113 protein-coding genes (2 of these 113 running past the window's edge) are annotated in these 115343 nt (G+C 30.8%); 63 read left to right on the top strand and 50 right to left on the bottom strand.

The features are described from left to right. From F7018_RS06280 to F7018_RS06315, 8 genes are all read left to right on the top strand, one after another. Positions 1 to 269 carry the 3' portion of a D-2-hydroxyacid dehydrogenase gene (locus tag F7018_RS06280; RefSeq protein ID WP_150899161.1) on the top strand. 685 nt of this gene lie to the left of the window's left edge, so only the last 269 of its 954 coding nucleotides appear in the window; its start codon lies beyond the left edge, outside the window; its stop codon occupies positions 267 to 269. 3 nt (positions 270 to 272) lie between these two features. Further along, positions 273 to 1511, top strand: a complete 1239-nt coding sequence (locus F7018_RS06285; protein ID WP_150899162.1) for a DUF1015 domain-containing protein — start codon at positions 273 to 275, stop codon at positions 1509 to 1511. Further along, positions 1501 to 2181 (top strand): YggS family pyridoxal phosphate-dependent enzyme, encoded by a 681-nt coding sequence (locus F7018_RS06290; RefSeq protein WP_246175059.1) that lies wholly within the window; start codon positions 1501 to 1503, stop codon positions 2179 to 2181. Before F7018_RS06285 ends, F7018_RS06290 begins: the two co-directional genes overlap by 11 nt. Positions 2182 to 2214: 33 nt before the next feature. Next, positions 2215 to 3312 carry an exonuclease domain-containing protein gene (locus tag F7018_RS06295; protein WP_150899163.1) on the top strand — a complete coding sequence of 366 codons (1098 nt, stop codon included), beginning with the start codon at positions 2215 to 2217 and terminating at the stop codon, positions 3310 to 3312. Between the two features lie 25 nt (positions 3313 to 3337). Beyond that, on the top strand, positions 3338 to 4156 hold the full coding sequence (locus F7018_RS06300) for an ion transporter (protein ID WP_150899164.1): 819 nt from the start codon (positions 3338 to 3340) through the stop codon (positions 4154 to 4156). Then, entirely contained in the window at positions 4157 to 5059 is a 903-nt protein-coding gene (gene miaA, locus F7018_RS06305; RefSeq protein ID WP_150899165.1) for a tRNA (adenosine(37)-N6)-dimethylallyltransferase MiaA, read from the top strand. 62 nt (positions 5060 to 5121) lie between these two features. Continuing rightward, on the top strand, positions 5122 to 5625 hold the full coding sequence (locus F7018_RS06310) for an OmpH family outer membrane protein (protein ID WP_150899166.1): 504 nt from the start codon (positions 5122 to 5124) through the stop codon (positions 5623 to 5625). 9 nt (positions 5626 to 5634) lie between these two features. Beyond that, a complete protein-coding gene (locus F7018_RS06315; RefSeq protein WP_150899167.1) occupies positions 5635 to 6453 on the top strand; it encodes a DUF1853 family protein in 819 nt (272 codons plus the stop codon). Here the strand turns inward: F7018_RS06315 and F7018_RS06320 are convergent. Next, entirely contained in the window at positions 6428 to 7351 is a 924-nt protein-coding gene (locus F7018_RS06320; protein ID WP_150899168.1) for an EamA family transporter, read from the bottom strand. The genes F7018_RS06315 and F7018_RS06320 overlap by 26 nt on opposite strands. 141 nt (positions 7352 to 7492) lie before the next feature. Continuing rightward, on the bottom strand, positions 7493 to 7981 hold the full coding sequence (yiaA, locus tag F7018_RS06325; RefSeq protein WP_150899169.1) for an inner membrane protein YiaA: 489 nt from the start codon (positions 7979 to 7981) through the stop codon (positions 7493 to 7495). 149 nt (positions 7982 to 8130) lie between these two features. On the opposite strand from yiaA, the gene F7018_RS06330 reads away from it, so the two are divergent. Continuing rightward, entirely contained in the window at positions 8131 to 9639 is a 1509-nt protein-coding gene (locus F7018_RS06330) for a hypothetical protein (RefSeq protein ID WP_150899170.1), read from the top strand. Positions 9640 to 9707: 68 nt separating this feature from the next. On the opposite strand, the gene F7018_RS06335 is transcribed toward F7018_RS06330, so the two are convergent. Continuing rightward, positions 9708 to 10859, bottom strand: coding sequence for a class I SAM-dependent methyltransferase (locus F7018_RS06335; RefSeq protein ID WP_150899171.1), 1152 nt, complete (start codon positions 10857 to 10859; stop codon positions 9708 to 9710). Positions 10860 to 10984: 125 nt separating this feature from the next. On the opposite strand from F7018_RS06335, the gene F7018_RS06340 reads away from it, so the two are divergent. Continuing rightward, positions 10985 to 11386 (top strand): hypothetical protein, encoded by a 402-nt coding sequence (locus F7018_RS06340; protein ID WP_150899172.1) that lies wholly within the window; start codon positions 10985 to 10987, stop codon positions 11384 to 11386. 37 nt (positions 11387 to 11423) lie between these two features. On the opposite strand, the gene hisIE is transcribed toward F7018_RS06340, so the two are convergent. The 12 genes from hisIE to F7018_RS06400 all read right to left on the bottom strand — a co-directional run bounded on the left by hisIE (position 11424) and on the right by F7018_RS06400 (position 24016). Continuing rightward, the gene (gene hisIE / locus F7018_RS06345) at positions 11424 to 12011 is read right to left on the bottom strand and encodes a bifunctional phosphoribosyl-AMP cyclohydrolase/phosphoribosyl-ATP diphosphatase HisIE (protein WP_150899173.1); all 588 of its coding nucleotides are present in this window, start codon (positions 12009 to 12011) and stop codon (positions 11424 to 11426) included. After that, positions 12008 to 12760, bottom strand: a complete 753-nt coding sequence (gene hisF, locus F7018_RS06350) for an imidazole glycerol phosphate synthase subunit HisF (RefSeq protein WP_150899174.1) — start codon at positions 12758 to 12760, stop codon at positions 12008 to 12010. The genes hisIE and hisF overlap by 4 nt, the downstream gene beginning before the upstream one ends. Next, the gene (hisA, locus tag F7018_RS06355; protein ID WP_150899175.1) at positions 12754 to 13467 is read right to left on the bottom strand and encodes a 1-(5-phosphoribosyl)-5-[(5-phosphoribosylamino)methylideneamino]imidazole-4-carboxamide isomerase; all 714 of its coding nucleotides are present in this window, start codon (positions 13465 to 13467) and stop codon (positions 12754 to 12756) included. The genes hisF and hisA overlap by 7 nt, the downstream gene beginning before the upstream one ends. A gap of 10 nt (positions 13468 to 13477) precedes the next feature. Further along, positions 13478 to 14059, bottom strand: coding sequence for an imidazole glycerol phosphate synthase subunit HisH (gene hisH / locus F7018_RS06360; RefSeq protein WP_150899176.1), 582 nt, complete (start codon positions 14057 to 14059; stop codon positions 13478 to 13480). A gap of 1 nt (position 14060) precedes the next feature. Beyond that, entirely contained in the window at positions 14061 to 15194 is a 1134-nt protein-coding gene (gene hisB / locus F7018_RS06365; protein WP_150899177.1) for a bifunctional histidinol-phosphatase/imidazoleglycerol-phosphate dehydratase HisB, read from the bottom strand. A gap of 1 nt (position 15195) precedes the next feature. After that, positions 15196 to 16221: a histidinol-phosphate transaminase gene (gene hisC, locus F7018_RS06370; RefSeq protein ID WP_150899178.1), complete on the bottom strand. Its 1026-nt coding sequence runs from the start codon at positions 16219 to 16221 to the stop codon at positions 15196 to 15198. Position 16222: 1 nt separating this feature from the next. Next, positions 16223 to 17503: a histidinol dehydrogenase gene (gene hisD, locus F7018_RS06375; protein WP_150899179.1), complete on the bottom strand. Its 1281-nt coding sequence runs from the start codon at positions 17501 to 17503 to the stop codon at positions 16223 to 16225. 16 nt (positions 17504 to 17519) lie between these two features. After that, positions 17520 to 18377, bottom strand: a complete 858-nt coding sequence (gene hisG, locus F7018_RS06380) for an ATP phosphoribosyltransferase (protein ID WP_150899180.1) — start codon at positions 18375 to 18377, stop codon at positions 17520 to 17522. A 246-nt stretch (positions 18378 to 18623) separates the two neighbouring features. Continuing rightward, on the bottom strand, positions 18624 to 20159 hold the full coding sequence (locus tag F7018_RS06385; protein ID WP_150899181.1) for a tetratricopeptide repeat protein: 1536 nt from the start codon (positions 20157 to 20159) through the stop codon (positions 18624 to 18626). Positions 20160 to 20718: 559 nt separating this feature from the next. Next, entirely contained in the window at positions 20719 to 22488 is a 1770-nt protein-coding gene (gene typA, locus F7018_RS06390) for a translational GTPase TypA (protein WP_150899182.1), read from the bottom strand. A 62-nt stretch (positions 22489 to 22550) separates the two neighbouring features. Continuing rightward, the gene (locus F7018_RS06395; RefSeq protein ID WP_150899183.1) at positions 22551 to 22853 is read right to left on the bottom strand and encodes an LETM1 domain-containing protein; all 303 of its coding nucleotides are present in this window, start codon (positions 22851 to 22853) and stop codon (positions 22551 to 22553) included. Next, positions 22853 to 24016, bottom strand: a complete 1164-nt coding sequence (locus F7018_RS06400; RefSeq protein ID WP_150899184.1) for a proline dehydrogenase family protein — start codon at positions 24014 to 24016, stop codon at positions 22853 to 22855. The genes F7018_RS06395 and F7018_RS06400 overlap by 1 nt, the downstream gene beginning before the upstream one ends. A gap of 104 nt (positions 24017 to 24120) precedes the next feature. On the opposite strand from F7018_RS06400, the gene aroB reads away from it, so the two are divergent. Then, positions 24121 to 25182 (top strand): 3-dehydroquinate synthase, encoded by a 1062-nt coding sequence (aroB, locus tag F7018_RS06405; protein WP_150899185.1) that lies wholly within the window; start codon positions 24121 to 24123, stop codon positions 25180 to 25182. 32 nt (positions 25183 to 25214) lie between these two features. Here the strand turns inward: aroB and bshA are convergent, their stop codons facing one another. Continuing rightward, on the bottom strand, positions 25215 to 26345 hold the full coding sequence (bshA, locus tag F7018_RS06410; RefSeq protein ID WP_150899186.1) for an N-acetyl-alpha-D-glucosaminyl L-malate synthase BshA: 1131 nt from the start codon (positions 26343 to 26345) through the stop codon (positions 25215 to 25217). A gap of 131 nt (positions 26346 to 26476) precedes the next feature. Next, positions 26477 to 27322: a transketolase gene (locus tag F7018_RS06415; protein ID WP_150899187.1), complete on the bottom strand. Its 846-nt coding sequence runs from the start codon at positions 27320 to 27322 to the stop codon at positions 26477 to 26479. A 214-nt stretch (positions 27323 to 27536) separates the two neighbouring features. On the opposite strand from F7018_RS06415, the gene F7018_RS06420 reads away from it, so the two are divergent. Then, entirely contained in the window at positions 27537 to 30779 is a 3243-nt protein-coding gene (locus tag F7018_RS06420; protein WP_150899188.1) for a S41 family peptidase, read from the top strand. A gap of 302 nt (positions 30780 to 31081) precedes the next feature. Here F7018_RS06420 and F7018_RS06425 read toward each other — a convergent pair whose 3' ends face one another. Further along, complete coding sequence (locus F7018_RS06425; RefSeq protein WP_175578669.1) at positions 31082 to 32341, bottom strand: asparagine synthetase B; 1260 nt, start codon at positions 32339 to 32341, stop codon at positions 31082 to 31084. A 74-nt stretch (positions 32342 to 32415) separates the two neighbouring features. Further along, a complete protein-coding gene (dnaB, locus tag F7018_RS06430) occupies positions 32416 to 33930 on the bottom strand; it encodes a replicative DNA helicase (RefSeq protein WP_150899189.1) in 1515 nt (504 codons plus the stop codon). Positions 33931 to 34057: 127 nt separating this feature from the next. On the opposite strand from dnaB, the gene F7018_RS06435 reads away from it, so the two are divergent. From F7018_RS06435 to lysA, 3 genes are all read left to right on the top strand, one after another. Further along, on the top strand, positions 34058 to 35128 hold the full coding sequence (locus F7018_RS06435; RefSeq protein ID WP_150899190.1) for a DUF3810 domain-containing protein: 1071 nt from the start codon (positions 34058 to 34060) through the stop codon (positions 35126 to 35128). 65 nt (positions 35129 to 35193) lie between these two features. Then, complete coding sequence (gene pepT / locus F7018_RS06440) at positions 35194 to 36432, top strand: peptidase T (protein WP_150899191.1); 1239 nt, start codon at positions 35194 to 35196, stop codon at positions 36430 to 36432. 346 nt (positions 36433 to 36778) lie between these two features. After that, positions 36779 to 37984: a diaminopimelate decarboxylase gene (gene lysA, locus F7018_RS06445; RefSeq protein WP_150899192.1), complete on the top strand. Its 1206-nt coding sequence runs from the start codon at positions 36779 to 36781 to the stop codon at positions 37982 to 37984. Between the two features lie 227 nt (positions 37985 to 38211). Here lysA and F7018_RS06450 read toward each other — a convergent pair whose 3' ends face one another. The 4 genes from F7018_RS06450 to rpsF all read right to left on the bottom strand — a co-directional run bounded on the left by F7018_RS06450 (position 38212) and on the right by rpsF (position 42648). After that, complete coding sequence (locus tag F7018_RS06450; RefSeq protein ID WP_150899193.1) at positions 38212 to 41439, bottom strand: TonB-dependent receptor; 3228 nt, start codon at positions 41437 to 41439, stop codon at positions 38212 to 38214. A 102-nt stretch (positions 41440 to 41541) separates the two neighbouring features. Beyond that, complete coding sequence (rplI, locus tag F7018_RS06455) at positions 41542 to 41991, bottom strand: 50S ribosomal protein L9 (RefSeq protein ID WP_150899194.1); 450 nt, start codon at positions 41989 to 41991, stop codon at positions 41542 to 41544. 15 nt (positions 41992 to 42006) lie between these two features. Beyond that, positions 42007 to 42303, bottom strand: coding sequence for a 30S ribosomal protein S18 (rpsR, locus tag F7018_RS06460; protein ID WP_150899195.1), 297 nt, complete (start codon positions 42301 to 42303; stop codon positions 42007 to 42009). Between the two features lie 3 nt (positions 42304 to 42306). After that, positions 42307 to 42648: a 30S ribosomal protein S6 gene (gene rpsF, locus F7018_RS06465; RefSeq protein WP_150899196.1), complete on the bottom strand. Its 342-nt coding sequence runs from the start codon at positions 42646 to 42648 to the stop codon at positions 42307 to 42309. A 134-nt stretch (positions 42649 to 42782) separates the two neighbouring features. Here rpsF and F7018_RS06470 point away from each other — a divergent pair, with 134 nt between their 5' ends. Next, on the top strand, positions 42783 to 43679 hold the full coding sequence (locus F7018_RS06470) for a sterol desaturase family protein (RefSeq protein WP_150899197.1): 897 nt from the start codon (positions 42783 to 42785) through the stop codon (positions 43677 to 43679). 16 nt (positions 43680 to 43695) lie between these two features. On the opposite strand, the gene F7018_RS06475 is transcribed toward F7018_RS06470, so the two are convergent. The 3 genes from F7018_RS06475 to F7018_RS06485 form a co-directional block, all read right to left on the bottom strand. Further along, positions 43696 to 44751, bottom strand: coding sequence for a hypothetical protein (locus F7018_RS06475; protein WP_150899198.1), 1056 nt, complete (start codon positions 44749 to 44751; stop codon positions 43696 to 43698). A 66-nt stretch (positions 44752 to 44817) separates the two neighbouring features. Beyond that, complete coding sequence (locus F7018_RS06480) at positions 44818 to 45633, bottom strand: hypothetical protein (RefSeq protein WP_150899199.1); 816 nt, start codon at positions 45631 to 45633, stop codon at positions 44818 to 44820. Then, on the bottom strand, positions 45608 to 46168 hold the full coding sequence (locus tag F7018_RS06485) for an RNA polymerase sigma factor (RefSeq protein ID WP_150899200.1): 561 nt from the start codon (positions 46166 to 46168) through the stop codon (positions 45608 to 45610). The genes F7018_RS06480 and F7018_RS06485 overlap by 26 nt, the downstream gene beginning before the upstream one ends. A gap of 439 nt (positions 46169 to 46607) precedes the next feature. Here F7018_RS06485 and F7018_RS06490 point away from each other — a divergent pair, with 439 nt between their 5' ends. The 4 genes from F7018_RS06490 to F7018_RS06505 all read left to right on the top strand — a co-directional run bounded on the left by F7018_RS06490 (position 46608) and on the right by F7018_RS06505 (position 51221). Further along, positions 46608 to 48824, top strand: a complete 2217-nt coding sequence (locus F7018_RS06490) for a RelA/SpoT family protein (RefSeq protein ID WP_150899201.1) — start codon at positions 46608 to 46610, stop codon at positions 48822 to 48824. A gap of 73 nt (positions 48825 to 48897) precedes the next feature. Next, entirely contained in the window at positions 48898 to 49347 is a 450-nt protein-coding gene (locus F7018_RS06495; RefSeq protein ID WP_150899202.1) for a Fur family transcriptional regulator, read from the top strand. 30 nt (positions 49348 to 49377) lie between these two features. After that, on the top strand, positions 49378 to 50649 hold the full coding sequence (locus F7018_RS06500; protein ID WP_150899203.1) for an adenylosuccinate synthase: 1272 nt from the start codon (positions 49378 to 49380) through the stop codon (positions 50647 to 50649). Between the two features lie 44 nt (positions 50650 to 50693). Next, complete coding sequence (locus F7018_RS06505; RefSeq protein ID WP_150899204.1) at positions 50694 to 51221, top strand: DUF1572 family protein; 528 nt, start codon at positions 50694 to 50696, stop codon at positions 51219 to 51221. A gap of 24 nt (positions 51222 to 51245) precedes the next feature. Here F7018_RS06505 and F7018_RS06510 read toward each other — a convergent pair whose 3' ends face one another. Further along, entirely contained in the window at positions 51246 to 52682 is a 1437-nt protein-coding gene (locus F7018_RS06510; protein ID WP_150899205.1) for a pyridoxal phosphate-dependent decarboxylase family protein, read from the bottom strand. A 137-nt stretch (positions 52683 to 52819) separates the two neighbouring features. Between F7018_RS06510 and F7018_RS06515 the strand changes: the two genes are divergently transcribed. Together F7018_RS06515 and F7018_RS06520 are read left to right on the top strand one after the other, a co-directional pair. After that, a complete protein-coding gene (locus F7018_RS06515) occupies positions 52820 to 54460 on the top strand; it encodes an OstA-like protein (RefSeq protein ID WP_150899206.1) in 1641 nt (546 codons plus the stop codon). 8 nt (positions 54461 to 54468) lie between these two features. Then, positions 54469 to 55647 carry an aspartate aminotransferase family protein gene (locus tag F7018_RS06520; RefSeq protein ID WP_150899207.1) on the top strand — a complete coding sequence of 393 codons (1179 nt, stop codon included), beginning with the start codon at positions 54469 to 54471 and terminating at the stop codon, positions 55645 to 55647. On the opposite strand, the gene ilvA is transcribed toward F7018_RS06520, so the two are convergent. The 7 genes from ilvA to F7018_RS06555 are packed head-to-tail and all read right to left on the bottom strand — an operon-like array spanning position 55644 to position 64106. Then, positions 55644 to 56906, bottom strand: coding sequence for a threonine ammonia-lyase IlvA (gene ilvA / locus F7018_RS06525; protein WP_150899208.1), 1263 nt, complete (start codon positions 56904 to 56906; stop codon positions 55644 to 55646). The two genes, F7018_RS06520 and ilvA, sit on opposite strands and share 4 nt — an antisense overlap. Positions 56907 to 56910: 4 nt before the next feature. Then, complete coding sequence (gene ilvC / locus F7018_RS06530) at positions 56911 to 58416, bottom strand: ketol-acid reductoisomerase (protein ID WP_150899209.1); 1506 nt, start codon at positions 58414 to 58416, stop codon at positions 56911 to 56913. Between the two features lie 29 nt (positions 58417 to 58445). Beyond that, positions 58446 to 59273 carry a class I SAM-dependent methyltransferase gene (locus F7018_RS06535; RefSeq protein ID WP_246175063.1) on the bottom strand — a complete coding sequence of 276 codons (828 nt, stop codon included), beginning with the start codon at positions 59271 to 59273 and terminating at the stop codon, positions 58446 to 58448. Then, positions 59257 to 59793, bottom strand: coding sequence for an acetolactate synthase small subunit (gene ilvN / locus F7018_RS06540; RefSeq protein WP_175578670.1), 537 nt, complete (start codon positions 59791 to 59793; stop codon positions 59257 to 59259). The genes F7018_RS06535 and ilvN overlap by 17 nt, the downstream gene beginning before the upstream one ends. Before the next feature lie 2 nt (positions 59794 to 59795). Continuing rightward, the gene (gene ilvB / locus F7018_RS06545) at positions 59796 to 61529 is read right to left on the bottom strand and encodes a biosynthetic-type acetolactate synthase large subunit (RefSeq protein WP_150899211.1); all 1734 of its coding nucleotides are present in this window, start codon (positions 61527 to 61529) and stop codon (positions 59796 to 59798) included. Between the two features lie 11 nt (positions 61530 to 61540). Further along, a complete protein-coding gene (gene ilvD / locus F7018_RS06550; RefSeq protein WP_150899212.1) occupies positions 61541 to 63217 on the bottom strand; it encodes a dihydroxy-acid dehydratase in 1677 nt (558 codons plus the stop codon). A gap of 1 nt (position 63218) precedes the next feature. Further along, the gene (locus F7018_RS06555; protein ID WP_150899213.1) at positions 63219 to 64106 is read right to left on the bottom strand and encodes a branched-chain amino acid transaminase; all 888 of its coding nucleotides are present in this window, start codon (positions 64104 to 64106) and stop codon (positions 63219 to 63221) included. An 809-nt stretch (positions 64107 to 64915) separates the two neighbouring features. On the opposite strand from F7018_RS06555, the gene F7018_RS06560 reads away from it, so the two are divergent. The 9 genes from F7018_RS06560 (at position 64916) to argH (ending at position 73957) form a co-directional block, all read left to right on the top strand. Further along, positions 64916 to 65530, top strand: coding sequence for a GNAT family N-acetyltransferase (locus F7018_RS06560; RefSeq protein WP_150899214.1), 615 nt, complete (start codon positions 64916 to 64918; stop codon positions 65528 to 65530). Further along, entirely contained in the window at positions 65527 to 66705 is a 1179-nt protein-coding gene (locus F7018_RS06565; RefSeq protein WP_150899215.1) for an argininosuccinate synthase, read from the top strand. The genes F7018_RS06560 and F7018_RS06565 overlap by 4 nt, the downstream gene beginning before the upstream one ends. A 4-nt stretch (positions 66706 to 66709) precedes the next feature. Next, entirely contained in the window at positions 66710 to 67687 is a 978-nt protein-coding gene (gene argC / locus F7018_RS06570; protein WP_150899216.1) for an N-acetyl-gamma-glutamyl-phosphate reductase, read from the top strand. Between the two features lie 17 nt (positions 67688 to 67704). Further along, a complete protein-coding gene (gene proC, locus F7018_RS06575) occupies positions 67705 to 68505 on the top strand; it encodes a pyrroline-5-carboxylate reductase (RefSeq protein WP_150899217.1) in 801 nt (266 codons plus the stop codon). After that, positions 68502 to 69638 (top strand): aspartate aminotransferase family protein, encoded by a 1137-nt coding sequence (locus F7018_RS06580; protein ID WP_150899218.1) that lies wholly within the window; start codon positions 68502 to 68504, stop codon positions 69636 to 69638. The genes proC and F7018_RS06580 overlap by 4 nt, the downstream gene beginning before the upstream one ends. Beyond that, positions 69635 to 70576 carry a Rossmann-fold NAD(P)-binding domain-containing protein gene (locus F7018_RS06585; RefSeq protein ID WP_150899219.1) on the top strand — a complete coding sequence of 314 codons (942 nt, stop codon included), beginning with the start codon at positions 69635 to 69637 and terminating at the stop codon, positions 70574 to 70576. Before F7018_RS06580 ends, F7018_RS06585 begins: the two co-directional genes overlap by 4 nt. After that, on the top strand, positions 70573 to 71352 hold the full coding sequence (argB, locus tag F7018_RS06590; RefSeq protein WP_175578671.1) for an acetylglutamate kinase: 780 nt from the start codon (positions 70573 to 70575) through the stop codon (positions 71350 to 71352). Before F7018_RS06585 ends, argB begins: the two co-directional genes overlap by 4 nt. Then, complete coding sequence (locus tag F7018_RS06595; RefSeq protein ID WP_150899221.1) at positions 71349 to 72422, top strand: M20 family metallo-hydrolase; 1074 nt, start codon at positions 71349 to 71351, stop codon at positions 72420 to 72422. Before argB ends, F7018_RS06595 begins: the two co-directional genes overlap by 4 nt. A gap of 257 nt (positions 72423 to 72679) precedes the next feature. Continuing rightward, the gene (gene argH / locus F7018_RS06600) at positions 72680 to 73957 is read left to right on the top strand and encodes an argininosuccinate lyase (RefSeq protein WP_150899222.1); all 1278 of its coding nucleotides are present in this window, start codon (positions 72680 to 72682) and stop codon (positions 73955 to 73957) included. A 75-nt stretch (positions 73958 to 74032) separates the two neighbouring features. On the opposite strand, the gene F7018_RS06605 is transcribed toward argH, so the two are convergent. From F7018_RS06605 to F7018_RS06615, 3 genes are read right to left on the bottom strand one after another with little or no spacing between them, the layout of a single operon-like run. Beyond that, complete coding sequence (locus tag F7018_RS06605) at positions 74033 to 74521, bottom strand: GDYXXLXY domain-containing protein (protein ID WP_150899223.1); 489 nt, start codon at positions 74519 to 74521, stop codon at positions 74033 to 74035. Further along, positions 74508 to 75584, bottom strand: a complete 1077-nt coding sequence (locus F7018_RS06610; protein WP_150899224.1) for a DUF4401 domain-containing protein — start codon at positions 75582 to 75584, stop codon at positions 74508 to 74510. Before F7018_RS06610 ends, F7018_RS06605 begins: the two co-directional genes overlap by 14 nt. After that, positions 75572 to 76522 (bottom strand): DUF2157 domain-containing protein, encoded by a 951-nt coding sequence (locus F7018_RS06615; protein WP_150899225.1) that lies wholly within the window; start codon positions 76520 to 76522, stop codon positions 75572 to 75574. Before F7018_RS06615 ends, F7018_RS06610 begins: the two co-directional genes overlap by 13 nt. 208 nt (positions 76523 to 76730) lie before the next feature. Here F7018_RS06615 and F7018_RS06620 point away from each other — a divergent pair, with 208 nt between their 5' ends. The 17 genes from F7018_RS06620 (at position 76731) to F7018_RS06700 (ending at position 91180) form a co-directional block, all read left to right on the top strand. Further along, a complete protein-coding gene (locus F7018_RS06620) occupies positions 76731 to 77945 on the top strand; it encodes an alpha/beta hydrolase-fold protein (RefSeq protein ID WP_150899226.1) in 1215 nt (404 codons plus the stop codon). A 276-nt stretch (positions 77946 to 78221) separates the two neighbouring features. Next, positions 78222 to 78842: a hypothetical protein gene (locus F7018_RS06625; RefSeq protein ID WP_150899227.1), complete on the top strand. Its 621-nt coding sequence runs from the start codon at positions 78222 to 78224 to the stop codon at positions 78840 to 78842. 125 nt (positions 78843 to 78967) lie between these two features. Beyond that, entirely contained in the window at positions 78968 to 79273 is a 306-nt protein-coding gene (locus tag F7018_RS06630) for a hypothetical protein (protein ID WP_150899228.1), read from the top strand. Between the two features lie 476 nt (positions 79274 to 79749). Next, the gene (locus tag F7018_RS06635) at positions 79750 to 80055 is read left to right on the top strand and encodes a helix-turn-helix domain-containing protein (protein WP_150899229.1); all 306 of its coding nucleotides are present in this window, start codon (positions 79750 to 79752) and stop codon (positions 80053 to 80055) included. Beyond that, entirely contained in the window at positions 80048 to 81340 is a 1293-nt protein-coding gene (dcm, locus tag F7018_RS06640; RefSeq protein WP_150899230.1) for a DNA (cytosine-5-)-methyltransferase, read from the top strand. Before F7018_RS06635 ends, dcm begins: the two co-directional genes overlap by 8 nt. After that, complete coding sequence (locus tag F7018_RS06645; RefSeq protein WP_150899231.1) at positions 81333 to 82271, top strand: hypothetical protein; 939 nt, start codon at positions 81333 to 81335, stop codon at positions 82269 to 82271. The genes dcm and F7018_RS06645 overlap by 8 nt, the downstream gene beginning before the upstream one ends. A gap of 155 nt (positions 82272 to 82426) precedes the next feature. After that, a complete protein-coding gene (locus F7018_RS06650; protein WP_150899232.1) occupies positions 82427 to 82753 on the top strand; it encodes a hypothetical protein in 327 nt (108 codons plus the stop codon). Positions 82754 to 83016: 263 nt separating this feature from the next. Beyond that, entirely contained in the window at positions 83017 to 83718 is a 702-nt protein-coding gene (locus F7018_RS06655) for a DNA-binding domain-containing protein (RefSeq protein WP_150899233.1), read from the top strand. A gap of 379 nt (positions 83719 to 84097) precedes the next feature. After that, positions 84098 to 84652, top strand: a complete 555-nt coding sequence (locus tag F7018_RS06660; RefSeq protein WP_150899234.1) for a hypothetical protein — start codon at positions 84098 to 84100, stop codon at positions 84650 to 84652. Positions 84653 to 84655: 3 nt separating this feature from the next. After that, complete coding sequence (locus F7018_RS06665; RefSeq protein WP_150899235.1) at positions 84656 to 84916, top strand: hypothetical protein; 261 nt, start codon at positions 84656 to 84658, stop codon at positions 84914 to 84916. 106 nt (positions 84917 to 85022) lie between these two features. After that, entirely contained in the window at positions 85023 to 85580 is a 558-nt protein-coding gene (locus tag F7018_RS06670; RefSeq protein ID WP_150899236.1) for a hypothetical protein, read from the top strand. A gap of 12 nt (positions 85581 to 85592) precedes the next feature. Next, entirely contained in the window at positions 85593 to 86567 is a 975-nt protein-coding gene (locus F7018_RS06675; RefSeq protein WP_150899237.1) for a DUF4240 domain-containing protein, read from the top strand. 47 nt (positions 86568 to 86614) lie between these two features. Continuing rightward, positions 86615 to 87217, top strand: a complete 603-nt coding sequence (locus F7018_RS06680) for a hypothetical protein (RefSeq protein WP_150899238.1) — start codon at positions 86615 to 86617, stop codon at positions 87215 to 87217. A 237-nt stretch (positions 87218 to 87454) separates the two neighbouring features. Then, positions 87455 to 87940: a hypothetical protein gene (locus tag F7018_RS06685; protein ID WP_150899239.1), complete on the top strand. Its 486-nt coding sequence runs from the start codon at positions 87455 to 87457 to the stop codon at positions 87938 to 87940. A gap of 63 nt (positions 87941 to 88003) precedes the next feature. Further along, positions 88004 to 89473 carry a serine hydrolase domain-containing protein gene (locus F7018_RS06690; RefSeq protein ID WP_150899240.1) on the top strand — a complete coding sequence of 490 codons (1470 nt, stop codon included), beginning with the start codon at positions 88004 to 88006 and terminating at the stop codon, positions 89471 to 89473. Positions 89474 to 89584: 111 nt separating this feature from the next. After that, positions 89585 to 90166, top strand: coding sequence for a Crp/Fnr family transcriptional regulator (locus F7018_RS06695; RefSeq protein ID WP_150899241.1), 582 nt, complete (start codon positions 89585 to 89587; stop codon positions 90164 to 90166). A gap of 66 nt (positions 90167 to 90232) precedes the next feature. Beyond that, on the top strand, positions 90233 to 91180 hold the full coding sequence (locus F7018_RS06700; RefSeq protein WP_150899242.1) for a ketopantoate reductase family protein: 948 nt from the start codon (positions 90233 to 90235) through the stop codon (positions 91178 to 91180). A 61-nt stretch (positions 91181 to 91241) separates the two neighbouring features. Here F7018_RS06700 and F7018_RS06705 read toward each other — a convergent pair whose 3' ends face one another. The 4 genes from F7018_RS06705 to F7018_RS06720 form a co-directional block, all read right to left on the bottom strand. Next, entirely contained in the window at positions 91242 to 92666 is a 1425-nt protein-coding gene (locus F7018_RS06705; protein WP_150899243.1) for a serine hydrolase domain-containing protein, read from the bottom strand. A gap of 85 nt (positions 92667 to 92751) precedes the next feature. Next, entirely contained in the window at positions 92752 to 94083 is a 1332-nt protein-coding gene (locus tag F7018_RS06710; RefSeq protein ID WP_150899244.1) for a hypothetical protein, read from the bottom strand. Then, positions 94070 to 94606, bottom strand: a complete 537-nt coding sequence (locus F7018_RS06715; RefSeq protein ID WP_150899245.1) for a hypothetical protein — start codon at positions 94604 to 94606, stop codon at positions 94070 to 94072. The genes F7018_RS06710 and F7018_RS06715 overlap by 14 nt, the downstream gene beginning before the upstream one ends. Next, positions 94590 to 95138, bottom strand: coding sequence for an RNA polymerase sigma factor (locus F7018_RS06720; protein WP_150899246.1), 549 nt, complete (start codon positions 95136 to 95138; stop codon positions 94590 to 94592). Before F7018_RS06720 ends, F7018_RS06715 begins: the two co-directional genes overlap by 17 nt. 515 nt (positions 95139 to 95653) lie before the next feature. Between F7018_RS06720 and F7018_RS18415 the strand changes: the two genes are divergently transcribed. Continuing rightward, positions 95654 to 95812, top strand: coding sequence for a hypothetical protein (locus tag F7018_RS18415; RefSeq protein ID WP_175578672.1), 159 nt, complete (start codon positions 95654 to 95656; stop codon positions 95810 to 95812). A gap of 85 nt (positions 95813 to 95897) precedes the next feature. Here F7018_RS18415 and F7018_RS06725 read toward each other — a convergent pair whose 3' ends face one another. The 3 genes from F7018_RS06725 to holA all read right to left on the bottom strand — a co-directional run bounded on the left by F7018_RS06725 (position 95898) and on the right by holA (position 98233). Further along, positions 95898 to 96587 carry a hypothetical protein gene (locus F7018_RS06725; RefSeq protein ID WP_150899247.1) on the bottom strand — a complete coding sequence of 230 codons (690 nt, stop codon included), beginning with the start codon at positions 96585 to 96587 and terminating at the stop codon, positions 95898 to 95900. A gap of 66 nt (positions 96588 to 96653) precedes the next feature. Next, positions 96654 to 97232 (bottom strand): Crp/Fnr family transcriptional regulator, encoded by a 579-nt coding sequence (locus F7018_RS06730; protein ID WP_150899248.1) that lies wholly within the window; start codon positions 97230 to 97232, stop codon positions 96654 to 96656. Continuing rightward, positions 97232 to 98233 carry a DNA polymerase III subunit delta gene (gene holA, locus F7018_RS06735; RefSeq protein ID WP_150899249.1) on the bottom strand — a complete coding sequence of 334 codons (1002 nt, stop codon included), beginning with the start codon at positions 98231 to 98233 and terminating at the stop codon, positions 97232 to 97234. The genes F7018_RS06730 and holA overlap by 1 nt, the downstream gene beginning before the upstream one ends. A gap of 17 nt (positions 98234 to 98250) precedes the next feature. Here holA and F7018_RS06740 point away from each other — a divergent pair, with 17 nt between their 5' ends. Next, positions 98251 to 98694 (top strand): type I restriction enzyme HsdR N-terminal domain-containing protein, encoded by a 444-nt coding sequence (locus F7018_RS06740; RefSeq protein WP_150899250.1) that lies wholly within the window; start codon positions 98251 to 98253, stop codon positions 98692 to 98694. 47 nt (positions 98695 to 98741) lie between these two features. Beyond that, positions 98742 to 99740 (top strand): glycosyltransferase family 2 protein, encoded by a 999-nt coding sequence (locus F7018_RS06745; RefSeq protein ID WP_150899251.1) that lies wholly within the window; start codon positions 98742 to 98744, stop codon positions 99738 to 99740. Positions 99741 to 99742: 2 nt separating this feature from the next. Here F7018_RS06745 and F7018_RS06750 read toward each other — a convergent pair whose 3' ends face one another. Continuing rightward, positions 99743 to 100987 (bottom strand): hypothetical protein, encoded by a 1245-nt coding sequence (locus F7018_RS06750; RefSeq protein WP_150899252.1) that lies wholly within the window; start codon positions 100985 to 100987, stop codon positions 99743 to 99745. A 118-nt stretch (positions 100988 to 101105) separates the two neighbouring features. On the opposite strand from F7018_RS06750, the gene F7018_RS06755 reads away from it, so the two are divergent. After that, positions 101106 to 102209, top strand: coding sequence for a hypothetical protein (locus tag F7018_RS06755; RefSeq protein ID WP_150899253.1), 1104 nt, complete (start codon positions 101106 to 101108; stop codon positions 102207 to 102209). 14 nt (positions 102210 to 102223) lie between these two features. On the opposite strand, the gene F7018_RS06760 is transcribed toward F7018_RS06755, so the two are convergent. Genes F7018_RS06760 through F7018_RS06770 form a run of 3 tightly spaced genes read right to left on the bottom strand, consistent with a single transcriptional unit; the run spans position 102224 to position 104071 of the window. After that, entirely contained in the window at positions 102224 to 102904 is a 681-nt protein-coding gene (locus tag F7018_RS06760; protein WP_150899254.1) for a ceramidase, read from the bottom strand. A gap of 52 nt (positions 102905 to 102956) precedes the next feature. Beyond that, positions 102957 to 103577, bottom strand: coding sequence for an L-threonylcarbamoyladenylate synthase (locus F7018_RS06765; protein WP_150899255.1), 621 nt, complete (start codon positions 103575 to 103577; stop codon positions 102957 to 102959). 5 nt (positions 103578 to 103582) lie between these two features. After that, positions 103583 to 104071 carry an IS1096 element passenger TnpR family protein gene (locus tag F7018_RS06770; protein ID WP_150899256.1) on the bottom strand — a complete coding sequence of 163 codons (489 nt, stop codon included), beginning with the start codon at positions 104069 to 104071 and terminating at the stop codon, positions 103583 to 103585. A 56-nt stretch (positions 104072 to 104127) separates the two neighbouring features. Between F7018_RS06770 and F7018_RS06775 the strand changes: the two genes are divergently transcribed. The 3 genes from F7018_RS06775 to F7018_RS06785 are packed head-to-tail and all read left to right on the top strand — an operon-like array spanning position 104128 to position 106439. Further along, positions 104128 to 104544 carry a PaaI family thioesterase gene (locus tag F7018_RS06775; protein ID WP_150899257.1) on the top strand — a complete coding sequence of 139 codons (417 nt, stop codon included), beginning with the start codon at positions 104128 to 104130 and terminating at the stop codon, positions 104542 to 104544. Next, complete coding sequence (locus tag F7018_RS06780; RefSeq protein WP_150899258.1) at positions 104545 to 105396, top strand: alpha/beta fold hydrolase; 852 nt, start codon at positions 104545 to 104547, stop codon at positions 105394 to 105396. It abuts the gene before it with no gap. After that, on the top strand, positions 105393 to 106439 hold the full coding sequence (locus tag F7018_RS06785) for a chorismate-binding protein (RefSeq protein ID WP_150899259.1): 1047 nt from the start codon (positions 105393 to 105395) through the stop codon (positions 106437 to 106439). The genes F7018_RS06780 and F7018_RS06785 overlap by 4 nt, the downstream gene beginning before the upstream one ends. A gap of 159 nt (positions 106440 to 106598) precedes the next feature. Here the strand turns inward: F7018_RS06785 and F7018_RS06790 are convergent, their stop codons facing one another. Together F7018_RS06790 and F7018_RS06795 are read right to left on the bottom strand one after the other, a co-directional pair. Next, positions 106599 to 106958: a PUR family DNA/RNA-binding protein gene (locus F7018_RS06790; protein ID WP_150899260.1), complete on the bottom strand. Its 360-nt coding sequence runs from the start codon at positions 106956 to 106958 to the stop codon at positions 106599 to 106601. Positions 106959 to 107039: 81 nt separating this feature from the next. Then, the gene (locus F7018_RS06795) at positions 107040 to 108794 is read right to left on the bottom strand and encodes an ABC transporter ATP-binding protein (protein ID WP_150899261.1); all 1755 of its coding nucleotides are present in this window, start codon (positions 108792 to 108794) and stop codon (positions 107040 to 107042) included. Between the two features lie 163 nt (positions 108795 to 108957). Here F7018_RS06795 and F7018_RS06800 point away from each other — a divergent pair, with 163 nt between their 5' ends. The 8 genes from F7018_RS06800 to F7018_RS06835 form a co-directional block, all read left to right on the top strand. Continuing rightward, the gene (locus F7018_RS06800; RefSeq protein ID WP_150899262.1) at positions 108958 to 110058 is read left to right on the top strand and encodes a Glu/Leu/Phe/Val family dehydrogenase; all 1101 of its coding nucleotides are present in this window, start codon (positions 108958 to 108960) and stop codon (positions 110056 to 110058) included. A gap of 77 nt (positions 110059 to 110135) precedes the next feature. Beyond that, positions 110136 to 111074 carry a transcription antitermination factor NusB gene (nusB, locus tag F7018_RS06805; RefSeq protein WP_150899263.1) on the top strand — a complete coding sequence of 313 codons (939 nt, stop codon included), beginning with the start codon at positions 110136 to 110138 and terminating at the stop codon, positions 111072 to 111074. Positions 111075 to 111115: 41 nt separating this feature from the next. After that, positions 111116 to 111580, top strand: coding sequence for a DUF1573 domain-containing protein (locus F7018_RS06810; RefSeq protein ID WP_150899264.1), 465 nt, complete (start codon positions 111116 to 111118; stop codon positions 111578 to 111580). After that, positions 111580 to 111900 (top strand): preprotein translocase subunit YajC, encoded by a 321-nt coding sequence (gene yajC, locus F7018_RS06815; protein WP_150899265.1) that lies wholly within the window; start codon positions 111580 to 111582, stop codon positions 111898 to 111900. Before F7018_RS06810 ends, yajC begins: the two co-directional genes overlap by 1 nt. 76 nt (positions 111901 to 111976) lie before the next feature. Further along, positions 111977 to 112906 (top strand): CdaR family protein, encoded by a 930-nt coding sequence (locus F7018_RS06820; RefSeq protein WP_175578673.1) that lies wholly within the window; start codon positions 111977 to 111979, stop codon positions 112904 to 112906. Between the two features lies 1 nt (position 112907). Continuing rightward, positions 112908 to 113495, top strand: a complete 588-nt coding sequence (gene coaE, locus F7018_RS06825; protein ID WP_150899267.1) for a dephospho-CoA kinase — start codon at positions 112908 to 112910, stop codon at positions 113493 to 113495. 112 nt (positions 113496 to 113607) lie between these two features. Then, positions 113608 to 115173: a sensor histidine kinase gene (locus tag F7018_RS06830; protein ID WP_150899268.1), complete on the top strand. Its 1566-nt coding sequence runs from the start codon at positions 113608 to 113610 to the stop codon at positions 115171 to 115173. A 12-nt stretch (positions 115174 to 115185) separates the two neighbouring features. Beyond that, positions 115186 to 115343: the 5' end (the start) of a response regulator transcription factor gene (locus F7018_RS06835; protein WP_150899269.1), read on the top strand. Its footprint extends 541 nt past the window's final position; the window shows 158 of its 699 coding nt (coding positions 1-158); the start codon lies at positions 115186 to 115188; its stop codon lies beyond the right edge, outside the window.

A 115343-nucleotide genomic window follows, 5' to 3' on the forward strand; every position in this document is an offset into this window, starting at 1 on the left:
AGTTTAACAATATGAAAGATGGTGTAGGAATTATTAATACTTCACAAGGAAATCTTATTAATGAAGTTGCTTTAGTAAACGCTATTGAAAGTGGTAAAGTAAAGTATGCAGGTTTAGATGTATTTGATAACGAACCTACTCCTGCAATTCAATTATTAATGAACCCTGAAATTTCATTAACTCCACATATAGGTCCTCTAACTTTAGAAGTTGAAGAAAGAACAGGAGTTGAATTAGCAAACCAAATTATTAAATTACTTTCTGAATAATTTATGGCAATTGTAAAACCTTTTAAAGCAGTAAGAGCTACTCGTGATAAAGTAGCTATGGTTTCATCTAAATCATATGAAATTTATACTTCAGAGATGTTAAAAGCTAAATTAGCGTTTAACCCTTATTCTTTTCTACATGTAATTAATCCTGGATATAAATATCATAAAGAAGATATTAGTGGAGAACAACGCTTTAAATTGGTACACAATCGTTATTTAGAATTTAAAGAAGATAAAATTTTCACTCAAGACGAAGCACCTGCTTTTTATATTTATCAAAAAACAACTCCTACAAATTCTTTTTGTGGAATTATAGCTGCAACCTCAGTTGAAGATTATCATAATGATGTTATAAAAAAACATGAAGGAACTCTTAGAGAACGAGAATTACTCTTTGAAAACTATTTAAAGAATACAGGATTCAACTCAGAACCTGTACTCCTTACCTACCCTGATAATGATGTTATTGAATCTATCATCAAAAAATATCAGGCTGAAAGAGCTGAATATGAATTTTCTACTACCGACAAGGATCATCATTTATTATGGATTGTAAATGATAAAAATGATATTGAGCAAATAACAAAAGCATTTGACAATGTCGATACTTTGTATATAGCAGATGGGCACCATAGATCTACTTCTTCTTGTTTACTTGCTAAAAATTTAGCCAAAGACAATCCAAATCATATCGGTAAAGAAAAATACAACTCATTTATGAGTTACTTACTACCAGAAAGCCAATTAAGTATTTATGAGTTTAATCGTTTCATAAAAGATTTAAATGGTTTAACTCCTGATGAATTTTTAATTGAATTAGATACTTTTTTCAGAATTGAAAATAGAGGTCAAGAATTATACAGACCTAAAGAGAGACATCACTTTAGCATGTATTTAAATGGAGAGTTTTATGCACTGTACCTTAGAAAATCTGCTTATGAATTTACTGATTCTTTAAGTCGACTAGATGCACAAATTCTTTATACAACAGTCCTAAAACCAATTTTAGGTATTAATGATATTAGAAATGCATCAAAAATTATCTATTCACAAGATAAATCAGACAGTTTAGAATTAAAAACAAAAGTTGATAGTGGAGATTTTAAAATTTCTTTTGGAATGTTACCAACCACTATTGAAGAACTAAAAAATATTGTAGATTCAGGAAAATTAATGCCTCCAAAAACTACCTATATTGAACCAAAATTAAGAAGTGCTTTAACTATTTATGAATTCTAATATGATCACTGGAATTAAAGAAAATCTTCAAAAAATAAAAAATAGTATACCAGAAAACGTAACCTTAGTTGCTGTTTCAAAAACCAAGCCAATAGCTGACATTCAAGAAGCTTATGAGGCTGGCCAACGTGTATTTGGTGAAAACAAAATACAAGAAATGGTTAATAAGTACGATAACTTACCTAAAGATATTAAATGGCACATGATAGGTCATTTACAACGAAACAAGGTTAAGTACATGGCTCATTTTGTTGATTTAATTCATGGTGTAGATAGCTTTAAAACTTTGAAAGAGATTAATAAACAAGCTAAAAAACACGGTAGAGTTATCAATTGTCTTTTACAAGCTCGTATAGCTAAAGAAGATACTAAATTTGGATTATTATTTTCTGATATTGAAGAAATATTATCTTCAGAAGAGTTATCTGAACTAGGACATATAAACATTGTTGGTTTAATGGGAATGGCCACATTTACTAATAATCAGCAACAACTTCAAGAAGAATTTTCGTCATTAGCTAATTTTTTCAAGAAAAATCAGGAAAAATACTCTAACCTAAATACACTTTCAATGGGAATGAGTGGTGACTATCAATTGGCTATTGAAAACGGAAGCAATATGGTTAGAATTGGTAGTTCTATTTTTGGAGTTAGAAATTATATTGTTTAAATTTACATTAATCAGCTAAAAAGAGAAAAAGAATTGTACGCAATTTTAGACATTGAAACGACAGGAGGTAAATTTAACGAAGAAGGCATTACTGAAATTGCTATTCACAAATTTGATGGACATCAAATAGTAGATCAATTTATAAGTTTAGTAAATCCTGAAAGAGAAATTCAAGAGTTTGTTGTTAAACTAACAGGTATTAACAATAAAATGCTTCGTAATGCACCTAAGTTTTATGAAGTAGCTAAACGAATTATTGAAATTACTGAAGACTGCATCATTATTGCTCACAATGCTAGCTTTGATTATAGAATTTTACGTACAGAATTTGATCGTTTGGGGTTTAATTACCAACGCAATACCTTATGTACTGTTTCACTTAGTAAAAAATTAATTCCAGAAGCCCCTTCGCATAGTTTAGGTAAACTATGTAGGTTTGTTGGTATACCAATGTCTGACAGACATAGAGCTAATGGTGATGCTTTAGCTACTGTACAACTTTTCAAGTTATTACTAGAAAAAGATATTGATAAGGAAATTATTCAGCAATCCATAAAATATACTGATAACCGACACGAAAAACAACGTTTCTTAAAAATATTAGACAAACTTCCAGAAAGACAAGGTGTATTTTATGCTCACAATGAAGAAGGTAAAATCATATACATTGGTCGAGGAAAAAATATAAAACAGGAAGTAAATAAACTCTTTTTAAAAGAAACACCTAAAGCTCAAAAAGTACAAAAGAGAGTTGTAGAAATAAGTTATGAAGAAACTGGAAACATTCTTCTTACACGTTTAAAATACCATACAGAACTTCTTAAATTAAAACCTAAATTTAATATTATTCGTAGAAGAAAAGTTAATGATAGAAACTTCAATCACGATAACTTTTTAATTGTAGATAAAGGGAGAATCCCTGAAGAGCATGGTGTTATTTTAGTAGAAAACAATCAAGTAGTTGGGTATACTTTTACCAATTTAGCTTTTCAAGAAAATCAACTAGCTATTTTAAAATCTATGGTGACCCCAATTGAGGACAAACAGTTGGCTAAAACCATAATTAAAAACTACTTACTTAAAAACAAAGTACCTAAAATAGTAAGACTACAAGTAGAAAATAATTTGTAATATTGTCTTAAATCAACTTTTTCATTTGAAAACCGAATCAAAAAATTGGAAAGAAAAACTTCATGAAATAATTTATGAAGCGGATACTCCTGCGGGTAAATTATTCGACATTGTATTATTAATTGCAATTATAGCTAGTATTGTGTTAGTTATGTTAGAAAGCGTTAATAGCATCAATGCGAAGTATGGCGAAATTTTAAACATTTCTGAATGGTTGATTACGATTCTTTTTTCTGTTGAATATATTGTTCGTATCGTTTCTATAAATAGACCTCAAAAGTATATTTTTAGTTTTTATGGTGTTATTGATTTACTTTCAACATTACCCAAATACTTAGCTATTTTCTTTACTGGCACGCATAGTTTAGTTGCTTTAAGAGCATTACGATTACTACGTGTTTTTAGAATCTTAAAACTTGCTCGTTTCATAGGAGAATCTAATAACTTTATGAAAGCACTTAAAGCAAGTAGAGCTAAAATAGCTGTATTCTTATTTTTCGTATTAATTTTATGTGTCATTTTAGGTACTGTAATGTATTTGATTGAAGGTGGAGATAATGGTTTTACAAGTATTCCTAGAAGTGTATATTGGGCCATTGTAACACTTACAACTGTTGGTTATGGAGATATTGCTCCTCATACACCTTTTGGGCAATTTATAGCTAGTATTATTATGATTCTTGGTTATGGTATTATTGCTGTTCCTACGGGTATAGTTAGTTCTGAAATGGTTAAAGTGAACGATATAAACTTAAATACACAATCTTGTCCTAGTTGCTCTTATGAAGGACATGACGATGATGCCTCTTACTGTAATCATTGTGGAAGTAAATTACACGACTAAATGAAAAATACTTTAATTACCATTGTTGGTGCAACGGCTATTGGAAAAACTGCACTTAGTATAAAACTAGCGCAACATTTTGGTTGTGATATCATTTCATGTGATTCTCGTCAATTTTATAAAGAAATGTGTATTGGAACTGCAGTTCCTGACGCTGAGGAACTGGCTTCTGCGACACATCATTTTATTCAAAATAGAAGTATTTTTGAAGATTATTCTGTTGGGCAATTTGAAAAAGATGCTTTAACTAAATTAGATGAATTGTTTCTTAAAAATCCTATTCAAATTATGGTCGGTGGAAGTGGCTTATATGTTGATGCTGCTTTAAAAGGTTTAGATTATTTTCCTGATGTAGATCCTGCTATTAGAGTTAATCTTACTAAAGAATTAGAAGAAAAAGGAATTGAACATCTTCAAAGTAAATTAAAAGACTTGGATCCAGAAACATATAATTCTATTGCTATAGACAATCCTCACAGACTTATTAGAGCTTTAGAAATTTGTATTGGCACAAATAAAACATATTCATCTTTTAAAAATAAACCTAAAACACCACGTAATTTTCAATCAATCAAAATAGGGTTAACTGCTGATAGAGAAAAAATGTATAACCGTATTAATCAAAGAGTTGACATTATGATTAACAACGGTTTATTGGAAGAAGCTAAGAAACTGTACCCCCATAAAAAGCTAAACGCGTTACAAACCGTTGGATATCGAGAGCTTTTCGAATATTTTGATGGAAATTTTACTAAAGAATTTGCTATAGAAGAAATTAAGAAAAACACACGTCGTTTTGCTAAAAGACAGGGTACATGGTTTAGAAAAGATAAAAGTATTATTTGGTTCGATTTTCAAGATGATATACAGCATATTATCCAAGAAATAGAAAATAAAATTTAACTACTTTTAAGTTTTTCAATTTATTCTCTTTTATATATTTGTGAAAAATAATTAAGAAAACAATGAAATTTAAATTTATACTTTTTGTAATAACATTATTTACAACATTATCATATGCGCAGACTAAAGTAGGTACTGTTAATAGTGATTATATTATTGGTAAAATGCCACAAATGAAGAATGTTATTCGTAGAGTTGAAAATTATGGAAAAAAACTAGATTCTTCTTTTCAAATAAAAGCTAAAGATTTTCAAGCAAAAGTTGAAGCTTATAAAGCAGCTGAAAAAACATTATCTCATGAAGAAAAAAAATCCAAAGTTCAAGAAATTGCTACTTTAGAGCAAGAAATTGGAAGTTTTAGACAAAACGGAGCTAAATTATTACAAATTCAAAAAAACGATAGTATGCGTCCATTGTATAAAAAATTAAGTGAAGTTATAGCTGAAGTTGCAAAAGCAAATGGATATACTCAAATTTTAACAACCAACGGTAACCAATTTGAATATATTGATGAACGTTATGATATAACTAAGTTAGTTTTAGAAAAATTAGGAATTAAAGAATAAGCTCTTTTGATGGATAAAAAATCAAAAGATTTATTATTACAATATAAAGGATTTTTAGAAACACCTTTTCTATGGCATGGAAAAGGTGTTTTTGATTTCATACAGTTTGAAATTTCAAACCTCAAAACTACTTCTTTTGATGCTATAATTATTCAAAAACTTCGCTTAGGTAAACTTGTAGAACGTTTTGTTTCTTTTCACTTACAACAAAAGCCTAGTATAAAAATACTTACAGAAAATTTACAAATTCAGGAAGGAAAAAGAACAGTAGGAGAATTAGATTGTATATTATTAAAAGAAGATAAGCCAATTCATTTAGAAATTATTTATAAATTCTATTTATATGATTCTAATGTAGGTAGTACTGAAATTGAGCATTGGATAGGTCCCAATAGAAGAGATAGTTTGTATCAAAAACTAACTAAATTAAAAGAAAAACAATTACCCCTACTCTATTCTAAAGAGTGTGCTACTTATTTACAAGATTTAAATTTATCTGCTCATGAAATTGAACAACAAGTATATTTTAAAGCTCAATTGTTCACTCATTTAAAAAGTTTTAAAAAAGATAAATTCCCAATTATAAACAATGAATGTATTGCTGGATTTTATATTCATCCTAATGAATTAGAGCAATTTAAAGATTCTAAGTTTTATATTCCAAACAAACATAATTGGTTAGTAATACCTCATACTAACATTAACTGGTTAAACTTTAATGATTTTACTTCTAAACTTCAAATCTATTTAGACGAAGAAAATGCTCCTTTATGCTGGCTTAAAAAACCTAATGGTGAACTTATTAAATTCTTTGTGGTTTGGTGGTAACTTTATTTTTGGTTATTCTTTTCCTTGAGGTTATAAAATATACTCCGGTTAACAATACTATAGAAGCTATTATCGATTGACGAGTTAATTCTTCATCTAACAAACTCCAACCTAATACCAAAGCTATTACTGGGTTTACATAAGCGGATGTTGCTACTTTTTCTGGAGAAACCATTTTTAATAAATAATTAAATGCAGTAAAAGCAACTATCCCACCAAACACAATTAAAAACACCATTGACATCTGAGTTTTATAAGACCATTCAAATGGAGAAATCCATGTTTCTTTAAAAATTAAACTTGCTGTACCTAACATTATAGCTGCAAATAACATTTGATATCCTGTACTTACTAAATAGTTTTTAGGCAAATCGGCCTTAGCCACAAAAACACTACCATAACTCCAACTCAACACACAAGTTAACATCATAAAAATTCCTAAAACACTTCCTTCTGAGGTAGAAATCTCTTCCTGACTTACCAATAAGTACATTCCTACCATTCCTAACAAAACACCGATCATTGATTTTTTTTGCATTCTTTTCCCATCAATCAAACGTAATAAGAACAATACAAATAAGGGCTGAGTTGAAGCCAACAACGCTGCAAAGCCGCTATCTACATATTTCAACGCCCATACAAAAACACCATTACCATATACCAAGAACAAGAACGCCGCTATTACCGAATTAACAAACTGATTTTTTGATAATTTTGTAGGTATCTTCATCAATTTAGCTATCAAAATAATTAATAAACCGGCCATTAAAAAACGTATGGTTGCTAAAAACAAAGGCGGAATTTCTGTTACTGCTATTTTATTAAATAAATAGGTAGATCCCCATATAATATAGATAGAAAAAAACGCTCCAATTATTAATAGTTTTGATGTTTTCATTTTTGCTTGCCTTCTAGAGATAAAAGTACAATTATACTTTCAATTTATTCAAACAAAAAGAATTTCATTTTCTCTATTGACTATAAACTACAATAAACATTAAACTCGCATGCATATTACTATACATACGAGTTTTCTTAATTAATGATTCCCTTCTTCACTTTTATTTTCCTTTATATAAGCAATATCCCTTGTATTTTTTTGTACAGATATGGCAGCGAAAAGACTTAATGTAAAAGACATACCATAAAATCCTTTTTCACTCAATAATAAATCTGCATTCCAAAGTCCAACTACTAACAGAACAATAGATGTTATAGTGGTAAACCAACTCATTCCGTAATAAATCTCTGTTACTTGTATTCCTTCTAATTTATCTCTAATTGTTTTCTGTATAGAGATAACTGAGAATAACGCAAAAAGCAATACTGTAAAATAATACCCTTTCTCATTCAATTCCATCTCAGCATTCCATAGTCCAATACAATATGCTGAAATCCCTATTATTAATACTCCCCATGAAGCTCCCACAAATGCCGATGTTGGTTTTTGATCAAAAACTTTAACTGTTTTATTCTTTTTCTTTTTAACCTCTTTAGTATGTTCAAAAGTTTCTATTTGGTTATTCATAATTTTCATTTTTAATTACAGGACAAAAATGCAATGACTATTATTTTTTTTAAAAACAAAATATTCGAAAAACCAACGATATAATTCAACTCAAAAATTAAAAAAAAACTATATTTACTATATTTTAAAAACAAATAACCAACGATATAATGATAGATTTAAAATCTATAATTTCTACCCTATCTTCTGATGAGCAACATAAGTTTATACTTTACTTAGAGAAAAAAAATAAAAGAAAAGATGCAAAAAACATTCAACTATTTAAACTTATAACAAAGGGAGAAACATCGATTTCTATTATTTGTAATGACTTATATAAAAGTCAAAAAAGAGATGCTTATTATACTCTAAAACAACGTTTAATAGACTCTCTAATTGATTTTATAGCCAATAATAAATTACAAGGCGAAAACTCTATTGATATTCAAATTGTAAAATACATTCTTGCTGCTAGAGACTTTTTAATAAACAAAAACTATAAAACGGCTTATAAAATTTTAGATAAAGCTGAAAGTATTGCTAAAGAATATCAACTCTTTACAATACTTAGCGAAATATATCATACTAAAATTCAATATGCATATACAATTCCTAACACTAACATAGATGCCATTGTTAGTAATTTTAAAGAAAACCAAAAGAATCATTTTCTTGAAGAAGAGCTTAACATTGTATACGCTAAAATTAGACAAACTCTAAAAACAATGAACTACGAAGGTGGTAGTCATTTAAGTTTCCAAGAAATTACCAACACTATTTTCAAAGAACATAATATTAGCATCAACAATAGTATGTCTTTTAAATCTTTGTATCAGTTAATAACCATTGCGAGTATTTCAGCTTTTGTAAGTAAAGATTTTATCACTGTTGAAGCTTTTCTTATTGATACTTACGAAACTCTAAAAAAGAAAAAGGAAAATGAAAAACAACTCTACTATCATATTAGAGTACTATATTTAATTTCTAATACCTTATTTAGGAATAAAAACTTTGACAAATCTATGTATTATCTCAATATAATGCATGAGTATATGCTTCAAGGTAAAAAAAAGTACTACAACTATTTTAAGTATAATTATTCATTATTATTTGCCTTAAATAAAAACTATACAAACAAACAAGCAGAAGCTATACATATTTTAGAAAAACTAATTGACAAAAAAAATACTGATGTAAAAACCATGTTAGATATCCGCTTAAGTCTAATTATGTTTTACTTTCAAAATAATCAACTACAAAAAGCACTACAATTATTTTCTAAATTTTATCATTCCGACAATTGGTATATTGAGAAAAATAGTATGGAATGGACAATTAAAAAAAATCTTATTGAAATTTTACTTCATTTAGAATTAAATAATATTGACTTATTTGAATCCAGATTATTAAGTTTTAAAAGAAAATACTACGATTATTTAAAAGATATTGGACAACTTCGTGTTATTAATTACCTAGGTTTGGTTGAAAAGATTTATAAAAATCCAGAGTCAGCTACTTCTACTGATTTCTTTAACAAAGTTGAAAACTCTTTTGACTTCATAGGCGCTAAACATGAAGATCTTTTTGTAATGAGTTTTTATGCTTGGCTAAAAAGTAAAATGTATAAAAAGAGTGTATTTGATGTTACTTTAGAATTAATTAATCAGGTTAAAGCTTAGATATAATATTCTTGTAAAAAACAAAAATCACCTTTAAAAGGTGATTTTTGTTTTTTTTATATACACATTTACATAAGTGTTTCTAAATAATGATTCTCTATTGAATAGGCATTTTTTAAACTTGAGATTTTGTCTTCAATTTTTGAAACATCATTCTTTTTAGAGGATTTAGTACCAACTAACATTACATTCTTACGAGTATGCTCATTGCTTATAAATTCAAATACTTTAGTATTATAATTATTCTTTTCTAAAATAAGTGCTCTTATAGTATCTGTTACCATTTCAAACTGACGTTCTTTAAAAATACCATACTTTAATAATGGACTTTCTTGCTCTTTTCCTTTTACTTGCTGACGGATTTGTTTATGACAACATGGAGCGCATATAATTAACTCTGCTTTCGAAGATAATCCTTTATAAATAGCATCGTCAGTTGCTGTATCACATGCATGTAATGCTATCAAAATATCTATCTTATTATTATCGTATTCTTGAATTGGCTGTGCTACAAACGATAAATTTTTAAATTCAGACTTCTTAGCAACATCATTACAATAGGTAACTAATTCCTTTCTTAACTCAATACCAGTTACTGTAGCGTTATACTTTTTTTGATTTACTAAATAATCATACAAAGCAAAAGTCAAATATCCTTTTCCAGATCCCATATCAACAATATTGATTTTCTTTGGAAGTTTTGTTGATTTTAGTAATCCTTCTATAATTTCTAGATACTTATTTATTTGTCGGTATTTATCTGCCATTTTATGAATAACCTTACCTGACTTATCTGTAATACCTAAATATTGTAAATAACTTCCAGCTTCAGCTAATCGTTCTTTTGGTTTATCGTGTGTTTCAGGTAACTTATTTTTAAAACTTGGGGCATTTAATTTATAAGACACCTTTTTCTTTTTTGATATAAACACCAACAAATCATTAGACAATGTAAAAAGCGTAGCTGCTCTAAAATTATCCATTAATAAGATTTCTAATTCTGATATTGCTTCTTTTAATGTATAGTTTTTTACTTTATCATTAGTTGTATAATGATAAGTAAATTGAAACATTTCTGTTCCTTTTATTTTTATCAATCTAACATATACATTTGGCAATCCATCACTTTTTCTAATAGGCTTACTTAAGGTAAGCTTTACAAAATTAGATTCTAAAACACTTTGATTTAGCGTATCTCTTAACTGTTGAAATTCATTCATTTTGCAAAAATAGTCAATTAACTTAGTTAAGTATAAATTGTATTAAAGTTTGAACAAACAAAAACACATAAAACACTCATTTAAAATATTTTAACTAACTTTAATAACATTTAAATCATAGAATTATGAAAAATTTATTGTTAATTATCATTTTCTTAGGGTTTAGTATTTCTTCTTTTTCTCAAAAAGAGAATTTAAAACTAAAGAATATTAAAAGTAAGTACGCCAATATTTTCTTTAAGTCACCAAACAAATACGATAATAAAGAACAACCTTTTATGGTTTCAAAAATTATCTATTCTACAAGCTTTAAAGAATCAGAATCAAAAAATAAGTATCAAATTTCTATCTACGGTAAAGTAAACAATAACAAAGAACAAATTCTTTTCAACGCCAAAAACATTCAAGAGTTATCTTATTATAGAAAAGTTTTCAAAGGAAAATATAAAAAAATTCTAGTCTTTAACTATGGGTATTATAAAGGAAAAAAGAAATATTACGACACTTCTCTTTCCGTAGAATATTAAATAAAAAGGTGAATATTAAAAACATTCACCTTTTTATTTATGAATTCCTAGAACTTAATGTTTCTTCTATATCTAACAAACTTAAATTCTTAGTTTTTAATAAAATTAAAAAGTGATATAATAAATCTGCTGCTTCATTTTTAAACAATTCTTCATTATTATCTTTTGCTTCAATTACTAATTCTACAGCTTCTTCTCCTACTTTTTGTGCTACTTTATTAATGCCTCTTTTATATAATTTATTAGTATAGGATGTTTCAACATTATCATCTATTCTATTATTTATGGTCTCTTCTAGCTTATACAAAAACCCTTTTGATGTTTCTTCTGAAAAACACGATGTTGTTCCTTTATGACAGGTAGGACCTTGAGGAACCGCTTTTATTAATAAAGTATCTTCATCACAATCAAGGTGAATACTTTTTACTTCTAAAAAGTTACCTGACTCTTCTCCTTTTGTCCACAATCTATTCTTACTTCTACTATAAAATGTAACTCTTTTTTCTTTTTGTGTTTTTAAAAAAGCTGCTTCATTCATATATCCCAGCATCAAAACCTGTAAGGTAAAGTTATTTTGAATAATTACTGGAATCAACCCATTTCCCTTTGCAAAATCTATATTCATCGTATTGCTATGTTTTGTTCTTTTAAATATTGTTTAAGTTTTGGTACTGGTATTTCTGAAAAGTGAAAAATACTAGCTGCTAACCCTGCACTTGCTTCTGTTTTTGTAAAAACTTCTTTAAAATGCTCTTCTATCCCTGCTCCTCCCGATGCTATTACTGGTATGTTTACTTTTTTACTTACTAAATTTGTAATCTCTATTGAAAACCCCTCTTTAGTACCATCACTATTCATAGAAGTTAATAAGATTTCTCCAGCACCTAAACGCTCCACTTCCTTTGCCCAACTAACTGTTTCTAAACTTGTTTCATAAGTACCTCCTTTGGTAAATACTTTCCATTCATCATTTACATTTTTAGTATCTATAGCTACTACTACAAACTGACTTCCAAAACGATTCTTTAAATCAGTTATTAACTGAGGGTTTTTCACTACTGATGAATTAACACTCACTTTATCTGCTCCTGCTTTAATCAAAGCTAATGCATCATCTACTGTACTTATTCCTCCTCCTACGGTAAACGGTATGTTTATTTCTTTGGCTATTTTCTCTACCAATTCCACCAAAGTTTTTCTATTCTCTAGAGTTGCAGTAATATCTAAAAAGACCAATTCATCCGCTCCTTCTTCTACATATTTTTTTGCAAGTTCTATTGGATCTCCTGCATCTCTAATATCTATAAAATTAACTCCTTTAACTGTTCTTCCATTTTTGATATCCAAGCAAGGAATTATTCTTTTTTTCAACATAACTCTTGTAATTCTTTTAAACTTATTTTCCCTTCATAAATAGCCTTTCCTAAAATAGCTCCTTCACAACCTATCTCTTTTAGTCTTACTAAATCTTCAATAGTAGCAACTCCTCCACTTGCTATTAAATTCACTGCACTTTTACTCAAAATTTCTAAATATAAATCTACTGAGGCTCCTTGAAGCATACCATCTTTAGCTACATCTGTACAGATAGTACTTTGTACTCCAATTTCTTCATATTCTTTTATAAAGTCTATCACATCTATCTCCGAAGTTTCTAACCAACCTTGTGTTGCTATTTTTCTATTTTTACAATCTGCTCCCAGAATAATTTTTTCGCTTCCATACTTTGTTAACCATCCAATAAAAACATCTGGATTTTTAATTGCTATACTTCCTCCTGTTATTTGATTTGCTCCACTTTCAAAAGCAATACGTAAATCATCATTAGACTTTAAACCTCCTCCAAAATCTATCTTTAAATTAGTCTTTGTTGCTATTTCTTCTAATACCTTATAGTTTACAATATGCTTTGATTTTGCTCCATCTAAATCTACTAAGTGTAAATATTTTATTCCATTATCTTCAAACTCCCTAGCTACTTCTAATGGATTTTCATTATATATTTTTTTAGTTGAATAATCACCTTTTGTAAGTCGAACACACTTTCCTTCTATAATATCTATCGCTGGTATAATTCTCATTATATCTGTTTTATAATTCTAAAAAATTCTTTAGTAACTTCTCACCTATACTTGCCGATTTCTCTGGGTGAAATTGCATTGCATAAAAATTATCTCTTTGCATCACAGTACTAAACAATTCTATATAATTACATGTAGCAACTGTATCTTCTGAGAGCTCTGCATAATAACCATGAACATAGTATACATCATCATTAACATTTATACTTTCTGTTATTTTTGATTCTTTTATTGTTGAAAAATTATTCCATCCCATATGTGGTACCTTTTTCAACGGAGGAAACTTTTTTGTTTCAGCATTAAAAATCCCTAAACATTTTGTATTTCCTTCTTCTGATGATTTACACATAAGCTGAAGTCCTAAGCAAATTCCTAATACTGGTTGTTTCAATGATATCAATATTCTATCTAGCCCTTTATCTTTAAGATACTTCATTGCTGAACTAGCCTCACCTACTCCTGGAAATATTACTTTATCTGCTTGTTGTATTTCTTCTAAATCATCGGTTATAATGCTCTCGTATCCCAAACGACTAATTGCATTTTGAACAGACCTTATATTTCCTGCATTGTATTTTATAATTGCTATCATTTTATAATGCTCCTTTGGTTGATGGTAAAATCATTTTACTAGAATCTCTCTTAACAGCAACCTTAATCGCTTTAGCAAAAGCCTTAAATATTGCTTCTATTTTATGGTGTTCATTTACTCCTTCTGCTTTTATATTCAAGTTACATTTAGCTCCATCAGTGAATGATTTAAAGAAGTGAAAAAACATTTCTGTTGGCATTTTTCCTATCATCTCTCTTTTGAACTCTGCTTCCCATACTAACCAATTTCTTCCTCCAAAATCTATAGCCACCTGAGCTAAACAATCGTCCATAGGAAGACAAAAACCATAACGCTCTATACCTAGCTTATTCCCTAAAGCTTTATTAAAAACCTCCCCTAATGCTATTGCGGTGTCTTCAATTGTATGGTGCTCATCTACCTCTAAATCTCCATTTACTTTTATAGCTAAATCCATTTGTCCGTGACGAGCTATTTGATCTAACATATGATCAAAAAAAGCGATTCCTGTACTTATATCACTTTGTCCTGTTCCGTCAAGATTTAATTGAATACTTATTTTTGTTTCATTCGTATTTCTAACAACACTCGCTACTCTTTCTTCTAGTTTCAAGAACTCATAAACAGCATTCCAATCATTACTTTTAAGTGCTATAAATTCATCCAATTCACTTCTTTTTACTGTAATTTCATCTGTTCCTAAAAAAGTTTCGTCGTTTATATAAATTCCTTTGGCTCCTAAATTTTTAGCTAACTCAATATCAGTTAAGCGATCACCAATTACAAATGAATTTGCTAAATCATACTCCTCTGAAAAAAACTTTGTTAATAAACCTGTATTAGGTTTTCTTGTTGGTTGATTATCTGTTGCAAATGTTTTATCTATAAATTCTTCTGAAAAAATTATTCCTTCTTCTTTTAGAGTATTCATTACAAAATTATGTACAGGCCAAAATGTGTTTTCTGGATAAACCTCTGTACCTAGCCCATCTTGGTTAGTTACTAATACCAATTCAAAATCCAACTCCTTTGCTATCTTACCCAAACCTTGAAATACTTTTGGATAAAATTGAAGTTTCTCAAATGAATCTGTTTGTTCATCTGCTGGTTCTTTAATTAAAGTTCCATCTCTATCTATAAATAATACTCGTTTCATATTATAATTCTTGTAATGCGTTGATTAGTTTTTGATTTTCTTCTGGACTGCCTATTGTTATTCGTAAGCAATTATTAATTACACTATTTCTGTTTCTCGTAATTATTTTCTTTTTTACCAAGTCTTTATACAATTCATTTACTTTTTCTACTTCAACCAATACAAAATTAGCTTCGGTAGGATAGATTGTTTTGACCATTGGCAATTGAGATAATTGAGTTATTACTTTTTCTCTCTCTATTAAAATGATATTCTTTTCAATTTCGAATTTTGTTTGATTATTCAAACTCACCAAAACTGCATTTTGATTCAAAGAGCTTACATTGTACGGAGCCTTTACTTTACTATATAAATCAATAATTTTTGAGCTTGCATAAGCTATTCCAACTCTAGCTCCAGCTAATCCCCATGCCTTACTAAATGTTTGGCTCACAATTAAGTTTGGGTAATTTTTAATTTCAGCGACTAAAGATTCTTTTGTACTAAAATCAATATAAGCTTCATCAATAATTACAACTCCTTTAAAATTTTCAAGAATGTATTCTATATCTTCTTTGTTAATTATATTCCCCGTAGGGTTGTTTGGAGAACAGATAAAAATTAACTTTACTTCATCCATTTCCAAGTAAGGCTGTAACTGATTTAAATTGATTTGAAAATCTGCTAATAATGGTTGTTTAATTAATTCTACATCATTTATCCCTGCTGAAACATCGTACATTCCATAAGTTGGTGAAAAAGTCAAAGCTTTATCTTTACCAGGTTCACAAAATATTCTGAATGCCAAGTCAATTACTTCATCACTTCCATTGCCTACAAAAATTTGATTCGTATTTATTTCTTTAATCTCTGAGAGTTTTTCTTTAATACTTTTTTGTTGTGGGTCTGGATAACGATTTAAAGTACCAAATGGATTCTCATTAGCATCTAAATATACTTCTGCCTCTCCTTTAAACTCATCTCTTGCAGAAGAATACGCTTTCAAACTTTGGATATTAGGTCGAACTATTTTTTCTAACTCAAACATTCTATATAGCTTTTAATCTTAATGTTACTGCATTTTTGTGTGCCTGCAAACCTTCTGCCTCAGCCATTAACTCAATAGCTTTTCCTATTTTAGAAATCCCTTTTGCTGTTACTTCTTGAAAAGTTATCTTCTTCACAAAGCTGTCTAAAGAAACTCCACTATAATTTTTAGCATATCCATTTGTAGGTAATGTATGATTTGTTCCACTTGCGTAATCACCTGCACTTTCACAACTATAATTTCCTAAAAACACTGATCCTGCATTAATTATTTTACTTATGTATTGAGTTGCATTATCAGAAGCTATAATTAAGTGTTCAGGTGCATATTCATTACTAAATTCAATAGCTTCTTCAATAGTATTTAAAACAACCGAAAAACTATTTTCTAATGCTTTTTCTGCTATTTCTTTTCTTGGTAACTCTTCTAATTGACTTTCAACTTCTTTTAACACTTCTTCTACTATAGTAGTTTTAGTTGTTACCAATACGACTTGGCTGTCTGTTCCATGTTCTGCCTGTGATAATAAATCTGCTGCTACAAATGCTGGATTTGAAGTTTCATCTGCAATAACCAAAACCTCACTCGGCCCTGCTGGCATATCAATAGCAACTCCTTTCTGTTGTACTAATTCTTTTGCTTTAGTTACATATTGATTTCCTGGCCCTAAAATTTTATACACATTAGGTATGGTCTCTGTACCATAAGCCATAGCTCCTATTGCTTGTGAACCTCCTACTTTAAAAATTTTAGTAATTCCAACTAACGATGCCGTATATAAAATCGTAGGATTTATCTCTCCCTTTTTATTTGGTGGTGTACACAAAATAATTTCTTTACACCCTGCTATTTTTGCTGGAACTCCTAACATTAGAATTGTTGAAAACAAAGGTGCTGTACCTCCAGGAATATAAAGTCCAACCTTATCTATCGCAACACTTTTACGCCAACAAGTAACTCCTTCTGATGTTATAACCTCTTTTTCTTCTTCTTTTTGAGAAGTGTGAAAAATCTCAATATTTGATTTTGCTAACTGTATTGCTTCTTTTAAATCGTTACTTACTTTTTTCTTAGCAATCTCTATTTCTTCTTCAGTTACTTCAAAAGAAGTGATATTTAATCCATCAAACTTTTTCGCGTATTTAATTAAAGCTTTGTTTTTATTTAACTTAACATCTTCCAAAACCTCTTTAACTACTTCATCTAAATTACTTTCACTTAAAGTAGCTCTCTTGCAAAGGTTTTTCCAATCTTTTCTATTAGGATATTTTATAATCTTCATTTTTATTCCTTAAAATTTAAACTACCATTTTTTCAATTGGACACACTAAAATCCCTTCAGCTCCATTGTTTTTCAACTCATCTATTATTTCCCAAAACTCATTCTTGTCTAATACCGAGTGTACAGAACTCCAGCCTTTTTCTGCTAATGGCAATACTGTTGGGCTTCTCATTCCTGGTAAAATATTGATGATTTTATCAAGCTTATTATTAGGTGCATTTAGTAAAATATACTTAGACCTCCTACCCTTTAAAACCGATTGTATTCTGAATTGCAGCTTATTTAAAATTTCTTGTTGCAATGATTCTAATTTAGGTGACACTGCTAAAACTGCTTCGGATTTTAGGATGACTTCAACTTCTTTTAAATTATTTTTGAAAAGTGTAGAACCACTAGAAACGATATCACAAATACCATCTGCCAAACCAATATTAGGAGCAATTTCTACCGATCCGTTAATAATGTGTAACTGTGAATCAATATTGTTTTTGGTTAAAAAGTCTTGTACTGTTTTCGGATATGATGTTGCTATTTTTTTATTCTGAAAAAAAGACAATCCGTTATATTCTTCTCCTTTAGGAATTGCTAGAGATACTTTACATTTTGAAAATCCAAGTTTCTCTATAAACTCGATTCCTTCTCCTTTTTCTATCAATAAATTTTCTCCAACAATTGCTATATCAATAACTCCATCTTTTAGGTATTGTGGAATATCACCGTTTCTTAAATAGAAAACCTCTAATGGAAAATTGCTTGCTGAAGCTTTCAATTGATCTTTACCATTATCAATAGAAATACCGCAGTCTTTTAATATCTGTAAGGAATCTTTATTTAGTCTTCCCGATTTTTGTATGGCTATTTTTAATTTACTCATTTTCTTAAGTTTGGTTTGAGTAAATCTTTATAGAGAAGATAATTTCCTGGCGCCTATGGAAACAAAAAACCCGTTTGATTTACTCAAACGGGGTTTAAATATATTTTATTTTTAATCAATACATCTTCACTTCGCTTGAGTGCAAATATGATGATGATGATGTAATTGATTAAAGTTCATGTCTTTATTTTTGTTTTACAAATATTTGAAATAATTTTTTAATTTTCCTAATTAAATTAATGTTAATTATAAATTACTCAATAAATCGTACAAACTTTCTTCTTTTTCTAGGCCCATTTTTTTCTTAATCCTGTACCTGACAGTTTCTACGCTTCTAGGAGAAACATTGACTAATTGAGCTACTTCCTTACTTTTCAAATTCGATACAATATAAGTACAATGCTTCAGATCGTTAACCGATAAGTTTGGTGCTACTTTTTTTAATTTATTATAAAAATCTGGTCTAGTTTTCTCAAATTGTATTCTAAAATCTTCCCATAATTCTTCTTCTGAGATTAAATTCAGTAATTTTTTATTTATAGTTATAAAGTAACTTGATGCATCCAAATTGTTCTCCAAATGAGTCTCTAAATCTTTGCATATTTTTCTAATAGCATCGTTATACGTTGAGATTTTTAAAACTCTTGAAAATAATGCTTGTTCATTTAATTTTAATAGATTTTCTATTTCCTTCTTATTTTTAGAAAGCTCTTTATTTTTACCTTTTAAATCTACTATTAAGCCTGCTAATTCTTTATTTAATTCCTTAATTTCTCTGTTTTTTTCTTTATTTCTTTTCCAATAAAAAATTTGAGTTAGAATTAGAACTACCAATAAAACAATTGTTAAAACACTCCAAAGTATTATTCTATTTTGATCCTTTATTATTTCCTTTCCTTTTTCTTGTAACTCATTTTCTAATTCTAATTCTCGAGTATAAAAATCTTCTATTCTCTTTTCTGTTTCTTTATTAGCAGCTCTTAAGTTATTAGTTACATTTTTATAACGTTCTAAAGCTTTCTTATACTCTTTTTTCTCTTCATGAAGCTTCCCGTAAGTTTCATTAATCAAACTTGTAGTAAAACTAAAACTATCATCTTTAAAAGTAATTCCTTCTGCTATTTTTAAATTACGAAATGCATCATCATATTTTTTTAGTCTCAAATAGTTATGACCAATAAAATAGTGCATTCTTCTTAATCCTGTTATTTTCTCTTCGTACTTATTTAACAACTTTAAAAACTCAAAAGCATACTTATTGGATTCCTCCCACTTACATCTTCTTTTTGCATTCACCGTTAAGTTGTAGTAAGCATCTATCTGTTGAGGAATTTCATTTATTTTTTTATACTCAACTACTGCTTTTTCAAATAAAACTTTTGCTTTTTTGTAATTAGCACTTCCTTTTGTAATTGTTACGCCTCGAGAGTTAAAAATAGTTCCCTTTAGAAGAATATCGTTTGTTTTTTCGGCTAATTCATAAGATTTTAAAAAAGTTTCTTCAGCTTTATCATATCTAGTTAAGAATAAATTCTTAACTCCATTTAGATAATATATTTTACTTTTTATAGTGTCTTCTTCTACTTCAATTTTATTGAGCTTAATAAAACGCAGAATACTATCTAATAACTGACCATCTTCAGTTCGTTGAAATCTGTAATAGTCTTTTATTACTTTTTCTTTATAATCTTTTACTGTTATTGCCTTTTCTTGGCTTAGTATAGCTAGGGGGGCTATTAAAAATATTATTAAAAAAAATAAAAATGTTTTATTGTTTTTCACTTTAATTAATGGTTTTTCAGGTACTTCATTTATACTACAAGCAATTTATTTTTAAAATTTAGCTTTAATTTTCATCAGATTTTAACACAAAAATACATCAATTCTACTACAGGCTATTTTGTTCTGTTTTGAATAAATATTTTTGTCTCGAAATTATTAGTTCTTTCCCCTTACTATAATTTTATTTTTGTTCAAAGTTACCAAAGTATAATGATGTTCTTTTTCCCCTTATAGATTTCCTCGTTAATCATTTTGGTAACTTTTCCTTTTCAATACTATTTTAACATTCTTTTATATTTTTTTTTAGCCACTTAAAAATTTCTAATTTAACTTTTGCTTCTTTTACACTTTGCAAATAAAACGCAATAATAAAAATTTACTAGCTTAATTCAAGGTTTATGACAATCTATTTTTAATTAAATCAAATAAAACAGCTAGAACACTACTTAAACAAACTAATACTATTTTAACATAAACAAAGGTTATTTTAATTAACCAAAATAAAAAAGCCACCTTAACAGGTGGCTTTTATTATAAATAAGTTTTTATTGCTTTAAATCTATCTAAAAGAGATTTTACGCATACGTAAACTTTCAGGAGTAACTTCTAAGTACTCATCAGGTCTAATATATTCCATACACTCTTCTAAAGAAAAATCAACTTTTGGTGCAATTTTCACTCCATCATCAGAACCAGAAGCACGTACGTTAGTTAATTTCTTTCCTTTAATTAAGTTTACAGCTAAATCTCCATCTTTTGAATTTTCTCCAACAACTTGACCTTTATAAATCTCTTGGTTAGGATCAATAAAGAAACGTCCTCTATCTTGTAAACGGTCAATAGCATAAGCTGTAGCTTTACCAGTTTCAGAAGAAACAATAGCTCCTTTTAACTCATCACTAAATTCACCTTTATAAGGACCATACTCACTAAAACGGTGGTTGATGATCGCTTGACCAGCAGTTGCTGTTAAAATTTTATTACGTAAACCTATTAATCCTCTTGAAGGAATGTTAAATTCTAAATGCTGTAAATCTCCTTTTGGTTCCATTACTAATAAGTCTCCTTTACGTAATGTTACTAAATTAATAGCTTTTGAAGCTACATCTTCAGGAAGATCGATTGATAATGTTTCATATGGTTCACTCTTTACACCATCAATATCTTTTAAAATTACTTGTGGACGCCCCACTTGTAACTCATATCCTTCACGACGCATTGTTTCAATTAATACTGATAAGTGAAGAATTCCACGTCCAAATACATTGAATTTATCTTCTGTATCAGTTTCATCAACACGTAATGCAAGGTTTTTCTCCATCTCTTTAAATAAACGATCACGTAAGTGACGAGATGTTACATATTTTCCTTCTTTACCAAAGAAAGGTGAGTTATTAATAGTAAACAACATACTCATTGTAGGTTGATCTACTTCAATTCTTGGTAATGCTTCAGGGTTTTCTAAATCTGCAATTGTATCTCCAATTTCGAAATCATCAATACCAGTTACTGCACAAATATCTCCACTACGAACTTTTTCTGTTTCAGCTTTACCCATTCCTTCAAAAACGTGTAATTCTTTGATACGAACTTTTTTCGTAGTTCCATCAGCTTTACAAAGCATGTAATCTTTATTCTTCTCTAAATCTCCACGGTATACACGTCCGATAGCAATTCTTCCTTTAAAAGAAGAATAATCTAACGATGTAATTTGCATTTGTGGTGATCCTTCTCTGTACGGAGCTTCAGGAATAGTTTCAATTACCGCATCTAATAAATCGATAATATCAGTTTTCTCATCCTTCCAATCAGTACTCATCCAACCATTTTTAGCCGAACCATAAATTGTTGTAAAGTCTAATTGTTCTTCTGTAGCTTCTAAAGCAAACATTAAATCGAAAACTTTTTCGTGTACTAAATCTGGTGTACAGTTTTCTTTATCAACTTTGTTTACAACTACAATAGGTGTTAAACCTAACTCAATTGCTTTACCTAATACAAAACGTGTTTGCGGCATTGGTCCTTCGAAAGCATCAACTAATAATAAAACACCATCAGCCATTTTTAATACACGTTCTACTTCACCACCAAAATCGGCGTGACCTGGAGTATCAATTACATTAATTTTAACTCCTTTATAGTTTACAGATACGTTTTTAGAAAGAATTGTAATTCCTCTCTCACGCTCTAAATCGTTGTTATCTAACAATAAATCAGTACGTTCCTTACGTTCATCTAAGATTTTTGCCTGATCTATAATTTTGTCTACTAAAGTCGTTTTCCCGTGGTCAACGTGCGCTATAATAGCGATGTTTCTAATTGATTGCATTCGTGCTTATTTTGAAGCTGCAAAAGTAGTGTTTTAAAAATGAATACTATAGGGAAGTTGAATTATTTTTCTTCTTCTGAAGATTCATCGTCTCCTCGGAAGGCACTTGGGAGTATATCTGGAATAAATTTTATTAGTAATGGTAATAGTAAAGCTCCTCCTGGCAACATAAAAACTGTAAACGCAGGAATAGCTTTACATATATCTAACATTTGCTCTTTTACCTTTATCTTTTCTTCTTCAGATAAATTTGTGGTAAGAGACTTTTTTATCAAAAAAACTAGCTCTTTGCTTTCTTGAAGCTCTTTAGCTAGTCTTTTTTTATTTTTTTGAATAGCTTCTTTTATTTCGTCAACCGTACTCATTACAGTTTACGACGCTTTCTTTCGGTTTTCAATAAATTTAATTCTCTTGAAGTTTGACCTGCTACCGAAGTATTTTCTTCTGCTCTACGAATTAAATATGGCATTACATCACGTACTGGTCCAAAAGGAACATATTTAGCTACATTGTATCCTTCTTGGGCTAAATTAAAGCTAATATGGTCGCTCATACCATATAGCTGACCAAACCACATACGCTTATCTGTCGATTCTACGTTATACTCTTTTGCTAAATCCATTAACAAATAAGAACTTTCTTCGTTATGAGTTCCAGCAAAGATTGCCATGTTCTTATGCTCCATCATAAAACGAACAGCTTCATTATAATTATCGTCTGTTGCTTGTTTATCTACACAAATTGGTGATGGATATCCTTTTTCTTTTGCTCTTTCTCTTTCTTTTTCCATATAGGCACCACGTACTACTTTCATACCTATGTGATATCCTTTTTGATGTGCTCTTTGATATAAACCTCTTAAGTATTCTAATCGGTCATGTCTGTACATTTGTAATGTATTAAATACAATAGCTTTTTCTTTATTGTAAATTTCCATTAACTCTTCAATCAAATCATCAGCAGCATCTTGCATCCAACTTTCTTCTGCATCAATTAATAATGGGACATCTTTCTCTGCTGCTGCTTTACATACTATATGAAAACGCTCTACAACTCTTTCCCATTCTACTTTTTCTTCTTCTGTATGCTCTTCACCCTCGGTTAATTTTTGGTATAAAGCAAAACGTCCAAAACCTGTTGGTTTGAATACTGCATATGGTATTGATTTTTTTTCTTCAGCAAAATCAATTGTTTTCAATGTCATTTGTAAAGCATCTTCAAACTGTGCTTCATCTTCTTTTCCTTCTACTGAGTAGTCTAAAATACTATGTACATTACCACGATCGTACATTTTTTCTATGTTAGGTAAACAGTCATCTTCTGTTACTCCTCCACAAAAATGATCGAAAACTGTTGAACGGATTAAACCTTCAACTGGTAAGTGTGCCTTTAAGGCAAAATTAGTTACCGCTGTTCCTATGCGAACCATTGGCTGGTTCTGTATCATTTTAAACAAAAAATATGCTCTTTCTAACTCTGAGTCAGATTTTAATTTAAAAGCAGTTTCGGTGTTGTCAAAAAGTCTCATTATCGAGGTAATATTATTATTTGATTTTAAAGACAAATATAACAGACACATATGATATATTTTAATATTTTCTATTTAATTTCGCCTTTAAATTATAGATTGAAATGACTTCTATTCAAGCAGCAACATACACTATCCATTTTCAAGAAAAAGCGTATATCGAATTAGCTAATTTAATTCGCAACAATAATTACTCGTCTATTTTTGTTCTTGTAGATGACAATACGATAATGCATTGTTATCCTAGGTTTATGCAATTACTAGAAACCGATAAGCCCATTGAAATTATTCAAATTGATGCTGGTGAAATTTATAAAAACATCGATACTTGTATTGGTGTTTGGAATGCTATGACCGAATTAGGTGCCGATCGTAAAAGTTTATTAATTACTCTTGGTGGTGGTGTAATTACCGATTTAGGTGGTTTTGTTGCCTCTACATTTAAACGTGGAATTGATTTTGTAAACATTCCGACTACTCTTTTAAGTATGGTAGATGCTTCTGTAGGTGGGAAAACTGGTGTTGATTTAGGTGTTTTAAAAAATCAGATTGGTGTTTTTGCTAATCCTGAATTGATTGTATTAGACCCTGAATATTTACATACGGTTACTCCTAGAGAAATTAGATCTGGTACTGCTGAAATTATTAAATACGGAATGACACATGATATTCGTTTATTTAATGAAATTAAAGACAATCCTGAATTAAATATTATAGACTTAATTCATCGATCTATTGAAATTAAAAACGAAGTTGTTTTAGAAGACCCTAAAGAGAAAAATGTTCGTAAAGTTTTAAACTGGGGTCATACCATTGGACATGGTGTTGAATCTTATTTTTTAGAAAGTGACCATAAAGAAAACCTAACTCATGGTGAAGCTATTGCTATAGGTATGGTTTGTGAAGCATATATTTCTTCAGAAACTTTAGGTTTTTCAAAAGATAAACTTGAAGAAATTAAAAAAGCTATTCACACTATATATGGTAAAATAGAAATTTTAGAAGATGACTTTTCTGCTATTCTTGAATTAATGAAACACGATAAAAAGAATATCGGTGGTGAAATTAACTTTGTTCTTTTAAAGGACTATGAAGATTTCAAAATCGATTGCAAAGTCCCATCTAACCTAATTATAGATAGTTTAAAATACTATAACATAAATTAAAAAAGGCGAGAAATTTTCTCGCCTTTTTTAATTTATGCTGTTACCGAGCAACTTTTATATATTTCTTCATATACTGGTAAAATATTTTCTAAAGAAAACAACTTTATATGTTCTTTGGCATGTTCTTTAAATTGATTTAATATAACCTCGTCTTTTAAAATCTTAATAGCATTTTTAGCCATATCATCTACATCACCTAAATCACTTAAATATCCTGTTTTACCGTCTATATTTACTTCTGGAAGACCACCTGTATTTGTTGATATCACAGCTGTACTTGCCGCCATTGCTTCCAAAGCTGCCAATCCAAAACTTTCTGTTTCTGATGGTAATAAAAACACATCTGAATAACATAATATTTTAGCCACCTCATTACTGTTTCCTAAGAACAACACCTTATCTTCTAAACCAAATTCTTTTACTAAATTCTCAGCTTTTAAACGTTCTGGTCCATCTCCAACCATTAATAGCTTTGATGGAATTTCCTTTTGAACTTGATTAAATATTCGAATCACATCGTCGGTACGCTTAACTGGTCTAAAATTACTTACATGCGTTAAAATTCTTTCCTCTGGTTTTGCCAAACCAATACGTTTACATTCAGCTTGATGCGCTTTGTCGTATTTGTCACCATCAATAAAGTTATATACTACTTTTATGTCCTTATCAATATTGAACAAACGCAATGTATCCTCTTTTAAACTATTAGAAACTGTAGTTACTTCATCCGATTTATTAATACTAAACTCTACAGCTGTTTTATACGTTGGGTGACTTCCTACTAAAGTAATATCTGTACCATGCAATGTAGTAACTACTTTTACATTAATACCTTTTTCTTCTAGCATCTTTTTAGCCATATATGCGGCATAGGCATGCGGTATTGCATAATGTACATGTAACACTTCTAATTGATGCTTTTCAACTACTTCAACCATCTTACTAGACAATGCTAATTCATAAGGTTGGTATTGAAATAAAGGATACTCTTCTAATACTACTTCATGAAAGTGTATTCTGTGTGAAAAAAAGTCTAGTCGAACTGGTTGATTATATGTTATAAAATGTACTTCATGCCCTTTATCAGCTAATGCCATACCTAGTTCAGTTGCTACTACTCCACTTCCTCCAAAGGTAGGATAACATACAATTCCTATTCTCATTTATTGTGTTTTATTATTTGGTATTATTAATGACGTAAATTTACGTTTTTACTTACGCTTTAATGTGAAGAAAAACATAAAAAAATCCCGCATAAAAGCGGGATTTTGAATGTTATTTTAAAAACTATTTCTTAGTAGTCTCCTAATGTTTCTGGATTTTGTGCTAACGATGCCTCTAATTGCTCATCGTTTGGTGCTTTACCATGCCATGCATGTGTATGCATCATAAAGTCAATTCCATTCCCCATTTCTGTATATAATAATACACAAACTGGTTTTCCATTTCCTGTACGAGATTTTGCATCAGCCATTCCTTTTAAAATAGCATCAACATCATTTCCTTCTTTAATTTCTAATACATCCCAACCAAAAGCTTCAAATTTAGCTTTTAAGCTTCCCATTGCTAAAACTTCGTCAGTAGTACCGTCAATTTGTTTTTCATTTACGTCTACAGTAGCAATTAAGTTATCTACTTTTTTTCCTGCTGCATACATTGCTGCTTCCCAGATTTGACCTTCTTGCAATTCTCCATCACCATGTAATGAATATACAATTTTATCATCTCCATTCAACTTTTTTGCTTGAGCTGCACCAATAGCAACACTCATTCCTTGACCTAAAGATCCAGAAGCAATACGAATACCTGGTAAATGTTCGTGTGTTGTTGGGTGTCCTTGTAAACGTGTATCTAACTTTCTAAATGTTGCTAACTCAGCAACTGGAAAGAATCCGCTACGTGCTAATACACTATAATAAACTGGCGATATATGTCCGTTTGATAAAAAGAATAAATCTTCATTATTTCCGTCCATTTTAAAATCAGTAGAATAATCCATGATTTCTTGATATAAGCAAGTAAAAAATTCTGCACATCCTAAAGATCCTCCAGGGTGTCCTGAGTTTACTGCATGTACCATACGAACGATATCTCTACGTACCTGTTGTGTAAATTCTTGAAGCTGTTGTGTTGTCGACATTATTTTTTGTTTTATCTCGACAAAAGTAATAGTTTAAAAAATAATTGCCAATTACTTTTTCAATTCTTATTTAAAAAAGGGTTCTATAATTTTTAGTCCTAATTTTACCTTCTTATTTTATCAAAAGATTAAACAAATAAACTATCTCTCATTTTAACTTAAATTAACATAATTAGGTACTACAATTTAGTAGATTGCGCAAAAAGTTAACTAAATGAAGTACCTATCAATATTATTCGCGTTTTTAACGCTACAGCTATTCTCTCAAGAGAATCCCAATTGGCTGAGACACTCCTCAATTTCGCCAGATGGAAAAGAAATCGTTTTTACTTATAAAGGTGATTTATATAAAGTTCCCTCTACTGGTGGAACTGCAACTCAATTAACTTTTCATAAGGCACACGATTACAAAGCCGTTTGGAGTAAAGACGGTAAAAAAATTGCCTTTGCTTCTAATCGTTATGGGAATTTCGACATTTATATCATGGACGCCAGAGGTGGCGAAGCTAAAAGATTAACCTTTCACTCTACTAATGAAATTCCATTTTCTTTTTCAGCAAACAACAAAGAGGTTATTTTCGGAGCACAACGTCAGGATGAAGTAAAACATAGACAATATCCTACCAATTCTCAACCTGAACTTTATGCTGTACCTGTAACAGCTGGGCGTGTTAGTCAATTAATGACGGTACCTGCTGAATATGTACAAGTATCTAAAAATGGTAACACTATGTTATACCATGATAAAAAAGGTGGTGAAAACGAATGGCGTAAGCACCATAAATCATCAATCACTAGAGACATTTGGAGTTACGATACTAAAAAGAAAACTCATAAAATGCTTACTTCTTTTGCTGGTGAAGACAGACATCCTTTCTTCTCTGATGATGAAAAAAACATTTATTATTTAAGTGAAAAAAGTGGCTCTTTTAATGTTCATAAAATGAATATTGATAATGCTAACCAAGATCAACAACTAACAAATTTCAAATTACATCCTGTACGTTTCTTAAGTGTAGGTAATGGCATATTAAGTTTTGGTTACGATGGTGAATTATATACTATGAAAGAAGGCGAAAAACCTTCAAAAGTGAATGTTATTATTAGAACACAAAGCAAAGACAATAAAGATAAATTCATCTCTATTAATGGAGGTGTTAATGAAATGTCTATCTCTCCAAATGGAAAAGAAATTGCTTTTATTTCTAGAGGAGAAGTTTTTGTAACTTCAGTAAGTGAATCTTTCACTAAAAGGTTAACCAATACACCAGAAAGAGAGCGTTTTGTTACTTGGACTCCTGATGGAAAATCGGTAGTATACAGTAGCGAAAGAAATGGAAAATGGAGTATTTATAAAACAGAAAAAGTACGTAAAGAAGAACCTTTCTTTTTTGCAGCAACTTTATTAAAAGAAACTCCAGTTATTGAAAACAAATTTGACAATTACTTACCAGAGTTCTCTCCTGATAGTTCTAAAATAGCTTTTGTTGAAGGAAGACGTACCTTAAAAGTAATGGACTTAAAAACTAAAAAACAAGTAACCTTATTAACTCCAAAAGATTTATTCCACATGAGAGATGGTGATAAATACTACACATGGAGCCCTGATAGCAAATGGTTATTGGTTGGATGGAGTAAAACACTAAGTAATAGTGAAGCTTTATTAATGGCTGCTGATGGTAGCAAACGTATAAACTTAACTGAGAGCGGTTATAACGATTACTATCCTAAATGGGTGAACGGTGGAAAGCAAATGTTATGGTTTAGTAACAGAAATGGGTTAAAGTCTTATGCTACTAGCGGACGTTCTCAATCTGATGTTTATAGTATGTTCTTTACACAAGAAGCTTGGGATGAATTTAACCTTAGCGATGAAGAGTTTAAATTGATGGAAACAATTAAAGCTATTCAGAAAAAAGAAAAGGATAAAAAAAAGAAAGAAGCTGACAAGAAGAATAAAAAAGGCAAAAAGAAAAAGGATAAAGACAAGAAAAAAGTAAAACCGCTTACTTTCGATTGGGATAGTATGAAAGATCGAATTAAAAGATTAACTATTCATTCTTCAAGCCTTGGTGATGCAGTACTTTCTAAAAAAGGTGATGTTTTATATTACTTAGCTCGTTTTGAAGGAAAAATGAATCTTTGGAGTACTAATTTACGTAACAAAGAAACCAAAATGGTTATGCGTTTAAATGCTAATTACGGTTCATTACAATGGGATAAAGACATGAAAAACCTATATCTTTTAAGTGGTGGAAGAATTTCTAAGATAGATCCTGCTAAAAAGAGCAAAAAACCGGTAAAAATTAGCGGTGAAATGATGTTGGACACTGCAGCTGAAAGAGAAGCTATGTTCGATCACGTATGGATAAGAACAAATGCTATTTTTTATCACCCAGATTTCCACGGAACTGACTGGAACAAAATGAAAAAAGAATATAAAAAGTACTTACCATCTATTGGTAATTCTTTTGAATTTTCTGAAATGCTTTCTGAAATGTTAGGTGAATTAAACGTTTCTCATGCTGGAGCTGGATATAGTAACAGTATTAAAAATGCTGATGCAACTGCTTCACTTGGTATTTTTATGAATTACAACCATAAAGGAGACGGAATTTTAATTGATGAAGTTATTAAAGACGGACCTTTAGATAAATCATCTTTTAACGTTAAAGCAGGGATGATTATTGAAAAAATTGATGGTGTTACAATTGATAAAAACGAAGATGTTGCTAAATACTTAAACAGAAAAGTAGGAAAATTCGTTTTACTTGATATCACAAACCCTAAAACAAAGGAAAAACAAACCATTACTGTAAAACCTATTTCTTTGAGGCAAGAAAAACGTTTATTATATAAAAGATGGGTAAAAACTAACGAAAAAGAAGTAGATAAATTAAGTAACGGAAAGTTAGGTTATGTTCATATCCCTGGAATGAGCGATGGTCCATACAGAAGTATTTATAAAGATATTATGGGTAAATTTTCTGACCGTAAAGGAATTATTATTGATACAAGATTTAATAGTGGTGGTGACTTAGTTGCTGATTTAGCTATGTTCTTTACTGGAGTTCCTTTTATTTCATACGAAACAGAAGCTAAAGTAGTTGGTGGTGAACCTACTTCACGTTGGACAAAACCTACATTATCTATCTTTAACGAGAGCATGTATTCTGATGGACATTGTTATGCTGCTGGATATACTGATCTTAAAATTGGAAAAACAGTAGGTATGCCAGTTCCTGGTACTTGTAGTTTTGCAGGATGGGAAGGATTACCAAATGGAAGCTACTGGGGTGTTGTTCCTATTAGTGCGAAAGATAAATCTGGAAGATGGATGGAAAACAACCAAACAGAGCCTACCATTAAAGTAAAAAACATGCCTGGTATTATTGATAAAGGTCGTGATCAACAATTAGAGCGATCTGTATCTGAAATGCTTAAAGACATCAAATAGTTTTAAATACATTCAATATCAAAAAGGTTAAAGTTCATTATACTTTAACCTTTTTTTGTTACGGTACATTCAGCTTGTTAAGTATTATAATTTTTTTTCTTTCAACGAAGCTCGCTGATAGCTCTGCATTAAAACGAAACCATCAGCGAAGCTCGTTGATTGAATTGCATAAAAACAAAACGCTCAGCGAAGTTCGCTGAGCATTTCGTAGAGTTTCGAAACCACCAGCGAGCTTCGCTGATAGTTTCATCGGATTTTTATTGTGTCAGCGAACGCCGCTGACACTTTCAACTAAAAAATGTTTAGGTTTTTTGTTTTTTCTTTTTTGCCGCTGGAAAAAGTACATTATTTAAAATCAAACGATAGCCTGGAGATGTTGGGTGCAAGTCTAACTCTGTTTTTGGATCTCCTACTCTATGCTGATAATCTTCAGGGTCATGACCTCCATAAAAAGTAAACATTCCTTTTCCTTTGGTTCCATGAATGTATCTACCTTCCCCATTGGTTTTATTTTCTCCTAAAACCATAATCGTAGGTTTGATAGTTTTGCGATCAAAAGAAGTGGTTTGTCCCATAAATGCTTTTACTAACTGAGTATGATTTTGTGTTAGCATCGTTGGTACCTGATCCCACTTAGCCGAATATTCTTTTAATGTAAAGTAATCTACCTCTTTTTTTATTCTACGTTTACGAGTCATATCTATAGAAGAAAACTCATATGTTGTTGGGTTACGAATTAATTCAAAATCTCTAAAAGCAAAGGTTTTATTAAAATCTATTTTCGATTGATAGTTTGGTTCAGAAGCATCTCCATCAAACATTCCTTCACAAATATCAACTCCATCTGCTGCTAAAGCAATATCAAAACTATCGGTAGCAGAACACATTGCAAACATAAATCCTCCTCCTATTACATAGTCACGTATCTTTTTAGCAACAGCTCCTTTTTGTTCTGATACCTTGGTATATCCTAACTTTTTAGCCAACGCCTCTGCATCCTTCTTTTGTTGTATATACCACGGTGCTGTTCTAAACGCTCCATAAAAACGTCCATACTGTCCTGTAAAATCTTCGTGATGTAAATGCAACCATTCATATAACAATAGCTTGTCGTCTAATACTTCTTCATCATAAATAACATCAAATGGAATTTCTGCATAGGATAACACCATAGTTACAGCATCGTCCCAAGGCATTTTTCCTTTAGGTGAATACACCGCTATTTTAGGAGCTTTTTCTAAAGTTACCGCTTCTTGATTTTTAGATGGTGATGAAATTTCTTCTAATATTAATTTCGATCTGGCATCGGAGATTATTTGATAAGAAACTCCTCTAATTTTACATTCCTTTTCAACAGCCTCATTATTCTCCATTAAAAAAGCACCTCCATCATAATTTAACAGCCACTTTGCTTTCAAACCATTTTGCAATGCATAATAAACAATTCCATATGCTTTTAAATGATTCTTTTGGTTATCATGACTCATTGGTACATAGATAAATGATGCCCAAATTGAATTTGAAAATAACAATAACGCTATTATGTATATATATTTTTTCATATGTAAAAACTAAAATACACAATTACTGTTTAGCAATTGTGTATTTTAAATTATTTTATGAATTGTTTAATATTCTAGAACGGTACGTCGTCATCACTTGGACCGAAAGCATCTTCTGGTGAAGTGAAGTTATTTGATGAAATCTCGTCATTAAAACTTGAGTTCATACTCGACTGGAATTCACTACTAAACCCTTCTTCTAAATCCGAGAATTTTGCTAAGTGTCCAGTAAACTTTAAACGAATATTATCTAAACCACCATTACGGTGTTTTGCTACAATAAACTCTCCTTGTCCCTCACATGGTGAATGATCATCGTCATCCCATTCTGTCATTCCATAGTATTCAGGTCTAAAGATAAACGATACAATATCGGCATCCTGCTCAATCGCCCCAGATTCACGAAGATCAGATAGTAACGGACGTTTTGAACCTCCACGAGTTTCTACCGCACGCGATAACTGTGATAACGCAATTACTGGTACATTTAATTCCTTTGCTAGTGCTTTTAAGTTACGTGAAATTGTAGAAATTTCCTGCTCACGGTTTCCTCCTGCTCCACCAGCTGTCATTAACTGTAAATAATCAATAATTAAGATACGTACATTGTGTTGTGACACTAAACGTCTTGCTTTTGCACGTAAATCGAAAATTGAAAGTGCCGGAGTATCATCAATAAAGATTGGTGAATCTGATAACCTCTTTACTTTTACGTTTAACTGCTCCCATTCGTGTGGTTCCAAGTTACCTTTACGTAATTTCTCCGAAGTTAATCCAGTTTCTGATGATATCATACGAGTAATTAGCTGTACCGATGACATCTCCAGTGAGAATATAGCTACTGCATGATTAAATTCAATCGCCATATTTTTAGCCATCGAAATTACAAATGCCGTTTTCCCCATACCAGGACGTGCAGCAATAATAATTAAATCGGAAGGTTGCCATCCTGATGTCAAAGCATCTAGTTTGGTAAATCCAGTGGCTAAACCACTCATCCCTTCTTTACCTGATATCTCTTGAATTTTGTTAATCGATTGTTGTACTAAAGAATCTGCTCTTTCTGCTCCTTTTTTAAGGTTTCCTTGCGTTACCTCAAATAACTTTCCCTCGGCGTCATCTAATAAATCGAATACATCTATTGTTTCTGTATAAGCACTCTCTATAATTTCAGAAGAGATAGTAATTAACTTACGCTGAATAAACTTTTCTAAAATAATACGTGAGTGAAACTCAATATGTGCAGACGATGCTACTTTTTGTGTTAATCCTATTAAATAGAAATCTCCACCTGCAACATCTAATTTTCCATTTTTCTTCAATTGATTCGATACAGAAAGTAAATCAATTGGCTCTGAGTTTTGGAAAAGCGTATAAATTGCAGAATATATTTCTTGATGACGTTTATCGTAAAAAGCCTCAGGGTGTAAAATATCAATTACTTCATCAATCCCCTTTTTATCAATCATCATAGCACCTAAAACTGCCTCCTCAAGTTCTAGAGCTTGTGGTGGTAATTTTCCTTTTTCAAGACTTACTATTCTAGCCTTATCAACTTTTGTTCCCCTAACAGAGTGCGTTTTTTCCATGAGAACAAAAGTATATTTTTATGCTGATATTTATAGAAGCATTTCCTAAATTTCTTTTTACACAAATTCGCCAATAAAATTGTTATTAACTTGTTGATAACGTTTCAACTTTCTTATTTTTGAAACCATGAGGCACTCAAAAAAACATTTAATTCTAGCGTTAACCCTTCCATTTCAAATCATATTTATTCATTTTTTAAGTCAACAAACACAATGGATAGAACAATATTATAGCAATGGATTATATCCTTATATTTCAAAATTCTTTAGAATTCTTCTAGGATGGCTTCCTTTTTCTTTTGGTGATGTACTTGGCTTCTTTTTATTGTTTTTATTTATCAAAGCTATTTACCGTTTGTTCAAAACCAAATTTAAATTCATACTACCTCAGTTAATCAAATTTGTTTCCATTTTAGCAGTTGTTTATGCTTGCTTTTATGCTTTTTGGGGATTGAATTATTTTCGCGAACCATTAGCTAAAAACCTGAACTTACAACAATCTGCTTATACGACTGATGAGTTAGTTTCAACCACAAAAAAAATTGTTTCTGAATTAAATAGAATTCATTTGCTTATAACTAACAACGACTCTATTGAAGTGAAAGTACCTTATTCTCAAAAAGAAATTTACAAGTTAGCACCTAATGGTTATAATAAGTTAACTAAATCCTATCCACAGTTGGCTTATACAAATCCTTCTATTAAAAATTCTCTGGTAAGCTTATTTCAGTCATACAATACAACTTCAGGCTACATCAATCCAATAACAGGGGAAGCTCAAGTAAATGATATGATTCCTAAAACTGGTTATCCAGCCACTACTTGTCATGAAATGGCACATCAAATAGGTTGGGCTGCTGAAAATGATGCTAATTTTGTTGGGTTCTTGGCTTGCATAGCCAACGACGATTTATACTTTCAATACTCAGGTTACAGGATGGCATACAACTACTGTTTTGGTCAAATATATAAACGTGATAAAGAAATAGCAAAGGAAATAAAAAAAACGGTAAATAAAGGAATCTATAAAGATTACAGAAATAGTTATTTACACTGGAAACAATATCAAAACCCTATTGAACCTTACTTTAAAAAAGGCTATAACTCTTACTTAAAAGCTAACAAACAAACAAAAGGAATTGATTCTTACAGTTATGTGGTAGACTTGCTAATTGCTTACTTTAAACAAGCAAATTAAACTTCAAATTTATTTATAAAATACTATTGAAATAGCTATTTTTGATGCTGATAAAATTAACAACAATGAACAAACAACATATTATTGATAGATTTGTAAAGTATGTAACTATTGATACTGAAAGTGATCCTAATAACCCTGCTTTTCCTAGTACTGAAAAACAATGGGATTTAGCTAGAGTTCTTGAAAAAGAATTGATAGAAATAGGAATGGAAGATGTTGAGTTAGATGAGAATTGTTATTTAATGGCAACATTGCCTAGTAATTTAGATTACGAAGTACCTACTATAGGTTTTGTAGCCCATATTGATACGAGTCCTGATTTTACTGGAGCTAATGTGAAGCCGCAAATTCATGAAAACTACGACGGAAAAGACATCGTTTTAAATAAAGAAGAAAACATTGTTTTATCTCCTGATTATTTTGAAGACTTATTACAGTATAAAGGACAAACAATTATTACTACTGATGGTACTACTTTATTAGGTGCCGATGACAAAGCTGGTGTTACTGAAATTGTTTCTGCTATGGAATACTTAATTCAGCATCCAGAAATTAAGCATGGTAAAATTAGAGTTTGTTTCCCTCCTGATGAAGAAGTTGGTAAAGGAGCTCATATGTTTGATGTTGAAAAATTTGGTGCACAGTGGGCATATACAATGGACGGTAGCCAAATTGGTGAGTTAGAATATGAAAACTTTAATGCTGCGGGAGCCAAAGTTACTATTGATGGTAAAATTGTACATCCTGGTTACGCAAAAGGTAAAATGATTAACTCTATGTTAATTGCTAATGAATACATTAATGCTTTACCTGAAGATGAAGTTCCTGAAAAAACTACTGGTTATGAAGGATTCTTTCACTTACACCACATGGAAGGTTCTGTTGAGAAAACAACATTACACTATATTGTAAGAGATCACGATATGGATCAATTCAATAACCGTAAAAAAGCCATGTTAGATTTAGCTGAAATATTAAATGCTAAGAGAGGTCAAAAATTAATTTCTGTTGATATTAAAGACCAATATTATAACATGAAGGAAAAAGTTACTCCTGTAATGTATATTGTTGATATTGCTGAAGAGGTGATGAAGGAAATGAACATTACCCCAATTATCAAGCCTATTAGAGGAGGTACTGATGGTTCTCAATTATCTTACAAAGGTTTACCTTGTCCTAATATTTTTGCGGGTGGTCATAATTTCCACGGACGTTACGAATACGTACCTGTTGAGAGCATTATTAAAGCTAGTGAAGTAATTGTAGGTATTGCTCAAAAAGTAGCTACTAAATTCAAATAGACAGTATACTTAATTATAAAAATAAGAACTCTAGCAGTAGCTAGAGTTTTTTTTATTTCTAAATCTATTTTTCAAACAAAAGAAAAGCTCTAGTGAAATACTAGAGCTTTAATTTAATGATATAATCACCCCTTAAAGAAAATATCATTTAACTGTGAAATAAATCCCCTACATTTATTTCATGACAAATATGTCTCTTTTTCAATACATTACATTAGGAAAACCCCCTTTTCAAGATGTGTAAATAACCTTTTTTTCACAAAAAGAACAGATATGTTTATTTCTTATATATAATTTGTTAGCACAAACCCATTATCTAATTTTGAGGCATTAAATAATAATAAAAATGGATAGAAAAGCCTTATTAGAGTTAACTGGGAAGTATCAATCCCCACTTTATGTTTACGACACTGAAAAAATTATTAGTCAGTATAAAAAAATTACTGGTGCTTTTTCAAAGGTCAAGAACCTAAAAATAAACTATGCTGCCAAAGCTTTATCTAATATTAATATTTTAAAGGTTTTTAATTCTTTAAAAAGTGGATTGGATACTGTTTCTATTCAAGAAGTAAAACTAGGCCTAAAAGCTGGATTTGCTCCTGAAAACATTATTTATACACCTAATGGAGTTTCTTTACAAGAAATTGAAGACGTTGCCAAACTAGGGATTCAAATAAATATTGATAATTTATCTATACTTGAGTTATTTGGACAAAAACATCCTAAAGTACCTGTTTGTATTCGTATTAATCCACATATTATGGCTGGAGGAAATAGCAAAATATCTGTAGGGCATATAGATTCTAAATTTGGTATTTCAATTCACCAAGTACCACATATTAAAAGAGTGGTAGAAAATACAGGAATGCGTATAAATGGTGTACATATGCATACTGGATCTGATATTTTAGACATTGATACTTTTTTAAGGGCATCAGAAATATTATTCAATACAGCTAAAGAGTTTGATAATATTGATTTTATTGATTTTGGAAGTGGTTTTAAAGTTCCATATAAAGAAGGTGATATTTCTACAAATATTGAAGAGTTAGGTAAAAAGCTTTCTCAACGTTTCAATAATTTTTGTAAAGAATATGGTAAAGATGTTACACTGATGTTTGAACCAGGTAAATTCTTGGTAAGTGAAGCAGGATACTTTTTAGCTAAGGTTAATGTTATAAAACAAACAACTTCTACTGTTTTTGCTGGTATTGATAGTGGTTTAAACCATTTGATTCGTCCTATGTTTTATAATTCTTACCATCATATAGAAAACATTTCTAATCCAAAAGGAAGAGAACGTTTTTATAGCATTGTTGGTTATATATGTGAATCTGATACTTTTGGTTCTAACAGAAGAATCAATGAAATTTCAGAAGGAGATATTTTATGCTTCCATAATGCAGGAGCTTATTGTTATTCAATGGCTTCAAATTACAATTCGAGATACAGACCTGCTGAGGTTATGATTTATAAGGGGAAAGATTACTTAATAAGAAAAAGAGAAACTTTTGAGGACATCTTAAAAAACCAAGTAGAAGTATCTGTATAAATAAAAACTCTGACTTTAGAAGTCAGAGTTTTTTTAAAATATAATCAACCCCTCAAAGACTATATCTTAAAACGTTGTAATAAAGTCCCCTATCTTTATTAACTGATACAAATATGAAACTTTTTTTTAATTAAATTCATAGGTAAAACCCCCTTTATTAATAAATTTTATTATAAAAAACAAAAAACCTCCATGAAATGAAGGTTTTTGTCGTTGAATTGCATCTTTTAAAAGATGTATCGCAATCCTAGTTGCATTTGCCAACGAGAATTTAAGCTCGTATCATATACAAATGTTTCTGTTAAATTTGGATTAAATGAGTATGTTGGTGCCTGAGTATAATCAGGGACATAGTTTGCTGGATTGGTATTTGCTGGATTTACATCTGGAAATCTTACTCCAACTGGTTGTACATTTCCTACCTGCTGTACAACTCCCCAATCTGAATTAATTAAATTACCTACATTTAATATATCTAAACTTACTTGAATTGTATTTTGTCTATTTTCAGAAACATTAAAATTAAAATCTTGTAAGATTTTTAAATCCCATCTTCCTCTCCATGGTGCTAATGCTCCATATCTTTCTACAAACTGACCTCTTCTTGAGCTTAAGTACTCATCTTGGTTTATATACGCTTCAAAAGCTGTAGCTTCAGCTGCTGAGGCAAAATTCATTTGAGTTAATTCTGATGCAGTTGGAACATATAATAAATCATTTAATGCAGAACCATCATTATTTATATCACCTCCATATGTATAATTAAATCTTCCTCCTTTTGCATATTCAAAGAATGTAGAAATAGTGGTTGCGTATTTACCTCCACCATAATTAAATTTCTTAGAAGCTACACCAATAATTCTATGAGTATCTCCATATTTAGAGAAAGCTAATACATCATTATTTGCATTTCCTACTACTGGATTAAAGGCAAAAGCATCTCCTGTAATTTCTGCCTCTATTGAATTTACATCTTTTGAATTTAAATAACTATAAGCAACGTTGGCATACAATCCATTTTCAAAAGTCTTTTCTATTTTAAATGAAGCATTGAAAGTTCTCCCTTTATCTGAATTTGTAAATACATATGCATTGTTTCCTTTATCTGAATTTGCATAAATCTCTCTGTTTCCTGTACCTACTCCTTGTAATGTTCCTGTTGGATTGCGCAATCCCCAATTTTGAACATGCGCTCCATTAATATCTTTAGTATATGCAATATCACCAGAAATTACATAACCACTTTCAAATTTATAGTCTGCTCCAATATTGGTTCTCCATACTTGTGGAAATTTAAAATCTGGATCCACCATTTGATAGAAAAACACATTAGGGTTGGCTATTTGGTTTCCTAACCATACAAAAGGTAAACGTCCTGTAAACACACCTGTTCCACCTCTTAATTGTAATGTTTTATCTCCTTTTGCATCCCAATTAAATCCAAATCTAGGTGACACTAACCATTGATTAGTTGGCATTTTTCTGTTATCTAATCTTACTGTTTCTCCTGTATTTGGATTAAAATAATCTATATTAGGAGCAAAACAACAAGCATTATCAATTACATCCTGTGCTTTCTCTGCAGTATCGAAAAATAATGGTTTATCAAATCTAATTCCGTAAGTCAATTTAAGGTTGTCGTTAACTTCCCATTCATCTTGAACATAAAAAGCTAATTGACCTACATTGGTTTCTGCTAACGCCCAACCTCCTGGATTTCCTATACCTGCACTATTTAAAGCATTATGAGCTAAAATTGCACCGTTAAATTGTGCTTGAAAATTTGCAACTAATGCCGCTTCTGCTGTTGGGTTTCCTACAGTATTTCTAAAGTCAGATATGCTTCCTGTTGGAAAAAATACTCCTTGTGCACCATAAACACCTAAATTGAATGAATTATCAAATTGAAACTTTTCAAAAGAAAAACCTACAGTAAATGTGTGGTCTCCTTTAAAGAAATTCATATTATTAGTCAGTTGAAATACTTTTTGATCTAATTTATTGTGAATTGAGAACGGTTCGTGTCCTGCAATAATATAATTTGAACTTCCTGCATCATCTAAAATACTTATCGATGGTGCTGGTGAAGATAATGCATTTCTGAAATCATCAAAGTGTGTATATCCTATTTGTAGTTTATTTGTTGTTTCATCATTGAAAGATGAATTTAATTCTACTAAGAAAGAGTTTATATTATTATTGATTTCATATCCTGCATTTTCAAACTGTAAAGTAGTTGCACTTGGCCCTCTAAAGCCTAGTGCTGTAGGATGAGCTGGTTTTTCTTTTTTAGCTCTTAAGAAGTTATAAATAAAAGCTAAACGATGTTTCTTACTTATATTCCAATCTAATTTAAAAATACCTTTTGTTGATTTAGAATCGTATGTAAAGCCTTTGTAAGCTCCTGTATTATAAAATACATCTGCTCCATTTGCATCTTGCCCTACCACAACTTGGGATAAAATATTTTGAACTAATTGTAAATCTGATTCTAAAACTCTTGATTCACTAATTCCTCCACTTCCAGTATTTGGTGTCCACCCAGCAGTACCTAAGTCCGTACGATCATCTTTTTCAAAATTTGCAAAAAAGAATAATTTATTTTTGATGATTGGACCTCCTAAACTTACTCCATATTGCGCTTGATTTAATTTAGGTTTTACCACCGACTGTCCTTTAATTTTTCCTCCAGTCATGTCTTCATTTCTATAAAAACCATAAACTGTCCCTTTAAATTCATTCGTACCACTTTTAGTTACTGCATTTACAGATGCTCCTGTAAACCCTGATAATGTTACATCATATGGTGCAGTAGATACAGAAATTTGCTCTATTGCATCTAATGAAACTGGCTGCGAATCTGTTTGCCCTCCTGGTGTTGCTGCATCTAATCCGAATGGATTATTAAAAATAGAACCATCTAAAGAAAAATTATTGAACTGGTCATTTCTTCCCCCAAAAGAATTACCACTTGCTGTTGGTTCTAATCGCGTAAAATCAGAAGCTGAACGCGATATTGTTGGTAATGTTTTTAATTGAACTGAGCTTACACTAGTTTGCGCTCCTGTTCGATCGTTATTAAATATTTTACTTTTAGAAGCTGATATAACAACTTCATCTAACTGCTCTCCGTCTTCTGATAATTTACCATCAATATTGGTTGTTTTACCTAAAGTTAGAAATACATTATTTACTTCTTGCGATTTGAAGCCCACATAGCTAAACGTAACTTTATATGGTCCTCCTACCCTTAAGTTTGGTATTGTATATCTTCCATTATCTTGAGCTACTGCTCCAGATACGGTACCCGTCGGTACATGAAGTATTACAATGTTTGCCCCGAATAACGGTTCCCCTTGGTTATCGGTTACTGTCCCCTTTATTTTAGATGTTGTTACCTGAGAAAAAACAGATACACTTAGTAAAATAAAAGAAAATAAAATCAATTTCTTCATAATAGTACTAATTTTCATTAAGTTATCTCTCAAATTTACACAATAAAAAAATCCGCTCAACAGAGCGGATTCATACTTTATTAACATGTATTTAACAATAAATTACTTTTCAGCAACTACTTCAAACACGATGTCAGCTACAACAGTTCTGTGTAAACGTACAGCAGCGTTGTATTTTCCTAATCTTTTTACGTTTCCTCCAGTAACTTTGATAAACTTCTTATCGATCTCAGTACCAGCTTTAGCTAAAGCTTCAGCAACATCAATGTTATTTACTGATCCGAATAATTTATCTCCAGCACCAACTTTAGAAGCTATTTTTAACTCATAACCTTTAACAGTATCAGCTAATTTAGTAGCATCTTCAATTAATTTAGCTTCTTTAAAAGCACGTTGCTTTAAGTTTTCAGCTAATACTTTTTTAGCTGAAGAAGTAGCTAAAACAGCATATCCTTGAGGAATTAGGTAGTTACGACCATAACCATTCTTAACAGTTACAACATCATCTTTAAAACCTAAATTTTCTACGTCTTGTTTTAATATCAATTCCATGTTTCTGCTTCTTTATTATTTTAATAAATCACCAACGTATGGCATTAATGCTAAGTGACGAGCTCTTTTGATAGCTTGTGCAACTTTACGTTGATATTTTAATGATGTTCCTGTTAAACGTCTTGGTAAAATTTTACCTTGCTCGTTTACTAAATACATTAAGAAGTCAGCGTCTTTGTAATCGATATACTTAATACCGTTCTTTTTAAAACGACAGTACTTTGCTTCTTTTTTTGTATCAATATCAAGTGGAGTTAAGTAACGTACTTCTCCTTGCTTGCTTCCTTTTGCTTGTTGATCTATTGATGCCATTTCTTACTTTTTTGCAGATTTAACACGTTCTCTTCTCTTCTCAGCCCACGCTGCAGCATGCTTGTCTAACTTTACAGTTAAATAACGCATAACGCTATCATCTCTTCTGAATTCTAATTCAAAAGGAGCGATTGCTTCACCTGCTACTTTGTAGTCGAATAAATGGTAAAAACCACTTTTTTTCTTTTCAATTGGGTATGCTAATTTTTTCAATCCCCAATCTTCTTTAGAAATCATCTCTGCACCTTTAGAAAGTAAATAGTCCTCAAACTTTTTTACTGTCTCCTTTATCTGAGTTTCAGATAAAACGGGATTCAAAATGAAAACAGTTTCGTAATGATTCATAATTAAATTGTTTAAAATTTATTTTTAAGCCTGCAAATATACTTCTTTTCCTTCTAATAAAAAAGCAAAATTACTCTTTAATTAAACGCTTCATTTTTAGTATGTTTGTTAAGTAACAAAAACTCTTCATTTTTATGCAAATACCTTATCTTCCTAATTTAATCCATTATGCCATTCCTTTTTTTATCCTTACTATCATTATAGAAGTAATTTTAACTGTAAAAGTAAAGCTAGAAGATTATGAGTTTAAAGATGCTATGACATCTATTACTATGGGATTAGGAAATGTTTTTATTGGTTTATTTACCAAAGCATTAATATTAGGGTTCTTTACCTTTTTGTATAAGTATCGTGTATTTACTATTCCTTTTACATGGTGGGCTTGGTTTATATTGCTTTTTGCTGAAGATTTTATTTATTATTGGAATCATAGAATTGCTCATGAAAGTCGTTTATTTTGGGCTAGTCATGTGGTTCATCACTCTTCTACAAAATATAATTTAAGTACTGCCTTGCGACAAACTTGGTCTGGAAGTTTTTATACTTTTATTTTCTGGGCACCTTTACCTCTATTGGGTTTTCACCCTGTAATGATTTTAATGCAAATGAGCATTAGTTTGTTATATCAATACTGGATTCATACTGAATTGATTAATAAGCTACCTAAATGGTTTGAAGCAATTTTCAACACACCAAGCCATCATAGAGTACATCATGCTACAAATCCTCAATATTTAGATAGAAATCATGCTGGCATATTTATCATATGGGATAAGCTCTTAGGAACTTTTGAACCAGAAATTGAAAAACCTGTTTATGGTTTAGTTAGTAATATTAATACTCATAATCCTATTAAAGTTGCCTTTATTGAATGGTATTATATGTTAAGAGATGTTTTTACGAGTAAGACAAGCTTTAGTAAAAAAGTTTTATACCTTTTTAAACCTCCTGGATGGAAACACGACGGAAGTGGGAAGCTTTCTTATCATTTACGACAAGAATGGGAAAAGAATAAAAAAGGAGATGTTTAAAACATCTCCTTTTTTATTAATTAATATCAAATCGAACTCCTAATGAAATATTTCTTGTACTAGTTCCCTTAAATAATGGGTTTAAATCGTACTTAGCATATAAACCACAGCCTTTATAAGATGCATAGGCACTTAATCCATAGTTTATAACATTGGTATTAAAACCTGCTTTTTGTACTTCTTCTACTTTTACACCTTGAGCATTTCTATATTCTAAATATTGGCGTGTTCCTAATTTGAATCCGAAAAAGCCTCCTATTCCAAACTGAAATGAATCATGTGTATTGTCTATAACTTCTTTATCAGAATTGGTCTTATTCTTAGATAAATCAAGTTCTATATGCATTGGAAAAGTCATTTGTACATGCCTTAATCTACTTTCTGAAAGATTATTAATATGCGTATTTAAAACAGTCTGATCTCCATTAACTACATGATATTGATTGTTTTTTGCTCTCAGATTATTCCATAAGAATGAAATTCCATATTTGAAATATAATTTTGATGGATCCTTGGAAAAACGTGTTTTCCAAGTAAAACCTAATTCATAAAAATGTGATTGCCAAAACTTATAATTAGAATCGTTTAAAGAACCAAATTCATTATTAGTTAATACATTATTTACTCCCAAAGCAAAAACAAACTGTGTAGTAGTTCTTTTATCTCGCTTCTTTTTCTTTCTTCTTTCTGTTTCTCCTAAAAACTTAAATTTTGCTCCCCCTACTCTGAAAACAAAACTTTCATCTTCTTCAGAATTACTAGCTATTCTTCCATTGGTTTTATCTTGCACAAGTTGTTGTAACTTTCGTTCTTGTACACTTACCCTAGTTTCAATGCGAGTTGCATGTAACTCTGCTGCTTCTTTTTTTAACTTCTTCGCTTCTTCTTGAGTTATTATTTTCTTCTCTAATTTATCATTAATTGATTTAACTTTTATCTTAAGACTATCTTTTTCTTGCTTTGTTATTTTCTCTATTTTTTTTGCAATTTTACTTACTTCTTCTTCAAAATTTTTCTTTTGAGAATGGGCAATAGTTGTTACAAACAACACTAATAGTAGTATTCTTTTCATTTTTTTATTTTTAAATTAAACAGGTATTAACTTGGAAGTTTAATTATCGATAATTAATAAGCGCTTTTATTTATTTCTATCTGCAATTGCAACAATTACATCAGATAATTTTAATTTTAATTTACTCATGAAGTCTTTCTTAAAATCAGACTCTTGTATGCTAAGTTCAACTTCTGCTAGAATAGTTTCTGGATTTATTTTTAGATTAGATTTAATTAATTCGTCTTGTATTACATCTAAAACATCTTCCCTATTTATTTCATACTTTGCATAATACTCTTTAACTTCTTCTGGCGAGTGGGTTACTGCGTACAACAAATAATCACTATTTACTTTTATTCGCGATTTAACTTTTTGTTGAGGCGTACTCTTTTCCCTTTCTTTTGTTATAGATTTATCAATATTAGGCAAAGTTTTTACTTCTTTGAGTTCTTTCTCTATAACAGTATTAGCAATGAAATTCTCTTTTAAAACATGACTTTTTTTTATGCTCTCTTTTTTAACTTTTTTAGAAACTTCTTTCTTTTTTAAATCTTCATCTACAAGGTTTGCTATTGCTTTTTCATTTACTACTTCTTCTTTGATGTTTATTTCATTTATTTTGAAAGTATCTAAAGGAGTTTCTACAATAGTTTCATTAATAGGAATAATATGCTGATTATCACTTTTAGTTCCTAGATATAGTATACCAATACTAACTAATAAAATAACACTAGCTGCATAACTTAAAAGTTGAATTCTCTTCTTCTTTTTTCGAGCCTTTTCTTGATCTAACTGAATACTTAGACGTTCCCAAGCTGAAGCAGATGGTTTCAATTCTCTGTTTTTCAGTTTATCTTTTATATTTTTATCTATATTATTTGCTTGCATCTTTAATTTCATTCATTTTTATATAACTCTCCTGCAAATATTTACGTGCTTTAAATAATTGAGATTTTGATGTCCCTTCTGAAATATTCAGCTTTTTTGATATCTCAGAATGTTTATATCCTTCTATTGCATATAAATTAAAAACTAACTTATATCCTTCTGGTAATTGATCTATTAATTTTTGAATATCTTCAACTGAAGTATTTTCTAAACTTTCCGTTGCTGCATCATTAAATACAAAATCTTCTTCTGCTAACTGAATTGGATTTTTTTTTCTTAAATAAGTAAGACAAGTATTTACCATTATTCTACGAATCCAACCTTCAAAACTCCCTTTATTTTTAAACTTATTTAAATTGGTAAAAACTTTAAAAAAACCTTGTAACATTAAATCTTCTGCATGATGTATATCTTTTACATATTGCCTACACACACCTAACATTTTAGGCGAAAACTGTTCAAATAAAGCTTGTTGCGCTTCTCTATCGTCTTTACTTGCTTTTTTTATCAGTTCTGTTTGCTGATTATGTAAATGAATAATTTTCAATTCAAATTCTCGATTTTGCGTCCTTACAAATATATAGACTACAGACTTTTAAAAAAGGTTGCTCATGTGTAAAAAAAAGAATCTCCAACTTTAAATAAAGTAGGAGATTCATATATCACACTTGAATGATATCCAGGGGTACTTTATATATAGCAAAGTTTTATACCACTGAATTATAATACAAATGTATGCCTTTATATTAAAACGATGTATAGGAAAAACACTTGTTATTCATAAGCTCTATCCTTTTTTCACTCTTTTACCAACTCTTTTTCAATTATTTAACCTTTCAAACATAAAACTCTTTACTTATTTATTCTAAACCGATAAATAATCAAGGTTTAATTAGCTTTAAACATTTCCTCCTAAAACTTGCTCAGTATGTTTGTTTATACTACTTTTATTTTGAAACATATTCATTCAAAAGAGTTTTAAGTGTATGAGTTATAATGCAACGATAGAAGAAGAAAACAAAGAAATAGCTAACAGGTACAAAGATTTATTAAAAGGAACCTATCAAACTTTATCTGATGAAGATAAAAAATTAATACGTAAAGCTTTTGATATAGCTGTTGAAGCACATTCTGAGCAACGTAGAAAAACTGGCGAACCTTATATTTATCACCCTATTGCTGTAGCTAAAATTGTGGCTGATGAAATTGGACTTGGCGCAACTTCTATTGCTGCGGCTTTACTTCATGATGTAGTTGAAGATACACATTATACGATTAACGACATGGAGCGCTTGTTTGGCGAAAACATTGCGCGAATAGTTAGTGGACTTACCAAAATATCTAATTTAAAGAAAGAGCAAGATTATTCTATACAGGCTGAGAATTTTAGAAAAATGCTACTTACCTTACACGATGATGTAAGAGTTATTTTAATTAAAATTGCCGACAGACTGCACAACATGCAAACCATGGACGCAATGCCAGCTCATAAGCAAGTAAAAATTGCTTCTGAAACTCTATATATTTATGCTCCATTAGCACATAGATTAGGTCTATATAACATCAAAACGGAGTTAGAAGACTTAGGTTTAAAATATACTGAACCAGATGTATACAAGGATATTTTAAACAAAATTAAAGATAGTAAAGAAGAACAACAGAAGTATATAGATACTTTTACAGGTATTTTAAAAGAAGCCCTAGATAAAGAAGGTTTTAAATATGACATTAAAGGACGTTTTAAATCAATTTTTTCTATTCGAAGAAAAATGCGAAAGCAAAATGTAACTTTTGATGAAGTGTATGATAAATTTGCTATTAGAATTATTTACGAACCTAGTTCTGGTGATGAAAAATTTGACGCTTGGAAAATATACTCTATTGTAACAGATTTCTTTAAACCCAACCCTGCTCGTTTACGAGATTGGATTTCTCAACCAAAATCAACAGGATATGAAGCTTTACATATTACCGTTATTGGTCCAGAAGCTAAATGGGTTGAAGTACAAGTTCGTTCTGAAAGAATGGATGAAATTGCTGAAAAAGGATATGCTGCCCACTTTAAATACAAACAAGGAGCTGTAAAAGAAAACGGTCTTGAAGGATGGTTAAACCGTTTAAAAGAGACTTTAGAAAATCAAAGTTTAGATGCAGTAGATTTTGTTGAAGATTTTAAGCTGAATCTATATGCAAAAGAAATATACGTATTTACCCCTAAAGGAGATTTAAAATCGCTTCCAAAAGGAGCCTCTGCTTTAGATTTTGCTTTTTCAGTACACACCGATGTGGGTTTAAAATGTAGAGGTGCAAAAGTAAATGGTAAATTAGTTCCATTAAGCTACGAACTTAAAAGTGGTGATCAGGTAGAAGTACTTACTGCTAGTAACAACAAGCCTAATGTTCGTTGGTTAGATTTTGTCTTAACTGCAAGAGCCCGTACTAAAATAAAGTCTGCTTTAAAAGCCGAAGAAAAGAAAATAGCCGAAGAAGGAAAAGCTATATTGCTAAGAAAGCTTCGTCATTTAAAAATTGGTTCTAGTGAAAAAGTTATTCATGAGCTAGCTGGTTATTTTGGATTAAAAACTAGTTTCGATTTATTTTTCAGAGTTGGTAACGGAGCCATAGATAATACTCAATTAAAAGAATTTGTTGCGCAAAGAAGTGGGCTTATCATGGGCTTCATTAAAAATACTTTCCGCCGTAACCCTTCTAAAAATATTTCAGAAAAAGAAGAAGTTACTAACAAATTTGACGCTTTAGTTTTTGGTAAAGAAGAACAAACTTTAGATTATACAATTGCTAAATGTTGTTCTCCTATTCCTGGTGATAAAGTTTTTGGTTTTGTAACTATTAATGAAGGAATCAAAATTCACAAAAACGATTGCCCTAATGCTATTTCTTTACAGTCAAACTATGCTTACAGAATTATGTCTGCAAAATGGATTGATTCTACCAAGCAAGAGTTTACAGCAATTTTACATTTATCTGGTATTGATAATAAAGGAATTGTAAATAATATTACCAGAATCATTTCAAACAGTATGGATGTATTTATTCATACAATTAATATTTCTGGAGACGATGGTGTGTTTGAAGGAAAGCTATCGTTGAGTGTAAAAAATAAATCACAATTAACCAAACTAATAGACAATATGAAAAAGGTAGATGGTGTTCAAAAAGTAGAGCGTGTTAATACTTTGTAAATATCATTTTAACATCCTTGTTTTTTTATCAAGAAATAACTGTAAATTTGTCTTTTCGTAAATTTTAAACTAAATGAGTAATTCAGCAGAAAATCAAGAAATTGTAAAAAAAGTTTTCACTTCTTTCTTAGAAGAAAATAAGCATCGTAAAACATCTGAACGTTATGCTATTTTGCAAGAAATATATGATGCTGATGAACATTTTGATATTGAATCTTTATATATCAAAATGAAAAACAAAAACTATCGTGTAAGTAGAGCAACTCTTTATAACACAATGGATTTATTATTAGACTGTGGATTGGTACGTAAGCATCAATTTGACGGGCAATCTATGGCTCGTTATGAAAAAAGTTATTTTGATAAAAACCATGACCATGTAATACTTACAGATTCTGGAGAAGTAAAAGAATTTTGCGACCCTAGAATTCAAATTATCAAAAAAACAATTGAAGATGTTTTTGATATCGATATCCACAACCATTCACTTTATTTCTACGGAACAAAAAGAAACACAAAATAACAACAACAAACACACTTAACAACACACTAAATGGCAGTAGATTTATTACTCGGACTACAATGGGGAGACGAGGGAAAAGGTAAGATTGTAGACGTTCTTACAAAAAACTACGATATTATTGCACGTTTTCAAGGAGGACCAAACGCTGGTCATACTTTAATTTTTGATGGAAACAAACACGTTTTGCATACAATTCCTTCAGGAATTTTTCATGAAACAGCTTTAAACGTAGTGGGTAACGGAGTTGTAATTGACCCTGTTATCTTTAAAAAAGAACTAGAAAATTTAGACGTTCATAACATTGATTACACTTCTAAATTATTAATTTCTAGAAAAGCACATTTAATTTTACCTACGCATAGACTACTAGACGCTGCTTCTGAAACTTCAAAAGGAAAAGCTAAAATTGGTTCTACCTTAAAAGGAATTGGCCCTACTTATATGGACAAAACTGGTAGAAACGGTATGCGAGTTGGAGATTTAGAACTAGACAACTGGAAAGAAAAATATAGAGCATTAACTCAAAAGCATATTAATATGCTTAATTATTTTGATGTTCAAATTGACTATGACTTAGATGAATTAGAAGCTGAATTTGATTTAGGTATTCAAAAACTAAAAACATTACAGTTTATCGATTCTGAAGAGTTTTTAAATAAAGCTATTAAAAAAGGTAAAACTATTTTAGCAGAAGGAGCACAAGGTTCATTATTAGATATTGATTTTGGAACTTATCCTTTTGTAACTTCTTCTAATACTACTGCAGCTGGTGCTTGTACTGGTTTAGGAGTAGCTCCAAATAGAATTGGTGAAGTATTTGGAATTTTTAAAGCTTATACAACACGTGTTGGTTCTGGACCTTTCCCTACCGAATTATTCGATGAGGATGGTGCTACAATGGCTAAAGTAGGTCATGAATTTGGAGCAACAACAGGACGCCCTCGTCGTTGTGGGTGGCTAGATTTAGTAGCTTTAAAATATGCTGTTGATGTAAACGGTGTTACTCAATTAATGATGATGAAAGGAGATGTTCTTTCTGGATTTGATACTTTAAAAGTATGTACATCATACAACTATAAAGGAGAAAAAATAGAACACTTACCATATAATATAGAACCTGAAAACGTATCTGTAAACTATACTGAGTTTAAAGGATGGGAAGATGATTTAACTAAAATGACTTCAGCAGATCAATTACCTAAAAATTTACTAGACTATGTTGCTTTTATTGAAAAAGAAACTGGAGTTCCTGTAAAAATTGTTTCTGTAGGACCTGATAGAAAACAAACAATTAATAGATAAACAAAAAGGAGTTCTTTAAAGAACTCCTTTTTTATTCATTGCAAATGATAGAAGAATATTTAAACAATATAACCAAGCAATTTAAGTCTTATAAGGAAGTTGCTGATAAAACATTAAACCAGTTAGAAGAACAAGATTTACATTGGACTTTTAATAATGAAAGTAACAGTATTGCTTCTATTATGGTTCATATGTCTGAAAACATGCTTTCTCGTTGGACCAATTTTTTTACTTCTGATGGTGAAAAAAAATCAAGAAATAGAGATCAAGAATTTGAACCTCAAAATTTATCCAAACAAGAATTGATAATTAAATGGGAAAATGGATGGAATTGTTTGTTCACTGCATTAAGTAGTTTAGATGAAACTAATTTTAATCGTCCTATTTATATAAGAAACAAAGAACATAAACTAATAGAAAGCATAACAAGACAAATAGCACACTATCCATATCACATTGGACAGATAGCTTATATTGGTAAGATGATTCTTAATGAAAAATGGCAAACAGCATCAATAGCAAGAGGAAAATCAGAAGAATTTTTCAAACAAGAATTTGAAAAAAATGCATAAAAAAGGAGCTTAAAGCTCCTTTTTTTATTGTTTATTGTTTTCTAAAATCTCTTTAGCAAACTTATTACACAACAACAAAGTTTCTTTCACATCATCCATTGTTGTTTTAGGGTTTATTAAACACATTCGTAATACAACTTGTTTATTTAATATAGTGGTTACCAAAAGAGCTTCTTTAGACTCCATTACTCTTCTAGATATTTCTTGATTCAACGCATCAATTTCTGGTTCTGAAAAGTTTAAGCCTATTGGATTGTATCTAAAGTTAATTACCGCTAATGTTGCTGGTGAAATAATTTCCCAGTTACGACTCTTACGTAAAAGTTTTTCTACATCATCAGCTAACTGAATATTATAAGTTACAGCTTCTTTAAATGTATCTAGTCCATATGTTTTTATCGACATATAAAACTTTAAAGCTCTAAATCTACGCGTTAATTGAACTCCATAATCATAAAAGTTTATTTCAGATTCATTCCCTTCAATATCTCTTAAATATTCTGGCTTTTCACTAAAAGTATTACTCAACCAAGAAGCATCTTTTACCAACAAACATCCAATTTCATACGGTTGATAAAACCATTTATGTGGATCAACCGTCAAAGAATCTGCTCTTTCTATTCCACGTAATGCTTTTGATCCTTTTTCAGATAAAATAGCTGCTCCTCCATAAGCTCCATCAATATGGAACCATAAATTTTCTTCTTCGCAAATATCTGCTATCTCATCTAAAGGGTCTACAGTTCCTGTATTAGTAGTTCCTGCAGAAGCAATAAAACAAAAAGGTTGTAAACCTTCTAACCTATCTTTAGCAATAGCATTTTTAAGTTTGTTAATACTAATTCTAAACTCAATATCTGTTGGTAAAATTCGTATTTGTTCTTTTTTAAACCCTAAAACACGAATTGCTTTTATATTAGATGAATGAGCTTGATCAGATAAATAAATTACCGCTTTTGAAAAATCGTCTCCACATTTAATTCTACGAGCAGTAACTAAAGCAGTTAAATTTGCCATAGAACCACCACTTGTAAAAATCCCTCCTCCTTTTTTCACAGGGAAATTAAACATTTTCAACAACCAATTCATGGTTACTATTTCAAGTTCAGCAGCAGCTGGAGAAACAATCCATCCTCCAGAAAACACATTAAACCCTGTTGCCAAACTATCGGCCATAGTACTAATAAAATTACTTGGTCCTGGAACAAAAGAATATGATTTTGGATGTGAAATTACATTACTGTAAGTCATTACATTATTCATCACAAAATCTAAAACTTCATTTGCATTTGTTCCTTTATCAGGTGCTTCTTGTAAAAATAGATTATCCATTTCTTCTCGACTTGCAGAAGTAACAGGTTTTTTATCATTTAAGGTATCCCAATGCTCAGCAATTAGGTCTACTATTTTATATCCATAAGATTTCATTTCTTCTAGAGATAAATCAAAATGGGCGCTCATAAGGTTCTTTTTATATTGTTTTTGCAAAATTAACCATTAAAAAAACGACACTCTTGCTTTTTACTTAATAATTTTATTCATTCATTAAGAAATATGGCACGTTCTTTTCATTATTTTTGTCCTCTAAATTTTGTATTTTGAAAAAACTATTTCTTTTAACCCTCATACTCTTTTCAATAGGAAGTTATTCTCAAGCTAGAAAAATTGAAATTATTTCTACGAAACAAAGTATTTCCGATGCTGAAAAATACCCAGGAGCCAAGGTATTAATTGGAGATGTTAAAATGAAGCATGAAGGAGCTACGTTAGAATCTAATTTTGCATTATTCTATCAAGAAGAAAACATCTTTAAAGCAGTTGGTGAAGTTGTTATAGAGCAAGGAGATAGTATTATTCAATATAGTGATTTCGCCTTATACAATGGAAATACCAAAAAAGCAAAATCTTGGGGACATGTAGAAATTAACGACAAAGAGATGAAGCTAAGTACTGATACTCTTTATTTCGACAGAAAAGAGCAAATTTTATTTTATCCTAGCGGAGGAACTATTCGTGATAAAAAAAACACTTTGAAAAGTACAAGAGGTACTTATTTCTTAAAAGACAAAAAATTTACTGCTAAAACAAAAGTTACAGTTGTAAACCCAGAGAATAATTTAGAATCTGATCATTTAGATTATTATACCAATACTAATTTAGCATACTTATACGGACCTAGTACTGTTACTAATTTAAAAGACAGCACCAAGATTTATTCTGAGAGAGGATTCTATGATACCAACACTGACATTTCTTACTTTGTAAAAAATGCTAAACTCTTTTTAAAAGAACGAACCGTTTTAGCTGATAGTTTATACTATGATAAACGTAAGGGCTTTGCTTCTGCAACCAATCGAATAAAAGTTATAGACACTGTTCAAAATATGGTTGCTAAAGGTAATTATGCTGAGCTTTACGAAAAAAAAGATTCCCTTTTTATTATTGACAAACCTGTAGCTATTACAGTTGTTGATAAAGATTCAATGTATATTGCTGGTGATAAAATATTATTAACTGGAAAACCTGAAAAAAGAATTGCTCGTATTTTTAATAATGTAAAAATATTTAAGTCCGATTTACAAGGTAAGTGTGATTCAATTCATACAAGTCAAACAACTGGTCTAACTAGAATGTTTGTAAATCCTATTTTATGGTCTGGTAAAAATCAAATTACTGGGGATAGTATTCAAATATTAATGAATAAAAAAACCGAGAAACTTGATTCTTTAAAAGTCTTAAAAAATGCTTTTATGGTTCAAAAAGACTCTCTATCTAAAGATGATTTTAATCAGATTAAAGGTCGGAATATATATGGGAAATTTAAGGACAATGATTTAAGAATAATGCTTGTGAAAGGAAATGCTGAATCCTTATACCATAATAGAAATGAAGATACTAAAAAGCTAGAAACCATTACTAAAGAAATTGCTAGTGACATAGAATTTACTCTAATAGAGAATGAAATAGAGCAAACTAAATATTTCAAAAAATCCGAAGGAAAAACCTTTCCTCCTTCTGAGTTTCCTACTGAAGAAAAAAAGTTCAAAGGATTTATTTGGCGTGCAGATGAACAGCCTAAAACTGTTGAGGATATTTTTGTTAAAGACAAGAAAACTAAGGTATCGAAACCCGAAAATTTAAATGTAAAAAAAGCTAAACAGAAGTTTATAAAGGAAAGCACCAAAAAAAAGAAATCTAAGGTTAAAAAATTTGACCTTAAAACCAACACGCAATTATAAGAAGTCTAATGAAAAGTGATTTTTTAAAATATCAGGGACAAACTACACCTCATCCTTTAGCCATTGAGATTTCAAAAGCAGAGGGAAGTTATATTTACGATAGTAATGGTAAAAAAATGTTAGATTTTGTTGCTGGTGTTTCTGCGAATAGCTTAGGACATAGTCATCCTAAAGTTACTCAAGCAATTAAAAATCAGTTAGATTCTTATACCCATGTAATGGTATATGGAGAATTTATTCAAAAACCTCAGTTAGATTTATGTAAAGCTTTGGCAAATACATTACCTGAAAACTCTTCTTCTATTTATCTTGTTAATTCTGGAACTGAAGCTACTGAAGGAGCTTTAAAACTAGCCAAAAGATTTACTGGAAGAAGCGAAATTATTTCGGCTAAAAACGCATATCACGGAAATACTCAAGGAGCCATGAGTGTTTGTGGTGCCGAACAACAAAATAGAGCTTTTCGTCCTCTAATTCCTGGAGTTAAATTCATAGAATTTAATAATGAATTAGATTTAAATAAAATTACTAAACACACTGCCGGAGTTATCTTAGAAACCATTCAAGGTGGTGCCGGTTTTATTGAACCTAAAAACGATTATTTAACCAAAGTTAAGCAACGCTGTGAAGAGGTTGGAGCTTTATTAATCTTAGATGAAATCCAAACTGGGATTGGACGTACAGGAAAATTTTGGGGATTTGAAAATTACAATGTTACTCCTGATATAATTATTACGGGTAAAGGTCTTGGTGGTGGAATGCCAATAGGTGCTTTTATTTCTTCATATGAAATTATGAATTGTTTAAAAGAAGACCCTAAGCTAGGACATATTACTACTTTTGGTGGACATCCTGTTATTGCAAGTGCTGGATTAGCTACTGTTGAAGAAATCACTTCTACTAAACTTATCGAAGAAACCTTAAGAAAAGAAAAATTAATTCGAAATAAGTTTAAAAATCATCCAGCTGTTAAGGAAATTAGAGGAAGAGGATTAATGTTAGCTTTATTAGTTGACTCTCCTGAAAATGCATCAAAAGTTATTTTAAATTGTTTAGAAAAAGGAGTTATTCTTTTTTGGTTACTTTTTGAAGGTTCTGCAATAAGAATCACCCCTCCATTAACTATATCTGAAGAAGAAATTAATGAAGGATGTGATATTATTTTAAATGAATTGAATAATCTCTAAACCAAAAACTCAAACAAATTAGGTTTATCATTTAAATATTCTCCATAAAAATTACGCGATTTCATTCGTTTAATTAATGGAGCTAAATCTGATTTTTTCTCCAATTCAATTCCAACAACAGCAGGACCATTTTCTCTGCTTGTTTTTTTAGAATATTCGAAATAAGTTATATCGTCATTTTTACCTAAAACGTCAATAACAAATTCTTTTAAAGCACCAGCTCGTTGAGGAAACTGAATAATAAAATAATGTTTCAATTTATTGTATAGCAAGGCCCGCTCTTTAATCTCTGCCGTTCTTGTAATATCGTTATTACTACCACTAATTACACATACTACATTTTTACCTTTAATTTCCTCAGCATAAAAATCTAACGCAGAAATAGTCAAAGCTCCAGCAGGTTCTACTACAATAGCTTCTTTATTATATAAATCTAAAATAGTTTGACATACTTTTCCTTCAGGAACTGTAATCATATCATGTAAATTCTCTTTACAAATATCTAAAGTTAAATTCCCTACTTGTTGTACAGCAGCACCATCTATAAACTTATCTATTTTATCTAATCGTACATTTTTATTTTCTACTATAGATGTTTTCATTGAAGGCGCTCCTTCTGGTTCTATTCCTATTATTTTGGTTGTTGGTGATAATTGTTTAAAAACACTCGATAATCCAGAAGCCAATCCACCTCCTCCAACAGGAACAAATACATAATCAATAGGAGTTTCAAACTGTTTAATAATTTCTAAACCAACTGTTGCTTGTCCTTCAATAATTTTTTCATCATCAAATGGATGCACAAAAGTTTTCCCTAACGTATCGCATACATGTTTTGCAAGTTTATAAGCATCATCAAAAGTATCTCCAGTCAATTCAATATCAACATAATCACCACCAAACATTTTAACTTGTTCTACTTTTTGTTTAGGTGTTGGAGATGGCATTACAATCGTACCATGGATTTTCAACTTTTTACAAGCATAAGCAACTCCCTGTGCATGATTTCCAGCACTCGCACAAATAATTCCATTACGACGCTCTTCTTCCGATATTGAACTAATCTTATTATAAGCCCCTCTTATTTTATACGATCGTACTTGCTGTAAATCTTCTCGTTTTAAATAAATAGAGGATTTATACTTTTCAGAATAAATAAAGTTTTTTAACAATGGAGTTACAGTAGCCACACCTTCTAATGTAGCTACCGCTTCTTCCACAGCTTTTATCGTTGGTCTGTATTTTGTTTCTACTTGCATACTTTTAATGAAAAACTACTGCCTCCTTTTTTTCTTCTTGACCGATTACTTTCATTGCCGTCATTGACGCTCTTAATGTTTTTCCTACTTTTTCAATTGGATGACTCTGGATAGATTCATTAACTCTAATTAATTCTAAGTTATCTACTTCATTAGAATTTGCATATGATTTTCCTATTACTGAAGTATCAACCTTACTCATGAAATCAACTAATAATGGTTTTGCTGCATGATCAAATAAATAACACCCATACTCAGCAGTATCTGAAATAATTCGATTCATTTCATATAACTTCTTTCTTGCAACTGTATTTGCTATTAATGGTAACTCATGTAACGATTCGTAGTATGCCGATTCTTCTTTAATTCCTGAGGCAACCATAGTATCAAAAGCCAACTCTACTCCTGCTTTTACAAAAGCAACCATTAAAGTACCATGATCAAAATACTCTTGCTCACTTACTGCAACCTCAGTTGCTTCTGTCTTTTCAAAAGCAGTTTCTCCTGTTGCTTCTCTCCATGATAATAGATTTACATCATCATTTGCCCAATCTTCCATCATTGTTTTTGAAAAATGTCCTGACATAATATCATCCATATGCTTATCAAACAATGGCTTTAATATTTCTTTCAACTCTTCTGAAAGTTCAAATGCTTTCATTTTTGCAGGATTAGACAAACGGTTCATCATATTGGTAATTCCTCCGTGCTTTAAAGCTTCGGTAATAGTTTCCCAACCATATTGAATTAGTTTTGCCGCATAAGTTGGTTCAACTCCTTCTTCCAACATTCTATCGAAAGATAAAATCGATGCGGTTTGTAACACTCCACATAAAATAGTTTGCTCTCCCATTAAATCCGATTTCACTTCTGCCACAAAAGAAGACTCTAAAACCCCAGCTTTATCTCCTCCTGTTGCTACTGCATAAGCTTTTGCTTGCGCCCATCCTTTATTCTCAGGATCATTCTCTGGATGTACAGCTATTAATGTTGGGACTCCAAAACCTCTTTTATACTCCTCTCTTACTTCTGTTCCTGGACATTTTGGTGCCACCATAATTACTGTTAAATCTTCACGAATTTTCATCCCTTCTTCAACAATATTAAATCCATGAGAATATGATAATGTTGCTCCTTTTTTCATTAAAGGCATTACCGTTTTTACAACTCTTGTGTGTTGCTTATCTGGTGTTAGATTCAATACTAAGTCAGCATTAGGTATTAACTCTTCAAACGTACCTACATTAAAATTGTTTTCAGTAGCATTTTTATATGAAGCTCTCTTTTCTTCAATAGCTGCTGGTCGTAATGCATAAGAAACATCTAAACCTGAGTCTCTCATATTTAATCCTTGGTTTAAACCTTGAGCCCCACAACCTATAATAACTACTTTTTTATCCTCTAATGCTTTAACTCCTTCTGAAAACTCTGATGCTTCCATAAATCTACATTTTGCAAGTTGCTCTAATTTTCCTGCTAATGATAATGTATTGAAATAATTTGTTGCCATAACTTATAGTTTTTAGCCTTACGCTTTTTTTATGTTGTTTTTTGTAACAGATAAAAGTTTTCATTTAAAATATCTGTTGCGTTTTGGTTTATTTTATTGTTTAATTCTTTAGAATACATAAAGTAATCTTTATGCTCTTTTATAGTATACCTTGGTTGTTTTGTATAAAAACTAGTATCTATTGTTAAGTAATCATCTTCCGATGTTTTTAAAATTCTATCATTAAAAAACTGTAACAATCTTGAAAACACCTTGGTTTCTTTTATTGTATGCTTAAATGAAACACTTCCTATATATTCTCCTATGTTTTGAACCTTATCGAAAAAATCAAATATTCTTTTTGCTTGATTCATATCTAGAAAAAACAAGACACCTTCTATTAAAATAAAAGACTTCTTATCTTTCTTTATCGTCTTTATTTTAGTGTATAAATCTTCCTCATAATTTTGACTGAAATCTGTTCCAATAAAATGAATATCTCTTTGAGGCAATTCACCTTTTGAAATCCAATTTAAAATTTGAATTTGCTTATAATTAACAATGTCTGGTTTATCAATTTCGATATGAATTATCGATTCATCTAACAAAAAAGGATACATACTAAAGCCTGCTCCAAAATTAATGAGCACCTCTACTTCTTGTAATCGTTCTTTAATCTTTTCTAAGAAAAATCTATTGCGTACACAATGGGTATGGACTTCTTCTTTGGAAACTTCTTTCAAATAATCGTCCACCCAAACCTTTGTCTTTCTATTATTCCATAGCTTAGAATACGAGTCGTTACTTAACGATTCATTCATAGCTCTAAACATAGAAGTCATAAAGGCTGTATCGTGTATTTTAATATCTTTTCTCAATTCCTGATTCTAATAATTTGGAAATTCTCATTTCATCTTTTGTAATTGCAATACGTCCTGATCGAACAAACTGCATAATTCCGTGCTTGTCTAATGCATGATATAATTCTTCTATTTCTTCTTTTGTACCTGACTTTTCAAGTACAAAAAAATCTTTGTTTATATTAATTACTCTCGATTTACTATTATTAATAATTGTTTGAATATGATCGTTTTCTATTAAAGATTCTGAGCTTAACTTAAACAAACAAGACTCTTGATAAACCGTGTCTGTAACTGTATGATAATAAGCCTTGATAACCTCTACTTGCTTTTCTATTTGACCAATAATCTTCTTTATTTGCTCTTCGGTTACTTTGACTAATAATGTAAATCTTGAAACACTTTTTATTTCCGATTTAGAAATATTCATGCTTTCAATATTGATATGCCTTCTTAAAAAGATTCCTGAAATCCTATTCAATAATCCCACGTTATTTTCTGTATATACAGAAACTGTAAATGTTTGCTTATTTTCCATAATTATTCTAATCTTATATCTGAAACTGAGGCTCCTGTTGGTATCATTGGAAATACATTATCTTCTTTTTCTACGCATACTTCTAAAAAATACGCTTCTTTAGATTCCATCATTTCTTGAACCGATTTAGCTAAGTCTTCTCTTTTAGTTACTCTGTTTGCTTTTATACTATACCCTTCAGCAATAGCAACAAAATCTGGGTTTGTCATTTCTGTTGATGCATATCGCTTGTCAAAAAACAATTGTTGCCATTGACGTACCATTCCTAAATATTCATTATTAAGAACTACTATTTTAACGGCTGCTTTGGTTTGTAAAATGGTGCCTAATTCTTGAATTGTCATTTGGTAACCTCCATCACCAGCAATCATAACAACTTCTCTATTCGGAACCCCCATTTTTGCTCCAATAGCTGCTGGTAAAGCAAATCCCATTGTCCCTAAACCTCCAGAAGTAATATTACTTTTAGTTTTATTGAATTTTGCATAACGACACGCAAACATCTGGTGTTGCCCTACATCTGAAACAATAACAGCATCTCCTCCCGAAGCATTATTGATTTCTTTTAAAACCTCTCCCATGGTCAATCCTTCTTTAGTTGGGAACAAGTCGTCTTTTTTCACTTTGTCAAATTCAACAGCTTCTAGCTTATTAAATTCCTCCAACCATTCTGTATGTGAGTTTTGATTTACAAATGGTAATATTTCTGCTAAACTTTCTTTTACATCTCCTAAAACTGCAACATCAACTTGAACGTTCTTGTTAATTTCTGCTGGATCTATTTCAAAATGAATAACCTTTGCCTGCTTAGCGTAAGTATCTAAACTTCCTGTAACTCGATCGTCAAATCGCATACCTACAGCAATTAACAAATCACATTCATTGGTTAATTTATTAGGTGCATAATTCCCATGCATTCCAACCATACCAACATTCAATTCGTGTTCTGTTGGCAATGCTGATAAACCTAAAATTGTCCATGCTGATGGAATCCCTGTTTTTTCAATAAAAGCTTTAAATTCTTGTTCAGCTTCTCCTAGAATAACTCCTTGTCCGAAAACAATCATAGGTTTTTTAGCTGCATTAATCAATGTAGCTGCCTTCTTAACTTCTTCTAAACTTACTTCGGGCTGTGCTTTATAACTTCGAACATTGGTACATTTTTCATATTCAAAATCGAATGTATCAAATTGAGCATTCTTAGTAATATCAATTAATACAGGTCCTGGACGCCCTGATTTAGCGATATAAAATGCTTTTGCAAATATTTCTGGTATCTCTGATGCCTTCGTTATTTGATAGTTCCATTTAGTGACTGGTGTAGAAATACCTACAATATCTGTTTCTTGAAAAGCATCCGAACCTAATAAATGCTCTGCTACCTGTCCTGTAATACATACCATTGGAGTGGAGTCTATTTGAGCATCGGCTATTCCTGTTATCAAGTTAGTTGCCCCTGGACCTGAAGTAGCCATAGCTACTCCAACTTTTCCTGTAGCTCTAGCATATCCTTGCGCAGCATGTGTTGCTCCTTGCTCATGACGTGTAAGTACATGATGTATTTTATCTTGATACTTAAACAACTCATCATATACAGGCATAATTGCCCCACCCGGATATCCATAAATCAAATCTGCTCCTTCTTCTAATAAACATCTTACCACAGCTTCTGCTCCTGAAATATGCAATTGCTGTTTTGTTTGTGTTAAAGATTGTGTTTTTGTTTTTGTGGTCATAACTTCAGGTATTAAAATTCATCGGTTACACATCCTTTAGATGCTGATGAAACTGTTTTAGCGTATTTATATAAAACACCTCTGTTTACTTTCAATTCAGGTGCTTTCCATTGTTGTTTTCTTTCTTCTAATTCTGCTTCTGAAACTTCAAGAGTAATTGAATTGTTCTCTGCATTAATCGAAATGGTATCTCCATCTTTTACCAATGCAATTACTCCTCCGTCTTGTGCTTCTGGAGTAATATGTCCAACAACAAAACCATGTGTTCCTCCAGAGAAACGTCCATCGGTAATTAACGCAACATCTTTTCCTAGGCCTGCTCCCATAATAGCGGCAGTTGGCTTTAACATTTCTGGCATACCTGGTCCGCCTTTAGGACCTTCATATCGAATAACAACAACATCTCCTTTGCTAACTTTCCCATCTCTAATTCCATCATTTGCAGCATACTCACCTTCAAATACTTTTGCTTTTCCTGTAAAAAACAAACCTTCTTTTCCTGTTATTTTTGCTACTGAACCATCTTTTGCTAGGTTTCCATATAACATTCTAAGATGCCCAGTTGCTTTTATAGGCGTATCTAAAGGCTTAATTACATCTTGATTCTCCGTTAAATCTGGTACACTTTCCAAGTTTTCGGCTAATGTTTTTCCTGTTACGGTTAAGCAATCACCATGCAATAATCCTTTCTTTAATAAATATTTAAGTACCGCTGGTATTCCTCCTACCCGATGTACATCTTCCATCAAGTATTTCCCACTTGGTTTTAAATCTGCAAGGAATGGAGTTTCATCTGAAATACGCTGAAAATCTTTCAACGTAAACTCAACATTTGCTGCTTTTGCTATTGCTAAAAAGTGTAATACCGCATTGGTTGAACCTCCCATAACTGTTACCAAACGAATCGCATTTTCCATTGATTTTTTAGTAACAATATCAGATGGTTTAATATCTTTTTCTAATAAAACACGTAAAGCCTCTCCTGCCTTTATACACTCATCTTCTTTGTTTTTACTAATGGCAGGATTTGACGAATTATACGGTAAACTCATTCCTAAAGCTTCAATAGCAGAAGCCATAGTATTTGCAGTATACATTCCTCCACAAGCACCAGCTCCTGGACATGCTTTCTCTATAACATTTTGATATTCTTCGTTGTCTATCTTCCCTGCTACTTTCTCTCCCCAAGCTTCAAATGCAGAAACTACATCTAACTTTTTTCCTTCATGACATCCAGAAGCTATAGTTCCTCCATACACCAAAACTGAAGGTCGATTTAATCGTAACATTGCCATTAAAGCACCTGGCATATTCTTATCGCAACCTACTACTGTTACTAAGCCATCATAGGACATAGCTTGTACTACGGTTTCCATAGAATCGGCAATTACATCTCTTGATGGTAGCGAAAATCGCATTCCTGGTGTCCCCATAGAAATCCCATCAGAAACTCCAATTGTATTAAAAATTAGCCCAACTAAATCGGCTTTTTGAGTTCCCTCTTTTACCAACTTTGCTAAATCATTTAAATGCATATTACACGGATTACCTTCATATCCAGTACTTGCAATTCCAATTAGTGGCTTTTGTAAATCTGAATTTGACAAACCAATGGCATGCAACATTGCTTGCGCTGCTGGTTGAGTATCGTCTTGTGTAACTTGCTTACTGAATTTATTCAATTCCATTCTAACTCGCTTTTCTTTTTTGACGTAAGCCTAGTACTTCGTCTTTATATAATTTCATTAATTGATATCCGTGTGATTTTTCCCATGCAAGAGGAAATTCATAAGTATCTAGAGATTGTAACCCTACTACTTCAGCAGCGGTTCCTGTAAAAAAACATGCATCTGCATTTTTCAATTCTTCTAGTGTAAAGTGCTTTTCTTCAATAGAAATCCCTTCTTCTCTACACAACTCTATAACAGTAGATCTTGTAATTCCAGCCATAATATGCCCACGTGGTGGCGTATACAACTTTCCATCTTTTTCCATAAAAATATTAGCACCAGAACATTCAGCTACATTTCCATTCATGTCTAATAACAAAGCTTCATCATAACCATTTTGTTTAGCTTCATTTGTTGATAGAATAGAATTGATATAATGTCCAGTAACCTTTGCCTCTACAAAACATGCTTTTGGATTTGGTCTTTGAAATGAAGATGTTTTAACACGCAATAACTTATCTCCCATATATTTTCCCCATTCCCAACACTGAATAATTAAATTCGTTTCATTAGAAGTTACCAAACTCATATCTGCCCCAGTGGTGATTAACGGGCGTATATATGCATCTTTCAACCCATTTCTTTCTAACAATTCATATGTTATTTTAGTAAGTTCTTCTTCTGTATAGTTGAACTGAATATTCATTACTTCAGCTCCATATTTTAAGCGTTTATAATGGGCTTCCGATTTAAAAATTCTTGTACCGTTCGGAGTATTATAAGCTCTTATACCTTCAAAAACGCCATTTCCATAATGTAAACTTTGGCTATATGGATTCTCTGTAGCTTCCGATGCTTTGATAAATTTTCCGTTATAAAAAATGATACTATCCTCTTTGTAATACATTGTTTTTAGTTGTTTTGCTGTTCGAAATTATTTTATTATCCTTTTAGTTAATTCTTATTTTTCTGTGATTTAATGATATCTACTTGACGGATTTAAAACTCATTTTACTGATTTTTAATTAGTTACATATTTAAAACTCTAATATTCAGTACAAAAAAAAGCCTGCATCTAAATTGACACAGGCTTTATTGTATAGCAATAATTATCTGTATCAACTCGGCGGTGAGCTAATAATGACAATAATTAATACTACTACGATATTTAAGTTTCTATTCATATCTTTTGTTAACTAAAAAAGGCTTCCTAAATTTAGGAAGCCTTTTTCTTATACTACATTATAATTTAAACACATCCCTTCTATCCTTGTGAAATAATCACAATGACAATAATAGAAATGATATTTAAAATCTGTTTATTCATTCGTTCTATGTCACAAATATTTAGAATATTTTTTTAATTATCCTAATTTATTTCAAAAAAAATAAAAATTATTTTATATGTTTGCGGCATGAATTCTTTAAAAAATAAAATACGTAGTACTGTTCCCAGTACATTTGTTCGCTTACGCCGCCGCTAAAAGCTAACAAACCATACCCTATATACGTAATTTTTATTTTTTATTTCTTGTACAATTTCAACTACATATCGGTTTTTCCTATAGCTATTCTTTCGAATAGTCCAGTTGTTGTACGCCCTATTTTCCGCCGTCGCCCGTCAGGGTGTTAGTCGGTTATTGAACCTAGGTGAGTCCGGTTCTTCTTTTCAAAAACAATCCATTTTACAATCATTTTAATTTAAAATCAAGAACAATGAAAATTGTTATTGCTGATAAATCGCATACAAAGTATGCTGATATCATTTGTCGAACAATTGATGAGGCTGCTCAAGTTAGAGGTACAGGTATTGCCAAACGTAAACCTGAATACATCATTACTAAACTAGAAAACAACAACGCTGTTATTGCCTTAGATGGCGATAAGTTTGCTGGCTTTTGCTATATAGAAGCATGGAGCCACGGTAAGTTTGTAGCCAATTCTGGATTAATTGTTCATCCAGATTACAGAGGAATTGGACTTGCTAAAAAAATTAAAGCAACTGTTTTTAAACACTCTAGAACTAAGTTTCCAAATGCTAAAATCTTCTCTATTACTACGGGATTGGCTGTGATGAAACTAAATAGCGACCTAGGCTACAAACCCGTTACTTTTTCAGAATTAACCAATGACGCTTCCTTCTGGAAAGGTTGTCAGACTTGTAAAAACTACGATGTTTTACAGCGAACAAAACAACAAATGTGCTTGTGTACGGGCATGTTATACAATCCAGCAACAACAAATAATAACAAGGTAAAAATCAAAGAAAAGGTGTTTCAAAGATTAAAGAGAATTAAAGAAAGCATCTATTTAAAAAAAGATAAAAAATGAAAAAATTAGTCATTGCATATAGTGGAGGATTAGATACTTCTTATTGCGCTGTTAGCTTATCTAAAGCTGGATACGAAGTACATGCGGTTAGCATAAACACAGGAGGTTTTACTCAAAAAGAAATCACAACTATTGAAACCAATGCCTACAAAATGGGCGTTTCAACTTATCAAAATATTGATGCCATTTCTACCTTTTATGAAAAAGTAGTGAAGTATCTCATTTTTGGAAATGTATTAAAAAACAACACCTATCCTTTATCAGTTAGTGCAGAAAGAATAGTTCAAGCAATTGAAATTGCTAATTATGCTAAAAGTATCGAAGCACAATATATTGCACATGGTAGTACTGGTGCAGGAAACGATCAGGTAAGATTTGATATGATTTTCCAAACAATTGCTCCAGAAATCAAAATTATAACTCCAATTAGGGAACAACAATTATCGAGACAGGAAGAAATTCAATATTTAAAAGACAATGGTATTGAACTCTCTTGGGAAAAAGCTAAATACTCAATAAACAAAGGACTTTGGGGAACCAGTGTTGGTGGCGACGAAACCTTAACATCTCATAAAGCATTACCAGAACAGGCCTATCCTTCTCAATTAGAAAAAACAGGAGAAGAAACAATAAAACTAGGTTTTAAGAAAGGAGAATTTATAAGCTTAAACTCCATTAACGATACTCCAGAAAACAACATACAAAAACTAAACAAACTTGCGAGTTCTTATGCCATTGGTAGAGATATTCATGTAGGTGATACCATTGTAGGAATTAAAGGACGTGTTGGTTTTGAAGCTGCGGCTGCTTTGATACTTATTAAAGCACATCACTTGTTAGAAAAGCACACCTTAACAAAATGGCAGTTACAACATAAGGAATACATGGCTAGTTTTTATGGAATGCATTTACACGAAGGATATTATTTAGATCCTGTAATGAGAAATATTGAAGCTTTTTTAAGTAGTAGTCAAGAAAAAGTAACAGGCGACGTGTTCGTAACCTTAAAACCTTATCATTTTCAATTAGATGGTATTAGTTCTAAACATGATTTGATGAACCCAAAGTTTGGTTGTTATGGTGAAGAAAATAATAGCTGGACTTCAGACGAAGCCAAAGGATTTATCAAAATCTTAGGAAATCAGAATAAAATATATCAACAAGTAAATTCTTAACAACATGATACAAGTAGGAATTATAGGAGGTGCAGGTTATACCGCAGGTGAACTAATTAGATTATTACTACAACATCCAAAGGCTACATTGAACTTTGTATACAGTACATCCAATGCAGGAAATAAAATTAGTGTCGTTCATCAAGATTTGGAAGGTTCTTTAACTATGGAATTTACAGACACCATCAATCCAAAAGTAGATGTGTTGTTTTTATGCTTGGGACACGGAAATTCTAAGAAGTTTTTAGACAGTCATCTCTTTTCTAACAAGACTAAAATCATTGATTTAGGAAATGATTTCAGGTTAGCTAAAGACAAAGTTTTTCAAGAGAGAGAATTTGTTTACGGTTTACCAGAATTACAAAAAGAAAACATTCAAAAGGCCAAAAACATTGCAAACCCAGGCTGCTTTGCCACAGCAATTCAACTCGCTTTATTACCATTAGCTAAATCAGGATTACTTAGTAAAGATGTACATATCAATGCAGTAACAGGAGCTACAGGAGCTGGAACTTCTTTATCTCCAACTACTCATTTTACTTGGAGAGATAATAACTTTTCTTATTACAAACCTTTTACGCATCAGCATTTAGGAGAAATTACTGAGTCAATCAAAATCTTACAAACTAATTTTGATAATGAACTCGTATTCATGCCTAACAGAGGTGACTTTTCAAGAGGAATTTTCGCCACAGCTTACACCTATTTTGAAGGAAGTTTGGAAGATGCAAAAGCTATGTATCAGGAATATTACAAAGAAGCTCCATTCACTTTTGTTTCAGAGAATCAAATACACTTAAAACAAGTAGTAAACACCAATAAATGTTTGATTCACTTACACAAACACAACAACAAACTTTTGATTACAAGTATTATTGACAATCTATTAAAAGGAGCTTCAGGACAAGCCATTCAAAACATGAATTTACTATTTGGTTTTGAGGAATCTGAAGGATTACAACTAAAAGCAAACTTCTTTTAATAACAAAACACAAACACATGAAAATAGCAATTATAGGTACAGGAAACTTAGGTAAATCTATTGCAAAAGGACTTATTAATACAAAAGCAATTAGTAGTTTATACTTAACCAAAAGAAACATAGCGGCTCTTAAAGAGTTTGAGGCTATTGACAATGTCTTCTTAACAAGTAACAACACAGAAGCAGTTCAAAATTCAGACATTATTCTTTTAGCTGTACAACCAGCACATTTAACCAAGATATTAGCAGAAATAAAACCAGAATTAAAATCACATCATCTGGTTATTTCTACCATTACAGGTTTTTCAATTGCTAAGATTGAAGAAATCATAGGAGTTGAAAACAGTATCATCAGAGCTATGCCGAATACAGCTATAGCCGTAGGAAAATCGATGACTTGTTTATGTGGAAATTCTAAAGGATTAGAAAAAATAAGTACTGCGGAGACTATTTTTAACAAACTAGGAACTTCTATCATCATACCAGAATCGCAAATGCAAGCAGCTACGGTAGTTTGTGCTAGTGGTATTGCTTTTTGGATGCGAATGATTAGAGCTACTACTCAAGCTGCTATTCAACTTGGTTTTGATGCTTATGAAGCACAGGAACTAGCTATGCATACCTGCGAAGGAGCTTCTAGCTTACTAATTACCAATGGCAATCATCCAGAGCAAGAAATAGACAAAGTAACTACTCCTAAAGGCTGTACTATTGAGGGACTGAATGAAATGGAGCACCAAGGATTAAGTTCATCACTTATCCAAGGAATGGTGGCATCCTACCAAAAAATTAACACTATAAAATCGGAACAATTATGAGTTTATTTAATGTATATCCTTTGTTTGACATTACCCCAGTAAAGGCAGCAGATGTTTTTGTATACGATAAAAACGGTACCGAATATTTAGACTTATACGGAGGGCATGCTGTTATTTCTATTGGGCACTCCCATCCTACTTATGTACAAAACATTAGAAAACAATTAAGCGATTTAGGGTTCTATAGCAATTCTATTCAGAATCCATTGCAAGAGGCTTTGGCTAAGAAATTAACACAACAAGCTAATTGTAAGGATTACCAATTGTTTTTATGTAATTCGGGAGCCGAAGCCAATGAAAATGCCTTAAAGCTAGCTTCCTTTCATACGGGTAAAAAGAAAGTTCTTTCTTTCTCAAACTCTTTTCACGGAAGAACCTCAGCTGCTGTTGCTGCTACTGATAACACTAAGATTATTGCACCTATCAATGCACAGCAAGAAGTTGAATTCTGCCAATTGGGCGATTTAACAGCCGTAGAAAAAGCATTGCAAAAAGGCGATGTATGCGCTGTTATTATTGAATATATTCAAGGAGTTGGTGGTTTAGACGAGAGCTCTACAAGGTTTTACCAAGGTTTGGCTGACTTATGTAAAAAGTACCAAACAGTATTGATTGCAGATGAAGTGCAATCGGGTTTTGGAAGAACTGGTGATTTCTTTGCTTTTCAAGAACATGGAATTCAACCCGATATTATTTCTATGGCAAAAGGTATGGGAAATGGATTTCCTATAGGAGGTATCTTAATTCACCCAAGTATTAAAGCATCTTATGGTTTGTTGGGAACTACTTTTGGTGGTAATCATTTAGCCTGTGCAGCTTCGTTAAGTGTTTTAACTGTTTTAGAGCAAGAACAATTATTAGACAATGCCAAGCATATTTCAGCCTACTTTCAACAAAAAGCAGCAACAATTCCTCAAATAAAAAAGCTAAAAGGAAGAGGCTTAATGTTAGGACTCGAATTCGATTTTCCGATAGCAGACTTACGAAAGAATCTCATCTTTAAGCAACACATATTTACAGGAAGTGCCAAGAATCCGAATTTATTAAGAATCCTTCCACCATTAACCTTGAAAGAACCACAGGTCGATTTCTTTTTTGAAGGACTGTTAACCGAGTTAAACAAACAATCATGAAAAAATACACCAACATAAAAGACCTTGAAAGTATTCCAAATACCATTCAAGAAGCCATCGCTTTAAAGAAAAACCCGTATCAATATGCAAGCATTGGAAAGCATAAAACCTTGGTCATGCTATTTTTTAATGCAAGTTTAAGAACGCGATTAAGTACCGAAAAAGCAGCCAAGAACTTAGGGATGGATGTAATGGTATTAAATATAAACGATTCTTGGAAACTTGAGTTTGAAGACGGAACTATGATGAATTTCAATACTGCTGAACATATTAAAGAAGCTGCACAAGTAGTTTCTCAATATGCTGATGTTATTGCAGTAAGAGCTTTTCCTTCATTAAAAGATAAAGCAAAAGACAGTAGCGATTTAGTCTTGAATAGTTTTGTAAAATATACCACTGTTCCTGTCATTAATATGGAAAGTGCGGTTGCACATCCACTACAGGCCTTGGCTGATGCCATTACTATTGAAGAGTTGAAAACCATACACAAACCAAAAGTAGTATTGTCTTGGGCACCCCACCCCAAAGCATTGCCTCATTCAGTTGCCAATTCTTTTGTAAAAATGATGTCGGAAATAGACATTGATTTTTCCATCACACATCCTGAAGGTTATGAATTGGACACTCAAATAACTAAAGGTATTCCCATTGAATACAATCAACAGAAAGCCCTACAAGATGCTGATTTTGTTTATGTAAAGAACTGGAGTAGTTATTCAGAATACGGAAAAATACTTTCGGAAGATTCCAATTGGATGCTTAACAAAGAAACTTTAGGCAAAGCCAAATTTATGCACTGCTTGCCCGTAAGAAGAAATGTAGTTGTAGAAGATGCTGTGTTAGATAGTGATGCTTCTGTGGTTATACAACAAGCCAATAACAGAACCTATGCAGCTCAGATAGTATTGAAGAAAATTATAGAAAACCTATCCTCATGAAAACACTTAAAATAATAAAAATAGGCGGCAATATTATTGACGACCCAAAAGCCTTGGACGACTTTTTGTATCACTTTTCAACTATAGAAGGTCCGAAAATACTGGTACATGGAGGTGGTAAACTAGCAACCAAGCTTGCCGAACAAATGAATATTAAGGTACAAATGACTGATGGGAGAAGAATTACCGATCCCCAAACCTTAGACCTAATTACCATGGTATATGCAGGAAAAATCAATAAGAACATAGTTACAACACTCCAAAAGAATGCTTGCAATGCTCTTGGTTTTACGGGAGCAGATGGAAATACGATTCTTTCAGTAAAAAGACCTGTAAAAGATATTGATTATGGTTTTGTGGGCGATGTGGTTAAAGTAAACACCACTGTTTTAGAAAGCTTATTAGCCCAACATATTACGCCTGTTTTTTGTGCCATTACACATTCTACAGAAGGACAATTGTTAAATACCAATGCCGATACCATAGCTGCTGAGCTAGCTATAGGGTTTGCACAACAGTATCAAACGGAACTCTATTACTGTTTTGAAAAAAACGGGGTATTAATCAATGTAGAAAATGACGATTCTGTGATAGAACATCTTACTAAAGAAACTTACCAAGACCTACTATCACAGCAAATTATAGTCAATGGGATGTTACCTAAACTAAACAATTGTTTCTATGCTATAGACCATCAAGTACATAAAGTATGTCTTGGAAAACCAGCCATGCTATACAAACAAAATTCTAAATTTACTACCATACAAGCTTCATGAAAACACTAGATATATTAACCACTGAAGCCATTGAGCTATTAAAAAAGCTTATTGAAACACCTTCTTTTTCTTCTGAAGAAGATGCTACTGCTGCCTTGCTTGAAAATTGGTTTGTTAACCATCACATACCATTTCAAAGAAACCAACACAATGTTTGGGCAGTAAACCAGCATTTCGATTCACAAAAGCCTAGCTTATTACTCAACTCTCATCACGATACGGTAAAACCTAATAAAGGCTATACCAAAAACCCGTTTGAAGCACAGGTTGAAGACGGCAAACTATACGGTTTAGGAAGCAACGATGCTGGTGGATGCTTGGTTTCTTTATTGGCTACTTTCACACATTTTTACGCACAGGAAAACTTAGCTTATAACTTGGTATTTGTAGGTTCAGCTGAAGAAGAAAGCAGCGGAGCTAACGGATTAAACAGTATGTTATCTAGTATTCCGGAAATCGCTGTAGCCATTGTTGGCGAACCTACGCAAATGCAATTGGCCATTGCCGAAAAAGGTTTGGTAGTTTTTGATGCCGTAGTTAAAGGAACTCCGAGTCATGCTGCTCATCCTAACACTAACAATGCTATTTATAATTGTATAGATGTGTTACAATGGTTTAAAGACTATACGTTTGAAAAAACTTCTGAGGTCTTAGGCCCTGTAAAAATGACGGTAACTCAAATCAATGCAGGGAAACAACACAATGCTGTACCTGCCGAAGTTTCCTTAGTGGTTGATGTTCGTGTAAACGACCAATACACCAATCAGGAAATTGTCGATTTACTTCAAAAAGAAGCACCTTGCCATAGTATTGTTCCTCGTAGTACGCATTTAAATTCTTCTTCCATTCCTATACATCACGATTTGGTTCAAGCTGGAATTTCCTTAGGTCGAACTACTTATGGTTCTCCTACGCTTTCTGATCAGTCTGTATTGAGTTGTCCTTCTTTAAAACTAGGACCTGGAGATAGTAAGCGTTCGCATACCGCTGATGAATTTATTTATCTCCATGAAATTGAAGAAGGGATTGAGTTGTATGTGGAGATGCTTGATATAGTATTGAGGTGTTAGTAGTGAGATGTTAGACAAAAGATAAAAGACGAAAAGACTTGAAGTGTAAAACTACATTTACTAAAAACTAACAACTAACAACTAAAGACTAATAACTTTTGACATGAGTAGTGAGATGTTAGTATTGAGTAGTTAGATAAAAGACAAAAGATTAAAAACGAAAGACAAAAGACTTAATTGAGAATTGATAACTGTTAACTGTTAACTGTTAACTGTTAACTGATAATTGATAATTGATAATTGATAATTGAAAAAAAATGAAACTTTGGGATAAAGGAACCAATATAGACCATAAAATAGAACTGTTTACCGTAGGTAACGACAGAGAAATTGACCTGCATATTGCGAAATACGATGTACTTGCTTCTATAGCACATGCTAAAATGTTGCATAACATCAACATCATAACCGCTGATGAACTTCAACAATTGCTTTCAGGATTAGAGTCCTTGCTTGTGCAAATTAACAACAACTCTTTTACCATTGAAGCACACTTTGAAGATGTACATTCTAAAATAGAATTTGAACTCACCCAACAATACGGCGATGTTGGAAAGAAAATACATACCGCTCGTTCTAGAAACGATCAGGTGTTAGTCGCTCTGCATTTATATTATAAAGAGAGCTTACAGGAAATCAACCATTTGACTAAATCCTTTTTTGATACGCTGCTCCAATTGGCTGATACTCATAAAGATGCTTTACTACCTGGTTATACGCATTTGCAAGTAGCCATGCCTTCTTCTTTTGGCTTATGGTTTTCTGCTTATGCTGAACTTTTAATCGATGATGTATATCTTTTAAATGCAGCATTAAAAGTAGTAGATCAAAATCCATTAGGTTCAGCAGCTGGCTACGGTAGCTCCTTCCCTATCGATAGAGTTTTTACCACCCAAGAACTTGAGTTTGCTACTTTAAAGTACAATGTTGTAGCCGCTCAAATGAGCAGAGGAAAAAGCGAACGTACCGTTGCCATGGCTGTTGGTAGCTTAGCCAATACCCTAGCTCGTTTTGCTATGGATATTTGTTTGTATATGAGTCAGAATTTTGATTTTATTTCCTTCCCTGAAGCACTTACCACTGGAAGTAGCATTATGCCACATAAAAAGAATCCAGATGTTTTTGAGCTCATCCGTGGTAAATGCAATAAGATTCAAGCCTTGCAATCCGAAATGCTTTTAATCACCAATAATTTACCTAGTGGTTATCATAGAGATTATCAGTTGTTAAAAGAAAACATGCTACAGGCTTTGGAAAGTATGAAAGAAATTCTGTTCATCTTTAACTATGCCATTGAGCAGATTGTTATCAAAGACATTGATTTGACTTCAGAAAAATACCAATATCTATTTACGGTAGACAATATCAATACTTTGGTAGAAAACGGAATGCCTTTCCGTGAGGCTTATCAGAAAATAGGAAATGAGGTAAATCAAGGGAGCTATGTTCCCGACAGGTCTAAACAACACAGTCATTTAGGTAGTATGGGAAATTTAGGTTTGGAATTGATACGTCAGAAAATGGAAAATAGTTAACGAGTAATTTAAAATATCGTCTTAAAAGCAGATAACTTCAATTATCTGCTTTTAAGACGATATACCATCTGGTGTTTATTCTATTTTTTGTCGATTTTCATCATACAAACCAACCAAAAGACTATTTCCTTGTGTATCTACTTTGATTCCTCCATACTTAGCTTTTTCATACTTTTTAGCATCACCTTCTTGAAAAAAGTAAGATTCAGCACCAATACTTACTCTTCCCCATTTCTTTAAGTTATATCGTATTAAAAACTCTCCTTCGTTTATTGGTTCTTTACCACCTTGCATACGCACTTTCTTTGCAATGCCATTCTCGGTAAGTTTTATTACACAGAATCCTCTTTTAGCAATACTATCAGTATCTATATTGTTTGAAATCGCATAATTCAATCTCATATAATCTCCTTGCATTAAAGAACGAGGATCTACAGGAGCTAATTCAAACAAAACCAATTGTCCGTTTTCTAATAAGGCCTCTTTCTGAAAAATTGATCGATTAAACAATATTAATAAAATAGCAAGGTTTAAAAGAATGAGTATCCATTTATATTTCTTCATTATTTCCTAGCATTTTTGTGGTGAATACATAGCATGCTAAAAACAGCACACCCGATACGAATAATAGTATAGACTTGGTTAGTAAAGTAAAGCTCAAGTCGTAATAATATTGCGAAACAAAATAGATTAAAGCTACGATCCCTATAACCAGTCCTGTTTTATAATTAACTAAAAAGCTAAGTAACAACAATATGATAGCTCCCGATATTGCTGGTGAGAATACAGTTGACAGTAATATTAAAAAGCTGAACACATATAGTATTGCTTTAGTTTTAGCTAGTGTTATTTCGTGCACCTTGATAATCACATGTACAATATACATACCTATGATGATAAATAATACCGAGGAAATCCAAATGTAATTTTCATTCAATGCTATTGCTCCTTTCTTCCCCAACATACTCAAACCTATTAGAAAAGAAATAACCACGCCAATCCTAAGTGGATTGTATAGTTTCGCTAGCTTTTTTATGGCTGATAATATTCTTGCCTCTTTTAAAAATACATAGCTTAGCATTAAAGCCATCACTCCAACATATATATGAATTAAATCGTAAACCTTTGTATTTAACAATAAAAACAAAAAGCTTCCATTTACGGTAAGTATGGCTATAAACGATAAGATATAATTTTGTGTCATTACTAAAGTCACAAAAGCTATCAAGCCAACGAGTATGGTTATCATATCTTCATTCATCTTTGCCCAGGACAAACCAAAAGCAAGCATTACAAATCCCGTTATATATATTGTAACACTAAAGGTATCCCAAATAAGATTATCCTTTACTACATTAGTTACAACAGCAAGTACTATAAACAGTCCTCCTAAAAATATCATTGCAGCTTCAGAACTGTAAAAACCAGCTATTCCTAAAAAGACTATAAATGCTAACATTGCTACAAAACTTCCTAAAATGGTAAGTATCTTAATTGCTAAGCCCGATTTGTTTTCCTCTTTTTTAAGGTAACTGTCTAAAATTGCTTGTTCGTTATAGGTAAAATCTTTGTCTTCACTCAAACGAATACTTTCTAATAGTTCCTTTTTATTCGCTAATTCTTCCATTTCTTTTTCAAATCTGTTAAGGTTTTAATCACAACACTTACACTTGCAATAATAAATAGACTCAGGAAGAAAAACATTCCTTCCACATCTGTTATTTTTAAAAGCAGTGCACAACAAATAATAATACAGCTAAACGCAATTATTGAAAGATAAAAAACACTTCTTTCCTTCAATCCATATCGAACTCCAATTCCATACAACCCTGTTGCTAATAGTAATAACACCCAAAAAGCTTCCAGATTTCTTTCAAAAATTCCTGTTGCAATTCCTACGGTACTAAAGAATACCACTGCCAATGCTAATACATTGGTAAACCAACTAGGTACACTAATATGTTCGTTTATTTTCTTTACCAATAAGAATGCTATTAAAAACAGCGCATTGATACAAAACAGCAAAGCAAATAGAAAAATTTCTGACCAGTCTTGAGCTACTTGCTCAGCATATAAAATAAGCGTTGTGTTGATGAGCGTTATAAATACCAACCATAAAGGAGCAAAGTTTGAAATGACTACCCAAATAACAATAGCCATAGTCCAACCCAAGAAGAAGTCGTAGGCATTGGCACCCGTTTGATAAATCTGACCAAATACAGCAAACAGCACTCCTACCAATATAGAAACTCCTGTTAATACTATTTTCTTTATATCTAACGGTATTTTAGCCACTACTAAAACAATAGTGAGTAATAAAATTCCTCCTTCTATTAAACCTAGTTTAAAAAATTTGTGCATACTTGCCCAATTATAGGCAAAGAAGAAAATAATTCCCGCGGTAGTAAAACCAACCCCCAAACTCATAAAAAACAATCTCAGAAACTGTTGCCAAGATGTTTTATCGTGATACACCTGTGTATTCAATATCTTTTGAATACTTCTTTCAGACCAATTGCTATGCTGGGCAATTATCTGAATATCTTCTCTATCAATATCTTTCATTCAATTTTTTTTAATGTTCTCTCACTTCTTCCTAAGATTAGGAAATACTAAAAGTAGTCAATTTTTATATCAATGTTAAATCTATACTTTTATTTATCTGCATATGTATTAAATTGAGGAAAACCTATATTTGCTTTTATCATTGCACATACCTGTGTATTTTGTAGCTAGATAAAACAACACGCTTTATAAAACTTAAAAATTGCATATGAAAAAACTAGGTTTAGCCTTCTTATTATGTTGCTGTATTTATACCGTTACTGGACAGAATATTACTATTGGTAAAATTAGCAGCATCCATTCTAAAATATTAAATGAAGAAAGAGAACTATGGATTCATCTCCCTAAAGGCTATGGGTATCATAATTCAGCTTCAGAAAAAGAAAGATATCCAGTGGTGTATCTTTTAGACGGAAACTCACACTTTTATTCGTTAGTAGGAATACTTCAACATTTAAGTATTATAAATACTATTTGTCCAAAAATGATAGTTGTAGGAATCGTAAATACCAATCGGACAAGAGATTTAGCACCTACGAAAATAGACAACTCTTTAAAAAAAGGACACTCAGACTCTAGTGATGGAGATAAGTTCCTTTCTTTTATTGAACATGAATTAATTCCTTATATCGATTCAACCTATGATACTGACTCTTATCGTACATTCATTGGTCATTCTTTAGGAGGACTTACCGTTTTGAATGTTTTAGCACATAAACCAGAACTATTTAATGCTTATGTATCTATTGATCCTGCTATGTCGTGGGATAATAAAAACTTATTGAACAAGATTAAGAACATACAATTTGACAAAAAATATACGCGAAAATCACTCTTTTTAGGAATTGCAAATACCATGAACAAAGGATTGGATACGCTAAGTGTTCAAAAAAGCAACTCTAAAAATACTAAACATATAAGAGCTCTTTTAGAACTTAATGCTTTTCTAAAGAAAGACACACTAAACAACTTATCCTACAAAGCAAAGTACTATAAAAACGATACGCATCCTTCAGTTCCTTTAATTACCAAGTACGATGCTCTTCGTTATATTTTCGATTTTTATAAACCAACTATTACTCAGCAAGAACTTTTAAACCCTAAAAGCAATAGCTTGTACAAACTAACAAAACACTACCAACGTTTGTCTGAATATTATGGTAGAAAAGTAAAACCTAGCATACATTATGTAGATAGTAAAGGATATGAACTAATGACTGCCAAACTTTACAAAAAAGCAGAGCAGTTTTTTAAACTAAACTGTATCAATTACCCAACAAGCTTTAGGGTATATAATTCATTGGGAGACTTATATTTAGCTATGGATAAAAAAGACAAAGCTTTAATAAACTTTAAAAAATCATACTCTTTGCAAGAAACTCCTTATGCAAAGAGTCAATTAGACCAACTACAAAATAAATAAGTTTTTATAGACCTTATTTACCAATACATCAATAAACTTTTGCAATAGCTATTGATTACCATATAAAACAATACTGCCCAATTCATTATAGGATTGGCATTTCTTATGCACTCATATTTAAAAATAGGGAAAAACCTTACTTAAAGTAGGGATTTCCGTAAAGTTGTTTTGTTATTAAATGGTAGGTTTGCTAGCATTGAATAAAAGTATAATTATGTAGTATACTTTGTTTGTAAATCAACACTGCTCAACCCCAAAAAATATTTAACAAGAAGTATGGCTGAATGTATAGCTTGTGGAGAATACACAAAATTTCATGGCGGTTTTTGCTTTTCTTGCTATAAAAAACAAGAAAATTCTAAAAACATATTGGTTTTAGAAAAACCCAAAAGCAAAAAGAAAACAGATTCTAAACCAAAAGAAAATCCTTGGATTTCAGGTATTATAAAAGGCCGAATTGCAGAAACAATCATCGAAGAACTCTTTCGTTCACTTGGTTTTCAAGTATTCAGCTATGGTATGGAAAACTCCATTCCGGGAATTAAAGACCTTTTAAAAGGTGTGCGTGGAGACGTTGCTAAAAACATAAGGCAAATGCCTGATTTTGTTATTTTCAAAGATAACCAAGCTCACTTTATTGAAGTAAAGTATAGAGCAAATGGAGAATTAAAACTTAAAGACATTACTAGATATGGTGATTATCCTTTTGAAAACGCTCTATTCATTCTCGTTACAAAAAAACATATTAAATGTATTTCATATGAAGAATTAGAGCAAGGAAAGGAAATCACACCAACCTCTCACAATTATTTAGGAAAACGAAAAGAATTTGATACAGATAAAGATTTAATTATTGAGTATTGTAAATATGCTGTAAAGTTTTTTGAAAACACCTAATTTCAAACTTTTATTTCACAAAGTTTGCTCATTACGTTGACTAAAAAAACTAAATATGTAAATTTACCAAAATAGCATTCCCTTTATAAACTTAATAATAAACAACCTATAAACCTTACATAATAATGTCAGAAATCCCCCCCCATAAAGGACAAAACAATAATCATCGAGAACAAACAATTATTATACAGCAAAAAGAAACAAATGGAATTGGAATTGCTGGATTTGTACTTGCTATAATCTCATTATTTCTTGGATGGATTCCATTTTTTGGATGGTTCTTATGGTCTTTTGGATTGATTCTTTCATTTATTGGCATATTCAAAAAACCAAAAGGACTTGCTATTGCTGGACTTATTATCTCTTTAATTGGGTTTATTCTTTGGGTTTTACTTTTCATAGGGCTAGCTGTGTTAGGAAGTACTATCTAAACATAAAATTTTATTAGAAATAACTTTACTAACCCACTACTCTAACTTCTTTCATATATGCAATCCCTTAAAATTAGCAAAGGCTATAATAAAGTAGAACTTGCACAACTAATTAACGAACCACAAATCAGCAAACTACAAGCTGGATTACATTATTGTAAAAATCGTAATGCAACAATTTTTTAATGTTTTCTCTCACCTCTTCCTAGGGTTAGTAAATACTAAAAGTAGTCAGTTTTTATATTAATGTTAAATTGATACCTTTATTTATCTAAGTATGTACTAAATTCAGTAGAACCATATTTACTTTTATAATTGTACATACCTTTGTATTTTGTAGCTAGATAAAATAATACCGCTCAATTCATTATAGGATTGAGCTTTTTTTATGTGCTCATTTTACAGAAGAATTAAAATTATAGATAAAAAAGTTTTCATATTTTTGGACAAAATATGTCTATAATCATTTTGTCCAAATGAAAAAATTAGGAGATACATTACGAGAAGCGAGAGAACAAAAAGACCTTATACTTAGAAAGGTTTCAGCGGAAGTTGATATTGATCAATCTCTAATTAGTAAGTTTGAAAAAAGTGAAAGAAAACCTACCAAAGAACAATTAATTAGGTTAGCCAATTTCTATAATCTTTCCGAGAAAGAACTCATTATAAATTGGTATTCTGAAAAAATAGCTCAAGAATTAAAATACACAGAATCTTCTTCTGAAATATTAAAAGTAGCGGAAGAGAAAATTAAATACTATAAAAATCAAGAAAATGGATAATAAATCTATAAAAGTAGTTGAGCTTTTTGCAGGGGTTGGAGGATTTCGACTTGGTTTAGAAAAAAGTAATTATAATATTGTTTGGAGTAATCAGTGGGAACCTTCTACAAAAATGCAACATGCTTCTTTAGTTTATGAAGCTCGTTTTGGAAAAGAAAACCATTCAAATGAAGATATAGCTAGTGTACCCACAAAAGAAATTCCTGATCACGATTTACTTGTTGGAGGATTTCCTTGTCAAGACTATTCTGTTGCGACAACATTACACAATTCCAAGGGCCTAAAAGGTAAAAAAGGTGTTTTATGGTGGTCTATTCAAAGAATTTTAGAGGAAAAGAAAGATAAAAAACCTAAATATTTATTTTTAGAGAATGTAGATAGACTTTTAAAATCTCCTGCCAAACAAAGAGGTAGAGACTTTGCTGTTATGCTTCAAAGTTTAAACGAACTTGGTTATGCTGTAGAATGGAGAGTTATAAATGCAGCAGAGTATGGTATGCCTCAACGTAGAAGAAGAGTTTTCTTTTTAGGTTATCATAAATCAAGTAATTTATATAAAAAGTTAAAAAAAGAAACATCTTTAAATTGGATTACAAAAAAAGGAACAATAGCAACTGCTTTTCCTGTTCAAGAAACAAATTCAATTCAAGAACTTGAATTAAAAAGTGATTTAGTAGAAATTACAAATGAATTTAATAAAGAAGGAAAACTCTCACCTTTTCAAAATACAGGTTTAATGATTAATGGAAAGGTATACACTACTAAAACTATAGCTAATTATAATGGAAAATATACCGTTTTAAGAGATATTTTACAAAACGGAGAAGTGACAAATGAGTTTTTTATTGAAGACAAATCACTAAAAACTATAAAGACTGTAATTAATAAAGATGGTAGCTTGAAAACTATTTCTACAGAGAAACAAATGTGGGAGTACTTAAAAGGAGCAAAAAAAGAAAAAAGAAAAACACAAGATGGATTTGAATATAATTATAGTGAAGGAGCTATGATTTACCCTGATGCCTTAGATAACGCTTCTAGAACAATTATAACTGGTGAAGGAGGTAAATCTCCTTCAAGATTTAAACATATTGTTGATACTGACAAAGGTTTAAGGAGGCTAACTCCCACAGAATTAGAACGTTTAAATATGTTTCCTGACAATCATACGCAACTTGAAGGTATTACAGACACCAAAAGAGCTTTTTTTATGGGAAATGCCTTAGTTGTAGGTATCATTGAAAAAATTGGAAAAGAACTTTATAAAAAAATAATTAATGGATAAAAGAACTAATCGAGTACAACCTATAAGACTTTCCTCTGGATTCTTCCCTTTAGACATTCATAAATCAATGTTCATAAACGATTTAAAAATCACCTTACCTTCTTACTATGTTAAAAGTTGGGGACAAAACATTATTAATAAACATGATAAAAGTAATTATAAATGGATTATTGATATTGACTACGAATCACCGAAAGATTTAGGTAGAGTAAAGTATAATTTCAAAGCTACCTTATCTCTTTCCTTTGTTAAGGATAGAAAAAAAGAAAGTTCTTACCGAATTAAATGGGATAAAGATTTTGCTACACAACTTGCTAAAGATTACCCTAAAAGCTTCGTTAGGTCTTTAGAATATCATATTGGTGATGAATATTATAAAAATCAAAGGTTTTCCGAATATGACATAGGAGGCTTTAAGGAGCAATTACAAGTAAAAGTAGAATGGAAAAAAGGAAACCCTATCATACGTATAAAAGAATATTTTAAAGTTAGAGAAGAGTCTCAAGGTTTTCCTAACATTTTTAAAGAATTAAGTTCTTATCTAATTGCTGATTACCTATTAAGTGATGACAATGAAATATTAAGAAGAATCCAAATAGGTGAATGGAAACCAAGGAATGAGCTTAAAAAAGAAATGAATGAAAATAACATTTATCTTCTTTTAAATAGAGAAAAAAAAGAATTTTATATTGGAGAAACTAAACAATCTTTATCTCAAAGATATCCTGATGGTCAAAAGCATCACTCATTTGACGACTGGAATGAATACTCTATAATACAACTCCCACCAGAAACCTCTAATCAAACTAGATTACTAATAGAGAGAGTTTTAATTGCTACTGGTGTCAAACTTTTTAAAAATAATTTAAGTAAAGATATTCCTGTTTTAAATGAAGATTCTGAAATGAAACTCATGAATTTAAAACATTAAAAACTCATAAATCTAAAACACTGAAAAAGAAACTACTCATATCCATTATTAGCCTTGGCTTTATAGGGCTTCTCTTCTATTATTTCGCTTGGTCATTATCACCAGGAAGTTATGCTAAAGCAGAAACTTACCTATTAGCTGTTCCTGAAGATACTTTGATTGCTATTATAAAAGAAGTTAAATCTGAACATAAAGATATTGCTCCACAACCAGTGAGGTATCCAGATGGTAAACATAGTTATTGGTACTCCATCTATTTTCAATACCAAGACAACCAACAACACATACATACTTGGATTAGGAAAAAAAATAAAAGCCATACTACTTTTGCTTTTGCAGGTTATAAAGATGCAAATAGTACGGAAGGATGGATTGCTGCCAATGAATACTTTTGGTGGTGGAAAAACAATGATGCTAAAACCAAGTTTGAAACTAACATCCTTAGTAAAATAAAAACCAAAATAAAAGAACGAGGTTTATAATCCTTTTAAAACAAGAACACTAAAAAAAGCTCTTTTTCGGGGCATATCGTCAAAAAAACGTTAAAAACTCGTACAAAATCAGTCGTTTATACATTTTTTTCATTACATTAGTACCGCTATAGAAATTGTATGTACATGCTAATTTGCTATGTCCCTTACTAAAATTACCCTTCATACTACATTCAATTTTTAAATAACCTTACATACAACTGTGCTATTAATTAGCCAAAAAAATGTAATTATTAATTTAAAAATTCTAGGAAATGAAGTACTACTTATCTGAAAACAAGTTAACAGACGAAGACAACTATTTAGCACGCGTATTAGTAGAACGCACTATTGATCAGGACATGCTAATTACCAAAATGCTACGCAAACGTAACTTGGTAAGTAAAACAGACATTGTTGCTGTATTAAACTCTTATTATGAAGAAGTAATCCAATGTATTAACGACGGTGATAATATTACCTTACCTATTGCCAATATCAGTTATTCTATAACCGGTGTTTTTGATACGGATGAAGACAGTTTTACAGACGACAAACACAAACTGCAAATCAACCTTAACGGTGGTCGATTAATTAAGGATTTAGCAGAAAACATACCTTTAAAAAAGGTATCTCCTCCACCTGCAAGTACAGAAATTACACATGTAAAAGATATTAAATCGGATACTGTAAATACCTCTATTACCTCAGAGGGTGTTTTTGAGTTGAGAGGAAGTCGTTTAAGAATAGATGGTGAACATGCCGACATAGGATTATACTTTGTTGCGGAAGACAACACCGAAACTAAAGTAGAACACTTAGTAGTAAACGGTCTTACTAAAATTATTGCCCAAGCTCCTACGCTAACCTCGGGCGATTATCGAATCCGAATAAAAACTCAAGCTACTGCAAACAGTGGCGTATATTTAAAAGAAGTACGAATAACTGACACTACTTTTTCGATCAATGTAGCCTAAATAAAGGCTTCATGAACCCAATTGCCATAAGCAATTGGGTTTCTTTTTTATACCTACTTATAATTTTACTGTACAATCTTTATAAAATTCACTCGTACGGGTGAGCTTTAGTCACTCACTCGAGTGAACTCTGCTCACTCGTACCTGTGAGCAACACTCACTCGTACGAGTGAGTTAATCCAACAAGAAAACCGATTGTTTTAACAAGTATTTTTAGGAGACTCTTGTAAAAAAGGGTACTTTAAAGATTTCTACATAAAAAAAGTAAGGTAAAACCTTACTTTAAGTACGGGTTTTCTCAAAAAACCTTTTTTATAAAATGGTAGGTTTGTTTCCCCTTAGTTAAGAATATTATTTATTATCTAAACTAACACACATCATGAAAACAAGAAGTATCAAACTAGTATCATTTAGCATACTCTTTGCACTATTGGGTAGTTGTTCTTCTATCCCCCCAGAGTTTGCCATGGCAATGCAAAAAGAAAAAGAAGGGATTCAACTCTTAAAAAAGCGACACCAAAAAACCGTCGTTGAATTAACCGAAAACTGGTACAACGAGCGTCGTAATAGGTTGCTTTTTATAAAAGAATTGGAAATTAAAAAAATTACTTTACAAGTGAATGATCCTTCTGGAAAAGGCAATATTACTGTGTTAAAAAAGGACGCCTTTGCTAAAATCAATCAGCAATTTAACGAGGCAATGGAAATGGCTGGTAAAATAAAACAAGAATTAATCAAAGGCTATGCCGACAGTGACAACTGGAACAAACTGGTAAAGCTGAATGCTATTAATTTAGAAATGACCCGATCGCTAACAGATTTAAATGCTTCGCAAAGAGCTTTTTATTTAGAATTGGTTGGACAAAACGTTCCCTTTCCTAGCGATTTTATAAACGAACAAACACAAGAGCTTCTCAACCGCGTAAAAAAATAGATTATGACACCTCAAGAAAAATATGTCAAAGCTTTAAAAGATTTATTACAAGCTCAAAAAGAAGTGCAAGCAGCGGAAAGCAATCCTTTTAACTTAGGACTCCCTACTCACCTTGGACTTTCTGACGAAACTTTTATTACCAACGAACAATTAGCGGAACTAAGTACTATTATTGGAGAAGCTAGTGAAGACAACCAAAAGTTTGCTAAAATTTGGAATCTAGGAACCGATATTATTTTAAAAGCTAAATCGATATTCCTGTAAGCATTTATTAGCAACACTTTAGAACATATAAAGATACTTTTCTATGAATTAGAAAGGTATCTTTTTTTATTTGGTATATTAGCACTTCGCTAAGAAAAAGAACAAAATGCTAACTAATACAGTTTTTAATAATTTACTTAAATTATCACTTCTCTTTTTTATTATCATTTCTTGTAAAAAAGAAACAGATAAAAAAGTTGAAACCGCCTCTCCTAAAATTAATCTAGCAACAGACATTACTGATTTCAAGGCTAAAATGACTGAATTAGATACTCTCAAAATTTGGTTTAATCATTCTATTTGTACGTATAGAGGGTTTGAACGAATTGAAATTACAAAACAATCAGACTCCTTAAAAATAAAAACCGAATACAGAGAAGAAACTTTAGAAGAAAACCCTAAATGGGAACTTTATTATGAAAAAACAATTCCCATAACTGATACTATATGGAAATTTGAAGAATTCTTAAAACGAAACCAAAAAAGAAAAAGTCTTAAAAAGTTGGGAGTTCTACAAATTACTTTTAATGGAACTAGAGTTCATTATACGACCGATCGTTTATCCGATTTAAATAGGTTTAGGTCTGATTATTTTCAAACAATGAAAACATTACATCCTGAAAATAAAAATGAAATATACGGAATTGAAGCTATCGAAGAGTAAACTACACACAAAATGAATCATTTAATCAACACAGGAAAGAAAAGAACCATATTGATTTCAATAAGTATTTTATTGATTTCAATCCACACTATCTATTTCTATCATTCAGTAAGACCAGAAATAGAAGTCAAAAAACTTATTAGTCAACTAGTACGATTCTCTTTAACTCTTGGGCTTTTAATAATGGTATATAAAGGGAAAAGCTGGGCTAAAAATATTTCATTAGTATTATTTTCTATAGCTGTTTTAATAGCCTCTGTAAGCTTTTTTACTATCAATGCTCCTATTCTTAATAAAATTCCATTAATCGTAATGATTTTTATCTACTCAATGGCTATTCATCATTTTGGTTTTTCTAGTAGTTATAAGGCTTTTTTTGATTTTCAGAATAGTGGTACAAGAAGCTTTTCAACTGAACAAACTATAATCTCTAAAAAGATTGAAAACACAAATGTAGAAACAGTTATTTCTTCTTATGATAGTATTATGGAAACGAATAAGTTTTGGAACATTATTGAAACTACTAAAAACAAGAGTCTAGGAGATTACGAACAACAACAAATTGAACTTGAAAAAGAGTTATATAAACTAACAGCTAATGAAGTTTTAGAATTTGATAATAAATTCAGAACCTTAAGGGGAAATATTTATAACTGGGATTTTTGGGCTGCCGCTTATATTATAAATGGAGGTTGCTCTGATGATTGTTTTTCAGATTTCAGAGGTTGGCTAATTGGGCAAGGAAAATCGGTTTTTGAAAATGCTATAATTAATATAGAATCTCTTACAGAACTCAAGGATACAAATGATGGAGATTGGGAAGGATTAAGCTATATAGCTACTAGTGTTTATGAAGAAAAAACAGGAAAAGAAATGTCTATTGGTATTAGTGAAAACTTTAATATAACAGGAGAAGAATGGGATGAAGATTCTGATGATTTGAAAAATAGATACCCTAAACTATGGGCTACATTTGGAATGGAATAGTAATCAACGCTAAACTCTTAAAAAACAATAAATCAAATACTCAAAAAATGAAAAAAACATTTTTCCTTTTTAACCTTTTAATTTTAATTACTATAAGTTCAATTGCTCAAGAACAGTTGACCCTAGATCAATTCAAAGAGTTTTGTGATTCTTCTGGACTTGTTTTTAAAATGCCCGTTGGTTATAAAGTTACTAAGGTTAAAGAAAATCCTAATTTAGGATATTCTTTTGCCGTAATTAACAAGGATGCTTCTATGGAGATAAGGTATACTATTTGGCCACTAAAGGCTGCATTGAAAGCCTATGAAGCATCTTTAAAGGATGAAAGTTCAATGATGATTTCTCCTAACAATATTTATAAAGGGAGAATTCAAGCGAATGTTTTAAATATGACAGGTGGACAGATGTATAACATAGGTCGCTTTCCTCCACAAGCTGTAAAGAAAGAATTTAATGCAGACGATGGAGGATCGTGTTTTTTAAATTTCAATTCAGAATTTGGAAAAGGATATAAACATGGTCAATTTATTTATTTGCATAAAGACAATACCGCCGATGTTATTATCACCTTTATGAGTAACGATAAGGAAAAACATTCTGACTTAATGATGGAAGGCTTTTATTCTTTGAAGTTTAAAAGTGAAGAATAGAATAAGTACCTATTCATTATAAAAAAATTATTTGACATAAACTCTTCAATAAACAGGTATAAAACCTATCAAATGGATATTGGGTTGTCGGAAATAACATCCCAAACTCGGGATGGAATCTTAAAAACCTATTTTTAGATATAATTCATCTTTTGGTTTATTGTAAATGCTATTTATTTTTTAATTGAAAAAAGAAAGCAAAAAGTCAAATCATAACATAGTTTCCTTACAACTCAAATGAAAGAAATAAAAGAAAATATCGTAGGTCAAAAAATAGTTAAAGTAGTTTATAGTGAAGTAAACGACCATGAAGGAAGTTTTTATTTTGATGGCTTTGATACTTTTGATCACGCAATCAATATTCAAATGGAAAATGGATACTGCTGGAATTTAGGTTGGAAAAATGATGAATACTTTGAGTTTGATGAAGGCTTTTTTAAGAAAAACAAATACATTAAAGAAGAAGAAATAATAACTTGGGAAGCCACTAACAGGTGGATTAAAGTTCTTAATTCAAAAGTTTCCGATTTTAACGCAATCTATATTGACGAAGCTGGTTTGATTATTAAAAGAATAATAATTGATTTTGAGAATAAAGAAAAAGTAAACATTCTAATTTCATCAGCACTAAACCAAACCAAAACAATTCCTTCTCCTTTAGATTATGAATTTGGTGGTGAAATTTATGTTATTCATGAAGAAAGCTTGTTGTTAAGTAACTAGACTTTAAACAATGTAACCTGATTTAATTTCAAGTCGTCTAAACAGAAAACTTAGAAATTAATCATGAAAAAAACATTCCTTTTCCTTGCTTTAGCTGGTGTTTTACAAAGTAATCTCCATCAACTGCAGGCACAAGAAGCAACTCCTACTACTACCCTATTTTCGAGAATAGATAACTATTTTACTACTGGAACCAAAAATGGTTTTTCTGGCGCTATTACTGTAGTTAAAAACGGTAAAACAATTATTAATAAGGGGTATGGTATTGCCAATAAAGAAACTAACAGTCTTAACAACCCGAATACTATTTTTGATATTGGTTCTAATACCAAACAGTTTACTGCTACTGCAATTTTAAAACTTGCTGAGTTAGGCAAACTAAAGCTAATCGATCCTTTAAGCAAGTATTTTAAAGAGCTTCCTACCGACAAACAAAATATTACAATTCATCAATTACTTGCTCATTCCGCTGGATTTACAGATTCTATTGGTCGTGATTTTACTGAAATATCGCAAAAAGACTTCTTTGAAAAACTTTTTGCTACACCTTTATTATCCAAACCTGGAGAAAAATACTCTTACTCTAATGTTGGTTATAGTGTACTTGGGAGAATTATAGAACTTACTTCTGGTCAACCTTATGAGGTATTTTTAAACAACTATCTTTTTACACCTGCGGGAATGTCACAAACCGGATATCTTTTACCAAAATGGGATACCAATCAAATCTCTCGTAGTTATAACCGAGGTATTATTGAAGGGAAATCGCCTATTTTTCGTTATCAAAAAGACAAAGGAGTTAACTGGCATTTGAAAGCTAATGGCGGTATCAATTCTACTCAAAACGATATGCTTCTTTGGCATAAAGCCTTAAAGGAGCACAAAATTTTATCGAAAGCATCTTTAGAAAAATTGCTTACTCCTGTAATTCATTATTCAAGTGGAAAATATAAATATGCTTATGCCTGTGGTTGGGGTGTTCGAATTTTAGAAAACAATATTAAAAGAGTAGCTCACAACGGATCTAATGGTTCTTATTCACATTCGCTCATATGGTTTCCTAAAGAAGATATTTATATTGTATATGCAACCAATGCCAATAGCGACCGAGTTGAATTTGCTGCCTATCCTGTTGCAAAAATGCTATTGGATGAAAACTATGTTCCTAAACCAATACAAAACAATATTTTCTCATTTATATTGGAGTATGCAAAACAACACCCTTCTAATAAACACAAAGAATTAATTGCTATTTTAAAAGAGCAATACAAAGATGATTTTACCCACTCGGGGGTTTTAAATACTACTGCCTACCTCATCCTTAAATCGAATAAGAATCAAGATTGGGCATTGGAATTATTTAAAGAGAATGTAAAACTATATCCTAAAGACGGTAACCTTTGGGACTCTTTAGCCGATGGATATAAAGCCCATAATTTAACTAAGGATGCTATTAAAAGTTATCAAAAAGCCGTTGAGTTGGGCTATACCGATTCGCAAAAAAAACTTGATGACTTGGTTAAGAATAATTAAAAACTAATACTTATAAGGAAAGTCCAAGAGGATTTTCCTTTGTTTTAGTACTTTAGTTCTCAGTTATGTGCATGATTACACGAACTCCAAACCAAGCAACTGAGAAAATTAATGGACAAAACCATACTGAATACTTATTTCCATTCCTTATTTCCTATTGAAAAAGAGGTTGTTGAAGAAATTACAAAACCATTTTGTGATTTTACATTAACTAAAAACACTATTTTATTAAATAAAGATACTATTAGTACCAAAACATATTTTTTAGAAAAAGGCTATGTAAGGTCTTATATTTTAAATGAAGACAATGAAGAAGTAACTACTAATATTTATTCTGCTCCTTGTTTTGTAAATGATTTTTTATCCTTCTTTAAAAAGCAACCTACTAAAGGAATATATAAAACCATAACCGATTGTTCTTTTTGGGAAACTAGTTTGGAAAATGTACAAATCAACTTTCATAATATTGTAGACTTTAGAGAATTTAGCAGGCTTTTGTTTGTGATTAATTACTCTAAATTAAATGATCGTTTAATTGAAATGGCTAGTCAAAAAGCAGAAACTAGATATTTAAACTTGCTTAAAGAGCAACCTCATATTTTTCAACATGTTCCTCTTAAAATTATTGCTTCTTACTTAGGTATTACCGATAGTAGTTTAAGTAGAATTAGGAAAGAAGTAAGCAAAATTTAATTTCTTGTCATTTGGCAAGTATTTATTTCCAACAGAGTATTCATCTTTGTAAAAAAATATTTAAAAATGAGTAAAAAACACATTGTTATTATTGGGCTAGGTGGTGTTGGAGGTTATTTTGGTTTTAAAATATCTCAGGAAAACGAAGCAACTAAAACGAATACAATATCGTTTGTTGCAAGAGCTCAAACCTACGAAACTGTAAAAAAGAAAGGACTTACTTTACACTCTCCTGAGCATAAAAACAGTAATACCCAACCTGACTTTATACACCAACATATTTCAGATATTCAACAACCAGATGTAGTTTTTATTTGTGTAAAAGAGTATGATTTAGAAAATGTTTGCAAACAGTTAACCTCCGTAATTAATCAACATACTATTTTGATTCCTATGATGAATGGTGCCGATATTTATGATCGAATCCGTACCATTATTCCTCATAATACCACTTTACCTTCCTGTGTTTATGTGGCTTCTCATATAAAAGAAAAAGGGATTGTTGAGCACAAAGGGAAATCAGGGAAACTAATCTTTGGTAGAGATCCTGAACATTCTTCAGAAGATCTAAATTGGATTATAGACTTGATGGAGAACAGTAAAATAAATTACGATTTTAAAGAGAATGCTTTAATTGACATTTGGACTAAATTTATCTTTATTGCTAGTTTTGGTTTGGTTACCGCTAAATACAACTCCTCTATTGGTGCTATATGTACTGTTGAAGAGCAAAAAGAGGAAGCTTCGCAAATTATGGCTGAGATAAAATCTATTGCCGATAAAAAAGGCATTCACTTAGCAGATGACATTATTGAAAAAACATTTGAAAAAGCTTCTACATTTCCATCGCAAACACCTACCTCTTTACAACTTGATGTAAACTCTGGCAAAAAAGAAAATGAATTAAATTTATTTGCTGGTGCTATTATTAGGTACGGAAAAGAAACCAATAGTCATACTTCTTTTACCCAAAAGGTATATCAAGACATTAAAACCATACATAATATAATATAGTATAAAATTAATAGCGATTTTAGCAGTAAACTAAAATCGCTATTATATTTACGTCAAAGAACTATTGAATTTTGTTCTTATAGTTCCCTCCTTCTTTATATCGATATACCTTACCTTTTTGATCTCTTTCAAAAACAAATGTTTCTACCAAGTCTCCATTCTTATGAATTCGACGAAAAGTATCTCCTTTGATATGTTTAAAGAATTGCATTCCGTACTTAGGTGAGTTTTCTGGCAACTGTAATACTACCAAGCCTTCTCCCCAAGTAGACACATAAACCATACTATTCCACGGATTCATATTATAATATCCCGTATAATCTTTCAAGTTTACTTTGCTACTCTTCTTTTTTGCGAGTGGAGCTTTGCTTAAAATTTGTTGTATGCCCCTTGTATATTTAAACGGATGAGTTCTATTGGCATTAATCATCACTATAAACCCCATTTTAGTAGTTAAGTTGAGTTGCATAGCAGACACAAAACCTGGACAGGTACCTCCATGTGATACCCAATGATCTCCATTACTTCCTTTTATGATTTCGAAGCCTAGGCCCCATGTAGTTCTTTTATCCTTACTAGTTGCTTGAACTTTGTGCATTTGTTTTAAGGTTGAAGGCTGTAAAACCTCAGCTTTTGTTGCGTCATGTAATCGAAATTGCCAAGTAACATATTTAGCTAAATCATGAATATTTGTCCAAAGTGCCATAGCTGGTTTCATTGACTTTGTATTGAAAGTATTGACTGTATTTCGTGTTCTATTCCTATTTACAGCTGTATACCCTGTTGCCTGTTGAATATGCTTGTTCTTTGCTTGCTGTTCTGTAAAAGTGCTAGACATTTTCAAAGGAGTTAGCACTTCTTTTTTTAAATATACTTCATAAGGCATTCCAGAAACCTCTTCTATTATTTCCCCTAACAATGCATAACCTATATTACTATAATTTATATCAGCTCCCACTTCTTTTGTGGTTTCCATATTTTTTAAAGCTGCTCGAAACTCTTTTTGTGAAGGAAATCTAAAATCGGGACCTGTAAAATAACTGTGTTCTGTGTTTTTTGGTAAACCTGACGAGTGCGCTAATAATGAACGAACTGTTACTGCTCCTCCTTTAGGAAATTTTTGTTTTACCTTATAAAAAGGAAGAATATCCTTTAGCTTAGCATCTAAATCTAACTTTCCTTCATCTACCAGCTTCATAATCGCCACCGCTGTAAATGATTTTGTAATGGAACAAATACTACACAATGTATTTATACTTGCTTTGCGTTTTCTAGATAGATCTGAACTTCCGAAAGCTTTAGACCAAAGAATTTCTTGATCTTTAATTACCATAGCCGTTAAACTAGGAATGTTTTCAAAATCTTTTTGTGTTTCCAACCATACTTCTATTAATTTAAAAGCATCGTTATAATTTGTTTCGCTCTTCTGTGCATTGCTTAAAATAGAAACAAAGAAGAAAATTAAGGGCATAAAAATCCTTTTCATATATAAATGTATTTATATTGATTGTGTTTTTGTTTGGTAAAATTTGTGCTAATTAGGAATTTGCTTTTCCTTGTTGAAAGTTATCTTATAAACTTTTAATCTTTAAGTTCTCCCAAGGAATATCATAAATCTGCATAGTACTAGAAACTGACTTTATGTTTATTTGTCGTTCGTTATTATTAAGTGATGTATACTTGATTTGTTGTTTTTTAGGAGTCATTGTTTTTAAAGAAAACTTTTTTGGATGAATTAATTTAGAATCAAGTCCTTCATAGTTTAAGTCATAAGCTACTTGAGGTAATTTTATCCAAACCTTTTTACTATCCTCAACAACAATATCCATTTGCTCTATTTCTTGTGAAGCATCTATACTTAACATTTTAAAACTTCCTTTGGCATTGATTCTTTTTGTCAGCTTATCTATAGAAACGACTGAAGTATTTGAAATAAGCTCCATACTTTTTACTTTTTTAATAAGTGTAAAGTTTGAAAATACTGTTTCTAAGTATCCTGCTTCCCATGAACTAATTTCAAAATTAGAGTACTTCCCTTTTATAAAGGTATTTGTTCCTCTTAATTCATTTGCTTGCAGTAAAATATAACTTAGGTCTGCTTTTAAATTAGTTATAGTCTTAGGTATCACAATTTTCCCGTGTCTTGCTTTTATTGATAAAAATGCTGTTTTAGGTATTTTTATTTTCAATGTTTTATTAATAATCGCTCTCTCTGGTAATGACCTTACATTTCTTATAGATTGTGTATTCTTCTTAAACTTGGCATTCAACTTTTCCTTAGGACTTACAAGTTCTTTTTTAGGTCGTTTTGCTTTTTTTGATTTTTGTCTTAACTCTATTCTTTCTTTTTTCGTTTTACGAAACCAACGCTTTCCTATAGGTTCTTTATTTATTTTTTGCCATTTCAATAAATACGCATCTCCTTCTTTTACATAAGCATCAAAATCAAATATTTCTCTTTCCTCTTTTAATGGTTTGGTTAAATCTTCTTTTTCATAATTCTTTATTTCATTATGAATTTCATCAAACTGCGTTTTATCTATAAAAAAGCCTTGGTAATACCCATGCCTTTGTAAGCTTTTAGTATTCTTATTTTCTAACGAAGTATTAATTTGTAACTTGTTAGAAGTTCTATCTGTTTTTAACACCCATTTTTCAAAATAAGCAGTGGCTTCTTTTGCTGTCAGTCCTTCAACATCCATTATTGCATCTATTTCTACAATATTAGTATCAGTTAACTCCAATTCTATATTGGTGTACTTACTATTCAGTTCAATAGTTGTACCTTCTTTTACTGCAAATTGATATTGCTTTGTTTTGGTTAAAGCTTGCCCATAACTATTGGACAAGGATAGCAATCCAAAAATCACAATTACCGATGTATATACTTTATATAATTTCATATGTCTCTTTTGTTATACTTAACTCTTCTTTTAATTCTTCTAACAATTCTAATTGTAGTTTTAAGTTGTTTATTAAAACACTTATACTTTGTGAGTTGGGCCCTTCCTCATTCATTTCTACAATAAGACTTTTATATTCTTCCTTTAAAAAAGAAAGACGTTTCAGATAGCGCTGTACAAACGCTTCGTTTTTATCATTTTTTCCTATAAGCGATAAAGTTAGGTTAATATTGGTTACATAAAAGCTTTCTATTTCTTTCAATTCTGGTGAAATGTCTTTTAATGAATATATTTCTTGAACTTGGTTTTTATCAACTGTCTTATCCATGATTATATACCCCACAACACCAATTCCTATAAGAATTATAATAGATGCTGCTATGCTAAACATTGAAAAAGCACTTTTCTTTTTTAAGGGTAACTCTTTATACAACTGCTCTATAAAAAGGTCTTCATGATTTTCTTTTCGTTTATGATTTACTAAACGATCTTGTTCAAATAGTTTTTTAAGATCCTGTCTCATATCCTTTTACTTTTAGTAATTGTCTTAATTTATTTTTCCCTCTCATTAACCTTGATCTTGAAGCTATTACCGAGATATTTAAAATTTCAGATATTTCTTCATGATCATAGCCTTCTATCAAATACAACATCACTACATATCGATATTTACTTGGAAGTTTATCTATACAGTTCTTTATATCTTCTAAAACCAAAGAAGTATCAAAATCCCAATTATCCTCTTCTTTTTCTAAACTCAAATTATAGGTATCATCCAATGCTACTACATTAAATTCTTTCTTCTTTAAATAATTGAGGCATTTATGTATCACTATTTTCTTAAGCCAAGCACCAAAGGTTACTTCTCCTTTAAATTGATGGATATTTTTAAATGCACTTAAAAAAGATTCTTGGATGATGTCATTTGCATTTTCTGCATTCCGTAATAAACGCATCGCAACATTATACATACCTTGATTGTATTTTCGATACAACTCTATTTGAGCCCTCTTATCATTTGATTTGCATTCTTCAATCAATGTTACTTGATCCATATTCTGTTTCGTTAATTGTAAGTAGCCCTCAAAAAGAATCTACATACTTAAAGACAACAGAGAATTTAAAGCGTTGCAAAAAATTGTAAACTATTACTTGTAATTTATTTTTTGTATCTTATTGACATCATTTTTTTTTATGGGATGATAAGCAAGAATAAAAACTAGTTTAACATCCCCTTAAAAATGCCCACTTATGGTGGGTATTTTTTTCTTTAATTATTACAATCAAATACACATAAAGGCATTTTAACTATACTTATTGGCATCTAGTCGATATTGGAAAGATTATCTATTAATGATATATATCTTAGGTTATGTAAATTGAAATTATCTTAATGATTTTATTTACGTAATAGTTAAATTTTGAGAAGAAATAGTTTTATAAAATTATTTCTTCTCTTTTTTAAATGTTAATTTTAGTTAGGTAAGGTAATTCCTTACTTTTATTACGGTTTTTTTACGATATAGTTGTTTGCTTATTTATAAGTTTGAGGAAATTAAAAATTTAAATCATGTTAAAGAACATTTCAAACTTAGGTACAACCTTAAACAAATCAGAACAACAAGCTATTAATGGAGGTTTCAATGATGATTGCCTTTTACCAACAACTCCTTGTCCAGAAGGTTATTATAGAGACGAAAATTGTGTTTGTGTATTTGGTGTCTTATAATTAAAAACTTAAGCGAACTTTGGTTCGCTTTTTTTATTAATACCTTTCCTACTATAGCTATTCAATTTCTTCTTCTTAGCCCTTTTTAATCTAGTGATTCAATAATAGTCTTTCTTTTGATAAGCAACAAAATATCTGAAATGTGCGTATACACTACAACAGGAACTATGACTCCCGCTAACAAAATTATTGGAAAGTAAGCTATTCCTCTGTTAGGTACAGCATATCCATATCTTTCGTATAACATTTCTTGAGATAATACACCATTGATAAAAACAAATAGCACTAAGCATACTCCTATAATATTCCAACCTATTAAAAGTTGCCTATTGATTGTTTTATAATGCATCCAAACAACTAATAGAATGGCAGTTATTCCTGGTATAATATCGAAGTTCCAACCTTTGTAAGTCATTTCCACAGGAAGCCATTCTCTTATTGCTAATTGAAATAATAATAGTTCTATAGGAAATCGGACAATATGAAGTGCTGTACTCCAACGAATGTCTCTATTATTATAAACTGTTTTAGTTCTAAGTAAATACATAATAAATACTGTAGTTGGTATAATGATTAGACCAAACCGAGAAACACTATCTCCTTCTTTAAAATGATAAACTCCTATATATGACAAAATGGAAATAAGAATAATCCAAGCTAGAGAAATTGCTACAGTGGTAATTGATAGTTTATTGGACTTTATAAACATAAAAACTGTATACACTGTAAGTAATATAAATGAAATTGAAATGTATAAGGGTAAGTTTGGAATCATCTTTTTAAGTTTTACTCAAAAATACACTCCCCTATCTGTTAAAAACTTGCCATATGACAAGAAATACTATTGAATGATTTCTTTTCTAATTCTACTTAGTGAAGTGTCGGTAATTCCTAAAAAAGAAGCAATGTGTTTTAAGGAAGCTTTTTGAATAATATCTGGAGAGTTCTCTACCAAATCCTGATATCGTTCTTTGGCTGTTTCTGTAATCATAGCCAAACTTCTTTGTTTAAATTCAAAAAAGTTTTTTGATAAATGAGCTCTTCCCCATTCTCTATACTTTTCTGAGAAATTAAAATGTTCTTGAAATGTATCAAAGTCTTTAGCCAACAACTCAGCATCTTCCATTACTTGTATATACTCTTTGGTCGGAGTTCTTAAGAAAAAAGAAGTTTCTTCCAAAACAATGTCTCCCTTACCATAAAAGTTAGTAGTTACTTCATTGCCTTTTACATCTATAACAAACGAACGTAAAAATCCTTTTTCTACTATATAATAATGATTGACTATTTTTCCTGAATTGATTAAGAAATCGCCCTTTTTTACTTTAATAAGTTGATATCCTGAAAAAATTACTTGTTGCTCCTCTTTAGATAATAACAAATCTTTAAACTCATGAGTAAGCACAGTAATTGGTTCCATTAATGTAAAATTTTAAATAACAACTCTTTTAAAATATCAGCATGCGATTGGTTAGCTCCTACTCCTTTACTCTTTACATCAGCCTCTCTTAATAAGGCTATAATTTGTGATACTTTACGCATTGGGTAGTTGCGAGCTGCTGAGCTATAATCGTCAACAAAGTAAGGATTAACTCCCAAGTTCTTTGCTACCGATGCTTTTGATTTGTCTTGCAATCCATGATACATTAATAACTGTGTAAAAAAGCTATTTAATAAGGAAATAGTCATTACCAATGGATTGTTCTTTGGATTCTGTGCAAAGTAGTTGATTATTCTATTCGCTTTTACTACATCTTTTTGCCCTACTGCTTTTCGTAACTCAAAGTTATTGAAGTCTTTTGAGATCCCTATATTCTCTTCAATATGCTTATCGGTTATAATCGTTTCTTTAGGTAAAACAGAGATTAATTTATCTAACTCATTAGATATTTTACTCAAGTCAGTTCCTAAAAATTCCACCAACATTTGAGAAGCTTTTGGTTCTATATTGTACTTCTTCCCTCCTAAAACCTTACGAATCCAATCGGCTACTTGATTTTCATACAGTTTTTTACTTTCATATATCAATCCATTTTTAGCAATGGTTTTATATGATTTCTTACGCTTGTCTAACTTCTTGTACTTATAGTTAAATACCAATACCGTTGTAGGTTGTGGATTGGCTGCATAGGCTTCAATCTTATCTATTGTACGACTTAAATCTTGCGCTTCCTTTACTATAATTACTTGACGCTCTGCCATCATTGGAAAACGCTTTGCTGAAGAAACAATTTCTTCCATAGAAACGTCTCTACCATACATTACTACTTGGTTAAATCCTTTTTCAGATTCTTCAAGTACGTTTTCTTCTATATAATCAGAAATTTTATCAATATAATAAGGCTCTTCTCCCATTAAAAAGTAAATAGGCTTTAGGTTCCCTTCTTTTATATCAGATATGATGGATTTTATTTCGTTCATTTTCTTACTTTTGATTTATGCAAAAGCTCAATCTTCCTAGCTATACATTCAAGACCAAAAGTAACGAAAATAAGATGCTTATTTTCGATAATTTAAGAAAAAAATATGTGGTATTAACTCCCGAAGAATGGGTGCGTCAACATTTTGTTGAGTACTTGGTTAAGGAAAAAAACTACCCTGTTTCTTTAATAGCTATTGAAAAACAGCTTACTATAAATAACAGAAAGAAAAGAACTGATATTTTAATCTTTAATTCTAACGGAAAACCAAACATTATTGTTGAATGTAAAGCACCTTCTGTTAAAATAACACAAGATACTTTTGACCAAATAGCTCGATACAATCTTAAGTTAGATGCCAACTATCTTGTCATTACCAATGGTTTGGAACATTATTATTGTAGTTTGGATAAAGAAAACGAAACCTATGTGTTTTTAAGGGATATTCCTTCTTATAATTAACAAATTATTGCATCACTTAATCACTTTAAAAGTGTATTTTTGCCGTCTTGAAAACTGCAATCGTCATATTAAATTGGAACGGTAAAAAATTGTTAGAACAGTTTTTACCATCAGTCGTAAATTTTAGCTCTAATGAAGCCAAAGTTTATGTTGCTGACAATGCCTCTACTGATGACTCTATTGCTTTTGTAAAAGAGCATTACCCTAGTGTTAAAATTGTTGAAAACAAAGAGAATGGCGGATACGCTAAAGGGTATAATGACGCTTTACAACATATAGATGCAGACATTTATTGTTTACTAAACTCTGATATTGAAGTTACCGAAAATTGGTTAACTCCTATTTTAAAAACTTTTAAAGAAGAGGAAAACACTGCTATTATTCAACCTAAGCTATTAGATTTTAAGGACAAAACTAAATTCGAATACGCTGGTGCTGGTGGTGGTTTTATTGATTTATATGGTTATCCTTATTGCCGTGGTCGAGTTTTCAACCATTTAGAAACCGATAACGGTCAGTTCAATGATACAACTTCTATTTTTTGGGCTTCTGGTGCTTGTTTATTTATACGTTCTGAAGTATACCATAAATTACATGGTTTTGATGAAGACTATTTTGCTCATCAAGAAGAAATTGACTTATGTTGGCGTGCTCAAAATGAAGGCTATACTATTAAATATGTAGGAAGCTCTACAGTCTATCATGTTGGTGGAGCTACTTTACAAGAAAGTAATCCTCATAAAACTTTTTTAAACTTTAGAAACAGTTTACTTAACATTGTTAAAAATGTACCTAAACAATGGTTCTTGTTTGTTGTTTTTTCTCGTTTAATTTTAGATGGTGTTGCTGGACTAAAATTTATGCTTGAATTAAGACCTATACATACATGGGCTATTTTAAAAGCACACTTTAGCTTTTACAAGAACTTTTTTAAGTTTTTAAACAAACGTAAAACGCTTCAGAAAAAGTCTAATTATAACTTACATACCTCGATTGTTTGGCAATACTTTGGTTTAAGAAGAAAGAAATTTGAAAATCTACGTTAGGTTTATTCTAATATTTTATTCCCTTCTAAGTTAGATAGTCTAAAATCCTTAACTTCTCCTACTCCTTTAAACCTAAAACGAACTCCCACAATTGTTCCTATAGACTCTTTATAAACTTTTGTATACACTTGAGTACTATCAATAAAAACACTTACTTTTTTATTTTGATTCAGTACCTTAATTTTTCTGAAATCTGACAAATCCGTACCTAATGCAGACAAGTCGTTCTTTTTACCTTCCAAGTATACATCACTCAACATTAAATTCATTTCTGAAGCACAACCTGTAATCGAAAAAGGAATTAAAAAAGCGCTTTTTGTACCAATAATAATCAGGGTTGTTTTCTGACAAACGCCCCATTTCTCATTAAATGTACTTTTAATTTCACTTTCCAATTGAAAATTATCTCCCGAGAAACCTCCTAAATCATCTACAAAGTGAAAAGTAGAATTTACCGGTTTTTCATTGCCACTAATTTCTTCAAACACCTCTTTTGAAAAAGCTAATGCATTTTTGACTTTTACTTGCCCCTGATCAAAATACTTTGGTATAGGTTTATAGTCTATGGTACCCATCCAACCTTTTGTTTTTATAAATAAATCGTGCTCTCTAATAATTTCATTATCTATTAACAACTTAGCTCTAAAATAACCTGGATAATAGTATTGTCCTGTAGCTTGTGTTTGATCTTTATTAATTTCTATTGTTTTAGAAGTATCCCAATATTGTTGAATTAAAATATCATTAGAAGTGACTCCTTCTAAATTGAAATCGAAAATTACTGAATTAGGTAAACCTTCAACAGTTGGTTTACTTTTAAAAAGGATTTTAGAATAATCTTTAGCTTCTGCACTTTTATTATTTGACATAGCTAGTATTGATATAAACAATATAGCAATAATAAATGCTGAAAACATAATAACTCGAAAGTTAGCAGAAACTGTTTTTTGATAAAAGGTAAGTTTCGACTCTTTTTTAGCATTCTTAAAATCTCTCCAATTTACATAACCTGCAAATTGAGCCAAAGCATTTAGCGTACTAATACTTGGAGTACTCTTATAATTAACTCTTCCCCAAACTCTTTTTAAGGTAGTGGCACTTAATAACACTTTTGTTTCTTCATGAATCTTTTCACTCAATTCTGTAAAAACATCATTATGCCATAATTTAGAGTCTCCCCAATTTAGCTTCTCTTCTATTAGGCTTAAGCACTTTTGTAATTCGGTATGTTCTTTAAAGGTATTCATTCACTACAAAAATCACCAAAAATTACCACTTGAACAACTATGAATGAACTTGAACATGTTTGTTTCTCCCTGAAAAATAACTTTTTAGACTTTTGAGTAAAAATTAAACACATTAATCATGAACTCAAGATTATTAGCCATTCTATTATTCGTTACCTACTTTGGATATTCTCAAAATCACATTCCTTTAGACACTATTAATTGGGATATCAAAGCGAAGTCTTATATTATTGAAAACTACAAAGGCAAAGATGCTATTTACTTACAAGCTGGATCTATAACTCTAAAAGATAAAACCTTCTTAAATGGAACTATAGAGTTTGATATTTTCTTAAAAGAAGAACCAGCTTTTCCAGGTGTTTATTTTAGAACTACCAAAAGCTTAGATTCTGAACAATGGTATATGAGACCACATTTATCTGGAAAACCAGATGCAAATCAAGCTGCTCCAACTACAAAAGGAATTAGTCCTTGGCAATTGTACTTTGGTAAAAAGTATTCATTTCCTTATAAATATAAATTTGACGATTGGACACATGTTAAACTTATAGTAAATGAGAACAAAGCACAAGTATATTTAGACTATTCCGACAAGCCTAACTTATCTTGGAACTTGTTTAACCCAACTCAAGAAGGTGGAATTAGTTTTAGAGGCGGAAATTCAAGTGGTTTGCATTTGGCTAATATTAAAATAACTCCTAATAAATCTGAGATTATCGATTTTTCACCATTAGATAGAAAACCTATTAAAAACCTTGTTTCTAAATGGAAAGTATCTAATAAGCTTGAAGAAAAACAACTTGATAACTTAAACAACTTTAAATCACTTTTAAATTCTAGAAAATGGATTGGTACTACTGAAATCGAGGAAGGTACTGCTGCTAATATTTCTAGAGTAGTTCAACTAAGGGATGGAAAACCAGGTAATACTGTTTTTGCTAAAATTGACATCTACTCTGATAAGGTTCAAACTAAAATTTTCGAATTTGGCTATAGTGATCGTGTTGTAGCTTTTCTGAATGGAAAACCTATATATAGAGGAACTAATAGGTGGCGATCTAGAGATTACAGATATTTAGGAACTGTAGGACTTTTTGATGCTATTTACTTGCCTCTTAAAAAAGGAAAAAACACGTTAGTTATGGCTGTTTCTGAAGACTTTGGTGGTTGGTTAATTACTGGACGATTTAAAGATGGTAAGCACGTTAAAATTATTGAGTAATAGAATTCTCGACTTTATGCTAAGCCTTCTTCATCTTTATAGATATAATAAAGTAAAAAGAATACCGAAATACCTCCAAATGTATGCCATAGCCAATGAGTTCCCATAGGTAATATGATAGCTAGGTTATCTAAAGTTCTAAAAAACACTGCTATCAAAAATATAACACATGCCAATATCATTAGTTTCGCGTGTTTCCAATGAGTTAAATATAAATACCAAAAAATTGGACCTACTAGTGATATGGCTGTGATTAAATAATTTACTGACGAGTCATACTCTTCAGGAATTGGTAACATCCTTGGTAAAATGGATAATACTATTATTGAAGTAATAATTAATAATCGGGATTTCCATCCTTTCTTTACTTTAAAGATAAAAAAGACTACTCCCATTAAGCTTAATAACATAATAGGAATCCAATCTAACATAATCCAAAACTCATGGCTTCTAGTTGCATGATAGACAGTTCCTCCTACCCAACTTATAAAAATAATGGGCAAACAGCTTAGTAAAAATAAGTGCTGTTTTTTACTTTCATATATTTTCTTACCTAAATAATATATGATTGCTAAAAAAATTAGGTTGCTAAACGTATTGAAAGGTTCAACAGGCATTCTGCCTGCTATTGTTTCTTGGTAAATTGGCCCGCTATCGTTTGGAAATTGCTCTAGTAAACAGTAAAGTATCGTCATAAATAAACATCATCTATCTCATTTACAACAAGATAAGAAAATAATCGTTTATTTACAAAATGTCTAAACTTCCTTTTCCTTCACGAATAACCTCTGGTTCACTGGTAGTTAAGTCAATAACAGTAGATGCATAATTATCTCCATAGCCTCCATCAACTACTACGTCTACTATGTTTTGCCATTTTTCATAAATTAATTCAGGATCCGTAGTATATTCTAATACTTCATCCTCATCATGAATAGATGTTGATACAATAGGATTTCCTAAAGCTTCAACAATGGCTCTTGCTATGTTGTTATCTGGAACACGAATACCTACTGTTTTTCTTTTCTTAAAAACCTTTGGTAAAGAATTACTTCCAGGTAATACAAAGGTATAAGGCCCTGGTAAAGCTCTTTTTAAAATTTTATAAGTTGGTGTATCTATTTGTTTTACATAATCTGATAAATGACTCAAATCATTACAAACAAATGAAAAGTTTGCTTTTTCTAATTTAACACCTTTAATTTTTGCAACTTTTTCTAGTGCTTTTGTATTGGTAATATCGCAGCCTAATCCATAAACAGTATCTGTTGGATAAATTACCAAGCCTCCTTTTTGTAGTACATCTACAACTTTTTCTATTTGTTTTGGACTTGGGTTATCGCTATATAGTTTTATGAATTGTGCCATATTTTTTAATAATTATCAAAATCGAAATCATCTAAACTTTCAAAATCATTAAACTCGTCGTCTAAATCTTTTGTCAAATCATCCGCTTTAAATTCTTTATCTGGTGCTTCTGCTGGTACTTCTCCTACCGACAAAATTGTTTTTGCTTCATTAACCACTTCATTAGACTGTTCTATTACTTCAACATAGAAAGTCCACATTTGTAAAAAATCATAAACATAAATTAGCTTATCATTATTACTTGGTAATTCCTCTTTTAAAACACAAGTAGCCATTGACAGTCCTTCTCCAGCTTCAGCCATGTTAAATAAAGGAATTTCTTCTCCTTGGTTCCAACCTTCATCTGTACGGTAAAAAGAGGCCATTTCCTGACCATCAAAACCAAATGATTTTGATATTTCAAAATGTAAATCTTCTAACGATTTTCCTTCGTTAACTGTTAAGGTTCTGATTACATCTTCTTCTGTATCTAAAATTACGCGTACTTTATACATTCTATCATTTTTAGTAGCCACAAAAATACGTATTTTTGAATGATAATTTTAGTAAAATGAATAAGCAAGAATCTCTAAATATACTTAATAGCTACAATAAGAACACCTTAATGGAAACTTTAGCTATTGAATTTATTAATTTTGGTGATGATTTTATTACCGCTAAGATGCCTGTAAACCCAAAAGTTCATCAACCTTATGGATTATTGCACGGAGGAGCCACTGCTGCTTTAGCTGAAACTGTTGGTAGTTCTGCTTCTGCTTTTTTCTTAAAAGATCCTAATAAAATAGTAAAGGGTATTGAACTAAGCATTAATCATTTAAAAAGTAAAAAGACAGGAACTGTCTTTGCCACTGCAAAAGCTATTCATAAAGGAAAAACTACTCATTTATGGGAAGTTAGAGTGGTAGATGAAGAAGATACTTTAATTTCTTTATGTAAAATAACCAACATTGTTTTAGATAAAAAGTAAATGACATTATTAAAAAAAATATTAAAAATTATGGGAGTTATTCTTTTTATAGCTCTTTTAGTTCTTTACTATTTATTTTCAAGTTTTACAGCTCCTAAGTCTGATAAAGAAGTTACAGACAGTTTTAAAAACAGTAATGTAAAGCCTGTTATTTCTCACGATACATTTAAAAACTATAAATTCCGAAAACTAACTATACAAAAGGACACTACTTTACCTACACTTGTATTTGTTCACGGAACTATTGGTTCATCTACCGATTTTATTGAATATATGAAAGACAGTTTACTTTTAAGCAAGGTAAATATGATTTCATACGATAGAATTGGATATAATTATAAAGATGCAAATCCTGTACAAGAAAGTATTGCTTTTGAACGCGATATGCTACAACATATTATTCAGGGCTTAGATCATCAAAAAACAATATTAGTTGGTTACTCTTATGGTGGACCAATTGCTTTAGCTATTAAAGAAAAAATTAATAAAACAATTTTATTAGCTCCAGCCGTTTACAGTAAAGTAGAGCCAATGCCTTGGGCTGTTAATTTATACAAATCAAAATTAACTAGATGGTTAATTCCTGATATATGGCAAGAAGCTTCGAAAGAAAAAATGTCTCATCAAAAAGATTTACAAAAGTTTGAAAACAATTGGAAATCTTCCCCTAATAAAGTTATAAGTATTCATGGATCTAACGATTGGATTGTTCCTTATGAAAACTCAACTTTTTTAGAACAACAGTTCCCCAAAGAACAATTTAAATTAATTTCTATTAAAGATGCTGGACATGGATTTATTTGGAGCAACTTTAACGAAATTAAACAACAACTACTAAATCAAATAGATTGAATATATTCTCAGCAACAAAAAAAGCATTAGAAAACGGGCTTCCTTTTGTTATTTATAGAAAATCAGGCACAACAAAACTAAAAGCTTGGTTTCAAAAAAACGATACTTTATACACTTCTGAAAATTACACAGAGAGTGGATTTGTTTTTGCTCCTTTTGACAATAATAACTCTGCTATTTTAATTCCTGAAACAGAATCGTCTTTTTTTCAAGGAGAAATAGATTTAAATATTAAAATATCTCAGCAAAAAGAGTTTGATTCAAACAATTCTTCTAAAAAAGAACATATTGAATTAGTTGAAAAAGGTGTAAAAGCTATTAGTGATAACCTGTTTAAAAAAGTTGTTTTATCAAGAAAAGAAGAAGTTAAACTTAATTCTTTTAACGCTATTGAAACTTTTCAGAAACTTTTGGTAAACTATCCTAGCGCTTTTACTTATTTATGGTATCATCCTAAAGTTGGTATGTGGTTAGGTGCAACCCCTGAAACATTAGTTAAAATTGAAGGTACTCATTTCAAAACAATGTCACTAGCAGGAACACAAGTTTTTAATGGTACTACTGATGTTACTTGGAAGACAAAAGAAATAGAAGAACAACAATTTGTAACTGACTATATAAATGATAGAGTTTCAAAAATTTCTAAGGAGATTAAAATTTCTAAAACTGAAACTATTAAAGCTGGAAATTTATTACACTTACGTTCTGTTATCAGAGGAACTATAAACGCTGAAAACTCAACATTAATAAAAGCCTTACACCCTACTCCTGCTGTTTGTGGTTTACCTTTAGAGCCTTCAAAAAAATTCATTTTAGATAATGAAAATTACAACCGAAGCTTTTATACTGGCTTTTTAGGTGAATTGAATTTAACCAACAATAACCAAAATACATCAGAACTCTTTGTAAATCTAAGATGCATGGAGATTAAAAATAATTCAGCATTTGTTTTTATTGGTGGTGGAATTACATTAGATAGTAATCCTGAAAATGAATGGAAGGAAACAGTTGCTAAAACTTCAACTATGAGGAAAGTTTTATAAACTTACTTCCTTTTGGCAAAAATAAAAACCACCTATTGATGTTGATTTCAATGGTGGTTTTCTTGTGTAAATTGAATTTGAATTGATTTTTTTAAGCATTCAATTAAAAGCATAAAATTCCTTTACGCTAAATATTAAACGCTAAACAGTTTCTTCTGCTTAAATATCTTCGAAAGAAACGTCAGTAAAGCTTTCTGTAGATGCTTTTGCTTCTGCTACTTCTTCTTTTTTATAATCTTTCTGGTGACGCTCACTAATTACTTCAGAACCTTTTTCGTTTACGATAAAGTCAGTTGCTTTGTTCAACATTTCTTTAAAGTCAGAAAAGTCTTCTTTATATAAATAAATCTTGTGCTTTTGATAGTGGAAAGAACCATCATCATGAGTAAATTTCTTACTTTCAGTCACAGTTAAATAATAATCATCCGCTTTTGTAGACCTAACGTCAAAAAAGTACGTTCTTCTCCCTGCTCTTAAAACTTGTGAAAAAATTTCTTCTTGTTCTACTCTCTCGCTCATAATTCGTTTCTTAAATAATAGTTGTTTACTTAGAATTGCTCAACAAATCTAACAAAATATTTGACTTGACAATACGAAACACTACATTTCTTTTTCTAAAAGTTGTTGTTCGTATAATTCTTTATAATATCCTTCTTCTTCTATTAATTGATTATGAATACCTTGCTGAATTATATTTCCTTCATCTAAAACTATAATTTTATCTGCATTCTTAGCTGATGAAACTCTGTGACTTATAATAATTGTAGTTTTATCGCTAGATATTCTTTCTAAGTTTGATAAAATTTGTTCTTCTGTTTCTGTATCTACTGCCGATAAACAATCGTCAAAAATTAAAATTTTAGGGTCTTTTATAATGGCTCTTGCTATAGAAGTACGTTGTTTTTGTCCTCCTGAAAGCGTTACTCCTCTTTCTCCTAAAATAGTTTTATAACCGTCTTTAAAACCAATGATATTATCGTGAATTACAGCATTTTTAGCTGCTTTTACTATTTCTTCTTCAGAAGCATTTTCTTTACCAAACTTTATATTGTTTTCTATTGTATCTGAAAATAAAAATGGATCTTGAGGCACAAAACCTATTTGACTTCTAACATCATTTAAATTACGAGTTTTAATATTTTCACCATCAATTAACACTTCACCTTCTGTTACATCATATAAGCGTGAAATCAGATTTATTACTGTAGATTTTCCACTTCCTGTTTTTCCTAATATAGCTAAGGTTTCTCCTGCATTTATAGTAAAAGTTACACCTTTCAACGCAGTAATACCAGTATCATCATAAGTTAACGATACTTTTTTAAACTCTACCTTTCCTTTTATTTCTGTAGGTTCTTCAACTGTATTTTCTATTTCTGGGACCTGCTCTAAGAATTCATTAATCCTTTGTTGTGAAGCCTCTGCTTGTTGCACCATAGAAGTAACCCAACCAACTACCGCCACTGGCCAAGTAAGAATATTTACATACATAACAAAAGCTGCAATAGCCCCCACTTGAATTTCTCCAGCAATGTATTGTGTTCCTCCTATATACAATACAATAATATTACTAATTCCTATTAACAATATCATAAGAGGGAAAAACAAAGCTTGAACTTTATACAAATCAATATTCTTTTCTTTACTCTGGTTTGCAATCTCATCAAATGAAGTAATCACTTCTTTTTCTATTCCATATGATTTTACAACATTAATTCCTGAAAAGAACTCTTGATTAAACGTTGTTAACTTCGATAAATACTGCTGAACAATTGTACTTCTTTTATTAATTTGCTTACTCAATATAAAAATTGATATCGATAACACTGGAAATGGAATCATGGTGTAAAAAGTAAGCTTTGGCGAAATTGCATACATTTGAGTAAAACCAATAATAAAAGATATAATCATATTTAATGAATACATAATAGCTGGACCAAAATACATACGTACTTTAGATACATCTTCACTAATACGATTCATTAAATCACCTGTTCTATTCTTTTTATAAAAGTTAATCGATAGGTTTTGATATTGTTGATAGATTTCGTTTTTTAAGTCAAACTCAATCATACGTGACATTACAATAATCGTCTGCCTCATTAAGAAAGTAAAAAAACCTCCTAGTAAAGTTACACCAACAATCAATAATATATTATTAAGTAGTATAGTTTTAACCTCAGATAGTTCTGCTAACTTGCCCAACTGATAATCTTCTACTACATTAAGAGAATCTCCAACAAAATCTGGAATTTTAAGTGTTAAGATTTTAGATAATATTGTAATTAACACTCCTAAAAGTAATCTCCATTTATATTTTACAAAGTATTTATTAAGATATTGTAATGCTTTCAATTTTAAATTTATGTTTAAATAAAAAAATTAAACTAACAAATGCTTTTTGTTAATAATAACATAATTTAGTTCTCTTTTTTTGCTTATGTTTTGACGATTTCTTACTTTTGCACTCGAATTTTTGAGATTTATAAAACAGTCTCAAATTAAAAAACAACTAAAAATGACATCAGAAATCATTGATACTAAAGATCTTAAGAATGACCCAGTATTTGGTCAACTTTCTTTCGATAATCACGAGCAAATTGTTTTTTGCAACGACGAAGATACAGGATTAAAAGCAATAATTGGTATTCATAACACAACTTTAGGGCCTGCTTTAGGTGGTACTAGAATGTGGCAATATAAAAGCGAGTGGGAAGCGTTAAATGATGTTTTACGTTTATCTCGTGGGATGACATATAAATCGGCTATTACTGGATTAAACCTTGGTGGAGGTAAAGCTGTTATTATTGGGGATGCTAAGACTCAAAAGAACGATGCTTTAATGCGTAAGTTTGGTGAGTATGTAAATTCTTTAAGCGGAAAATATATTACTGCTGAAGATGTTGGGATGGAAACTCGCGATATGGATATTATCCGTGAAGTTACTCCACATGTAACTGGTGTTTCTGAAGCAATTGGTGGATCTGGAAACCCTTCTCCTGTTACTGCTTACGGAGTATATATGGGAATGAAAGCTGCTTCTAAATATAAGTTTGGTTCTGAAAACTTAGATGGTAAAAAAGTATTAGTACAAGGTGTTGGTCACGTTGGAGAAACTTTAGTTAAGCATATTACTGATGAAGGTGCTCAAGTTATCTTAAATGATATTAACGAAGCTCGTTTAGAAGAGTTAAGTAAAAAGTACGGTGCAAACGTAGTATTAGGAAACGATATTTACGGTTTAGATATCGACATCTATGCTCCATGTGCTTTAGGTGCTACAGTAAACGATGAGAGTATTTCTCAATTAAAAGCTAAAGTTATTGCTGGTGCTGCTAACAATCAATTAGCAAACGAATTAAAACACGGTAAATTATTACAAGAAAAAGGAATTGCTTATGCTCCTGACTTCTTAATTAATGCTGGTGGAATTATTAATGTTTATGCAGAAGTAGTTGGTTATGACAAAGCTGAAAGCTTAAAAAGAACTGAAAACATTTACAATACAACATTAGAGATTTTCAATTTAGCAGAAAAAGAAAATATCACTACACATCAAGCTGCTTTCAATATTGCACAATCTAGAATTGATGCACGTAAAAAAGAGCAAAATAGCTAGATAAAAAACAAAAAAGTTTTACTTTTGCAGAGCGTTAGAAACAATTTCTATCGCTCTTTTTTTTAAAGTTCTTTAAAATGATTAACAGAAGACACATTCGAGTTAAAGTAATGCAATCGGTTTATGCGATGCAACAATCACACAGTGATGATTTGGTGAAGGAAGAAAAGTTTTTAAAACACAGCATACAAAAAATGTACGATTTGTATGTTTTAAACCTTCAGTTATTAGTAGAAGTACAAAAATTAGCTCGTAAAAGAATTGAACTTTCAAAAAAGAAAATACTTGCGACTAAAGAGGATCTAAATCCTAACGAAAAATTTATCAACAACAGACTTATTAATCTATTAAACGAAAGCGTTAGCTTAGAAGGTTATGTGGAATTAAATAAGCTTAACTATTGGGAACTTGATGATGAGTATATCAAAATCCTTTTAGATGAACTTCAAAATAGCGACATGTATAAAAAGTACATGAATACAGTTGAAGATTCATATAATGTAGATAGAGCTTTTGTAATTGAGTTTTTTAGAGAAATAGTAGCTCCTAATGAAAAGCTAGCTGATTACTTTGAAGATAAAATGATTTCTTGGATTGATGATATTCCTTTTGTAAACACTTGGATCATTAAATCTTTAAACAAACAGAAACCACAAAATCCTTTTATTTTAGGAAGTCTTTATAAAGACAATGAAGATAAATTGTTTGTATCTAATTTGTTTACAAAGACAATGCTTAATCAGCATAAATATGAAGAAGACATTATTGATAAAACTCCAAACTGGGAAGCAGATAGAATAGCCGACATTGATATGATTATTATTAAAATGGCTATTACTGAATTTTTACATTTCCCTTCTATACCTAGTAGAGTAAGTATTAATGAGTATATCGAGTTAGCTAAGGATTATTCTACAAACAAAAGTGGGTATTTTATAAATGGAGTTTTAGATAAATTAGCAAAAGACTATTTAGCCTCTGATAAGATGGTTAAAATAGGTAGAGGTTTGTTATAATTTATTATTTTTACAACAGAATAAATTAAATGTTTTTTAAAATGAAAAAAATAGCAATAGCAATAGCATTATTCGTTTCAACAGGAATGTTAGTTTCTTGTGGTCAAGGAAATGCATCATCAAAAGTAAAAAAGGAGAATGTTGAGAAAGCAGAAAAGAGAGATACTTCTATAAGCTTAGGAGCTCCAACTGTTTCTTTTGACAAAGAAGAATATGACTTTGGTACCGTTAATGAAGGAGAAGTTGTTGAGACTACTTTTGTTGTTACAAATACTGGTAAATCAGATTTAGTAATTACTAATGCTCAAGCTAGCTGTGGATGTACTGTACCTGTTTGGCCAAGAACCCCTATTGCACCTGGTAAAACTGGAGATATTAAGGTAAGCTTTAACACTAACGGGAAACCAAATAAACAATCTAAGTCAATAACATTATCTACGAATACAGAAAAAGGAAGAGAAATTCTTAAAATTTCTGGTATGGTAACTCCTAAAAAGAAAGCTTAATGTTTACAACCATATTCTTACAAGCTAGCTCACAAGAAAGCATTATGAATATGCTTCCTTTTATTGCTATGATTGGTGTTTTTTACTTTCTGATTATTCGTCCACAAATGAAACGTCAGAAAAAAGAAAAACAATTCCAAACCACAATAAAAAAAGGAATTAAAGTAGTTACATCTAGTGGTATTCATGGTAAAATTACCGAAATTAACGATTCAGATAATACAGTAACTATTGAAACTGGAGCTGGTAAAATTAAGTTTGAACGCTCAGCTATCTCTATGGAGCTTAGTAAAAAATATAATACTACAGAGAAAAAATAGTATTCCTATATTTTAAAAAAGTGAGCTTATAAGCTCACTTTTTTGTTTTTTATGTAGATTGCATAATATTTAAATTTTGAATAAAACTTTCAACATACCTAAAACCTTTTTTGGTTTTTTAATAGCTTCTATTCTTTTTTGGCTACTTATAAACCTATCTAAAGAATATACTTCTATTTCAAACTTAGAAATAGTATATACTGATTTACCTCAAAAAAAAATACTGCTCTCCCCTCCTCTAAAAAAACTACCTGTACTTATAAAAGGAACTGGGTTTAATTTAATTTCTACTAAAATTGCTAATAAACCCATAAAGCTTAGCCTAAAAAAGCTTTCTAAAAAAAGCGCAAATGATTACTATTTTTTATCAAAAAATATATTTCAAGATATTCAAGATCAATTAAAATCCGGAACAGAATTAACTCTAATTCAAAAAGATAGTATCTTATTAAAAATAGGAACATTATATTCAAAGAAAGTTCCTTTAAAAGCAAACCTCAATACAACCTTTCAGTTAGGTTATGATTACTCTAGCCCTACTACTATTACTCCTGATAGTGTCTTAATTTCTGGAGATAAAACTTTTTTAAAAAACATCAACTCATTGATGCTTGAAAAAATCAACTTGGAAAATATCTCAGAAAACAAAAGCATTCAATCTGTTATACTTTTTCCAAAAGAAGGAGAAATTAAAACGAATATCACTTCTGCAAAAGTTAACGTTTATGTAGACAAATTTACAGAAGGTGAAGTTGAAGTTCCTATTTTAGTCAAGAACGCTCCTAAGAGTATTAACATATATCCTAAAAAAGTAAAATTAATTTACAAAGTAAGTTTAAATAACTTTAATAAAATCACTCCAGATTTATTTAAAGTTGAATGCAATTATCATCAAGTAGAAAATAACGATACTAACTACCTTACTCCAAAATTAATTGTCTCATCAGATTTGGTTTCTTCGGTAAGAGTTACTCCAAATAAAATAGATTTTTTAATTCATAAATAATATGGTTGTAGGATTAACAGGCGGTATCGGTAGCGGAAAATCAACTATCTTAAAAATGTTTTCCAAATTTGAAAACATTGCAGTTTATATTGCCGATGAAGAAGCTAAAAAACTAATGATCTCTTCTAGTGAAATTAAATCTCAATTAATTACCCAATTTGGAGAAGAAACTTACCAAAATAACCAATTAAACAGACAATATTTAGCAAATATTGTTTTTAAAGACAAAAGTAAGTTAGCTAAATTAAACTCTATTGTTCATCCAATTGTTCACAAACATTTACAAAACTTTATCGATAGCAATTCAAAAAAGAAATACATCCTTTATGAAAACGCTATTCTTTTTGAAAATGGCAGTAATCATATTTGCGATAAAATAATCACCGTAACTGCCCCTGAAAACATTAGAATTGAACGTGTTCTAAAAAGAGATAATTCAAACATAGAAGATGTAAAGAATAGAATGAAAAATCAATGGAGCCAAACTAAAAAAACTCTACAATCTCACTATATAATTGAGAACCTGACAATTAGTAAAAGTAACGAACAAGTCTTAAAAATCCACAATAATTTAACAAAAAACCTATAGTAATTTACGTTTAATTAATGCTTTTTCTTAAAATTATCTTAATTTTACACTAACTTTGTTAATCTAAGTTAAAAGAAAACATCCCTTCACTTTATTGATTTATTTTTGAATAATGGGTAAGAAAATTTTCATGCTTATTGTTGTTTTAATGAGTATTTCATTAATAGGAATAATCTCTGTTCAAGTATATTGGATTAAAGATGCCATTAGAAACAAACAACAACAATTTAACAATAATGTAATTATTGCTTTAGCTGGTACTTCAGAAAGTATAAAAGATAGAGAGTACACAGAATTTGTTCAAAATAGTAAAGACTTTTTTGAGAATAATAAATTTAGAACAGATGCTGAAATAAAGACTTTCTTGTTTCAACAGATAGATACAACCAACAAGAAAAAATTCTCTTTTGGTAGTACTATTTTAGAAGAAAACTTTAAAATACCTGGAGATTTTGTTAATAATGACTCTATTATTGTTAAGCGTTACACAGGTAAAGAAGACATTTATTTTTCTCAAATTATAAAATCTGAAAACAAAGATTTTAGAAGATCCAATAACGAAAGTCAATTTTCAACTTTTAAACTTTATGATAATTGGAACAAACAACAATTAGAACATGTATTTAGAGAAAGTAAAAGAATATACCCTATTAACCAACGAATTAGCAACAAACAGCTAAACGAAACAATAAAGCGGGAATTAGCAAAAATGAATATAACCCAAGATTTTAAATATTGTGTATATGAAGATGGATTTGCTACGCAATTAAAATCTGGTTATTTCAATATTAAGCCTAACGACACTAGTTACCCTCTATTTGAAGATGATGATGGAAATAGTAAATATAAACTATACATAAGATTTCCTAACGAACGTAAAAACTTACTTTCTGGAATGGTTAAAATTTTAGGTTTATCATTATTGTTTATTGGTATAATTATTGCAGCTTTCTCTGCTTCATTGTATCAACTAATTCGTCAGAAAAAAATATCTGAAATCAAAACAGATTTCATAAACAATATGACTCATGAGTTTAAAACACCTATAGCTACTATTAACCTAGCTTTAGACGCTATTAAAAACCCTAAGATCATATCGAATCAAGATAAAGTGAAACGTTATGTTCAAATGATTCGTGACGAAAACAAACGTATGCATGGACAAGTTGAAAATGTTTTACGAATTTCTAGATTAGAAAAAAATCAAATAGAAATTAGTAAGGATGCTATTGATGTTCACGACATCATTGAAGAAGCTATAGAACACATTCAGTTATTAATAAATGATAAAAAAGGGAGCGTAACAACACATTTTAAAGCTATTTCAACAGAAATATTAGGTAACCAATTCCACTTAACAAACGTGGTAGTTAATATGCTTGAAAATGCTTTAAAGTATTCTGATGGTGCACCAAAAATTGATGTTTATACTGAAAGTACAAATAAATACTTTATCTTTAAGATAAAAGATAAAGGTATAGGAATGAGTAGGAATGCTCAAAAATATGTTTTTGATAAATTTTATAGAGAACATAAAGGAAATATTCACAACGTAAAAGGTCATGGTTTAGGATTAGCCTACGTAAAAGAGATTATAGATAACCACCAAGGGACAATACACGTTGAAAGTGAAAAAGGCAAAGGAAGCTTGTTTACGGTTAAATTACCATTAATATAAATTTAAAATAAGATGGGGAGTAAAAAAATACTATTAGTAGAAGACGATCCAAATTTCGGAACTGTTCTAAAAGATTACCTAGCATTAAACGACTATAATGTTACACATGCTAAAGATGGTATAGATGGATTAATCATGTTTAAAAATGCTGAATATGATTTATGTATTTT

The sequence above is a fragment of the Tenacibaculum aiptasiae genome, assembly GCF_008806755.1.
Lineage (GTDB): Bacteria > Bacteroidota > Bacteroidia > Flavobacteriales > Flavobacteriaceae > Polaribacter > Polaribacter aiptasiae.

Excerpts from the sequence above, each read along its gene's own strand:
- F7018_RS06450 (WP_150899193.1), bottom strand. The coding sequence starts at position 41,439 with ATGAAGAAATTGATTTTATTTTCTTTTATTTTACTAAGTGTATCTGTT.
- ilvC (WP_150899209.1), bottom strand. The coding sequence starts at position 58,416 with ATGGCAACAAATTATTTCAATACATTATCATTAGCAGGAAAATTAGAG.
- F7018_RS06610 (WP_150899224.1), bottom strand. The coding sequence starts at position 75,584 with ATGGAAGAATTAGCGAATAAAAAGGAACTATTAGAAAGTATTCGTTTG.
- ilvA (WP_150899208.1), bottom strand. The coding sequence starts at position 56,906 with ATGCAAGTAGAAACAAAATACAGACCAACGATAAAAGCTGTGGAAGAA.
- F7018_RS06560 (WP_150899214.1), top strand. The coding sequence starts at position 64,916 with ATGAAAATTGTTATTGCTGATAAATCGCATACAAAGTATGCTGATATC.
- typA (WP_150899182.1), bottom strand. The coding sequence starts at position 22,488 with ATGCAATCAATTAGAAACATCGCTATTATAGCGCACGTTGACCACGGG.
- F7018_RS06395 (WP_150899183.1), bottom strand. The coding sequence starts at position 22,853 with ATGAGTACGGTTGACGAAATAAAAGAAGCTATTCAAAAAAATAAAAAA.
- F7018_RS06620 (WP_150899226.1), top strand. The coding sequence starts at position 76,731 with ATGAAAAAACTAGGTTTAGCCTTCTTATTATGTTGCTGTATTTATACC.
- hisF (WP_150899174.1), bottom strand. The coding sequence starts at position 12,760 with ATGTTGAAAAAAAGAATAATTCCTTGCTTGGATATCAAAAATGGAAGA.
- lysA (WP_150899192.1), top strand. The coding sequence starts at position 36,779 with ATGGATAGAAAAGCCTTATTAGAGTTAACTGGGAAGTATCAATCCCCA.
- F7018_RS06680 (WP_150899238.1), top strand. The coding sequence starts at position 86,615 with ATGAAAAAAACATTTTTCCTTTTTAACCTTTTAATTTTAATTACTATA.
- F7018_RS06700 (WP_150899242.1), top strand. The coding sequence starts at position 90,233 with ATGAGTAAAAAACACATTGTTATTATTGGGCTAGGTGGTGTTGGAGGT.
- F7018_RS06630 (WP_150899228.1), top strand. The coding sequence starts at position 78,968 with ATGTCAGAAATCCCCCCCCATAAAGGACAAAACAATAATCATCGAGAA.
- F7018_RS06470 (WP_150899197.1), top strand. The coding sequence starts at position 42,783 with ATGCAAATACCTTATCTTCCTAATTTAATCCATTATGCCATTCCTTTT.
- yiaA (WP_150899169.1), bottom strand. The coding sequence starts at position 7,981 with ATGAATAACCAAATAGAAACTTTTGAACATACTAAAGAGGTTAAAAAG.
- F7018_RS06675 (WP_150899237.1), top strand. The coding sequence starts at position 85,593 with ATGAATCATTTAATCAACACAGGAAAGAAAAGAACCATATTGATTTCA.
- hisB (WP_150899177.1), bottom strand. The coding sequence starts at position 15,194 with ATGAAACGAGTATTATTTATAGATAGAGATGGAACTTTAATTAAAGAA.
- F7018_RS06645 (WP_150899231.1), top strand. The coding sequence starts at position 81,333 with ATGGATAAAAGAACTAATCGAGTACAACCTATAAGACTTTCCTCTGGA.
- F7018_RS06510 (WP_150899205.1), bottom strand. The coding sequence starts at position 52,682 with ATGAGCGCCCATTTTGATTTATCTCTAGAAGAAATGAAATCTTATGGA.
- proC (WP_150899217.1), top strand. The coding sequence starts at position 67,705 with ATGAAAATAGCAATTATAGGTACAGGAAACTTAGGTAAATCTATTGCA.
- F7018_RS06290 (WP_246175059.1), top strand. The coding sequence starts at position 1,501 with ATGAATTCTAATATGATCACTGGAATTAAAGAAAATCTTCAAAAAATA.
- F7018_RS06490 (WP_150899201.1), top strand. The coding sequence starts at position 46,608 with ATGAGTTATAATGCAACGATAGAAGAAGAAAACAAAGAAATAGCTAAC.
- F7018_RS06435 (WP_150899190.1), top strand. The coding sequence starts at position 34,058 with ATGAGGCACTCAAAAAAACATTTAATTCTAGCGTTAACCCTTCCATTT.
- F7018_RS06400 (WP_150899184.1), bottom strand. The coding sequence starts at position 24,016 with ATGAGACTTTTTGACAACACCGAAACTGCTTTTAAATTAAAATCTGAC.
- F7018_RS06520 (WP_150899207.1), top strand. The coding sequence starts at position 54,469 with ATGAAAAGTGATTTTTTAAAATATCAGGGACAAACTACACCTCATCCT.
- rpsR (WP_150899195.1), bottom strand. The coding sequence starts at position 42,303 with ATGGCATCAATAGATCAACAAGCAAAAGGAAGCAAGCAAGGAGAAGTA.
- argB (WP_175578671.1), top strand. The coding sequence starts at position 70,573 with ATGAAAACACTTAAAATAATAAAAATAGGCGGCAATATTATTGACGAC.
- coaE (WP_150899267.1), top strand. The coding sequence starts at position 112,908 with ATGGTTGTAGGATTAACAGGCGGTATCGGTAGCGGAAAATCAACTATC.
- F7018_RS06495 (WP_150899202.1), top strand. The coding sequence starts at position 48,898 with ATGAGTAATTCAGCAGAAAATCAAGAAATTGTAAAAAAAGTTTTCACT.
- F7018_RS06670 (WP_150899236.1), top strand. The coding sequence starts at position 85,023 with ATGCTAACTAATACAGTTTTTAATAATTTACTTAAATTATCACTTCTC.
- aroB (WP_150899185.1), top strand. The coding sequence starts at position 24,121 with ATGACTTCTATTCAAGCAGCAACATACACTATCCATTTTCAAGAAAAA.
- hisD (WP_150899179.1), bottom strand. The coding sequence starts at position 17,503 with ATGAAGATTATAAAATATCCTAATAGAAAAGATTGGAAAAACCTTTGC.
- F7018_RS06725 (WP_150899247.1), bottom strand. The coding sequence starts at position 96,587 with ATGATTCCAAACTTACCCTTATACATTTCAATTTCATTTATATTACTT.
- F7018_RS06580 (WP_150899218.1), top strand. The coding sequence starts at position 68,502 with ATGAGTTTATTTAATGTATATCCTTTGTTTGACATTACCCCAGTAAAG.
- F7018_RS06715 (WP_150899245.1), bottom strand. The coding sequence starts at position 94,606 with ATGAGACAGGATCTTAAAAAACTATTTGAACAAGATCGTTTAGTAAAT.
- F7018_RS06655 (WP_150899233.1), top strand. The coding sequence starts at position 83,017 with ATGAAGTACTACTTATCTGAAAACAAGTTAACAGACGAAGACAACTAT.
- F7018_RS06765 (WP_150899255.1), bottom strand. The coding sequence starts at position 103,577 with ATGGCACAATTCATAAAACTATATAGCGATAACCCAAGTCCAAAACAA.
- argH (WP_150899222.1), top strand. The coding sequence starts at position 72,680 with ATGAAACTTTGGGATAAAGGAACCAATATAGACCATAAAATAGAACTG.
- F7018_RS06625 (WP_150899227.1), top strand. The coding sequence starts at position 78,222 with ATGGCTGAATGTATAGCTTGTGGAGAATACACAAAATTTCATGGCGGT.
- ilvB (WP_150899211.1), bottom strand. The coding sequence starts at position 61,529 with ATGACCACAAAAACAAAAACACAATCTTTAACACAAACAAAACAGCAA.
- holA (WP_150899249.1), bottom strand. The coding sequence starts at position 98,233 with ATGAACGAAATAAAATCCATCATATCTGATATAAAAGAAGGGAACCTA.
- F7018_RS06635 (WP_150899229.1), top strand. The coding sequence starts at position 79,750 with ATGAAAAAATTAGGAGATACATTACGAGAAGCGAGAGAACAAAAAGAC.
- nusB (WP_150899263.1), top strand. The coding sequence starts at position 110,136 with ATGATTAACAGAAGACACATTCGAGTTAAAGTAATGCAATCGGTTTAT.
- F7018_RS06420 (WP_150899188.1), top strand. The coding sequence starts at position 27,537 with ATGAAGTACCTATCAATATTATTCGCGTTTTTAACGCTACAGCTATTC.
- F7018_RS06705 (WP_150899243.1), bottom strand. The coding sequence starts at position 92,666 with ATGAAAAGGATTTTTATGCCCTTAATTTTCTTCTTTGTTTCTATTTTA.
- yajC (WP_150899265.1), top strand. The coding sequence starts at position 111,580 with ATGTTTACAACCATATTCTTACAAGCTAGCTCACAAGAAAGCATTATG.
- F7018_RS06555 (WP_150899213.1), bottom strand. The coding sequence starts at position 64,106 with ATGTATTACAAAGAGGATAGTATCATTTTTTATAACGGAAAATTTATC.
- F7018_RS06730 (WP_150899248.1), bottom strand. The coding sequence starts at position 97,232 with ATGGAACCAATTACTGTGCTTACTCATGAGTTTAAAGATTTGTTATTA.
- F7018_RS06790 (WP_150899260.1), bottom strand. The coding sequence starts at position 106,958 with ATGAGCGAGAGAGTAGAACAAGAAGAAATTTTTTCACAAGTTTTAAGA.
- hisIE (WP_150899173.1), bottom strand. The coding sequence starts at position 12,011 with ATGAATATAGATTTTGCAAAGGGAAATGGGTTGATTCCAGTAATTATT.
- ilvN (WP_175578670.1), bottom strand. The coding sequence starts at position 59,793 with ATGGAAAATAAGCAAACATTTACAGTTTCTGTATATACAGAAAATAAC.
- hisH (WP_150899176.1), bottom strand. The coding sequence starts at position 14,059 with ATGATAGCAATTATAAAATACAATGCAGGAAATATAAGGTCTGTTCAA.
- F7018_RS06800 (WP_150899262.1), top strand. The coding sequence starts at position 108,958 with ATGACATCAGAAATCATTGATACTAAAGATCTTAAGAATGACCCAGTA.
- F7018_RS06335 (WP_150899171.1), bottom strand. The coding sequence starts at position 10,859 with ATGAATGAATTTCAACAGTTAAGAGATACGCTAAATCAAAGTGTTTTA.
- F7018_RS06340 (WP_150899172.1), top strand. The coding sequence starts at position 10,985 with ATGAAAAATTTATTGTTAATTATCATTTTCTTAGGGTTTAGTATTTCT.
- F7018_RS06830 (WP_150899268.1), top strand. The coding sequence starts at position 113,608 with ATGGGTAAGAAAATTTTCATGCTTATTGTTGTTTTAATGAGTATTTCA.
- F7018_RS06505 (WP_150899204.1), top strand. The coding sequence starts at position 50,694 with ATGATAGAAGAATATTTAAACAATATAACCAAGCAATTTAAGTCTTAT.
- F7018_RS06755 (WP_150899253.1), top strand. The coding sequence starts at position 101,106 with ATGAACTCAAGATTATTAGCCATTCTATTATTCGTTACCTACTTTGGA.
- F7018_RS06780 (WP_150899258.1), top strand. The coding sequence starts at position 104,545 with ATGACATTATTAAAAAAAATATTAAAAATTATGGGAGTTATTCTTTTT.
- dnaB (WP_150899189.1), bottom strand. The coding sequence starts at position 33,930 with ATGGAAAAAACGCACTCTGTTAGGGGAACAAAAGTTGATAAGGCTAGA.
- F7018_RS06425 (WP_175578669.1), bottom strand. The coding sequence starts at position 32,341 with ATGAAAAAATATATATACATAATAGCGTTATTGTTATTTTCAAATTCA.
- hisC (WP_150899178.1), bottom strand. The coding sequence starts at position 16,221 with ATGTTTGAGTTAGAAAAAATAGTTCGACCTAATATCCAAAGTTTGAAA.
- ilvD (WP_150899212.1), bottom strand. The coding sequence starts at position 63,217 with ATGGAATTGAATAAATTCAGTAAGCAAGTTACACAAGACGATACTCAA.
- F7018_RS06500 (WP_150899203.1), top strand. The coding sequence starts at position 49,378 with ATGGCAGTAGATTTATTACTCGGACTACAATGGGGAGACGAGGGAAAA.
- F7018_RS06695 (WP_150899241.1), top strand. The coding sequence starts at position 89,585 with ATGGACAAAACCATACTGAATACTTATTTCCATTCCTTATTTCCTATT.
- dcm (WP_150899230.1), top strand. The coding sequence starts at position 80,048 with ATGGATAATAAATCTATAAAAGTAGTTGAGCTTTTTGCAGGGGTTGGA.
- rpsF (WP_150899196.1), bottom strand. The coding sequence starts at position 42,648 with ATGAATCATTACGAAACTGTTTTCATTTTGAATCCCGTTTTATCTGAA.
- bshA (WP_150899186.1), bottom strand. The coding sequence starts at position 26,345 with ATGAGAATAGGAATTGTATGTTATCCTACCTTTGGAGGAAGTGGAGTA.
- F7018_RS06710 (WP_150899244.1), bottom strand. The coding sequence starts at position 94,083 with ATGAAATTATATAAAGTATATACATCGGTAATTGTGATTTTTGGATTG.
- F7018_RS06475 (WP_150899198.1), bottom strand. The coding sequence starts at position 44,751 with ATGAAAAGAATACTACTATTAGTGTTGTTTGTAACAACTATTGCCCAT.
- F7018_RS06770 (WP_150899256.1), bottom strand. The coding sequence starts at position 104,071 with ATGTATAAAGTACGCGTAATTTTAGATACAGAAGAAGATGTAATCAGA.
- F7018_RS06320 (WP_150899168.1), bottom strand. The coding sequence starts at position 7,351 with ATGAAAACATCAAAACTATTAATAATTGGAGCGTTTTTTTCTATCTAT.
- F7018_RS06330 (WP_150899170.1), top strand. The coding sequence starts at position 8,131 with ATGATAGATTTAAAATCTATAATTTCTACCCTATCTTCTGATGAGCAA.
- F7018_RS06685 (WP_150899239.1), top strand. The coding sequence starts at position 87,455 with ATGAAAGAAATAAAAGAAAATATCGTAGGTCAAAAAATAGTTAAAGTA.
- F7018_RS06690 (WP_150899240.1), top strand. The coding sequence starts at position 88,004 with ATGAAAAAAACATTCCTTTTCCTTGCTTTAGCTGGTGTTTTACAAAGT.
- pepT (WP_150899191.1), top strand. The coding sequence starts at position 35,194 with ATGAACAAACAACATATTATTGATAGATTTGTAAAGTATGTAACTATT.
- F7018_RS06480 (WP_150899199.1), bottom strand. The coding sequence starts at position 45,633 with ATGAAATTAAAGATGCAAGCAAATAATATAGATAAAAATATAAAAGAT.
- rplI (WP_150899194.1), bottom strand. The coding sequence starts at position 41,991 with ATGGAATTGATATTAAAACAAGACGTAGAAAATTTAGGTTTTAAAGAT.
- F7018_RS06740 (WP_150899250.1), top strand. The coding sequence starts at position 98,251 with ATGCAAAAGCTCAATCTTCCTAGCTATACATTCAAGACCAAAAGTAAC.
- F7018_RS06605 (WP_150899223.1), bottom strand. The coding sequence starts at position 74,521 with ATGAAGAAATATAAATGGATACTCATTCTTTTAAACCTTGCTATTTTA.
- F7018_RS06760 (WP_150899254.1), bottom strand. The coding sequence starts at position 102,904 with ATGACGATACTTTACTGTTTACTAGAGCAATTTCCAAACGATAGCGGG.
- F7018_RS06615 (WP_150899225.1), bottom strand. The coding sequence starts at position 76,522 with ATGAAAGATATTGATAGAGAAGATATTCAGATAATTGCCCAGCATAGC.
- argC (WP_150899216.1), top strand. The coding sequence starts at position 66,710 with ATGATACAAGTAGGAATTATAGGAGGTGCAGGTTATACCGCAGGTGAA.
- F7018_RS06585 (WP_150899219.1), top strand. The coding sequence starts at position 69,635 with ATGAAAAAATACACCAACATAAAAGACCTTGAAAGTATTCCAAATACC.
- F7018_RS06315 (WP_150899167.1), top strand. The coding sequence starts at position 5,635 with ATGGATAAAAAATCAAAAGATTTATTATTACAATATAAAGGATTTTTA.
- F7018_RS06720 (WP_150899246.1), bottom strand. The coding sequence starts at position 95,138 with ATGGATCAAGTAACATTGATTGAAGAATGCAAATCAAATGATAAGAGG.
- F7018_RS06660 (WP_150899234.1), top strand. The coding sequence starts at position 84,098 with ATGAAAACAAGAAGTATCAAACTAGTATCATTTAGCATACTCTTTGCA.
- F7018_RS06595 (WP_150899221.1), top strand. The coding sequence starts at position 71,349 with ATGAAAACACTAGATATATTAACCACTGAAGCCATTGAGCTATTAAAA.
- F7018_RS06285 (WP_150899162.1), top strand. The coding sequence starts at position 273 with ATGGCAATTGTAAAACCTTTTAAAGCAGTAAGAGCTACTCGTGATAAA.
- F7018_RS06775 (WP_150899257.1), top strand. The coding sequence starts at position 104,128 with ATGAATAAGCAAGAATCTCTAAATATACTTAATAGCTACAATAAGAAC.
- hisG (WP_150899180.1), bottom strand. The coding sequence starts at position 18,377 with ATGAGTAAATTAAAAATAGCCATACAAAAATCGGGAAGACTAAATAAA.
- F7018_RS06565 (WP_150899215.1), top strand. The coding sequence starts at position 65,527 with ATGAAAAAATTAGTCATTGCATATAGTGGAGGATTAGATACTTCTTAT.
- F7018_RS18415 (WP_175578672.1), top strand. The coding sequence starts at position 95,654 with ATGTTAAAGAACATTTCAAACTTAGGTACAACCTTAAACAAATCAGAA.
- F7018_RS06415 (WP_150899187.1), bottom strand. The coding sequence starts at position 27,322 with ATGTCGACAACACAACAGCTTCAAGAATTTACACAACAGGTACGTAGA.
- hisA (WP_150899175.1), bottom strand. The coding sequence starts at position 13,467 with ATGAGAATTATACCAGCGATAGATATTATAGAAGGAAAGTGTGTTCGA.
- F7018_RS06665 (WP_150899235.1), top strand. The coding sequence starts at position 84,656 with ATGACACCTCAAGAAAAATATGTCAAAGCTTTAAAAGATTTATTACAA.
- F7018_RS06810 (WP_150899264.1), top strand. The coding sequence starts at position 111,116 with ATGAAAAAAATAGCAATAGCAATAGCATTATTCGTTTCAACAGGAATG.
- F7018_RS06750 (WP_150899252.1), bottom strand. The coding sequence starts at position 100,987 with ATGAATACCTTTAAAGAACATACCGAATTACAAAAGTGCTTAAGCCTA.
- miaA (WP_150899165.1), top strand. The coding sequence starts at position 4,157 with ATGAAAAATACTTTAATTACCATTGTTGGTGCAACGGCTATTGGAAAA.
- F7018_RS06310 (WP_150899166.1), top strand. The coding sequence starts at position 5,122 with ATGAAATTTAAATTTATACTTTTTGTAATAACATTATTTACAACATTA.